76 protein-coding genes, 5 pseudogenes and 2 riboswitches (1 of these 83 cut by a window edge) are annotated in these 101,277 nt (G+C 34.2%); of the genes and pseudogenes, 49 read left to right on the forward strand and 32 right to left on the reverse strand.

The window, feature by feature from the left end; translation table 11 throughout:
* From ACIGHG_RS14380 to ACIGHG_RS14390, 3 genes are all read right to left on the reverse strand, one after another.
* Nucleotides 1–1,473, reverse strand: partial view of an FtsX-like permease family protein gene (locus tag ACIGHG_RS14380; RefSeq protein WP_396549040.1) — the 5' portion only. Its footprint begins 492 nt before the window's first position; the window shows 1,473 of its 1,965 coding nt (coding positions 1–1,473); its start codon is at nucleotides 1,471–1,473; the stop codon falls past the left edge of the window.
* 299 nt (nucleotides 1,474–1,772) lie between these two features.
* Entirely contained in the window at nucleotides 1,773–2,774 is a 1,002-nt protein-coding gene (locus ACIGHG_RS14385) for a sensor histidine kinase (RefSeq protein ID WP_396549042.1), read from the reverse strand.
* A 3-nt stretch (nucleotides 2,775–2,777) separates the two neighbouring features.
* A complete protein-coding gene (locus ACIGHG_RS14390) occupies nucleotides 2,778–3,473 on the reverse strand; it encodes a response regulator transcription factor (protein WP_336473601.1) in 696 nt (231 codons plus the stop codon).
* 235 nt (nucleotides 3,474–3,708) lie between these two features.
* On the opposite strand from ACIGHG_RS14390, the gene ACIGHG_RS14395 reads away from it, so the two are divergent.
* Nucleotides 3,709–4,338 carry a hypothetical protein gene (locus tag ACIGHG_RS14395; RefSeq protein ID WP_396549044.1) on the forward strand — a complete coding sequence of 210 codons (630 nt, stop codon included), beginning with the start codon at nucleotides 3,709–3,711 and terminating at the stop codon, nucleotides 4,336–4,338.
* A 57-nt stretch (nucleotides 4,339–4,395) separates the two neighbouring features.
* On the opposite strand, the gene ACIGHG_RS14400 is transcribed toward ACIGHG_RS14395, so the two are convergent.
* Both ACIGHG_RS14400 and ACIGHG_RS14405 read right to left on the reverse strand, forming a co-directional pair.
* Nucleotides 4,396–4,752: a hypothetical protein gene (locus ACIGHG_RS14400; protein WP_336473603.1), complete on the reverse strand. Its 357-nt coding sequence runs from the start codon at nucleotides 4,750–4,752 to the stop codon at nucleotides 4,396–4,398.
* A 204-nt stretch (nucleotides 4,753–4,956) separates the two neighbouring features.
* Nucleotides 4,957–5,382 (reverse strand): thioredoxin family protein, encoded by a 426-nt coding sequence (locus ACIGHG_RS14405; protein ID WP_336473604.1) that lies wholly within the window; start codon nucleotides 5,380–5,382, stop codon nucleotides 4,957–4,959.
* Nucleotides 5,383–5,893: 511 nt separating this feature from the next.
* Between ACIGHG_RS14405 and ACIGHG_RS14410 the strand changes: the two genes are divergently transcribed.
* The 3 genes from ACIGHG_RS14410 to ACIGHG_RS14420 are packed head-to-tail and all read left to right on the forward strand — an operon-like array spanning nucleotide 5,894 to nucleotide 7,480.
* On the forward strand, nucleotides 5,894–6,157 hold the full coding sequence (locus tag ACIGHG_RS14410) for an autorepressor SdpR family transcription factor (RefSeq protein ID WP_090916650.1): 264 nt from the start codon (nucleotides 5,894–5,896) through the stop codon (nucleotides 6,155–6,157).
* A 13-nt stretch (nucleotides 6,158–6,170) separates the two neighbouring features.
* Nucleotides 6,171–6,821, forward strand: coding sequence for an SdpI family protein (locus ACIGHG_RS14415; RefSeq protein ID WP_396549047.1), 651 nt, complete (start codon nucleotides 6,171–6,173; stop codon nucleotides 6,819–6,821).
* Nucleotides 6,822–6,847: 26 nt separating this feature from the next.
* Nucleotides 6,848–7,480, forward strand: coding sequence for an SdpI family protein (locus ACIGHG_RS14420; RefSeq protein WP_396549048.1), 633 nt, complete (start codon nucleotides 6,848–6,850; stop codon nucleotides 7,478–7,480).
* 67 nt (nucleotides 7,481–7,547) lie between these two features.
* Here the strand turns inward: ACIGHG_RS14420 and ACIGHG_RS14425 are convergent.
* Nucleotides 7,548–7,755: pseudogene (locus tag ACIGHG_RS14425) on the reverse strand (Tn3 family transposase); the annotation flags it as partial.
* A gap of 25 nt (nucleotides 7,756–7,780) precedes the next feature.
* On the opposite strand from ACIGHG_RS14425, the pseudogene ACIGHG_RS14430 reads away from it, so the two are divergent.
* The 4 genes and pseudogenes from ACIGHG_RS14430 (at nucleotide 7,781) to ACIGHG_RS14445 (ending at nucleotide 11,370) form a co-directional block, all read left to right on the forward strand.
* A pseudogene (locus tag ACIGHG_RS14430) lies at nucleotides 7,781–7,967 on the forward strand (hypothetical protein).
* A gap of 104 nt (nucleotides 7,968–8,071) precedes the next feature.
* Nucleotides 8,072–8,250: pseudogene (locus ACIGHG_RS14435) on the forward strand (IS4 family transposase); the annotation flags it as partial.
* A 416-nt stretch (nucleotides 8,251–8,666) separates the two neighbouring features.
* A complete protein-coding gene (locus tag ACIGHG_RS14440; protein WP_336473607.1) occupies nucleotides 8,667–9,437 on the forward strand; it encodes an ABC transporter ATP-binding protein in 771 nt (256 codons plus the stop codon).
* Nucleotides 9,424–11,370, forward strand: a complete 1,947-nt coding sequence (locus ACIGHG_RS14445; protein ID WP_396549050.1) for an ABC transporter permease — start codon at nucleotides 9,424–9,426, stop codon at nucleotides 11,368–11,370. The genes ACIGHG_RS14440 and ACIGHG_RS14445 overlap by 14 nt, the downstream gene beginning before the upstream one ends.
* 69 nt (nucleotides 11,371–11,439) lie before the next feature.
* Here ACIGHG_RS14445 and hpt read toward each other — a convergent pair whose 3' ends face one another.
* Nucleotides 11,440–11,970 carry a hypoxanthine phosphoribosyltransferase gene (hpt, locus tag ACIGHG_RS14450; protein WP_336473609.1) on the reverse strand — a complete coding sequence of 177 codons (531 nt, stop codon included), beginning with the start codon at nucleotides 11,968–11,970 and terminating at the stop codon, nucleotides 11,440–11,442.
* A gap of 140 nt (nucleotides 11,971–12,110) precedes the next feature.
* Between hpt and ACIGHG_RS14455 the strand changes: the two genes are divergently transcribed.
* The 3 genes from ACIGHG_RS14455 to ACIGHG_RS14465 all read left to right on the forward strand — a co-directional run bounded on the left by ACIGHG_RS14455 (nucleotide 12,111) and on the right by ACIGHG_RS14465 (nucleotide 14,629).
* Nucleotides 12,111–13,013 (forward strand): ABC transporter permease subunit, encoded by a 903-nt coding sequence (locus tag ACIGHG_RS14455; protein ID WP_396549052.1) that lies wholly within the window; start codon nucleotides 12,111–12,113, stop codon nucleotides 13,011–13,013.
* Entirely contained in the window at nucleotides 13,006–13,923 is a 918-nt protein-coding gene (locus tag ACIGHG_RS14460; RefSeq protein WP_396549054.1) for a peptide ABC transporter permease, read from the forward strand. The genes ACIGHG_RS14455 and ACIGHG_RS14460 overlap by 8 nt, the downstream gene beginning before the upstream one ends.
* A gap of 382 nt (nucleotides 13,924–14,305) precedes the next feature.
* Complete coding sequence (locus ACIGHG_RS14465) at nucleotides 14,306–14,629, forward strand: hypothetical protein (protein ID WP_336473612.1); 324 nt, start codon at nucleotides 14,306–14,308, stop codon at nucleotides 14,627–14,629.
* Between the two features lie 158 nt (nucleotides 14,630–14,787).
* On the opposite strand, the gene pgtP is transcribed toward ACIGHG_RS14465, so the two are convergent.
* On the reverse strand, nucleotides 14,788–16,152 hold the full coding sequence (gene pgtP / locus ACIGHG_RS14470) for a phosphoglycerate transporter PgtP (RefSeq protein WP_090916630.1): 1,365 nt from the start codon (nucleotides 16,150–16,152) through the stop codon (nucleotides 14,788–14,790).
* 698 nt (nucleotides 16,153–16,850) lie between these two features.
* Between pgtP and ACIGHG_RS14475 the strand changes: the two genes are divergently transcribed.
* From ACIGHG_RS14475 to ACIGHG_RS14485, 3 genes are read left to right on the forward strand one after another with little or no spacing between them, the layout of a single operon-like run.
* Nucleotides 16,851–17,741 carry a substrate-binding domain-containing protein gene (locus tag ACIGHG_RS14475; RefSeq protein WP_396549056.1) on the forward strand — a complete coding sequence of 297 codons (891 nt, stop codon included), beginning with the start codon at nucleotides 16,851–16,853 and terminating at the stop codon, nucleotides 17,739–17,741.
* On the forward strand, nucleotides 17,738–19,201 hold the full coding sequence (locus ACIGHG_RS14480) for a sensor histidine kinase (protein WP_090916626.1): 1,464 nt from the start codon (nucleotides 17,738–17,740) through the stop codon (nucleotides 19,199–19,201). The genes ACIGHG_RS14475 and ACIGHG_RS14480 overlap by 4 nt, the downstream gene beginning before the upstream one ends.
* Nucleotides 19,170–19,820 carry a response regulator gene (locus ACIGHG_RS14485; protein ID WP_396549059.1) on the forward strand — a complete coding sequence of 217 codons (651 nt, stop codon included), beginning with the start codon at nucleotides 19,170–19,172 and terminating at the stop codon, nucleotides 19,818–19,820. The genes ACIGHG_RS14480 and ACIGHG_RS14485 overlap by 32 nt, the downstream gene beginning before the upstream one ends.
* A 72-nt stretch (nucleotides 19,821–19,892) precedes the next feature.
* On the opposite strand, the gene ACIGHG_RS14490 is transcribed toward ACIGHG_RS14485, so the two are convergent.
* The 3 genes from ACIGHG_RS14490 to ACIGHG_RS14500 all read right to left on the reverse strand — a co-directional run bounded on the left by ACIGHG_RS14490 (nucleotide 19,893) and on the right by ACIGHG_RS14500 (nucleotide 22,897).
* Complete coding sequence (locus tag ACIGHG_RS14490) at nucleotides 19,893–20,855, reverse strand: sugar phosphate isomerase/epimerase family protein (RefSeq protein ID WP_396549060.1); 963 nt, start codon at nucleotides 20,853–20,855, stop codon at nucleotides 19,893–19,895.
* Nucleotides 20,856–20,891: 36 nt separating this feature from the next.
* A complete protein-coding gene (locus tag ACIGHG_RS14495; RefSeq protein WP_396549062.1) occupies nucleotides 20,892–22,187 on the reverse strand; it encodes an MFS transporter in 1,296 nt (431 codons plus the stop codon).
* Between the two features lie 335 nt (nucleotides 22,188–22,522).
* Nucleotides 22,523–22,897, reverse strand: a complete 375-nt coding sequence (locus tag ACIGHG_RS14500; protein ID WP_336473617.1) for a RidA family protein — start codon at nucleotides 22,895–22,897, stop codon at nucleotides 22,523–22,525.
* Nucleotides 22,898–23,293: 396 nt separating this feature from the next.
* Between ACIGHG_RS14500 and ACIGHG_RS14505 the strand changes: the two genes are divergently transcribed.
* A complete protein-coding gene (locus ACIGHG_RS14505) occupies nucleotides 23,294–23,965 on the forward strand; it encodes a helix-turn-helix transcriptional regulator (protein WP_336473618.1) in 672 nt (223 codons plus the stop codon).
* Between the two features lie 170 nt (nucleotides 23,966–24,135).
* On the opposite strand, the gene thiT is transcribed toward ACIGHG_RS14505, so the two are convergent.
* Nucleotides 24,136–24,705 carry an energy-coupled thiamine transporter ThiT gene (thiT, locus tag ACIGHG_RS14510; RefSeq protein ID WP_396549065.1) on the reverse strand — a complete coding sequence of 190 codons (570 nt, stop codon included), beginning with the start codon at nucleotides 24,703–24,705 and terminating at the stop codon, nucleotides 24,136–24,138.
* Nucleotides 24,706–24,791: 86 nt separating this feature from the next.
* Nucleotides 24,792–24,893, reverse strand: a riboswitch (TPP riboswitch).
* A 204-nt stretch (nucleotides 24,894–25,097) separates the two neighbouring features.
* On the opposite strand from thiT, the gene ACIGHG_RS14515 reads away from it, so the two are divergent.
* The 3 genes from ACIGHG_RS14515 to ACIGHG_RS14525 are packed head-to-tail and all read left to right on the forward strand — an operon-like array spanning nucleotide 25,098 to nucleotide 27,494.
* Nucleotides 25,098–25,325: a FeoA family protein gene (locus tag ACIGHG_RS14515; RefSeq protein ID WP_336473620.1), complete on the forward strand. Its 228-nt coding sequence runs from the start codon at nucleotides 25,098–25,100 to the stop codon at nucleotides 25,323–25,325.
* On the forward strand, nucleotides 25,322–27,310 hold the full coding sequence (feoB, locus tag ACIGHG_RS14520) for a ferrous iron transport protein B (protein ID WP_396549067.1): 1,989 nt from the start codon (nucleotides 25,322–25,324) through the stop codon (nucleotides 27,308–27,310). Before ACIGHG_RS14515 ends, feoB begins: the two co-directional genes overlap by 4 nt.
* 16 nt (nucleotides 27,311–27,326) lie before the next feature.
* Entirely contained in the window at nucleotides 27,327–27,494 is a 168-nt protein-coding gene (locus tag ACIGHG_RS14525; RefSeq protein WP_139207685.1) for a FeoB-associated Cys-rich membrane protein, read from the forward strand.
* 40 nt (nucleotides 27,495–27,534) lie between these two features.
* On the opposite strand, the pseudogene ACIGHG_RS14530 reads toward ACIGHG_RS14525, so the two are convergent.
* Nucleotides 27,535–27,825, reverse strand: a pseudogene (locus ACIGHG_RS14530) (lipoprotein BA_5634 family protein); the annotation flags it as partial.
* A gap of 356 nt (nucleotides 27,826–28,181) precedes the next feature.
* On the opposite strand from ACIGHG_RS14530, the gene ACIGHG_RS14535 reads away from it, so the two are divergent.
* The 4 genes from ACIGHG_RS14535 to ACIGHG_RS14550 all read left to right on the forward strand — a co-directional run bounded on the left by ACIGHG_RS14535 (nucleotide 28,182) and on the right by ACIGHG_RS14550 (nucleotide 30,886).
* A complete protein-coding gene (locus ACIGHG_RS14535; protein WP_090916613.1) occupies nucleotides 28,182–28,847 on the forward strand; it encodes a PspA/IM30 family protein in 666 nt (221 codons plus the stop codon).
* Nucleotides 28,848–29,128: 281 nt separating this feature from the next.
* On the forward strand, nucleotides 29,129–29,533 hold the full coding sequence (locus ACIGHG_RS14540; RefSeq protein ID WP_336473622.1) for a DUF350 domain-containing protein: 405 nt from the start codon (nucleotides 29,129–29,131) through the stop codon (nucleotides 29,531–29,533).
* Nucleotides 29,534–29,555: 22 nt separating this feature from the next.
* On the forward strand, nucleotides 29,556–30,062 hold the full coding sequence (locus ACIGHG_RS14545) for a DUF4178 domain-containing protein (RefSeq protein ID WP_396549070.1): 507 nt from the start codon (nucleotides 29,556–29,558) through the stop codon (nucleotides 30,060–30,062).
* A gap of 14 nt (nucleotides 30,063–30,076) precedes the next feature.
* Nucleotides 30,077–30,886 (forward strand): DUF4247 domain-containing protein, encoded by an 810-nt coding sequence (locus ACIGHG_RS14550; RefSeq protein WP_090916607.1) that lies wholly within the window; start codon nucleotides 30,077–30,079, stop codon nucleotides 30,884–30,886.
* 50 nt (nucleotides 30,887–30,936) lie between these two features.
* Here ACIGHG_RS14550 and ACIGHG_RS14555 read toward each other — a convergent pair whose 3' ends face one another.
* The 3 genes from ACIGHG_RS14555 to ACIGHG_RS14565 form a co-directional block, all read right to left on the reverse strand.
* Nucleotides 30,937–31,965, reverse strand: coding sequence for a YdcF family protein (locus tag ACIGHG_RS14555; protein WP_396549127.1), 1,029 nt, complete (start codon nucleotides 31,963–31,965; stop codon nucleotides 30,937–30,939).
* 248 nt (nucleotides 31,966–32,213) lie between these two features.
* Nucleotides 32,214–33,242, reverse strand: a complete 1,029-nt coding sequence (gene cydB / locus ACIGHG_RS14560) for a cytochrome d ubiquinol oxidase subunit II (RefSeq protein ID WP_336473624.1) — start codon at nucleotides 33,240–33,242, stop codon at nucleotides 32,214–32,216.
* Nucleotides 33,232–34,578 carry a cytochrome ubiquinol oxidase subunit I gene (locus ACIGHG_RS14565; RefSeq protein WP_336473625.1) on the reverse strand — a complete coding sequence of 449 codons (1,347 nt, stop codon included), beginning with the start codon at nucleotides 34,576–34,578 and terminating at the stop codon, nucleotides 33,232–33,234. Before ACIGHG_RS14565 ends, cydB begins: the two co-directional genes overlap by 11 nt.
* 219 nt (nucleotides 34,579–34,797) lie before the next feature.
* Here ACIGHG_RS14565 and ACIGHG_RS14570 point away from each other — a divergent pair, with 219 nt between their 5' ends.
* Entirely contained in the window at nucleotides 34,798–35,361 is a 564-nt protein-coding gene (locus tag ACIGHG_RS14570) for a beta-class carbonic anhydrase (protein WP_336473626.1), read from the forward strand.
* Here ACIGHG_RS14570 and yidD read toward each other — a convergent pair.
* Complete coding sequence (gene yidD / locus ACIGHG_RS14575; protein WP_020061405.1) at nucleotides 35,358–35,588, reverse strand: membrane protein insertion efficiency factor YidD; 231 nt, start codon at nucleotides 35,586–35,588, stop codon at nucleotides 35,358–35,360. The genes ACIGHG_RS14570 and yidD overlap by 4 nt on opposite strands.
* Nucleotides 35,589–35,717: 129 nt before the next feature.
* Here yidD and luxS point away from each other — a divergent pair, with 129 nt between their 5' ends.
* The gene (gene luxS / locus ACIGHG_RS14580; RefSeq protein WP_090916597.1) at nucleotides 35,718–36,191 is read left to right on the forward strand and encodes an S-ribosylhomocysteine lyase LuxS; all 474 of its coding nucleotides are present in this window, start codon (nucleotides 35,718–35,720) and stop codon (nucleotides 36,189–36,191) included.
* Nucleotides 36,192–36,282: 91 nt separating this feature from the next.
* Here luxS and ACIGHG_RS14585 read toward each other — a convergent pair whose 3' ends face one another.
* Genes ACIGHG_RS14585 through ytzI form a run of 3 tightly spaced genes read right to left on the reverse strand, consistent with a single transcriptional unit; the run spans nucleotide 36,283 to nucleotide 36,950 of the window.
* Nucleotides 36,283–36,513, reverse strand: a complete 231-nt coding sequence (locus ACIGHG_RS14585; RefSeq protein WP_396549073.1) for a YczI family protein — start codon at nucleotides 36,511–36,513, stop codon at nucleotides 36,283–36,285.
* 52 nt (nucleotides 36,514–36,565) lie between these two features.
* Complete coding sequence (locus tag ACIGHG_RS14590) at nucleotides 36,566–36,799, reverse strand: DUF3953 domain-containing protein (RefSeq protein ID WP_336473627.1); 234 nt, start codon at nucleotides 36,797–36,799, stop codon at nucleotides 36,566–36,568.
* A 1-nt stretch (nucleotide 36,800) separates the two neighbouring features.
* Nucleotides 36,801–36,950, reverse strand: coding sequence for a YtzI protein (gene ytzI, locus ACIGHG_RS14595; RefSeq protein ID WP_090916591.1), 150 nt, complete (start codon nucleotides 36,948–36,950; stop codon nucleotides 36,801–36,803).
* A gap of 109 nt (nucleotides 36,951–37,059) precedes the next feature.
* Between ytzI and ACIGHG_RS14600 the strand changes: the two genes are divergently transcribed.
* The 5 genes from ACIGHG_RS14600 (at nucleotide 37,060) to ACIGHG_RS14620 (ending at nucleotide 40,433) form a co-directional block, all read left to right on the forward strand.
* Nucleotides 37,060–37,374 carry a hydrolase gene (locus ACIGHG_RS14600; RefSeq protein ID WP_336473628.1) on the forward strand — a complete coding sequence of 105 codons (315 nt, stop codon included), beginning with the start codon at nucleotides 37,060–37,062 and terminating at the stop codon, nucleotides 37,372–37,374.
* An 81-nt stretch (nucleotides 37,375–37,455) separates the two neighbouring features.
* On the forward strand, nucleotides 37,456–37,935 hold the full coding sequence (gene ytkD / locus ACIGHG_RS14605; RefSeq protein ID WP_090916587.1) for an RNA deprotection pyrophosphohydrolase: 480 nt from the start codon (nucleotides 37,456–37,458) through the stop codon (nucleotides 37,933–37,935).
* Between the two features lie 320 nt (nucleotides 37,936–38,255).
* Nucleotides 38,256–39,341, forward strand: coding sequence for a recombinase family protein (locus ACIGHG_RS14610; RefSeq protein WP_336473629.1), 1,086 nt, complete (start codon nucleotides 38,256–38,258; stop codon nucleotides 39,339–39,341).
* Between the two features lie 53 nt (nucleotides 39,342–39,394).
* Nucleotides 39,395–39,760 (forward strand): hypothetical protein, encoded by a 366-nt coding sequence (locus tag ACIGHG_RS14615; RefSeq protein WP_336473630.1) that lies wholly within the window; start codon nucleotides 39,395–39,397, stop codon nucleotides 39,758–39,760.
* Between the two features lie 274 nt (nucleotides 39,761–40,034).
* On the forward strand, nucleotides 40,035–40,433 hold the full coding sequence (locus ACIGHG_RS14620) for an RDD family protein (protein ID WP_396549077.1): 399 nt from the start codon (nucleotides 40,035–40,037) through the stop codon (nucleotides 40,431–40,433).
* Between the two features lie 22 nt (nucleotides 40,434–40,455).
* Here ACIGHG_RS14620 and ACIGHG_RS14625 read toward each other — a convergent pair whose 3' ends face one another.
* The 3 genes from ACIGHG_RS14625 to ACIGHG_RS14635 are packed head-to-tail and all read right to left on the reverse strand — an operon-like array spanning nucleotide 40,456 to nucleotide 43,032.
* Complete coding sequence (locus ACIGHG_RS14625) at nucleotides 40,456–41,262, reverse strand: ABC transporter permease (protein WP_336473632.1); 807 nt, start codon at nucleotides 41,260–41,262, stop codon at nucleotides 40,456–40,458.
* Complete coding sequence (locus ACIGHG_RS14630; protein ID WP_336473633.1) at nucleotides 41,255–42,019, reverse strand: ABC transporter ATP-binding protein; 765 nt, start codon at nucleotides 42,017–42,019, stop codon at nucleotides 41,255–41,257. Before ACIGHG_RS14630 ends, ACIGHG_RS14625 begins: the two co-directional genes overlap by 8 nt.
* 11 nt (nucleotides 42,020–42,030) lie before the next feature.
* Nucleotides 42,031–43,032 carry an ABC transporter substrate-binding protein gene (locus ACIGHG_RS14635; RefSeq protein ID WP_336473634.1) on the reverse strand — a complete coding sequence of 334 codons (1,002 nt, stop codon included), beginning with the start codon at nucleotides 43,030–43,032 and terminating at the stop codon, nucleotides 42,031–42,033.
* Between the two features lie 140 nt (nucleotides 43,033–43,172).
* On the opposite strand from ACIGHG_RS14635, the gene ACIGHG_RS14640 reads away from it, so the two are divergent.
* The 5 genes from ACIGHG_RS14640 (at nucleotide 43,173) to ACIGHG_RS14660 (ending at nucleotide 47,914) form a co-directional block, all read left to right on the forward strand.
* Nucleotides 43,173–43,400, forward strand: coding sequence for a hypothetical protein (locus ACIGHG_RS14640; RefSeq protein WP_396549079.1), 228 nt, complete (start codon nucleotides 43,173–43,175; stop codon nucleotides 43,398–43,400).
* Between the two features lie 71 nt (nucleotides 43,401–43,471).
* Nucleotides 43,472–44,446 carry a phosphotransferase enzyme family protein gene (locus tag ACIGHG_RS14645; RefSeq protein ID WP_396549081.1) on the forward strand — a complete coding sequence of 325 codons (975 nt, stop codon included), beginning with the start codon at nucleotides 43,472–43,474 and terminating at the stop codon, nucleotides 44,444–44,446.
* A gap of 104 nt (nucleotides 44,447–44,550) precedes the next feature.
* On the forward strand, nucleotides 44,551–45,831 hold the full coding sequence (locus ACIGHG_RS14650) for an ArsB/NhaD family transporter (RefSeq protein ID WP_336473636.1): 1,281 nt from the start codon (nucleotides 44,551–44,553) through the stop codon (nucleotides 45,829–45,831).
* Between the two features lie 52 nt (nucleotides 45,832–45,883).
* Complete coding sequence (locus ACIGHG_RS14655; RefSeq protein WP_396549083.1) at nucleotides 45,884–47,227, forward strand: TrkH family potassium uptake protein; 1,344 nt, start codon at nucleotides 45,884–45,886, stop codon at nucleotides 47,225–47,227.
* Nucleotides 47,228–47,260: 33 nt separating this feature from the next.
* Entirely contained in the window at nucleotides 47,261–47,914 is a 654-nt protein-coding gene (locus ACIGHG_RS14660; RefSeq protein WP_396549085.1) for a potassium channel family protein, read from the forward strand.
* A gap of 340 nt (nucleotides 47,915–48,254) precedes the next feature.
* On the opposite strand, the gene hblB is transcribed toward ACIGHG_RS14660, so the two are convergent.
* The 4 genes from hblB to hblC all read right to left on the reverse strand — a co-directional run bounded on the left by hblB (nucleotide 48,255) and on the right by hblC (nucleotide 54,533).
* A complete protein-coding gene (gene hblB / locus ACIGHG_RS14665; RefSeq protein WP_336473639.1) occupies nucleotides 48,255–49,655 on the reverse strand; it encodes a hemolysin BL regulatory component HblB in 1,401 nt (466 codons plus the stop codon).
* Between the two features lie 1,100 nt (nucleotides 49,656–50,755).
* The gene (gene hblA, locus ACIGHG_RS14670) at nucleotides 50,756–51,883 is read right to left on the reverse strand and encodes a hemolysin BL binding component B (RefSeq protein ID WP_396549087.1); all 1,128 of its coding nucleotides are present in this window, start codon (nucleotides 51,881–51,883) and stop codon (nucleotides 50,756–50,758) included.
* 30 nt (nucleotides 51,884–51,913) lie between these two features.
* Nucleotides 51,914–53,143, reverse strand: a complete 1,230-nt coding sequence (gene hblD / locus ACIGHG_RS14675; protein ID WP_396549089.1) for a hemolysin BL lytic component L1 — start codon at nucleotides 53,141–53,143, stop codon at nucleotides 51,914–51,916.
* Nucleotides 53,144–53,213: 70 nt separating this feature from the next.
* On the reverse strand, nucleotides 53,214–54,533 hold the full coding sequence (hblC, locus tag ACIGHG_RS14680) for a hemolysin BL lytic component L2 (protein ID WP_396549091.1): 1,320 nt from the start codon (nucleotides 54,531–54,533) through the stop codon (nucleotides 53,214–53,216).
* 836 nt (nucleotides 54,534–55,369) lie between these two features.
* Here hblC and ACIGHG_RS14685 point away from each other — a divergent pair.
* The 7 genes from ACIGHG_RS14685 (at nucleotide 55,370) to ACIGHG_RS14715 (ending at nucleotide 64,568) form a co-directional block, all read left to right on the forward strand.
* On the forward strand, nucleotides 55,370–56,260 hold the full coding sequence (locus tag ACIGHG_RS14685; protein ID WP_396549093.1) for a metallophosphoesterase: 891 nt from the start codon (nucleotides 55,370–55,372) through the stop codon (nucleotides 56,258–56,260).
* 135 nt (nucleotides 56,261–56,395) lie between these two features.
* On the forward strand, nucleotides 56,396–58,711 hold the full coding sequence (locus ACIGHG_RS14690) for a binary toxin-like calcium binding domain-containing protein (RefSeq protein ID WP_396549095.1): 2,316 nt from the start codon (nucleotides 56,396–56,398) through the stop codon (nucleotides 58,709–58,711).
* A gap of 651 nt (nucleotides 58,712–59,362) precedes the next feature.
* Complete coding sequence (locus ACIGHG_RS14695; protein ID WP_396549097.1) at nucleotides 59,363–59,743, forward strand: hypothetical protein; 381 nt, start codon at nucleotides 59,363–59,365, stop codon at nucleotides 59,741–59,743.
* Between the two features lie 328 nt (nucleotides 59,744–60,071).
* The gene (locus tag ACIGHG_RS14700) at nucleotides 60,072–60,785 is read left to right on the forward strand and encodes a response regulator transcription factor (RefSeq protein ID WP_336473647.1); all 714 of its coding nucleotides are present in this window, start codon (nucleotides 60,072–60,074) and stop codon (nucleotides 60,783–60,785) included.
* Entirely contained in the window at nucleotides 60,782–61,840 is a 1,059-nt protein-coding gene (locus tag ACIGHG_RS14705) for a sensor histidine kinase (protein ID WP_336473648.1), read from the forward strand. The genes ACIGHG_RS14700 and ACIGHG_RS14705 overlap by 4 nt, the downstream gene beginning before the upstream one ends.
* A gap of 89 nt (nucleotides 61,841–61,929) precedes the next feature.
* Nucleotides 61,930–62,424 carry a DM13 domain-containing protein gene (locus ACIGHG_RS14710; protein ID WP_396549099.1) on the forward strand — a complete coding sequence of 165 codons (495 nt, stop codon included), beginning with the start codon at nucleotides 61,930–61,932 and terminating at the stop codon, nucleotides 62,422–62,424.
* 551 nt (nucleotides 62,425–62,975) lie between these two features.
* On the forward strand, nucleotides 62,976–64,568 hold the full coding sequence (locus tag ACIGHG_RS14715; RefSeq protein WP_396549129.1) for a family 14 glycosylhydrolase: 1,593 nt from the start codon (nucleotides 62,976–62,978) through the stop codon (nucleotides 64,566–64,568).
* A 267-nt stretch (nucleotides 64,569–64,835) separates the two neighbouring features.
* On the opposite strand, the pseudogene ACIGHG_RS14720 reads toward ACIGHG_RS14715, so the two are convergent.
* Nucleotides 64,836–65,075, reverse strand: a pseudogene (locus ACIGHG_RS14720) (Nif3-like dinuclear metal center hexameric protein); the annotation flags it as partial.
* Between the two features lie 112 nt (nucleotides 65,076–65,187).
* Between ACIGHG_RS14720 and ACIGHG_RS14725 the strand changes: the two are divergent.
* A complete protein-coding gene (locus tag ACIGHG_RS14725; RefSeq protein WP_090916540.1) occupies nucleotides 65,188–65,511 on the forward strand; it encodes an iron-sulfur cluster biosynthesis family protein in 324 nt (107 codons plus the stop codon).
* 71 nt (nucleotides 65,512–65,582) lie between these two features.
* Here the strand turns inward: ACIGHG_RS14725 and ACIGHG_RS14730 are convergent, their stop codons facing one another.
* Both ACIGHG_RS14730 and ACIGHG_RS14735 read right to left on the reverse strand, forming a co-directional pair.
* Nucleotides 65,583–67,286, reverse strand: coding sequence for a 6-pyruvoyl-tetrahydropterin synthase-related protein (locus tag ACIGHG_RS14730; protein WP_396549102.1), 1,704 nt, complete (start codon nucleotides 67,284–67,286; stop codon nucleotides 65,583–65,585).
* A gap of 291 nt (nucleotides 67,287–67,577) precedes the next feature.
* Nucleotides 67,578–67,799: a hypothetical protein gene (locus ACIGHG_RS14735; RefSeq protein ID WP_396549104.1), complete on the reverse strand. Its 222-nt coding sequence runs from the start codon at nucleotides 67,797–67,799 to the stop codon at nucleotides 67,578–67,580.
* 379 nt (nucleotides 67,800–68,178) lie between these two features.
* On the opposite strand from ACIGHG_RS14735, the gene ACIGHG_RS14740 reads away from it, so the two are divergent.
* Nucleotides 68,179–68,550, forward strand: coding sequence for an ATP synthase subunit I (locus ACIGHG_RS14740; RefSeq protein ID WP_336473652.1), 372 nt, complete (start codon nucleotides 68,179–68,181; stop codon nucleotides 68,548–68,550).
* Between the two features lie 152 nt (nucleotides 68,551–68,702).
* On the opposite strand, the gene pckA is transcribed toward ACIGHG_RS14740, so the two are convergent.
* Nucleotides 68,703–70,289, reverse strand: coding sequence for a phosphoenolpyruvate carboxykinase (ATP) (gene pckA / locus ACIGHG_RS14745; protein ID WP_090916667.1), 1,587 nt, complete (start codon nucleotides 70,287–70,289; stop codon nucleotides 68,703–68,705).
* Between the two features lie 218 nt (nucleotides 70,290–70,507).
* Nucleotides 70,508–70,630, forward strand: a riboswitch (SAM riboswitch).
* 164 nt (nucleotides 70,631–70,794) lie between these two features.
* Between pckA and metK the strand changes: the two genes are divergently transcribed.
* Both metK and ACIGHG_RS14755 read left to right on the forward strand, forming a co-directional pair.
* A complete protein-coding gene (gene metK, locus ACIGHG_RS14750) occupies nucleotides 70,795–71,994 on the forward strand; it encodes a methionine adenosyltransferase (protein ID WP_090916536.1) in 1,200 nt (399 codons plus the stop codon).
* A 516-nt stretch (nucleotides 71,995–72,510) separates the two neighbouring features.
* A complete protein-coding gene (locus ACIGHG_RS14755; RefSeq protein WP_396549106.1) occupies nucleotides 72,511–73,239 on the forward strand; it encodes a thioesterase II family protein in 729 nt (242 codons plus the stop codon).
* 9 nt (nucleotides 73,240–73,248) lie between these two features.
* Here the strand turns inward: ACIGHG_RS14755 and ACIGHG_RS14760 are convergent, their stop codons facing one another.
* Nucleotides 73,249–73,944 (reverse strand): 4'-phosphopantetheinyl transferase family protein, encoded by a 696-nt coding sequence (locus tag ACIGHG_RS14760; RefSeq protein WP_396549108.1) that lies wholly within the window; start codon nucleotides 73,942–73,944, stop codon nucleotides 73,249–73,251.
* Between the two features lie 1,146 nt (nucleotides 73,945–75,090).
* On the opposite strand from ACIGHG_RS14760, the gene ACIGHG_RS14765 reads away from it, so the two are divergent.
* The 4 genes from ACIGHG_RS14765 to ACIGHG_RS14780 all read left to right on the forward strand — a co-directional run.
* Nucleotides 75,091–76,074: an ACP S-malonyltransferase gene (locus tag ACIGHG_RS14765; RefSeq protein ID WP_396549110.1), complete on the forward strand. Its 984-nt coding sequence runs from the start codon at nucleotides 75,091–75,093 to the stop codon at nucleotides 76,072–76,074.
* Nucleotides 76,075–76,283: 209 nt separating this feature from the next.
* Nucleotides 76,284–91,841, forward strand: coding sequence for an amino acid adenylation domain-containing protein (locus ACIGHG_RS14770; protein ID WP_396549112.1), 15,558 nt, complete (start codon nucleotides 76,284–76,286; stop codon nucleotides 91,839–91,841).
* A 16-nt stretch (nucleotides 91,842–91,857) separates the two neighbouring features.
* On the forward strand, nucleotides 91,858–99,591 hold the full coding sequence (locus ACIGHG_RS14775) for an amino acid adenylation domain-containing protein (RefSeq protein WP_396549114.1): 7,734 nt from the start codon (nucleotides 91,858–91,860) through the stop codon (nucleotides 99,589–99,591).
* An 18-nt stretch (nucleotides 99,592–99,609) separates the two neighbouring features.
* Nucleotides 99,610–101,277, forward strand: a 1,668-nt coding sequence (locus ACIGHG_RS14780) for a condensation domain-containing protein (protein WP_396549116.1), incomplete at its 3' end; no start/stop codon positions are given.

Genomic DNA, 101,277 nt, shown 5'->3' on the forward strand with positions numbered 1-101,277 from the left:
TGTATGTGTATTTTCCCAATTTTGTACTTGGAAATTGTATAACGTCATATGTTTCATAGCATGTGATAGCGATTGTACCGTATTGTCGGATAAGACGAGTACATTTGGAATAATTCCAGAGGGTATCACATTTTTATCACCAATACCTTGCACGTGTAATTTCAAGGAATTTGGAGAAAGAGTAATTGACTGTTTTTGGTAGTCCCACTTACCAGTTATAATTTCATAAGAGTACCCAGGGAGTACATACGTTTCATCATCTTTCAAGAAAATCTTTTTATGATGGAGTGCAGTAGCTAACTGATTATAATCACTTTGTTTTAATACATACACTTCATCTTCATAAGAGGAAGTTGTTCCTTTTTGTAGCGATATACCATATAAGTCTACTTTTATTTTTTTGTATTCAAATTTCTCATCTTTTAATCGCTGTTCTAACCAATCGATATGCTGCGAAGCGATTGGATTAGCATCATAGGAAAGATAAGTAAATGGAAATGGGTTATCTTTCACAATTTGTGTTTTTGTAAATTTACCAAAACCATATATGAAGGTCATCATGGTAAAGGCGAGAGTAGACAACATCGTTACTACAAAGAGCATATTAATATTTGTACGAATACGGCTTGCTAAATCAGAAATCCACAGCAAATTAATTCGTTTCATATAAAATTTCCGTCTTCTTTTCAACATATGAATGAGCAGAAAGCTAAATTGTGAAAAGAAAAAATATGTCCCGACTGCCACCAGTGTTGGAATGGAAAAAATACTAGATAAAATGTATAGTACACCAATCATATCACCTAGTGACATAAAGTACTTTGGACACATTGCTAGTGTGTATCCAGAAAGCAAGCATGAAATGCCAAACAAGGAAATGATAATGGATGGCTTCTTTTCTTTTTGATTTATTTTTCCTTCTTTTAAAAGACGTACAGCTTTTCTCGTTCGAATTAACACAGGGGTAAAAGCTGATACGAAGATAAAGAGTCCAAGAAAGGTTGACGTTGTTAACAGAATTGCACCTTTTGGAAAATATAAGTATAATCCGGGCATGTGTGTAATTTTTGCTGTAACTAATAAGAAAAGTTGTGAAAAGACAATCCCAACTTGAATTCCGATAAAAATAGAAAGAAGCCCAATTAACATATTCTCAATGAAAATGAGTCGTTTTAATTGCTTTTTTGATATACCTAAAACAGTTAAAACGCCAAATTGTTTTTTTCGAACTTTTAAAAACGTACCGATAGAATATAGTAAAAAGAAAAATGAAAAGAATACAATAACAGCCTCAGATACCCCCATTAAGGTGTCGATACCGGAAGTTGTGTCAGCATTTTGCAAACGAGGATGAAATAAGTACACGGCAAATGAAAAGAAAATTGCAATGGAAAAGGAACTGCTTAGAAAGTAGGCAAAATAAGCACGGGAGTTACGTGTTACGTTCTTAAATGCAAATTGCCAAAATGTCATATTTTTATCCTCTCAGTCTTAAAATCATTCTTATATGTTGCAAAAGTGTATGAGGAAAGGATTCCTCATACACTTTGTCATAGAATTTCTATAAGCTATATAAATTCATTTTGATCTTTTAACATATATGTCACTGCTATGCAGGTCAAAAAATGACCGCTACTTGTTGTCTCACTTTGTTTAAACCTTGCATGTGGCAGGGAAAGGCCCTGACCCCGCTTCTATGCATGGCCAGATGTTCTTGCCTGTCTAAAAAGAACAGGTTTTTATGTCGGTTTTTTAACTTATATTTCTATAAGTTAACCTTCATCTGTTTTGTTTATAGCATTATGGAAAATAATTTTGATACTTGTACCTTTGCCAACTTCAGAGTCTAGTTTGACAGAATGACCTAAATAGGAGCAAATTTTACTCACAATATATAAGCCCATACCAGTAGACTCTCCAAACATTCGTCCATTCTTTCCTGTATAAAACGGTTCAAATACACGGCGAATATCTTCCTGCGGAATACCGACACCTTCATCACGCACTTCTAAAATAATATCTTTTCCGCCTTGAACAGCAGATAAGAATACTTTTTTTCCTCTTTCTCCTGAATATCGAACCGCATTTGTCATTAACTGATAAATAATGAATTTCAGCCACTTTGCATCAGAAGCAACCATTAAATCAGAATGCACTTCTAAAACAGGAAAGACACCGTTTCGAATAAACAGCTCTTTTAAGCTATTTATATTTTTGGTGACCGCGTCTTTTAAAGAAATGGTTTCTACATGAAAGTCTTCATGGAAATTATTTAACCGTGCCATATATAATGCCATATCTAATCCTTGATTTAATTTTTCTAGCTCTTGTTTAAATTTTGGAATAAGATGTTCATCTTCCATTTCAAATACCATTAGCTGCATAACAGAAACGGGCGTTTTCATTTGATGTACCCATTGATTAATAAACATTTGATGCTCTTGCTGTTTTACTTCATATGCTTGCAATTCTTTTTGGAATAGACGATATTGTGTACGAACAAGTTCATTTACGCCATGCGGCATAGGAGCAGTTGCTCGCTCAATGAACGCATCTTCTATTTTGTCAGGCAGTTCACTTAGTCGTTTATATAATCTACGATTTCGAACGTATCGATAAGCAAGAAAACAAATGAATAGATACAAACTTAGTACAATAAAATAAAATTTATTGTTTTTAAACCCATCAACGGAATCATACAAAATGAAGATGATCCCAAAGTTTAAAATATAAAGAAGTAAAAAGCCAATGTGATCACGTAAAAATAACTTCATTCTCTATTCACTCCAAGTTGCGTTTAACCGATAGCCTAAGCCACGTACCGTCTCGATCGCATTTTCAATTCCGAGCTCAGTAAACTTTTTACGAAGACGTGTAATATTTACGTTTAGTGTGTTCTCTTCAACAAAGCTTTCATCATCCCAAAGTGCAGATAACAAATCTTCTCGGCCTGCTGTACGAGGATGTTTAGATAGAAGCATTTCTGCTAGAATTGCTTCTTTTTTCGTTAGTAATACTTGCTCATTCTTAAAATGAAGTTCTGGTCGTTCAGGATATAGTTTTAATCCTTCTACTTCAACAATACGTTCTGTCATACTTGGTGCATAGTCACCGTAAATGCGGCGTAATTGACCTTTAATTTTTGCCATCACTACATCATAGTGGAATGGCTTTGTAATATAATCATCAGCACCGCTTTCGATTGCCATAATTTGCTCCATTTCACCAGCGCGAGCAGAAATGAAAACAATTGGGCAAGTGGATTCATGACGAATTTGACGGCACCAGTAGAAACCATCAAACTTTGGTAAATTTACATCTAATAAAACAAGATGTGGTTTTGTATGATGAAATGAAGCCATAATATCATCAAAGTTATCTGCAACAACTGCTTCGTAACCGTATTTTTGAATGTGAGATTGCAGTAAAGATGAAATACTTGGATCATCTTCTATAATTAAAATCTTGTACATACGTAAATGCCTCCTCTAACTTTGTGTATATATAGTGTAACATTTGTTTTCTTCGTTTTCATTATGTTGAGGGTACCCCATGTATAAATTTTCTCAACGTAAAGAGTACCTATATTGCTAATGAATCTATTTAAAATTACAAACCATTAATTTACAATTATTTATGAACTTTAAATGCCTTAACAATATTTTATAGTAGAGGAGTCTATAAATGAAAAAAGCATGTTCCTTCTTGATGATTGTATGGGTGTGTATATTTGTATCTGCTTGTTCCAGTCAAACAAAATCAGAGACAGAAATGAAATCTGATCGTGAGAAAAATTCCACAACGTCTCAACCGAATGTAAAAGTTAAGCCTTATAAAGAACCATTAACTCAAGTAGGGGATAAAGCACAACATCCACTTGGAATGTTTGTCTTGAACCAATTGAGTGAACCAAATACGACTATTGAACTAGGACCGCTCAATATCAAAGTGGAGCGAATTAAAATCGTACGGAGCACAGAAGTAAGTGATATCGGAAAGTATAATTTAGAAGAACGAGGATTGAATACAGAGGAAATGAATGCAATTCAACTAACAACCACTTTAGAAAATACTTCGGATCAACCGCTTGATTTGGAGAAAGGTCCCATAAAAACACTAGTTTTAAGTAACGGAGAACAAGTAGATGTGTATAAAATGAGTGCAGATCCGAAAGAGCGGAGCTTAAAAGCAAGAGAAAAAATTAAATTTACGTTAATCTGTTTTCTATCACAAGTTCCAGGGGATTTAAAGGATGTAAAAGTGACTACAGACGTAGTGCGAGATAAAACGACCAATAATGAGGTAAGCGCTCTGAAAACCGTAGAGATTAAAATGTGAATAAAAAAGGGATGAACCAAGCCTACATGGCTTGGTTCATCCCTTTTTATTTTATAATTAAAATGTACAATAACTAACAACTGGACTAGATGAACCCGTTTTAATAAAATAATCAGGAGCATAACCATAATCTAGATCGCCGCGCCAATAATTATCATGTACCAAATCCCAAACTTTACTTCCATAGTAGGATTCACCATTAACATAGCAGTATAAAAAGAGGCTGTTCCCATCTGGAATATCTGTTTCAGTCCGCGTACCATTTATTGTTGGAGTGTTACGAAGATCCAAGCCTGCACCACCAGTTTTTTGAACTGGATAGAACCCCTGAGCATGGGATATATCCTGATTTGCAAATAAAACAGAACCAGCCACTGCTATTGAAGCTATTGAGAATGCAATCTTTTTAAACATGTCCTACCTCCTAATATATTTTGTTTAGTTTAATAGGGGATTTCCCCCTCATGCCTATCAAACTAAGATAGGTAAATATTTAATTTTTCTTGGTAAGCATGAGGGAGTATCCCCTGAAAATATATTGCTCTACTATAAAATACATATAAAAAATGGTAAAAACAACAATAAAAGTAAGATTTCGTTATTTCTCAACTTTCGTCTTTACTTATTATTCTCAAACCAGTTTTTAAACGTTTCTCGAGATTGTTCTCCTAAAATTCGATTCATTTCTTTTCCATCTTTATAAGAAATAATTGTAGGTGTCCCTTTTATTTGAAACATATTCCAACCATTTGGATAATCTTCTAAATTCATAACTTGCATATCAATATTCATATTTTTAGCCAAAGGAACTACAATTGGGGAAATTCTTGAGCAATGAGGACATGCTGGCTTGTAAAAATAAACAATTTTTGTTTTGTGATTTGAAATATCTTGTTGTAATTGTTCTGGTGTAATTTGATTTTCATAATAATTAATTGTTTCTACACTTGTTGTTTTCTCGCTGTTTGTTTCCTTATTTGTGATAAAAGTAATGATTACAAGTATCGAAAGAATAGTGATAGCAAAAATAAGCATTTTTTTCATATACTTTGTCTCTCCCCTATTTCATTTAATAAGAATACAATTACAAATGATAATGATAAGAAATGCTATTGTTATAAAGCCAAATTAAAAAATTGACATAAAACCCCTTTCTTTTTCGATGGAAAAGAGCATCTGGCCATGCATAGAAGCGGTCAGGGCTTATTTCTGCTACATGCAAGGTTTAAAACAAAAGGAGAAAGTAAGTAGCGTTATGTTGTATTCTGCATAACGGCGACTGATATGTCGGAAAATTAAAATGGATATATAGAGAACTTATAATTAAAATGAAGAGTTCAAAAGTTATTATAAATTATTGATTGATTATTTCGAATATTTTTTATGGAATATTTTTGGGATTGATATTGAGAAAATTTTCCTTACAAATATTAGCTTGCTATGTATTGATGCTCCCGCGGTTAGGTACAGTAGTGATGAAATTGACAAATTTAAGAAATGAATTTAATATTTAGATAAATATCTAAATGTCTAATTAATGAAAGGAAGAAAGACATTGAATCAAGCATTTAAAGCGTTAGCAGATCCAACAAGGCGCAAAATTTTAGACTTATTAAAAGAAGGAAACTTAACAGCAGGAGAAATTGCCGATCACTTCAACATGACAAAGCCGAGTATTTCTCATCACTTAAATGCGCTCAAAAACGCAGAGCTTATTCAAGATGAGAAAAAAGGACAGTTTGTTGTGTATTCATTAAATACGACTGTGTTTCAAGATTTGTTAACATGGGTGTTTACGTTTACGAATAGAGGAGAATAGAGGGGGATGGAAAGTGAGGAAGCATATTGTTCCATGGCTATTAATTTTTACAATCGCAATAGGCTGGTATATAGCCTGGCCGTATTTACCAGAGCAAATTCCAAGGCATTACAATATCGAAGGAGAGGTAGACGGATATTTTTCTAAAGTAAGCATTATATCTTTTTCGATGGGAAGTATGATATTTTTCTATATTGTTTGGATTTTCATAAGAAGAATTGATTTAACAAAAGGAGGGTATAAATACTTTGCTAAGGCCCTTTCAAAGATTAATTATATGATTCTTATCACCATATTTGGTTCTAACATATTGGGTATACTTCATTCCGTAGGTTATGATGTGAAAGGTTCTGTAATAGTCAATTTTGCACTTGGTACGCTATCGATTATATTAGGAAACTATATGCAACAAACGAAACCAAATTACTTAATTGGGATTCGCACATCTTGGACATTAGAGAATAAAGAAGTATGGCGCAAAACCCATCGATTTGCTTCGAAATCAATGGTAATCGCAGGCTTCTTTGTATATGCTGCGGCTCTTTTGAAAGACCCTATTAATTTATTTATTGGGGCAGGTATCGTGCTATTAGGTGCTATTATCCCGACGATAAAATCTTACTCTATTTATAAAAAAGAAATAGGATTAGAAGGCAAATCATAAAAGTATGGTAGAGGAGAAGAAACAAAATGAAGAAACACATTCTTGCCATTATATTTATTAGCATAACAATATTAGCTTGGATTATTTCTTGGCCACATCTTCCAGATACAATCGCTACGCATTGGAGCGGCGATACTCCAGATGGTTATTCCCCTAAATTAATTGGGATGTTGTTGATGGTTGGAATTATGATTGGAACTTATATATTACTAAATGTTGTTCCAAAGATTGATCCAAAGAAAGAGAATTATAAAAAATTCTCGAAAAGTTTTATGATGATCACTTACAGTGTCCTCGTTGTATTGTTCATCGCGAACATGGATATTATTGCAACTGGATTGGGCTATAATTTATCGATAAATCGTTTTTCAGGATTGCTTGTTGGTATTTTGTTTTTAGTGATAGGTAACTATCTGCCGCAATGTAAACCAAACTATTTCATCGGCATTCGTACTCCATGGACATTAAGCAATGAAGAAGTATGGCGCAAAACCCACCGTTTTAGCGGAAAAGTATTTATGATTTTAGGGATTATCATGTGCGGAAGTATTTTTGCTCCTGTTACTTGGGAATCATATATCATACTGACTGTTGCTTTAGGTGGTGCGGTCATCACAATGCTGTATTCTTATTTTGCTTATAAGAAAGAAATATTTTGATAATAACGTAAAACAAGGAAAGAGAGTAGCTTTCCTTGTTTTTATATGTAAATGGCTTTCACCTGAACTGCCGTGGATAGGCTCCAAGTTTTTTAGAATAAGAGACGCTGTTACTGTCCCATTGCGAACAGAACGAATCAATGGCAATAAATCATCTCAATGTTCTTTTATGTTTTTATATGAATTGTCCCGCCAATCATAAATTCCAAGTATGGTTGTTTTGAGGGCTTGTTAAAAATATAAATTTTATTTTTACCAATTGTTTTAATTTTAGGAAGAGAATTTAAAACACATTTTAATATGAAATATTGCATATTAAAATGTATTGATAAAGGTGTGTGCGCTTACTATAATAAAAGCATAAAGACGTAACACATCTTAATATTTAAAAAGAGGAGGAAATAATATGGCAATCGCAATGGCAGTTTTAAAATTTTTAGGTGGATTACTTCCATTCGTACAAGAGCTTTTAAAAGCATTTATGTAAGTTCATTATTTAGCAATTATGTATAGCAATTATTATACAAATGACCTGTATATCAAAGATGAATTGATGTGCAGGTCATTTGTGTGAGCAAAGTCCCTTATTGTAATGTAAAACAGGAGCGATTAGAGTGCCAATTATATGGAAAGCTAATCGCTATTTTTTTATGCTCCTCTACTATATTTAAAATGCGTCAACTTCTTTTGAAAAAGAAGAAAAGAGAATGAAACGAATATAAGCAATTAGAATGATTCAAGATCATTTATATTTGTTGTATCAAGCTATATAACAAAACAACAAGCATAAGGTATGAAAAAAAAGTTCTGTTTTAAAAGAGCATTTTCCCTAATATAAAGATATAATATTATATTGAAATAGTTATATTAAGGTGTAATCATAATATGAATCTTATATCAGTAATCTATTTATTATATTTTATTTAAATAACAACAAGGTTTTCGAAAAAAGACAGAAAGAAAAAAGCCACTTTTCCATTTAGAAGAGTGGCTTTTTTAAACCTTACATAAATGTAAGGTTTATGTAAGAGAAATAGATAGCCGGTTATTATTGAGAATGTTATAGTAGCAAGGTGCTTTGGAAAGAAATTCTAATATAATTTTTTATATAACAATTCAAATTGTGTAAGGAAGTGTGATCGTGGCAACAGTAATGATGAGATAGGATAAAGCGAGGGATATAGTAATGAAGACAGTGTTAGAAGCTAAAGATATTAGAAAAGTATATAATACCGGTGGAAATAAATACGAAGCGTTAAAAGGCATTAACTTGCAAGTGAAAGAAGGCGAGTTCGTTGGAATTATGGGGCCGTCTGGATCAGGGAAAACAACTTTATTAAATGTTCTTTCTACAATTGATAACACGACGAGCGGTGAAATTTTAATTGATGGAAATGATATTGTGAAAATGAATGATGATAAATTAGCGTTGTTCCGTCGTGATCACTTAGGGTTCATTTTCCAAGATTATAATTTATTAGATACGTTAACGGTAAAAGAAAACATTGCGCTCCCACTTGCACTATCAAAAGTAAAGACAAGTGAAATTGACCGCCGTGTTCTTGAAATCGCGAAAAAGTTTGGCATTGATCATATTTTAGATCAATATCCATACCAAGTATCTGGTGGGCAAAAACAGCGCTGTGCAGCTTCTCGTGCCATTGTTACAAATCCAAGTATGATTTTTGGAGACGAGCCAACGGGGGCGCTAGATTCTAATTCTGCAACTGATTTATTGGAGAGTTTGAAAGCATTAAATGAATATGACCAATCGACAATTTTAATGGTTACACATGATGCATTTGCCGCAAGTTATTGTAAGCGCGTTATTTTTATTAAAGATGGTGAGTTATTTAAAGAACTGTACAAAGGAGAATTAACACGCAAGCAGTTTTTCGAGCGAGTATTAGACGTAATGTCTACGATCTCTGGAGGTGCAGTAGATGACGTTATCTAGTATTGCCTTTCGCAATATAAAGCGTAACTTTAAAGATTATGCTTTATATTTTATGTCGATGATTTTTAGCATCGTTATTTATTTTACATTTGCATCGCTTCAATATAATACGCAAATGGAAAAAGCAGCGGAAGGATCAAAGAAAATTAGCGGTGCATTCCAAGTTTCTAGCGTGATGCTCATTATTTTCGTAGCGGTATTTATTATTTATTCCAATGGTTTCTTTACACGTAAACGGAAAAAAGAAGTTGGTTTATATTCTTTACTAGGAATTCGTAAACGCCAAATTGGGAAAATGTTGTTTTATGAGAATATGTTAATGGGGTTAATGTCGCTAGTAATTGGTATTGTAATTGGCAGCGTGCTGTCTAAGTTATTCCTTGAATTATTAGTAGGCTTGATGGGACTTGATTTACAAGTTCATTTTGAGGTGCCGCTAGCGGCGATTATAAATACAGTTATTGTATTCTTTTTTATTATTTTATACACGTCGTTGCAAGGATATCGTTTAATTTATCGCTTTAAACTTATTGAGCTGTTCCGTGCTGAGCGTGAAGGAGAACAAATGCCAAAAGAATCTATTATGATGGCATGTACCGCTGTATTCTTAATTGGATCTGGGTATTTCTTATCACTTATGTTTACGAAAGCTATTAAATACGCAGACTTCATGATGATCACATTTTATATTTTATTTGCGACCGTACTTGGTACGTATTTATTATTTATGTTCTTTACAGTTGTTGTTTTAAGAAGAACAAGAAATCATAAATCATCCTTTTATAATGGAATGAATATGGTAACAACATCTCAGCTTTTATACCGCATTAAAGGAAATGCAAAATCTTTGGCGACAATTGCTATTTTGAGCGCGGTAACATTAACGGCTGTTGGTACATCTGTTACAACGTATTATAATACATTTACTCAGGCGAAAGAGTTTGCGCCGTATAGTTTTTCTTATGAGAAAAAAGATGCCGCTTTCGAACAAAGGGTGAATGCACTCTTCGCAGAAGAGAAAAAGCATAATCCAATTACAGAGCAATTTGAAATTGAAATGGTTCCAGTGAAAGGGAAATTTACAGGCGAAAAAGCAGATATAAGTATGAATGTTCATTATATAATGACAGAGCGATATCAACTTGTATCGCAATCTGCCTTCAATACAATTGCGAAAAAAATGGATGTGGATGCGGTAAGTTTAACTGCTGAGGAAGCATTTGTATTTGATGGCATGTACAGCGAAGGACATGAATTTAGTACAGCATATAAAGGAAACAAAGTAGTGTTTCCTATTTGGAATGAAACGAAGACATTAACAATTAAAGGTGCTGAAGGTCGTAACGTTACGAATTTAGGAGAATTAGTCGTTGTTGTGCCAGATGACGTATACGAGCAGGCGAAAAAGACAGCTGAAACAAGAGTTGTTAAAAATATTAATGTGAAAAATGAGAAAGACAGTAAATCATTAACGGAGAAGTTAGTAAAGATTATGCCAAGAGAGTCTGAAACTGCATCGGTCTTTAGAGATTTCTATACAGGATTTAAAGGCGGAATGGAAGCAACGGGGATGATGATGTTTATCGGTGTTTTCTTAGGGCTTGTATTTTTACTTGCAACAGGGTCTATCATTTACTTTAAACAGTTAACAGAAGCAAATGCAGACCGTGACCGTTACGTCGTTCTTCGTAAAATTGGGGTAACGAAGCAAGAAATGAAGAGAGCAATCGCAAAACAGATCTTCTTTATCTTTGCGATTCCATTGCTAGTTGGAATTTTGCATAGCTTATTTGCGTTAAAAGGATTATCAAATTTATTACCGTTTGAAATTTTAATTCCATTATTAATGAGTATTGGAGTATATAGTGTTATCTATATTGGCTATTACTTTTTAACAGTTCGTTCTTACTTGAAGATTGTAAGTGAAAAGTAGTAGAAAAAGGAGTTGATCAAAAAGTAGACTTTTTGGTCAGCTCCTTTTTTGCTAAGTATGTATGTCGTATTATTTATCTGTTACAACTGATGCAATATACGGTAAGTTACGGTATTTCTCAGCACAGTCGATGCCGTAGCCAACGATGAATTCATCCGGGATCACGAAGCCGACATATTCAGCTGTTAAATCAACTTTACGGCGTTCTGGTTTATCAAGAAGCGTACAGAATTTTAACGTTTTTGGTTTATGCATCAAGAAATGGTCTTTTAAGAAATGAAGCGTTAAACCAGAATCAATAATATCTTCTACTACGATTACGTTTTTATCAGTAATATTTACATCGATGTCTTTTAGTAACTTCACTTTTCCAGTTGTTGTTGTTTGGTTTCCATAGCTAGATGCAGAAATGAAGTCAATTGTTACATCATTTTTAATATGGCGAATTAAATCTGCTGCAAATACGAAAGAACCTTTTAATACAGCAATCACAAAAATTTCTTCTCCTTCAAAATCACGTTCAATTTGCATTGCTAATTCTTTTACTTTTTCTTGCAGTTGTTCTTGTGAGATTAAAGTGTCTTTTATTTGAATATCCATTGAAAGCCTCCTACATTATAAAACTTATGAACAGTTTGACTGTAAAGGATTGATAGGAAAAAGTCAAAAAAGAGAGTACTTACTTTAAATGGAATGTACATAATATTTAGAATATAATAGAGTAAAAAGGCAGGTGAACTATGCGGAAACTTATAGCGAGTCTTGTTCATATTTGTTTGCTGATGGTGACATTTACGATGTTAGTCTGTCTGCCAACATTATTTGTAGATGGAAAAGATGTAGGATTTTATGTGAAACCGTTTCTCTCCCAAATTGCAAATGTTTTCTCTTCGATATTACATCCTTCGCAGCTAAAGATGACCATTGGAACGCAAGTAAGGACCATTCCGGATCATGTAGAAGTATTTGCGGTGCAAAAAAGAGAATACCCGCTCTTTCCTGTTGTGATAAAGCCTTATGTATATTCAATTGGACTTATTTTTGGCGCATTTGTTGTATCCGTTTTGTTAGCGGTTATCAGTAGTATAGGAACTGCTATGCTGCCAAGAAATATTCGCATAATAATAGAGGGATTTGTATCCATTCTTAAAACAGTTCCAGATGTTTTTTTTATTTTCTTTATGCAGCTTCTCGTCATAAGTGTATATCGAAATATAGACTTTTTAGTATTGAATCCAATTTCTACAGAACAAAATCCATCCATCGTACTACCGATCCTCATTCTCTCTCTTTTACCAACTATCTCATTATTTCAACTGCAACTATTACTTATCCGTGAGGAGCAAAAGCAAGATTATGTTACTTTCGCAAGAGCGCGAGGCTTTAGTGAAATGTATATTTTATGTAAGCATATTTTTCGTAATGTTATTGTTTCTGTTATGAATCACGTGCAATATATATTGCTAGTTCTCGTGACAAATTTGCTCATTTTTGAATATCTGTTTCATGCAAAAGGGATATTGTCCATTATAATGAGCGGTCAAGATCCAGCGGTCATTGTGTATTTGCTTTTTCTTTTTATCGTACCTATTTATGGAGTCGTTCTATTTCTACAATGGGGAAAGGAGAAGATGTATGCATAGGTACTTCCATATTATATTTGTTACCGTTGTTTTTCTTTTGCTTCTTATAAGTTTTTTCCTGCCATATGTCCAGCATGAACCTGCGGTGAAACAATATCGTTATGATGAAAGTGACACACTTGTAGAAGCGGCACCATTCTCTCCATCTCGTGAGTATTGGTTTGGAACAGATCGAAGAGGAGAAGATTTATTTTATAAGATAATGGACGGGGCAAAATATACGATTTTCATTGCGTTATTTGTTGCGGTTGTAAGAGTCATTGTATCGCTATGTATAGGTTTTTTAATGAGTAATGTAAAAAGAAAATCAGCTTTCTTCCATCACTTTGTGATGAATTTGCAGTTATTTCCGCAAACAATATTTTGCTTTTTCTTACTCACTCCTTTCGTTATGTATGAAATACGGACAGAACAGGTCGTCACAAATATTCAATTATTATATATACAAATTGCTGTGTTCATTCTCGTTGCCGTTCCGAGTTTAACACGGTTATTTCAGCAAGAAATTCAGCAGCTTTGGCAGAAGGAATATGTGCAAAGCTCATTCTTATTGGGTGGAAGTAAAGGGCATGTATTTCGAACGCATCTTATTAAAGCATTAGGCCCACAAATTGTATTTCAAGTTGGAGAGCAAATGGTACAAGTGCTCCTTCTTATGCTGCATTTGTCTATTTTTAAATTGTTTCTCGGAGGAACGAAGATTGTTTCCGGACAAACGCACGATGAATTTAATTTGTATTTCCCATATTTAAACGAATGGTCCAATTTAATTAGCTATTATTATGTAGAGCTCATGATTGAACCAAGAATTATTATGATTCCAGTTCTGCTTTATATGATTCTATTATTTTGTATGACGAAAATTGTGAATGGGTATAAGGAATTACAGTTTGAGAAAGGAAGATTGTAGGAAATAAAAAGCAAATATCTCTTTATATATGAGTTAAAAAAACAACATCAAAACCCCTTTCTTTTTAAGGGAGGACGAGAGCATCTGGCCATGCATAGAAGCGGTCAGTGCCTTTTTTTGCCACATGCAAGGTTTGAAACAAAAGGGGAAAGTAAGTAGCGGTCATGTTGTACTCTGCATAGCAGTGATTTACATAAGATTGTAAGCGGAATTTTTATATTTATATATCCTTATTGACTATTATAACCTTACAAAAATGTAAGGTTTTTTGTAAGGTAAATCGATAGTTTAGCGGTATTATTTTGAATAAACTTATCTATGTAAGACACACACATTTTAGGGAAAAAAGACGTTAGGCACTACAACTGAAAGGAGAAAGAGAATGGAGAAGCGCTCAGCGGCTCTTGCTTTATTATTAGAGAATGACGCGATTATGTTGGCTAATAATAAGGATTGTACAACTGTAATTGATCGGCAAGAAAGACCAGTAGATTCATGCGATAAAATAGTATGGTACAAATGGAATGAGAATTACAAAGAGAACATAAATGAGCAATATCACATAGGGTATGATGTGCATAGAGTTGTTTTATGGAATGAGATGAAATCTTGGATTCATAGGCAAAACGGTAAGGATAATTTTGAAAGCAGCCGCGCACTCCATTCTCAAACTCCTGAAATGGTAAGAAACAGAGAGTCACATTAGGAAAGTAATTTAGAAAACTGAGACACAAAAAAAGATTGCTGTTTAAGCAATCTTTTTTTGTGTCACCTGACAATTCTTTTAACAATTGTCAGGTTGTTTAGGTTGGCTAGATAAAGATTCCGTTAATGCTAAATTGACTTGGAACCTTGTTTAACGATTTAGGATTGGAGTCCCTGTTTTTTGTTGTATTCTAGCTCTTTTGCTCCGCGATGGGCCAATATACAGCATATGATGCAGCAAACAGTTGCTGCTAGTAATACATAGAAACCACCGTTCCATCCTACCTTGTCAACCATTACACCAAAGAGGGTAGTACCTAAAGATGCACCTAGAATGTAGCTCATAAAACCTCGCAAGCCAACTGCAGAGCCAACGGCGAAAGATGGAACTACCTCCATAGTTTGTACTGAAGCTAGAAACTGTGGAATGTAAATCAAGCATCCAATAATAGCTGCGAAGATAGTCACCCAATGTAAAGATGTGCTTTGCCAGTAACCAATGATACAGATAAGTATCATTGTCATAGCAATGATTGCAGGCGGCATACGGTGCCCTTTGAATAACTTGTCTGATAGATAACCAGCCAGAAGAGTAGAAGGAATAGCTGCCCATTCAAAGAATAAAAAGGCAACACTCATCTCTTCTTTAGTGAAATGTTTTACATGTAACAAATAAATAGGCAACCAGCTTATGATGCCGAAACGAACCATGTAAACGAAGACATCTACGAAGGAAACGAACCATGCATTTTTGTTAAATAAAACATAATTCTTAAAAATCTGCCAGGCACTCATGTCTACTGGCGGTTTTGAATCAGCGCTTTGTTGCACTTTCGAATCGGATTCGTCCTTGATAATTTCGCTTAACGGAGGCAAGCCCTCACTTACCGGTGAGCCTTTAATAAGGGTTAGTATTACCAATGCCATAACAATGGCTATAGCAGCTGGAACTTGGTAGCTTGCCGTTTGCCAGTGATTGGAGCCTAACATAGCAAAACTCATACCAACGATAGGTGCTACGATACCTCCACCTATATTGTGAGAAATATTCCATATAGCACCGATAGTTCCTCTTTCTTTACGAGGAAACCAATTTGCAATAGTAATAAAGCTAGGACCAACTCCCATTCCTTGAAAAAATCCATTGAAAACAACGAGAATTGCAAACATCCAAAATGCCGTGCTGAAGCCCATCATAATATTGACCATAGCGCACAGAAGTAAACCAAGCGCCATATACCTTTTAGGATTAGCTTTGTCGGCTAAACTACTCATCAAACCCTTACTAACTCCATAAGCGATAAGCATGGAACTGCTTAATAAACCTACTTCTGTAGCACTAAGGTTGAGTTGTTCCTTCAGATAAGGAGTAGATAAGGCAAAATTGTTACGTACTATATAGTAAGCTATGTAACCTAAGAACACTCCTAGTAAAGATTGTAGTCGGAAAAGCTTATAGGTTTTTTGAACCTGATCTGGTGCTATTTTTGTAGTAGCAATTTTAGGTTTCAAAAATGAGAACATACTATCTACCTCGATTTCTTTACTTTGATTTACAGAAAAAACTTAGACTAGCATGAAATTTAGTATTTCAATAGAGTGCCAGTTTGGTGAAGACGTTTTCAACAATACTTGTGTTACATCGTTCCCCCTTTGTTACATTATCTTATATGTCAATTCGGTAAACTATCAGTAAATATCTGATTTTATGTAAGATAAAATAGTAGGGTCTGTCAGAAATTATCTTACAAACAATATTCATACCTATATAAATCTGTTTTCATTTTCCAACATATAAGTCGGTGGTATGCAGAACAAAGTATGCCCGCTACTTGCATTCTCCCTTTGTTTTAACCTATGCATGTGGGTAGGGAAAGGACCTTCATTCTATGCATGGACAGATGCTCCGCCTTCCTAAAAAGAAAGTGGTCGTTTTTTATTTGTATGTATATAATTTCTGTCACAACTCTGACATGAAAAGTAGTGTTGTATACAATCTTCCATAGATTTCGCGGATCGTTCTGAAGTAATATATAAATATAAATTTCAAAAACCTTGAATCAAGCAGGATTCGGTAAATCGGATTCAATTAGGGTAGTTTCACATAATACATAAAGTGAAACGTCCATCAGTGGGGGAAACTTCATTTCCCGCTGATGGAAAGCTCTCACCAATCGGGTTTTTACGGGCAGTTATTCCTGCCTGCAAGAATGGAGGAAAGTATGATAAATTGGTTGAGGCTTTTTTTAATATTACTTATTACTATACTTACAATAGGATGTCAGCATGAGCGTTCAAGCCCTCAAATTGTTTTCTCCGAATCTGATACCATGCCTGTTGGTTCACAAGACGACAAGCCCTCACCTGTACGGATCGCAATTTCAAGTGTGTTATCAAAGGCTGATACAATTATGTACTATAGGAAAATAGCTAACTATATTGGAGAGAAGCTCCATAGACCCGTAATTCTAATTCAGCGCAAGAGTTATAATGAGATTAGTATGTTGATGATAAATGGAGGTGCCGATATAGCCATCCTTTCAACAGGAGCATATATTACCTACAGACATGTTGAAGGGCTCGAAGCAATTGCCATGCAAGAGCGAATGGGAGTTCCATATTATTATGGTTATGTCGTCGTACACCGGAAAAATGAAATATCCAGTATAAATGATTTGAGAGGGAGAGACGTTGCTTTTACCGATCCAACCAGTTATTCCGGATATATTTTTGTGAGGAAAAAATTAGCTGAATTAAGTGAAACGCCAGAACATTTCTTTGGTCGTTATGTTTTTACATATAATCATGAAAGCTCACTAAACGCTGTGATAAATGGGGTTGTTGATGCTGCAGCTGTTGATAGTTTAGTCTTTGAGCGCACCAAACTTAAAAATCCAGAACAGATTAAGGATTTGAAAATTATTGCAAAAACAGAACCGATTGGTACTGGTCCTGTTGTCATCAACAGTAATTTACCTGATGAAGAGAAGCGAATTATCAAAGAAAGTTTCATTTCTATGCATGAACAAGAAATAATAAAACCAGCATTTCATGGATTGTTCATTGATCGCTTTGTTCCATTTGAACCAAAGCTATATGAGGGTCACCTATGAAATGGATGAATAAATTACAAATAAACCAGAAGATATTTGGAGCTATACTCGTTTCGTTACTCTTTCTCGCTCTAGTATTGGGATGTATCATTTGGGAATCACTCACAAAAATTATGACAGAGGATTTAAAAAAACGTGGGATGAATATTGCCGAAAATATTGCGGCATTGTCCTCGGATTATGTTTTGACTGACGACTACTATTCGATTCATCTTCTCATTACCCGGGCACAGGAAGCTAACAAAGATGTTCGTTATATACTGGTCATTAACAATAATAATGTTCTTGTCGGAAATACATTCTCAAAACACCTACCGAAAGGAATATTAAACGCACATAAGCCTGATGGTATCAATACCGAAAATTACGCTATTCTAACTTCAGATGAAGGAAATATCCATGACATACTTGTTCCAATCGAAGAGGGAGATGTAGGATTTGTTAGAGTGGGAATGGCAGAGAAACAGGCGAAAAGCTATATTTTTACTAAAATAATAGAATTGGTTTTTGCTACATTTTTGGTCTGTATGGGAGCGGCAGGTATAGCTTATTATGTGACTCGTATTATTACTCGACCAATCAATAGTTTAGTTGATACAGCAGCAGGCATATCGGCCGGTAATTTATCTTTAAGGGCTAAAGCAGTGGGGGACGATGAAGTTGGAAAACTAGCACGGGCTTTTAATGAAATGGCCGACAATCTGATTAGTTCCAGCACTGCAGTAGAAAAATTATTGAAGGAACTTCAAGAAAAGGACGCCCTTCGAGATACGTTGATTTTGAAACTATTATCCGCGCATGAGGAGGAGAGAAAAAGAATTTCTCGTGAACTTCATGATGAAACAAGCCAAGCCCTTACTTTTCTAATGGTTACAATGCGCATTTTGGCTAATGAAGCTAAAGATGCCGAGCAACAAGAATTGCTTAATGCAAGCCGAGAGACAGCAGCCGGTATTTTACGAGAAATTAGAGATTTAGCGGTAGAATTAAGGCCACCCATCCTTGATGATATGGGGTTAATTCCCGCATTAAGAAAATATGTAAGAAAGTTTGAAGAAAAATTTGCCCTTACAGTAATTCTACATGTTCCTGATGATGACGCCTTCGTCATAGATAGTCATACTGCTGTAGCACTATATCGAATCGTTCAAGAAAGTCTTACTAATGTAGTGAAACATACAGTAGCAACTGAGGTTGTGATTAACATGGAGATAAGGGATTGTTCTATCGAGTTAAATATTCATGATAACGGTCACGGTATAAATGAGAATGATTTTGAAAAAGCTCGCCAGCAAAATCGAATCGGAATATATGGAATGAAGGAAAGAGCAGAATTATTAGGTGGTTCATTTTTTATCAGAACTCACAATATCGGTGGAACTGAAGTTATGGTGTCGATCCCATTAAAACAGAGAGAAGGGTGTCAAGATGGAAAAGACAATCAGCATAATGCTAGTTGATGACCACGCTTTAATGAGAGCGGGTTTAAAACTACTATTACAAAAAAGGCCATCTTTAAAAGTTATAGGTGAAGCCTCTGATGGATTTGAAGCACTCCGACTTTACGACAATTTAAGGCCCGATATTCTGATATTAGATATATCTTTGCCACGCGTAGATGGAATTCAGGTTCTAACAGAGGTTAAATTACGTTATGAACAAGCGAAAGTCATAGTGCTTACCATGCATGAAGATGAGGATTATATAACATTAATCATGAACGCGGGAGCTTCAGGTTATGTTCCTAAAGCAGCTGTAGATGAAGAATTATACAATGCTATTGATTCCGTTATGGACGGGTACATATACCTTCGTCCAAAGGAAATTTCAACTATGCTAAAAAAAATACAAAACGAAACAGATTCTCGAAATCCGTATGTAATTTTGAGTCCACGTGAACGAGAGGTATTGCAACTTCTTGTTCAAGGTTTTTCAATGTCTGAAATTGCTCAAGAATTAACGATCAGTATAAAAACGGTTGATACTCATAAGACGAGAATGTTGAACAAACTTAATCTTTCTAAAAAAAGTGAACTTGTTCAATATGCTATAAAGTATAATTTAATAAACATGATATAGCGGGATAATGTTTGTTATAAAGTAAAACTTCCATCAGTGGTTTTTTTCATCCCCACAGATGGAAGTTTCATGTTATCTACAATATTTTTCTCTTAAAGCTAGTATATAGTCTACAGATTGTTGAACACCTTTTTCTTGATCTTCAAGCATTTGTTCTAATAGATGTTCAGGTGGATAATAGTAATCTGCTGTCTTCAGAACATTTAAGTCATATGGAGGATTTTCTACTTTGAATGCTCCCGCGCCGACTTCATATACGCCTCCAGTTCCTTTTGGACGTTTAAATGGAGCTACATATGGAAAACACATTTCTACATTGATTCTTGTTAGTGTTGATTCATTCACTAATATTTTAAAGCATTCTTCTAAGTCGATATTTCCAGTTCCTGCTGGGACCCCACAAACTATATGATCTTCACCGTCATGAATGACAATATGATCTTTAAAATGAGTTGTGTAGGCATACGGAGCTAACTTTCTTACTGCTTCAACTGGATCTTCCCATGCCATCATTCCATTTCCTAAATCACAATGTGCTCCAACCCAAGGGCTATTCACTTCTTCAATAATTTTAATTACTTCAGCTGTTGTTTCTTCTTCGTGGTTTTCAACACCAAGTTTAATTCGATATTTTTTTAATAATGGCACGACTTGTTTAAGTTCTTCAGGAGCTTTAGCCATCTTTTCAGCATCGTATTCGCCTACACAAACGTAAGTACGGATGACATCTGCACCAATTTGATTTGCGATGTCTATTACTTTTGTTAAATGCTCTATATCTGTACCTCTTGTATCAATTTCAGCGTATAAACCATATTTTTGAATTTCATCTCGAACCTTTTTCAAGTGATCAGGCTCGTTCCCGCCAAGCACTCCCCACTCTGGATGTAAATGTTTGTCTGCCTCATTTGTAATAATATTAATTTGTACCCCGTCCAATCCGAGTTCAGCAGTTTTTCTTATAAAGTCAAAAATATCCATACGTTTGTTGTGAAAGAATAAATGATAGCTTTCTGTTTCTAATCCAATTTTCATGATAATCTCACCTTTCCTATCTCCATATTATTAATCTCATGCTTCATTTAAAATTGAACTTTCCTCATTTATTTGTAATTCTTTTTTCTTTTTGACAATTCGAACTAAATAACTACTAATAATTAGACCAAGTACGGAAAAAGCAATCATTGTTAAAAATACATGTTTATAACCAGCCATTCCTGGTGCTCTATCTAACATGTTTCCGTATAGAGAGAATGCAAACATCGAAGGTGAATATCCTATTAAACAAGCAATGGAAACAGATGCACCACTGATTTCTCTTGGGATTCCCACCTCATCAATAGGGGCAAAAAATACTGCTCTTTGAGTAAAAATAATTGTGCCAAAACTAAGTGTAAAGATCATTCCAGTATATACATTCATCGTCTCGTGAGGTAAGAAGATAAAAATAGTCATTCCAATAATTGCGACTATAAAAGCAAGTCTCAAATATTTAGATGGAGACTTAAATTTTTTATCAGCTAAGAACCCTCCTAGCGGACCACCAACCATTTTTATAGCGTATTGATTGATAATTCCATAAGCGCCTACTAGTGCAACAGGCATACCATAGATATCTTTTAAAAACGGAATAAAATATGTTAAACCTATATAGACGGAATAAACAGAGAATATAGTAAATGCTACGGCCCATACTTCAGGCATCTTTAATGCTTGTAGAGCGCCGTCAAGTGCAGCTTTACTTTTATTAATTTTATTACCTTGTTCATCAGTATCTATTATTTCATCATCTTCTACTAAGAAATAAGAAATGATGCCAATAAAAATTGCTGCTGATGCAAGGAAAATAATTGCACCTCTAAAGCCAGCTTCTCCTGATCCTAACCAACTAAAAATTGCAAGGGCACCAAAAGCGATAACCGTATCAACCACGCCTCTTCCTGCTTCAAGGAACCCGAACACTCTACCTTGTTCATCTTTATCTCCTAATAACCTTACAGCTTTAATTAACGCAGGCCAATAAGCAGTCTCTGCAAATAAAGCGAAAACAATCCAAACGGTTAAAACGCCATAATAACCAGGAAATGTTGTTAAATACAACCCTGATATTCCAACACCAATTAAGCTGAACGGTATGATTTTCTTCTTGGAAAACCTGTCTACTATGTACATCGATGCGATATAACCAAATGCTTGGATAATTCCATAAACTGATAAGATTACACCTATTTGAGTATGAGATAAGTGAAAATATTCCATCATGGGAATATAAAAAGCATCTTTTAAAAACGGAAGTTTAAAAATTGTTCCTCCACCTAAAATCAGTACGACAAGTGCAAACCACTTATTTTTTTTTGGAGTATCCATCCTTTTCCCCCCCTCAGAGGTTAATTTTTTAAAAAAGATAACGCTTTCATAAAACTTGAAGTTTGTCACTCCATCACTATAAAGATTAAGTATTTTAATCGTTTAATAATAAGGGAATGTTATCTCATTGTTCCTATTTAATTTTTCTGCATGAAAACTTTATAAAGTTGCAATCATTCTTTTCCTCTTCAGAGATTGATTTTTTATAAAAGATAACGCTTTCATAGAGATTGGAAATTTATCACTCCATTACTATAAAGATTAAGTATTTTAATCGTTTAATAGTAAGGGAATGTTATCTCATTTTTCCTATTCAATTTTTCAGTATGAAAAATTTATAAAGTTGCAATAACTTCGATTTCAACAAGTGCATCTTTTGGTAATCGTGCAATTTGAATGGCACTTCGAGCAGGGAAATTTTCTGTAAAGTAAGTAGTGTAAACTTCATTCATTTGTGCAAAATGATTCATATCTTTTAAAAATACGGTTGTTTTAACAACTTTACTTAAATCGCTGCCTGCTTCTTCTAGGATGGCTTTTACATTCTCTAATGATAGTGTTGTTTGCTCTTTAATTGTTTCAGGCATTTCTCCAGTTTTAGGGTCAATCGGCAGTTGTCCAGAAGTAAAGATAAAATTACCAGCTTTCATTGCTTGTGAATAAGGACCGATTGCACCAGGTGCATGTTGAGTAGAAATAACCGCATTCATCTAAAAAACCCCCTGTGATAATAATTTTTTTTTATTGTAATAATTTTTTAACACAAGTTTATTTTAACGTGGTCTTTTTCTTATTTCAATACATATTTTAAAAAAAGTTAAAAAATAATAAAAAATTATCATTGATATAATAATTTTTTATTGATAAATTTGTATTATAGACAGGAAAAATAAAGAAAAATTGGGAATAATTCATCTTGTTATCTTCAAGGAAGGATTGTGTAGTAATATAGTAATGATTAAAGTTTTTAAGCCAGCTTTCTTTATGTCTTTTTAATAGATATAGGAGGTTATGTTTTTTGTGTTGTATACTATAAAAGGAAGAAAGCAAAGTGTTGATACGAAATTTTATACTTTCTTCTTATCTTAAAAAGAGGTGCGATATCAATGGGAAATAAAGAAAAGTTAAAGCGGTATATTCCTCTTGTTCATTTCATTGCAGAAGTAATTGGAGAAAATTGTGAAGTTGTTTTGCATGATGTTACGAATCCAGACGAATCTATAATAGAAGCTGTGAACGGACACCTTAGTGGAAGAAAAGTTGGTGGCCATTTAACAGATTTAGCTTTAAAGTTTATACAAGAAAAGAAATATATAGATAGACATTTTATTTCCAATTACAAAGGAAACTCAAAAAATAATCAAACGTTTCGTTCGTCAAGTTATTTTATTAAAGATGAAAACGACAGCATAATTGGAATGCTGTGTGTGAACATTGATATTAGTAATATGATAAAAGCAAGAGACTGGTTAGACGGTATAATTATGAGTAATACTAGCATGAATGAAGAGGAAGAGAAAGTTCATCCTAATCTTGAATTAGACCTTTCTGAGAACTTAGAAGAAAATCTGGATAGTCTTCTTTCATCACTTATTACAGGAGTTTTATTAGAATGCAAAGTTCCGCCTGAGAGAATGTCTCCTGATGAAAAAATGGAAGTGATAAAAAAACTTAATGATAAAGGGGTATTTTTACTTAAAGGCGGCGTAAGTGAAGTAGCTAAGCATTTAAAAGCATCAGAAGCAACTATCTATCGGTATTTAAACAAGGTAAAGTAAATGTGCCATTTACTTTACCTTGTTTTGTCCTATTAAGCGATCTAACTTAAAAAGGCTAAAATCAGCAGGGCTTATTATGCAAATTTATACCTCTTATTTAATTAGGGTTTTATAAAATACAATAACATTATAAGGTAAATCGATAGTTTGTATTGCTCTTTTTTCTAGGCTTAAGCGCGTTTCGTAAATAAGCGCGGTGCTGTTGTAAATAAAGCGACAAGTAAAGCCGCACATAATGCGAAAGAACCAATCATTGTAATACCGTTAAAGATAAAGGAATATAAAACAGCCGATTGTCCTTTTGGTGCATATTGTCCAAAGAAAATAAAGCCGGCAATGAAGTGCCAAAAATAACGAGCTAGGCTGCCGATAAACGCAGCGATAATGACATACATGATTGCTTTTGCTTTTTGTTTATTGACAATTGCTTGTTGAATTGGTGCATGAAATAAGCCGGCAAAACCAATAAAAGCAAAGGCGACGAAGTACTCAATAAACGCTTGCACCGGCGTAAAAATAGATGCATCCCCTGCGACAATTTGTAATAATCCCCAAACGAGACCACTTAAGAAACTTGCTTTAAATCCCCAACGGTAAGCAATAATAAAAATTGGAATCATAGCAAATGAGATAGAACCGCCTGTTGGAAGTTTAATAGAGAGCGGCAAAATGTCGATGACTAATGCAAATGCTGCGAGAATCGCTGCCTCTATCATTGCTTGTAAATTTGTGTTACGCATGTGAAAATCCCCCTACATCCAAGTTACAAAAGAAGAATCATGATCATAGGGGGATGAAGATATACAAATTGTAAAACACTACTTATGTATATACGTCTGCACAATTCCTACGTTAGCATTAACTAACAGGTTCAAAGGGTCGGAACAAAATGTTCCCTCTCAGCAACGCGGCTCCCCCTGTGACAACGAGATTCTTAGATTGTTAGTTTCATTGTAATGAAGTTAGAAAAGAATGGCAAACAAATTGTACATAACTTTGTTTTGTAACATAAAAACGTTGGAATTGTACGAAAATAGTAATAAATTCACATAGAATTGTATAGTCTTTACCAAAAAAAACATGATATAATTTTTTTGATAATAATTATCGTTATCTTTTGGAGGAATAATTTATGAACTTAGTTGATATGAGTATAGATGAAAAAGTACGTGTAAAAGATTTACAATCTCTTGATACATTATTAAAACGCCGCTTGGCTTCATTTGGATTTTCTGAAGGGTGTGAGCTTTGTGTAAAACAAAAGGCAATGTTTAATGGTCCGTGTACATTAGAATGTCGTGGGCAATTAATTTCTATTCGTCATTGTGATGCGAAAATGATAAAGGTGGAATTAGCGTGAACAAGGTTGCTTTACTAGGAAATCCGAATACGGGAAAAACATCATTGTTTAATGCGCTTACCGGTTCTTATGAATATGTTGGAAACTGGAGCGGAGTAACGGTAGAAAAAAAGGTTGGTAAGTTAAAAGGTAAGCAAGGAATGTTAATAGACTTACCAGGTATATACGATTTAAATCCTGTATCCCGTGATGAAGGGGTTGTTACGCAATTTTTATTAACAGAAGAATTTCATCATATGTTAAATATTGTAGACTCCTCTCAATTTGAACGTAATATGCATTTAACATTGCAATTATTAGAGTTTGGAAAACCACTTTCTATCGGTTTAAATATGATTGATGTGGCAAAACAACGCGGGATTACGATTGATGTCAAGAAGTTAGCTGAAATATTAGGTGTAACAGTTATTCCTGTTATAGCAAGAAGTGAGAAAGGCTGCGAGGAATTATTAGCTGCTCTTCATGAAAGCGATAAGGCGGAGCAGAAACCGTTTATTCTTTTATACGGTAAAGCGGTAGAGACAGGAATCCAGCGAGTTATAGATAAGTTGCAGCAGGAAAATGATGAGCATGCAAGGTGGCTTGCGCTGCAATTTTTAGGAAATAACGAAGTGGTAGAGAAAGAACTCGCCAAGTCGCATGTATATAATGAACTTGTAGCAATTCGCTCTGCATTAGAAGCAGAATTAGATGTTACGCTAGAGCAGCACATATACGGAGTACGTGCAGCGTATATTGAAAAGCTGAAAACAAGTGTGATTCGTCAAGAAAAAGAAGGAAGCATTCCTTTTTCGGAAAGAATTGATAAATTAATTACGCATAAAATTTTGGGACTTCCGATCTTTTTAGGAATCATGTTTTTAATTTTTCAGGTTACGTTTTCGTGGATTGGAACACCTTTATCTGATCAATTTGATGCATTTGTCGGCGGTCCATTTACGGATTGGGTAACAGCAGGACTTACGAATATTGGTGCGTCTGATTTCATTCGAGCACTCATTACAGATGGAATCATTGCAGGTGTTGGTGCGGTATTAGTATTCGTTCCGCAAATTTTCGCATTGTTCTTCTTCATTTCATTGCTAGAAGATTCCGGATATATGGCGCGTATTGCCGTTGTAATGGATCGTATTATGGAGTTTTTTGGACTAAACGGAAAAGCGTTTATTCCTATGATTATCGGTTTTGGCTGTAATGTACCAGGCGTTATGGCAGCGAGAACGATTGAACAGGAAAAAGAGAGGCTGCTTACGATTTTAGTGACACCGTTTATGTCATGTTCAGCCCGTTTACCTGTATATGCATTATTTGCAGGGGTCTTTTTCCCACATAGTCAAGCGATTGTTGTATTTTCTTTATATCTTATTGGTATTATCCTTGCATTACTTGTTACAAAAATTATGTCTGTTACAGTTTTAAAAGAAGAGAAGTCTATTTTTGTAATTGAACTTCCACCTTACCGTGTGCCGCAAGCAAAAACGTTATGGCGCAGTACGTGGGAAAAAGGAAAAGGATTTGTACGCAAGGCAGGTACATTTATCTTTGGTGGTTCTGTTGTGATTTGGTTATTAAACTATGCTGGGCCATCTGGGTTCGGTGTAGATATGGGTGATAGTTTCTTAGCAATGATTGGCGGATTATTTGCTCCAATTCTTGCACCGCTTGGTTTTGGAACATGGCAAGCAGCTGCATCTCTGTTAACAGGATTTTTAGCAAAAGAAGTTGTTGTTTCTACAATGGCAATTATTTATTCTGTGAAAGAAGATGTATTAGGAAACGTAATCGGTACGCATTTTACAACATTATCAGCATATGCGTTTATGTTCTTCATTTTATTATACGTACCATGTTTAGCAACAGTTGCGGTTATTCGCCGCGAAACAGGATCTGTAAAGTGGACGATTTTCTCTGTTGTGTATCCGCTTGTTGTTGCATACGTATTAACACTAGTTATATACCAAGTTGGATCCATGCTCGGATTCTAAAAGGAGATGTATCATAATGATAGTCAATATCGTAATTGGAGCTGTCATTTTTGGATATGCAGGATATACGTTAATTAACTTTGTAAAGAGAAGTAAAAAAGGGAAATGTGCAGCATGTTCCTTAAATAAATCGTGCCAGTCAAAAACTTGTATTCCTGATATGGAGCAAGTCGTGAATAAGTAGAAAAAAAGCTTTGCGAATTTCGCAAAGCTTTTTTTGGGGATTACTTTTTGATCTTAACAAGTTGTACAGCTTCTGTTTCTTTAGTAGTATCTTGGATTTTATCTTTAGGGTCCTTATCAAATTTCAGTACACCTACAGATTTCTCTTCACCATTTACTTTTCCATATGCAGCATCATCAACGATTGCAAACATATCTGCATAAGAACGAGCGTCACCGATGATTGTGTTGCCTTCATATTTTAATTTCGTTCCATCAATTGTCGCATTTTCTACTGTTTCTTTTGCAAATAATACACCTTGATCCGCTGTTACAGTTGGTAATTTATCAAGTGTTTATGTTTTAACCTCAGCTTTTGATTTCATTTTATAAGAATAATGTTCTTCAAACTATCGACTTAGCTTACATTAAGATTACAATGATGTAATTTAGTGAAAAGAGTTTAAAATGTGATAAAAGGGAGAGGATTTGGAGGAAATCAAAAGTAAGTGTATAGTATGTAGAAATGTTGTAATGGGAATGTCATATTATTGCTTGTATATTTAAAAAACAAGATGTAAGTGCATTTTATTTTTGATATAATGTACACATAGGTTTAAAGTGTGAATATTCTTACTGTAAAGGAAGATTTTTGGGTTTTCCAAGTACTGAATTTGAAATATGAAGCAATTTATTAGGAGGAATTAGAATGTCTGTATTTAAGCGCTTAAGAGATTTAACGATGTCAAATGTGTATGCATTAATTGAAAAAGCAGAAGATCCAGTTAAAATGACAGATCAGTATTTACGTGATATGCAAGAGGATGTACAAGAAGCGGAGAAAAGCGTAGCAGCACAAATTGCGCTTGAGAAAAAGTTTAAATTATTGTTTGAAGAGCAAGAAGCACTTGTAAAGAAACGTGAAGAACAAGCGCATATGGCTGTTCAAGCAAATAACATTGATCTTGCACGTCGTGCTTTAGAAGAAAAACAAAATGCAGAACAAAAAATGAATGAATATAAAGCAAGCTATGAGCAAAATAAAGCGGCTGCTGATAATCTTCGTGCGAAATTAGAGGAAATGCGTAAGCAATTAACAGAGTTAAGAAATAAACGTGAAACGCTTGTAGCGCGTGTGAACGCAGCAAAAGCACAAAAGAATATTAATCAGGCAATGTCTGGTTTTGATGCGAATACAGCAAAAGCAGGTTTAAGCCGTATGGAAGAAAAAGCTCTTCAATTAGAAGCTGAAGCAGAAGCGAGCGGAGAAATTTATAAAAAAGAAAAGTCATTAGATGAAGAATTTGCGAGTTTAAACAAAAACTCAGCTGTAGATGATGAATTAGCTCGTATTATGAAGCAGTATGAAAAATAATCTATATAAATACAAGTTGAAAAACTGACATAAAAAAAGCTTTCCTTTTAAGGCGGACGAGAGCAACTGCCCGTGCGTAGAAGCGGTCAGGGCCTTTTCCTGCCACGTGTAAAGTTTAAAACAAAAGGAAAAGGCAAGAGCAGGTCATGCTGTATGCTGCATAGCAGCGATGTATGTGTGAGGAATTTACAATGGATTTATAGAAAATAGGCAAGAGAACCGACATGTCGTAGAAGGAAATCATGTCGGTTTTCTATTATTTTTTCAGAGGTGGTTTTTTAATGACAGGGATGAATATTTTAGCCATGCTTGTATGGACAGGCGCAAGCGCTATTCTTTTATTTCTATTGATGTGGATTGATTCATTTTTTACTAAATATAAAGATTTAGAAGAAATTAAAAAAGGGAATATGGCGGTTACGACACGCTTTGCTATGAAGTTGTTTGCACAAGGGTATATTTTATCGCAATCGATTACGAAATCAAACGATTTATGGCAAGCTTTACTTGCATCAGCAGTATCTTTTGTAATTTTATTATTTGTAGAAATGTTTGTTGAACTTATTTTGCGAAAAACAGTTCATTTAGATTTAGATGAGGGGACGAAGCAAGGATATGTGGCGCATGCTCTCTTAGCTGGTTCGTTACATATTGTCGGTGCCCTTATTTTAGCAGCATGTCTATAACGAGAAAAGGATGGGTAGGTCAATGAGCTTATTTAAACGTATTAAAAATATAATAAAAAGTCCGGAACCTGCTAAACCTGAGAAAACGGTACTCACGTTAGCACCTGGTGACATGATTGAAGTTTCATTAGTAATGTATGAAGTGATTGGAAAAACAAGCATGCACTCTCGAAATGAAATTGTTTTAACATTGCGAGATGGGAGAACCATTCGGTATTTAAAAATTGAAAATCGCGAAAACACTTATTATAAGCTGTATGCACCTATTGATGGACGGTTAGATTCTATCAATGAGGTTCCAACGACAATTGAAATGGACGATATAGAATATCATATGGAAGAGCAATATAATGGGCGTGTTGTTGTCATGGGGAAAACACCATTTGCAGCATCTTATGAACAATACGTATGGGAGTTCCAATCTGATAATCGAAAGCTGCTTCGTATTGAGTGGCAAGATGGACGTACAATGATGTATGAGGGAGAATCGATTCTTTCAGCTGATGTACAAATTATAAGAGCAACGTAAGGGGGGACGTAATCATGTCAAACCGATTGTTTTCCATGATTAAATCGTTTGCAATCCCTATACTTGCCATTGTTATGTTACTTGTAATTGCAGGTTTTGCCTTATCGGGATGCCAAAATGGAAAGTCGATTCAAGACCGTTACCCGTTAGAATCAGTTGCGAAAGACGGTAAGCAAGAATCTTATGTGTATCGAGCTGCTAATCAGACAGTTCCTCAAGTTGCAAAAGAATTAATGAATGAACAGGAACCAAAACAAGCGTCTAAAGAAGACGAAAATCAAATGTTCCTTGTGTATTCTGACAAAATTTATAATCTTCAAAAGGATAAAGAGAAACCGTCGGATACATTAATTGAAATCAGTAATAAAGAATTTGTTCGTCAAAATTATCAACCATCTTTCTTACAAGGGTATCTGTTAGCGAGTATACTAGACGATATATTTGATTCGCGGAAATCGTATCACGGAGATTACCGCGGGTATACAGATAGACAAAATCATAAACCGGTTATTACGCAACGACCACCGACAAAAGAAGAGAAGAAAACACCGCCGCCAATTACAAAGCAAGGTAAAGGCTCTATTATTAAAAGAAGTGATAAAGTAGAACAAAAACCATCTGTAGGTGATACGGGAAGTATTACGGAAAAAGGCACTCAGACTGTTCCGCCTTCTACGGAGAATAAAGGGAAAATTATAAAATCACCAGGTGGTTCTAGTGAATCCGATGTGCAGCCGAAATCATCGATAAAAAGCCCACCGAAAAATACATCACCTCCGAAAACAAAAGTTGGCGGTTCGGGGAAAGTTACGAAAAGAAGGTAAAGAAAAAAGCGCAAGAAGCATACCATTGCTTCTTGCGCTTTTCTTATGTGTTAGGAGAATAGAAAACTAATCGCTGAAAGGAGTACAGAGAATCCTAAGATAACTCCTACAACCTTAATATGACGTTTACGACCCATGACAACAATCGCAATATATTCTCGAATCATCGCGTTTGGCCAGTAATAAAAAGCTGTTTTTGAACCAATTCCTTGGCTGTTAAGTCCGGCTTCTTTTGCATATAATCCAGCGCGGAAAAGATGAAAATTATTCGTTGTAAAGATACTTTTGTATTTTCCTTCTTTTCGTGAATCCATAATTTGTTTTGAAAATAACATATTTTGATACGTGTTAACAGAACGATCTTCTTTTATCGTATGCCGGATAGGAATCCCTTTTTCAACGGCGTATATTTGCATAGCCTCAGCTTCAGGAATGTTTTCATCAGGGCCTTGTCCACCAGAGAAAATGATTGTAGGTGGAAAAGAAACAGCCGCTTGTTTCCAATAAAAATCAATGGCCTTATTAATTCGGCTTGCTAAAAGTGGTGGCACTTTATCATGAATTAATCCACTGCCAAGAACGATAACGAAATCTTGATTGCGTCTTGGTCTGTTGAATTGATACAGAAAATAAGCTGTTAAGAAGTTGGATAAGTGGAAAAAGAAATATACCATAATGAAGAATACTCCGGTAAAAATCGGTCCGAAATGAGGGGAGAAAAATCGAGTTGGCTCAAATAATAAGAATACTATACTGAATAGAATACCTAGTCCAGCTAGTAAAGTTAAACAATTCGAAAATCGTCGTCCTTCTTTTCGGATTAAAATTCTTGCATTAAGAAATAGTCCAATCATTAAAGCGAATATACCAAAGGTTAACATAAAGCCAATGATGAAAAGAGGGATAGCGGCAATTATTTGAAATATCGCATTATCGGAGCTAAAACCTAAATAAACAAAAAGGATAAGGAATGAGCAAAAAAACAGATTGAATAAAAATCCGATTATTAAACTTCTTGGATCCCTTAAATAAAAGAATAGAAAAATAATAAGTAAAATAAACGTATAACTTTTGTAAATACCTCAACTTTCTAATAAAGTGAAACTTCCGTCAGTGGGGGTTTTCTTCATCCCCCACTGACGGTTAGTTGAACCAATCGGGATTTTACGGGCAGTTATCCCCCACCTATCTTCTTTGCTTCTCTCTGAATCTTGAGGTGGGGGTCTTACTGCCCATTAATGCGGGATAAATTCCTTTTTAATTATATATCAAGGAGTAAAGAAAATAACAGAAAAACCATCCCCGGATAGAGGATGGTTCATAATTTTTAGTGATACCCTTTTGCAGAGTCTTTATGAATTTTCTCTTTAAAGATTGTGTAGCTCCATAATTGATAGCCAATAACGATTGGTACCATTACCATTGCGACAAAGAACATAATTTTTAAGTTTAATTCACTACCAGCTGCTTGGAATAATGTTGTGCTGTATGCATCATTAATACGAGATGGCAGCATTCTTGGGTACATACCAGCAAAACCAGTTGCCATAAACGTAGCGATTGTTAAGCAAACAAATGTGAAGGCTAAGCCAATTTTACGTTTGAACACCATTGTCATTGCGATAACACTTAGTAACATCGCAAGTGCTGGGATTAAGAATAGTACAGGATATTCCGTAAAGTTTTGGAATAAGTTTGTACGATTTGCTGTTGCAACATAGAAGATAGCTAGAATGATTGCTGCTGCCATTGAAAATGGTTTCGCAATTTTATAAGCACGATCTGATACTTCACCAGTCGTTTTAATCATAATCCAAAGAGCACCGGATACGACGAAGATTGCCGTGAAGAACAGGCCGCCTAAAATGCCGTAAGGGTGTAATAAGCTAAGTAAATTTCCTTCATAGCCATGTTTACCGATTTGTAGTCCGTAGTAAAGGTTAGCGAATGTAACGCCGAATAAGAAAGCAATTAAGAAACTGCCAACGGTATATGTCCATTTACAAACAGTTTGCCAAACTGGTGAATCATCTTTATGCATGAATTCTAGTCCTGCTGCACGGGCAAACAGAGCGAGTAATACTAAGAATAACGGTGTGTATAAGTAACTGAACATGTTTGCATATGTGATTGGGAAAGCAGCGAATGTTGCTCCCCCAGCTGTAATTAACCATACTTCGTTTCCACCCCAGAACGGTCCAATTGCTTCTTGCAGCTGATTGCGTTCTTGGCGATCTTTCGTAACGAATGGGAAAATCATTCCGTTACCAAGTGCATAGCCATCCAGAATAAAGTAAACTGTCCAAATCACACCCCATAAGCCGAACCAAATAATTGCAAGTGTATCATGAGACATGAGCGACACCTCCCTCTGTAGTCTCTTCTAATGCTTCAGGTCCTTTTTTCGCAAATTTTAACATAAGGTATACATCAGCAATTAATAGTAAAGTGTAGAATAATACTAAGCTAATTAAAGAGAACCAAATTTGCGGTACAGAAATTGGTGAAACTGATTCTGCTGTTCGCATTAGTTTGTATACTGTCCAAGGTTGACGTCCCGCTTCTGCAACAATCCAACCAGCGTTAATTGCTACATATGGAAGTAATACAGACCACATTGTAAGTTTTAAGAAACGTTTTGAGTTTTCTAGTTTTCCTTTGCGGCTTAAATAGAAGCCAAACCATGTAAGTGCCATAAAGAATGTGCCAAGTGCAACCATTAAACGGAAGCTATAATAAACAAGATTTACGTTTGGACGCTCGTCCTTCGGAATATCTTTTAAACCGACAATTTTTCCATCAAATGAGTTTGTATAGAAGAAGCTGCCGAGTTTTGGAATTGTTAATGCTTCGAAGTTTTTCTCATTTTTCACATCAGGAATTTGAATAATTGAGAAACCTTTTCCTTCCCCAGTGTCCCAAACAGCTTCCATTGCTGCACCTTTTGCAGGTTGCATTTTCGCTGCGAAAGCACCGGATTCGTGACCGATGAATGGTGTTGCAGTTGCTGCAAATAAACCAAATATTAAACCGAACTTAAATGATTTTTTAAAGAATTCAACGTCATTTTTACGTAGTAAGTGATATGCACTAATTGCCATAACGAAGAATGCACCAACGATATAACAACCAACAACAGTATGGAAGAATATATGCCATGCATATGGATTTGTAACCAGTGCCCAAAAGTCATTTAATTCAGCCCGGCCATTGCGGACTACGTAGCCAACTGGGTTTTGCATGAATCCGTTCGCTGTGATGATCCAAAGTGCGGAAATATTTGTTCCAATTGCGACCATCCACATAGAGAAAGCACGGAACTTTGGTGAAATTTTATCTTTACCGAACAACCAAATTCCCATGAAAGTAGATTCTAAGAAGAAGGCAACAAGTGCTTCTATCGCTAACGGAGATCCGAAAATATCTCCCATATATTTCGAGTACTCGGACCAGTTTGTCCCAAACTGGAATTCCATCGTAATCCCGGTAATGATCCCCATTACGAAGTTAATAGTAAATAACTTACCCCAGAAATTTGCCATTTTTCGATATGTTGGATTTAATGTGCGTGCATATTGCGTTTCCATAAACGCTACTAAAATAACAAGTCCGAGTGTTAACGGTACAAATAAGAAATGATAAAAGATTGTAATTGCAAATTGAAAACGACTCAGTAACAGAACGTCGGACATAATAAAGCTCACTCCCTCTTTTCATTATCTACATTTAGTTTATAGTGAAAAGGTGAGCAAAGTACGATGTAGTTGTTACAGAACTGTGTGGAAATTATGGAAGAATTATGACTGTTGTCTGAAAAATTGTATTCTTAAGATAAAGCAATACATTTCTTGTTTTTTTTGTTCTTTGGTAAACTTGCATTGTAGGTACATAAAGAAAAAGGGGGATTGACTATGAAAGCTCTAGAAGAGATTTTGCAATATAATAAGGAATTTGTTGAAAGTAAAAAATATGAAGAATACGAAACGGGTAAATTTCCAAATAAAAAAATGGTAATTATTTCATGTATGGATACGCGTCTCGTCGAACTATTGCCAAAAGCGATGAACATGCGTAATGGTGATGTGAAAATTATTAAAGTAGCTGGCGCTGTTATTTCACATCCATTTGGAAGTATTATGCGCAGTATTTTAGTTGCGATTTATGAACTTGGTGCAGATGAAGTGTGTGTAATTGGTCACCACGATTGCGGTATGGCAAAAATTCAAGCGAGCAGCACAATTGAAAAGATGAAAGAGCGCGGTGTTTCAGAAGAGAAACTAGACACACTTCGTTATTCTGGAATCGATTTAGAGAAGTTTTTACGTGGATTCTCAAGTGTAGAAGAAAGCGTAGAGCATAGTGTTTCTATACTTCATAATCATCCGCTTATGCCAACAGAAGTTCCTGTACATGGACTTGTTATTCATCCGGACACAGGAAAGTTAGATATTGTTGTGAATGGTTACGAAGGTTAATTCTTCTTTTGTTTCTTCTCTGGGACAGGATCGAATCCCCCTGGATGAAATGGGTGGCATTTCAAAATGCGTTTCACTGTCAGCCAACTTCCCTTTAATGCACCATGAGTTTGAATAGCTTCAAGCCCATAGTGAGAACATGTTGGATGGAAGCGGCACGTCGGCGGTGTCATTGGAGAAATAAACTTTTGGTAAAAGCGGATGATACCGATGAAAATGCGTTTCATAATAAGCTCCTTTCCGGCATATGCTGTAAGTATTATAGCACGGTCTGTACATAATACTTTACTAATTTGCAATTCCGTTATATCATATTGGATATATAGGGATTAAAAATGAAAGCGGGAGAGATGAATATGCCATCAGTAGAAAGCTTTGAATTAGATCATACAATTGTAAAAGCGCCTTATGTAAGACATTGCGGCGTTCATCAAGTAGGCAGCGACGGTATCGTAAATAAATTTGATATTCGTTTTTGCCAACCAAATAAACAAGCGATGAAGCCAGATGTCATTCATACGCTAGAGCACTTATTAGCATTTAACTTACGTAAATATATCGATCGTTATCCACACTTTGATATTATTGACATTTCGCCAATGGGCTGCCAAACAGGATATTACCTTGTTGTAAGCGGTACGCCAACAGTACGCGAAGTCATCGATTTATTAGAGTTAACACTGCAAGACGCAGTGAAAATTACCGAAATTCCTGCGGCAAACGAAACGCAGTGCGGTCAAGCGAAACTTCATGACTTAGAAGGTGCAAAACGCTTAATGAATTTCTGGTTAAGCCAAGATAAAGACGAACTTGAGAAAGTATTTGGATAATATGTGGGAAAGCTGCCTGGGAAAGGCAGCTTTTTTATTAGTAAACGTATGTTTAATTTTGTCGAATCGCCGGTATAAAGTAGTGAGAATATTACCGGAACATTTTTATGAGGGCGACAAAGGATATAAAGATAGCACCACAAATGAGCAAAATCCCCATTAATTTGCGCTGCTCTTTTATCTCAGAAATCCCCCATGTTAAGAAGGTAAGACTTAGGAATATTTGTATATAAAAAAGCAACTGATCTCCTTCATGAGAAAAGGAATAAATAACTAAAATTAAAACAATTGTACTGAATAGAATGCGAAGTACCCTTAGCATCGTAGTCCCCCTTATCACTTTTTGTGGTCGTTGCACTCATATAGTGTTTTGTTTAGCGAAAGAACTGTGAGAGCGGTACATATAACGTAAATGCGCCAGTAAGAAACAGGAAAATCCCAGCAGCTGTTTGTTGTTTTTGAAATTCCGCAATACTAGAAATGAAACACATGAGTCCTAAAGAGATGAGCATATAAGGTAAAATGAATGGAATGTTATCTGTAAAAAATCCGAATGCTCCTAAAAGTAGCGTGATGATGGGAAAAGTAATCCGTAATATTTTGAGCATGTTATTTCTCCTTTACATTTTCTTCTTGATACGGATTATCCTCGACAGAATCTACTGAATGTTTATAGGAATATCCTTTATTAATTGTTAGTACTGAGAGCAATAGCACAACAATGACTACAATGATTGATATAATTAATATCTTCACCATAGAAAGACCTCCTTTTTCTTTATTTTATCATCGCAGATACCTCTCTTTACATATTTTTGTAAAAAATGAAAACAATAGAAAGTAAAGTAGGTGAAAGAAGGGGCGTTCTATGGATAAAAAGACATACTATATTTCAGTTGCAAATGGCGAAATTTCACAAGTGAAAACGGCCAATACATATAGTTTTACGATTGAAGCGACGGATGAGGAAATTTTGAGGCTGCGAGAGTACTTTGATAATGCGTATCGTGAAGATCTTGGGACGTTTGTACGTTCGCATGTGCCGTTTGTAGAATATCATCATGATTCCAATAATGATCGGTATGATGCACAGCTGCAAAAAGCGTATCGAATGATTTACGAGCTTGGGGACAATGAGGCGAAAGAGTTAATTGCACAGATGGGTATTATCGATGGGTTATGATAGGATAAGATTAGTCATACTAGTCAGAATGTGCTACAATTTATGGTAAGAAATTTGTAACCATCAATAGGGGAGTAGGGCATGTACACATTTAAAGATTACTATCATAACACTGTACAATTATCGTTTGAACGTTACCCATTTTCTCCTGAGCCAAAGCATGTGTGGGTTGTGTGCCGGTACGGGGATCAATGGTTATTAACCCATCATTTGCGCCGTGGTCTTGAATTTCCAGGTGGAAAGGTAGAAGAGGGAGAAACACCGGAAGAAGCAGCAGCTCGTGAAGTTCACGAAGAAACGGGCGGTATTGTGTCGAGTTTAACGTATATCGGACAATATAAAGTATCCGGAAAAGACAAAATAATCATTAAAAACATTTATTTCGCAACAATTAGTGCCGTAGAACAACATACGCACTATGAAGAAACGAAGGGATCTGTATTATTAACACATATTCCAGAGGACATTAAAGAAAATAGACGCTTCAGTTTCATTATGCGTGATGACGTACTAGCGCGCACAATGCAGCATATAGAAGAAATCGGCTGTTTTACAAAGTAGAGCAACCGATTTCTTTTTTATTTTACAGAAGTAGGTCTGTTAGTACGGGATAAACAGTTGCAGCGAACGACGTCGTCTATAAATCCATTTCATTTTTTCGACATATAAGCCGCTGCTATGTAGCATTTCTCCTTTTGTTTTAAACCTCACATGTGGCAGAAAAAAATCTGACCACTTCTATGTATGGCCAGATCCTCTCGCCCACCCTAAAAAGAAAAGGTTTTTATCAACTTGTATGTATATAGTTGATTCGTATTATTGTATCTTTTGCCAAAATTGATTATGATTTCAATGACATAATAGAGTGCAAGGAGGACGTTATGAGGAAACACTATATTCATTTTTTATTTTTGCTCCTATTTATTTGCATAATTAGTAGCTGTAGTAAAGCAAATAATGTTGTAAAAGAAGTATGTAAAACAAAGGAAGAGTGTTTAAAAACCGGGGATGCATTCCTTAGTAAGATTAATAAAAACATGCAGGGAATCTCTGAACTAGAAACATATACAGAAGTAGAAAATAAAGACGAAATAACAGCGTACGAAGAACAAAGAAAAGATGACGAACGTTACTTCTTTTTAGCATCTTATTATATTGATAACAATGAATTAGTAGATCCGTATTTTGAAAAGCTAGATAAAAAAAGATTACAGAAAGTTTTTGCTGATGATAAAGAGGCGAGGGAAGAAATTAGCGCATTTCATGAAGACACGGATTATCACCAAATATTATGGGATATGTACAGTGTTTTAATTCCAGCAAAATATAGAGAGAATATAAAGGAATTTGATATTGTATCGGATGGATATGATAATGTCGTTGCTCATGTGATGCAAAATGAAGATAATCCTGAGGACTGGATATTAAGCTTAGATGCACTAGATTCCAGCATTAATATAAACGAAGTGGTGAAAACGTTAATTCATGAAACTGCTCACGTTGTAACGTTAAACAAAACGCAAATCCCTGTAGATAAAAAGTATGTAAAAGCCGTTACAGAAGAAAAAGATATCTCCGCATATGAATCGAAATGTACGACGCTGTTTTTAACAGAAGGCTGCACAAAGAAAGAGTCGTATGTGAATCAATTTTATGAGCAGTTTTGGAAACCGCTTGAAAGTGAATGGAAAGAGAAGAAAGTAGAAACAGATATAGAAGCGCAAATGCAGTTTTTTGAAGAGCATGAAGACAAATTTGTTTCTGAATATGCAACAACGAACGTCGCAGAAGATATTGCCGATACATTTACAGCATTCATTTTACAAGATTCTCACAAGGTGAAAGAATCAAAAGAAGTAAAGTATCAAAAAATTGCTTTCTTTTATCAATTCCCAGAGCTTGTGAAGATGAGAGCGGAAGTGTTAGCAGGGTTACAGGAAATTTCTGAGGAAGTGGAAGAAGCGTAGAATGAAAAAATGAGATAAAGTCATGATATAAAGAGGGTGAGAATGCATCAGTTATGAATAATAGTGTAACGAATCTATTAAAAAATAAATTTATTTTAATAGTATTTATATTAATCATATCTTTTCATTGGACTAATTTGGGAATATTTTTGTTAACTATATTTGGTGTTTCTATGTTTTTAGACGCTCCAAACGCTGAGTTTCCACCTATAGTAATGTTACAGCTATATCCTCCTTTGATTGGTTTCTTATGTTTATTTATATCTATTCTTTTCTGTTATTTTTATCAAAAGTTTGCCCCAGAATCGCAATGGAAAAAGCAAATAGTTCAAGGGATTTTTCTTGTTTTTGCACTTATCATTCCTGCATGCTTAGGTGCATTTAAAATACCACTTGTGGGAATGTTAATGAAATGGTAATGAGTGAGTATCTCTGTTGATTTGATGTGGAAAAAGCAAATTATCCTAATTAATTAATAATAAGGAAAAAAACGTAAAATTATCCCTAAATCTGTTATACTGTAATATAGTAAAGGTTTGTAGTTTTAAGACTTTGCGAAAAAATGTTTTGTATAAGTGTTGTTGTTTATTAAGTGATTTTTAAGAACACATTTTTAAGTCGATCTTATTGGGTTTAAGACAATTTATAATATATTGCTAAACTAGAATGTACAAGAGAAAAGGAGAGTATAATATGGATCAACAATCAGCGGGGTTTTGGAGAAGGCTTGGGGCTAACATTTTGGATGCACTTATATTTCTTCCGTTTTATTTGATTTTCAGGCTTCTAAACATGTCCGAAGATATAGTAGAGGGGACATTGAATATTTTAGAAGTGTTATATACCCTAATTGTTCCTGTCGTATGGATAGGGTATACGGTGGGTAAGAAAGCTGTAGGAGTTCGAATTGTACGTATTGATGGACAGGAAATTACGATTTGGACTACGTTAAAACGTTACCTATTAGCTGGAATGGTATATGGAATTACGCTTGGAATTGCTATTATCGTAAGTGCATTTATGGTGGCACTGCGAGAAGATAAACGTTCTATTCACGATTTCATTGCAGGAACACAAGTTATTCATGACTAATAAGAAAAGCAACCTAGTTAACTTAGGTTGCTTTTTTCGTGTGCGTAATGAACTTTTCAAATGCTGCGACAAGCACATACATAAGCGTGGCAAGAATACATGTAAGAAGGACACTCAGCAAGACGAGTGTAAAGTTAAAGACTTGAAAACCGTAGCTAATTAAATAGCCGAGCCCTTCTTTTGAAATGAGCAGTTCACCGAAAATAACCCCGACCCAAGAGAGACCGACATTTACTTTTAATGTGGAAATAATTGCTGGGAACGATGCTGGTAAAATCACTTGTTTATAGCATTGCCATTTGTTTGCGCCAAAGGTTTGCATGACTTTCAAATAATTGGCGTCTACTTCTTGAAAAGCGCTATAAATGACAAGGATTGTAACGATGATGGAAATGATAACACCCATCGCTACGGCAGATGAAATATTTGGCCCGAAGATGACGATAATAATGGGTCCGAGCGCTACTTTTGGCATTGCGTTTAAGACGACAAGGTACGGATCGAGTACACGAGCAATGAATGGGCTCCACCATAAAAAGGTTGCGATGCACGTACCGAGAAGTGTTCCAAGGATAAAACCGAGACACGTTTCAAGGAGCGTTGTATATATGTGCGGCCAAAGGGAATGATCTTGCCATTTTGTGATGAGTAAATGAAAGATGCTAGAAGGTGAGCTAAATAGTAATGGATCAATCCACTCGTTTCGGCTAGCGATTTCCCATAATGCGAAAAAGAGAATGAGCATGAGCAGCTGCAATGTTCGAACGGCAAATGTCCGCTTCGTTTCACGTTTTTGAAAGTCTTGATGAAATTCTTTTATCTTATCCAAGTCGTTCCAACTCCTTCCATATTATCTGGAAGAATGAAGGGAAATCACGGTGCTGACGTGCTTCAAACGGCGAGAGGGAGCGAATGGTTTCTGGAACCGAAAACACTTTGGCAATGCGACCTGGCTTTGCTTGTAACAAGTAAATGCGATCGCTCATCGCAATTGCCTCTTCAATGTCATGTGTAACGAGGAGCGATGTTTTCTTATATTCTTTTAAAATAGAAAAAACGAGTTCTTCTAATTTTAATTTTGTTTGATAATCAAGTGCAGAGAACGGTTCGTCTAGTAATAATATTTTCGGGTTTGTTACAAGCGTCCGGACGAGAGCAGCGCGCTGGCGCATTCCGCCTGATAACTCACGTGGATATTGCTTCTCAACACCTTGCAGGCCAACTTGTTCTAATAGTTGCAAGGCATGTTGCTTCGTCTTTGAAGATAATGTTTTCGTAATCTGTAAGCCGACGAAGACATTATCTTCAATTGTTTTCCACGGAAACAAGTAATCTTGCTGGAGCATATAACCGATGGAGGACGTTGGTTTTGTGATGCATTCACCATCTAGAAAGACACTCCCTTTCATTGGCTTCAGTAAGCCTGAAATGATAGAAAGTAATGTAGTTTTGCCGCAGCCGCTTGGACCGAGGAAGGAGATAAATTCTCCTTCCTCGATTGTTAAGGAAATATTCGATAAAACGAGGCTGGCATTTTCTTTTGAGAAGAAGCAATGAGATACGTTAGAAAGCTGGAGAAGGTTCATTGTCTGCTCCACTATTTCTTAATAACGCTTTCTGCAATGGATGTGTTTACTAACTCTTTATGTTGCACTTCTTTCGGTAATTCGCCAGCTTCTTTCATAATGCTTTGTAGTTGTTTCCATTCTGCCTCGTCTAACAATGGATTCGTTGCGTATGAATGTTGTTGTTTATAACGATCAATGACTTTTACCATAATATCTTTTGACGTATCTTTAAAGCGTGGTTCAACAGCTTTTGTAATTTCTTCTGGGCTATGTGTATCGACCCATTGCTGTGCTTTATAAATAGCACGTGTAAATTTTTCGGCAACCCTTTTATCTTTCTTTAAGAAGCTTTCTTTTGCCATAAAGGTTGTATACGGAACAGTTCCAGATTCAACGCCAAAGGAAGCAACGATATAACCTTTCCCTTCTTTCTCGAAAATGCTAGCAGTCGGTTCAAAGAGCTGTACGAAATCACCAGTGCCAGACGCAAAGGCATTCGCGATATTCGCAAATTCGATATTTTGAATTAAATTTGTATCTTTGTGCGGGTCAATTCCATGCTTTTTCAGTACGTATTCCCCAACCATTTGTGGCATCCCGCCTTTACGCTGACCGAGGAAAGTTGCGCCTTTCACATCATTCCAGTTAAAAGAATCCAACTTTTTGCGAGAAACGAGAAATGTTCCATCTGTTTGTGTTAATTGTGCAAAGTTAATTGCCGGATCTTTTGCCCCTTGCGCATGAACATAAATAGACGTTTCTGAACCGACAAGCGCGATATCAATGCCATTTGATAATAAAGCTGTCATCGTTTTATCGCCGCCAGCAGTTGTTTGCAGATCAACTTCGAGTCCTTCATCTTTAAAAAATCCTTTTTCCATCGCGACATATAACGGAGCATAAAATAATGAATGTGTCACCTCACCAACGCGCACTTTCTCTACCTTTGCACTTTCTTCTTTTTTATTACATGCAATAAATGTAAAGGCAGTAAGAAAAACAATTAAAAAACACGCTAGAATTTTTCGCAATGTATGACACCTCCCAAAATACATTTACTTTAATGTATGTGGGTAAATGCCTATATGTGAGTGGACAGAGGAGGAATTTTTTGAAATAGGAAAGAAGTGAAAGGTAAGAGGGAGCTAACAAAGAAATAAGGAGGATTTCTATGATTGATTTTCTTTTTTTCTTTTTAATATTGGCTACCGGTTTCACAGTACTACAATTTCTGATTCATAGGTATGCAATGAAAAGCATTCAAAAGTATAAGGAAGGAAATTTTATTCATACGTTGTTAGAGGTGCATGTGAAGAAGGGACCAAGATTAGATTTCAGCGATTATTCACTCATTTTTATCGTGTGTGTACTGTGGGAATTTTGGATTTTTTTGTCATAAAAATGAAAGTGTCACTTTGTTAAAAGAGATAAAGGAAATGTACATGGAAAAGAAGAGAAGAGGTATATAACATGAACGCAAAAGTCAAAGAAGCAATGCAGTATTTTAGAGGAAAAGAAGAAAGCTGTGTAAAGCTCTCTAGCGGATTTCAAAATGAAGTATATGAATATACATATGAAGAAGAAAGGCGTATTTTACGAATTACACCGAGTTCTAGTAGAAGTTTGAAACAAATCCAAAGTGAACTAGATTTTATGCGCAGTCTACAAGCAAGCGGCGTGAATGTTTCGATGCCAGTTACTTCTTATTGTGAGAACGAGATAGAACAAATAGATATAGAGGAAGAGTTATTTTTTATTACTTCATTTATAAAGGCCCCTGGTCAGTTTGTGAACGTTGCGGATGAACAGAAATGGAATGCGAAACTATTTCAAAATTGGGGACAAACAATTGGTAGGATGCACGCAATTGCGAAACAAAATGCCAGCGATTATGAAACATACGAGAGGCCAATTTGGAAATGCGATATAAAATCTATGAACTTTTTAACATCAATCAGTACAACATTAGCCGCAAACTATGAAAAAACGGTTAGAGAAGTTCAAGAACTTTCTAAGGAACGAAATACATACGGGCTCATTCATAATGACCTTCATCAAGGAAACTTTTTTGTTCAAGGCGACACATTAACAATCTTTGATTTTGATGATTGTTCGTTTTGCTGGTTTGCCCAAGATATTGCCGCAACATTTTACCATGCGGTGTGGCAAGGGTTATCGGTAAGGCCGGAACATGTATCTTTTCCGCAAGAGTTCATGAAGCATTTCATAGAGGGCTACAACAAAGAACATACAATGGATAAAGAGATAGTAAGACAAATTCCTCTTTTTCTGAAACTACGTGAAGTCTTTTTATTTACGTTGTTTCATGAAGTGTGGGATACTAACAATTTAGAAGAGTGGCAAGCATATACATTGCAAGATTTACAGTACCGGATTGAACGTGAAATTCCATATACAAATGTAGACTTTTTGACGTTTGTTTAAGAAGTGTTTTTTTAAACCCTGTTTAGTAGCAGGGTTCTTTTTGTGCATAAAAAAATACAGCAATCGTTACAATAAAGAACATACAAAGATTATGGAGGATAAACGTGGAAACGAAAGCGATTATAGCACTAGGGATTTTCTTGATTACATACGCTGGGATTATTTCGGAAAAAATTCACCGTACGCTTATTGCTATGTTAGGTGGAATCATGATGGTGGTCTTTGGGGTTATCGATCAAAAAACAGCTATTCATCATATTGATTTTAATACAATTGGTTTGTTAGTTGGGATGATGATTATTGTATCGATTACTGCTCAGACAGGTGTATTTGGATACATTGCTATATGGGCTGCGAAAAAGGTGAAAGGAAATCCAATTCGACTTCTCTTTGTGCTCGGACTGATTACTGCCCTCGCATCCGCTTTTTTAGATAATGTCACGACAGTTTTACTCATCGTTCCAGTTACATTAAGCATCACATCGCAACTAAAGGTAAATCCTACTCCTTATTTAATTACCCAAATTTTTGCTTCGAATATCGGCGGTACTGCCACCATGATTGGAGATCCGCCCAATATTATGATTGGTAGTGCTGTAAAAGAACTAACATTTCTTGCGTTCATGAATAATTTAACATTTATTAGCTTTGTTATTTTATTAGTGTCTCTTGTTATATTTACTCTCATTTATAGAAAAAAGCTAAAAACAACTCCTGATTTAATAAACGAATTACTGAACAAGGATGAAAGAAACGAGATTAAAGATGCAAAGCTGTTAAAAAAGTGTTTCTTTGTGATTGCAGTGACAATTGGCGGTTTTTTTCTTCATCAATTTATTCATATTGAAACGGCTACAATCGCCTTATTTGGAGCTTTTCTCCTGTTGCTGATGACCGGTGACAAGTATTTAGATAGGACATTAGAAAAAGTTGAATGGACAATTCTTTTCTTTTTTATCGGTTTATTCGTTATAGTTGGTGGATTGGTGGAAACAGGACTTATAGCAATGGTAGCAAAAAAAGCTATGGCTCTAACCGGCGGAGAAGTGAAAATGACAACGCTCTTAATTTTATGGATGAGTGCGATTGTTTCTGCTTTTGTGGATAATATTCCATTTGTAGCAACAATGATTCCTATGATAAAAGAAATGGGTTCAATTGGAATAACGAATTTAGAGCCCTTATGGTGGAGTTTGTCGCTAGGGGCGTGTTTAGGTGGTAATGGAACTCTGATTGGAGCAAGTGCCAATTTAGTAGTAGCTGGGTTAGCGGCAAAACAAGGTCATCATATCTCTTTTATGAAATATTTAATAGTTGGCTTTCCTGTGATGATTATCTCCATTATCTTATCAACTATTTACATATATGTTAGGTATTTAATGTGAAGAAAGAATAAAAGAGCAGTTTTCCTTAAAAAAATGTATAGGAGAAACAACTATGAAGAACAAACAAAAAATAATTTATATGGATCCTCCGAAAACGTTAGTAGCAGGATTTGCTTTCATTATTTTCATCGGTTCGCTCCTGTTAACTCTTCCGGTTGCAACAACAGATGGTCAAGGTCTTCCTTGGTTAAATGCATTGTTTACAGCTACGTCTGCTACATGTGTAACTGGGCTTGTCGTAGTGGATACCGGAACAACCTTCACTTTGTTTGGCCAACTCGTTATATTGTTTCTTATTCAAATAGGCGGTTTAGGATTTATGACGTTTGCTATCTTTTTTGCAGTTTTGTTAGGAAAAAGGATTTCTCTTAAAGAACGGCTGTTATTACAAGAGGCGTTGAACCATTTATCCATTTCCGGTATTGTCCGTTTGGCAAAGAGAATTCTTATTTTTACAGTCGTGATTGAATTGATCGGCGCGATTTTATTAGCGATTCGTTTTGCGTTTGATATGCCACTCTCCAAGGCTATGTATTACGGGATATTCCATTCCGTTTCAAATTTTAATAACGCAGGATTCGATATAATGGGAGAGTTTAAAAGCTTAACTGAGTATGTAGAAGATCCAATTGTTACATTGGTAGTTTGTGCGTTGATTACATTAGGCGGTATTGGTTTTATCGTTATGAATGAGGTATATGAATACAGACGGATTAGGCGCCTTTCCTTGCATACGAAGGTAGTTCTTTTTACAAGTTCTTTGCTAGTGGTAGCAGGAACGCTCCTGATTTTTTTGTTGGAATTTCATAATCCAAAAACGTTACAACCGTTATCCATGTTTGGTAAATGGTTAGCTTCTTTGTTTCAAGCTATCACACCAAGAACAGCTGGGGCAAATACGCTAAGTATTTCAGATTTACACCATTCAACCCTTTTTATTATGATTATTCTCATGTATATCGGGGCTTCTCCCGGATCTACGGGTGGAGGAATCAAAACAACTACATTTGCAATCCTTTTAGGAGCAGTACGTTCGCAAATAAAAGGAAAAGAAGACGTAATCTTTTTTCGAAAAAGAATTGCATACGATACAATTTATAAATCACTTACCGTTATGTTAGCTGGGCTATCTATCGTTATAATCGCTGCCATGCTGCTAACAATAACAGAGCCAGGAAAAGATTTTTTAATGATTCTCTTTGAAGCAACTTCTGCTTTTGGAACGGTAGGTCTCTCTATGGGACTGACCCCTGAATTATCTCCGCTTGGAAAAATTATTATTACTTTAACGATGTTTGCAGGAAGGGTAGGACCATTGACCATCGCTTTTGCCGTTACACTGCGAAGAAATTCAGATCCGTTCAGTTATCCGAAAGGAAAAATTATGATTGGTTAGGTGTTCATTCATCCTTAGAGGAGCGATAGGAATATGAAAAAGCAATATGCAGTCATTGGACTCGGAAGGTTTGGTTCAAGTATTGTAAATACATTAGTAGAAGCAGGACATGAAGTGTTAGCAATAGATAGCAATGAAAAACGTGTAAATGAGCTTGAGGATGCTGCTACCCATGCTGTGATCGCTGATGCGACAGATGAAGAGGCATTAAAAGCAATCGGCATTCGGAACATTGATACAGTCATTGTCGCAATTGGAAATGACATTCAAGCAAGTATTTTAACGGTTTTAGTACTAAAAGAATTAGGAGTAAACAAAGTTGTAGTCAAGGCGCTTAATAAACGACACGGCCAAGTGTTAGAGAAGGTAGGCGCGGACTGGGTCGTATTTCCTGAGTGGGACATGGGAGAACGTGTAGCACATCAGCTTATGCTACCGAATGTTCTTAATTTTATTGAACTCGCCAAGGATTATAATATTGAAGAAATTAAAGTCCCTCCTAACATGTCGGGGAAAAGTCTGAAAGAGCTGGATATTCGAGCAAAATTAAATTTAAATGTCATTGCCATTAAAAGTAAGGGCAGAATCAATATTTCTCCTTCCCCAGATGAAGTTGTGCAAGAGGGAGATGGTTTAGTTATGATTGGAGAAAAGATAAATTTGCATCGTTTTGCAGACTTTGAATAAGCAGTAAGCTTGAAAAAGATGTAACCGACAAAAAAAAAAACTTTCTTTTTAAGAGGGACGAGAGCATCTGGCCGTGCATAGAAACGGTCAGGGCCCTTTCCTGCCACATGCAATGTTTAAAACAAAAGGAGAAAGCAAGTAGCGGTGTGTAGGATTTTTAAATCATGTTCTGTTAGGTTGATAGGCATGGGGTATCTCATGCTCCTTAGCTTGATGGCGATGTTTCCGTACCCCTTCATGCTCTATATAAACGAAAACGAAGTTTGCAACAACCAAACTTCGTTTTTTCGACGTAAAGTATAATAAATTACAACAATTTTTTCTGTCTAAATTTTCGGGTTCAGTTCATTATATTTTCTACTTTGTCTTTATATACAATGTATTCTTTCCCATCCACTACTGCTACCACCGCAAATTCATCTTTTGGATTGAATGAAAGCCAGTCAGCCCACATGCTTGTATTTGGTCCTCCACTCCACATGTTATGAACAGTGTTTTTAGTTAAATTCATAACTTTATAAGACGCATTTGGTGCATTTGTTCCAGTCTTTATTTCAAATGTATATGCGTTATGAATTTTTTTATAAAAGTAGAAAACGTTTGATGGACGAAGCTGATTCATGAGATCCTGTTCTTTTTTCTCTGCAATTTTCATCCCTTCTTGTAATGTGACAACATCTGTTCTTAATGTTTTCCAACTGTCTTTAGCTGAATTCAAGTTAGGGGTTAAGAATTTATATCTATTTTGATCAGCTTTTTGAGCTGCTTTATCAATATGTCCCAGTACGCCCGAATATTGAGAGTCTAAATCATCCCATTGCGTGGACATATAAGTAAGAGCAGTAATAGCATTATCAATCGTACTATGCATATCACTAATATTATGAAACGCAACTCCAACTACACGATTTAATGTTATTTTATAATCTACAGTCTTACGTAATTCTGTTAATGTAGGCTCTAATCGGCCTAAATTATCTCTTGCTGTACCTATCATTATACCACCAGAAATCAACGTGGGAATAAAAGGGATTTTCACCATTGTTAATCCATCAGATTCTAATTTTTTATAATAGTTTACTTGTCCTAAAACTTCATCTAAACGCTTTTGGTCAGTTTCCACATCAGCACCTTGGTTTTTTAAAATCGATTGCAAGGTCTCTTTATGGCTTCCAAATGCTCTGACATCTTCTCCAATATCGTTTTTTAATTTAGTTAATTCTTCTATTAATGCTTTTGCAGACTTTTGATTTTGTTGAATTTCCCCCCGTAAATCTGTAATCCCTGTTTTTAAAGCATCTCCATTCCCTGTATTAATCGCCTCTACTAATGTTCCGTAGTAATTTTCAAATTTTGTATCGTATTCAATAATGTCTGTCCATGTATCTAAAAGTTGTTTTTTTACTTTCGTATTCCATGTAACAGCATGTGCTCTTGCGTTCTTTTGATCTTGTACAATTTTAATAGGTAAATCTGCATACCCATTAATAGTAATTCCTTCAAAACTCACATCTGGATTATGAATTAACAAATACGAATACTCATTCATAGATTTTGCAAATACCCCAGCATCTTGCAAAGCTTTTTTCATCTGTTCTTCATTTGCTGAAAGAGACATATCTCCATTGTTAGTTTGTTCAATTTCACTTGCAAAAGTTGCTACTGGTGTGACTGCATAAGTTGTTGTTATAGTTAAAAACGTCGATACAGCGAGTAGTTTGTAAGGGAGTTTTTTCATCATTTCATATTCCTCCTATATAGGTTTTGATTGTAAGTTCTATTCTTCTTTCAAAGCGCTGTCTTTCGAAATGAATTCTGCATCTTTATGAATATCATTTCAACTTTGTTTAGTAGTGTTTAAATCATCAAATATTACAGAGAATTTATGTTCTTGCATAGAGGCGATATGATTAAGTAAATCTTTATAATTGGCTCCCATTGTTGTTGAATATTTGTTAGAATGTTAAGCTTAAGAAACTCTCGTTATTATGTACTTTACATAGAATGTAAGGACCTTATGCCCTCATTTAAACATTATGTTTTTAAGAAGTAAATAATAAAATTCCACTATATATATTACTAAATTTATATATTTTATATTACAGTAAAGAAAAACATTATAGCTAAAAAATGAAATACTATAAATCATTTCACTAGGTGAAGTAATTATAATCTGATAATTAAATCTAAAATATAATGATTTTCATTAATCTCTATGAATCGCTTGATAAAAAATGTTTTTAATATAATTTAATGGTACGTTGTATGTTGATTTACTTTATTTAGGAAATGCAAAATTGCATATAAATAGGGCCATATCAACGATACATAATCCAAAATATTATTATCATATGAATAGTAATTATATTTCCTGTAAACATTACAGGGAAAAGTTTCTTCTATAAGGAATGAGATGAGATATGCTAAAAATATTTATAAACGTATAGGTACAAACTAGATACATCCGGAGAATACAAAGCAGAAAACAAGGATAACGATATAGGAGATAAAACGTTTGAAGGGGATAAAATGAAAAGTAATACAGAGTGGAATTTGATCTCTCATTAACGGGCAGTAAGACCCCATCTTAAGATTGAGAGAGAAGTAAAGAAGATAGGTGGGGGATAAAACATTATGAAATGAACAGGTTCTGTTGCAAAGTTTTTAAAAATAAGCAAAACTGTATGGTTATCTTGGCATTTGGATGAAACTTATATAAAAGCGAAAGGCGAAGTCTGTAATCAGACTCCGCCTTTTCGCTTTTATATAAGGAATTATTAATTGCCGTATGACTATTTAACAATGTATTCCTAGATTCTTTGTAACAGAACCGATATCTCCTTATTTTTGCGGAGTAACAGGTTCTACTTTTAATTCTTTGATACCTTCTTTTAATGTGACCGCATCTGTTCTTAATGTTTTCCAACTGTCTCTAGCTGCATTCAAGTTAGGTTTTAAGAATTTAAATTTATTTTGATCAGCTTTTTTAGATGCCGTATCAATATGTCCTAGTACTCCCGAATATTGAGAATCTAAATCATGCCATTGCGCGGACATATAAGTAAGAGCATTAATAGCATTATCAATCGCCTTATGCATCTGATCAGTATTATTATATGCAACTCCAATTACACGATTTAATGTTATTTTATTATCTACAGTCTGACGTATTTCTGCTAAATATGGCTCTAACTTACCTAAATTATCTCTTGCTGTACCTACTATGATACCGCCAATCCACCATAGGCCAAAAACGCCAACCTTCATTGTTGTAAATCCATCAGATTCTAATTTTTTATAATAGTTTACTTGCCCTAAAACTTCATCTAGACGCTTTTGATCGTCCTCAAGCCCAGCTGTTTGGTTTTTTAAAATCGTATATAATTGATCTTTATTGCTTCCAAATGCTCTAACATCTTCTCCAATAGCGTTTCTTAACTCAGTTAATTTTTGTATTAATTCTTGTGTCTGCTTTTGGTTTAGTTGAATTTCAGCTTGTAAATCTGTAATTCCTTCTTTTAAAGTATCTCCATCATTGTCATTAATGGCCTGTACTAATGTGTCATAATAACTGTCAAATTTTGTATCGTATTCGACGATGCCTGTCAATGTATCTAAAAGCTGCCTTTTTACTTGCGTATCCCATGTAACAGCATGTGCTCTTGCATTCTTTTGATCTTGTACAATTTTACTAGGTAAATCCGGATACCCATTAATAGTAATTCCTTCAAAATTTACATCTGGATTTTTAATTAACAAATAAGAATATTCATTCATAGATTTTGCAAATAATCCAGCCTTTTGCAAGGCTTCTTTCATATTCCCCTCATTTGCTGAAAGAGACATATCTCCAGTGCTAGGTTGTTCAATTTCACTTGCAAAAGCTGCTACTGGTGAGACTACAGAAGTTGTTGTCATCGTTAAAAGCACTGATGCAGCAAGTATTTTGTAAGGGATTTTATTTAGCATTTCATATTCCTCCTATATAGGTTTTGATTTTTAGTTCTTTGCTTCTTGTGTAAAAGCGATGTCTTTCGAAATGAATTCTGCATCTTTATGAATATCACTCCAGCTTTGTTTCGCAGCTTTTAAATCATCAAGTATTAAAGAGAATTTATGTTCTTGCATAGAGTCGATATTATCATGTAAATCTGTATAATTGGCCCCCATTTTATTCCATTGTTGTTGGATACCTGTTAGAGATATTATTGCTTGATCCACTGTTTGATACAGATCTGTCAAAGTTGCTTTTGCGTTAGTAAGCGAAACAACTGCTTGGGTAGCAAGATCGGCTTTCGTACCTAATTCTCCAATTTTTTTAGAAATTTCGTTATAGGAGTCCATATGTTTAGACGCCACGATACCAGATGCTGTTCCTAAACCGATGCCAGCTGCACCTAGAGCCGTAAGGCCACCAACAACAGCAGGTGTTGCTGTACCGCCAGTCACAACAATTACTACCGTTCCTGCAATGGCTGCAGCAACTAAAATGAATGCTCCTAATCCACCACCAATTGACCATGCTAATACATTGTTAAAATGTTCTGTCTGAGTAGAACGCAGCTTCTCCATTTCAGCTTTAATTTGTGGAATCAGGGCATTATTTCCGGCTAATAGTGCCGTTAATCCACCTTGCCCATCTGGACCACCAACATTATTTTTAAACCCTGTAGAATTGTCATACAGTTTTGCTTTGAACTCTTGTAACATCTTAATTACTTCTGTAACTTCTTTTGAATTTGTATTAATTGTAGTGATTAAATCATTTAGACCCTCTTTTAACTCTGCTTTATCTTTCTTTTGTACAGCAGCTTCCAATATATCGTAATAATTTTTAAATTGTTCATCGTAATTTACAATATTACGTGCTGTTTTTTGAATCTTTGGCTTTGCTGTATCTAACCAATAATTCGCATTGATTCGTGATAGTTCCTGATTAAGGTGAATATTTTTAATTAATTCTGCTCCTTCTGAACCTAAATCAATATTGGATAAATTTACATTCGGTTGTTTAATCATTGTTTTTGCGTACAAATCCATTACAAGAATATTAGATCCTGTTTGAGCTAATGCTTTTTTCAGCCCTTCAGGCCCTAATTCATAATTACCTACTTTTTGTTCTTGAGCGGTCTGTTCTTGGGCAAGTACATGAATAGTGTTACCGTTCGTAGCAGTTATAAATGTTGCTAGAGTGGCTACAGCTAACACTTTAAATGGAAGTTTTTTCATAACTATTCTCCTTCTCGGTTTTTTAATAGTTTGTAATAATTTTTATATTATGCTAATTGGATTTTAGGTATTAAAACTTATTGGCTTGTTCTTCAAGATAACTAGTTACATTTTTTAATTGTCTTAATGTATCTTTTTGAGACTGCTGGTCAGTTGTCTCAACATTAGTAGATAATTTTGTAATATTATTTTTGATTAGATTCAAATCTTCTTTATAGCGTTTTAGTAAGTTAAGTTCTACATCTACTTGATTAGCAAATGTATGTAAATCATTTTGCATAATAAGAAGCATTGATTTTTGTAAATCTGCTACTTTTAGGTTCTTTGTTAAATCATAAAATTTTTGGTTTTGTGTCTCTAAATCAGCTAAATGTGCTCGTTGCTCTGCTGTTAGTTTATTTACTTCAGCGAAGGCACTATATGTTTTTTTAATTTGTTTAGGGTCAATAACTTTCGTAAGGTCATACTCTTTCGTTTTTGTAATTGCAGCTGCAGCTATTTCAGCTTGTTTGCTTTTCTCAATTGCTTCACGAGCTGCTTTTTTAGCCGATTCAATCTCTAGAGCAGATTTACCTTTTTCTGTCGCTTCTTGCTCTGCTTTTTTCTCTGCTTCTAAAATAGAGTTGTTAATTTCTTTTCCTTTGTTATACGCTGCCACCGCTGTTTGAGCAGCAGGTTCAATGATACTTTTTGAAAGATCATAGACTTCTTTGAAGATAACAAACCCTTGTTCATTTAAAGCTCCTGGTAACAACGCTATTTGTTGTAAATCATCTTGAATTGATTTTTGGGTATTTAGTATTTCATTTTTTAGCTGGTCTATTTTTCCTGTTCCATCTGAACTTAGTACACCCTGCGCTTTTGTAACATCAGCATCGAGATCTTTAAGTTTTGTATCAAGCTGTAATTTAAGATCTGTTAATTCATTAATTTGACGTTGTACGTTGTCTTGGTTCGTCATAGCCATGTCTTGAAGAACTTCAAGTCTATCCAAAAACCCCTCTTTATCTTCTTTACTGTCTACAAACGCTTTTAATGCTGGATAATAGCTATTAAATTTAGTTGCAAATCCTTTACTTTTTGAATTTAATAGAATTAATTTTGGATAAAGTTCCGTTGACCATTCGTTCATATCTTTTTTGATTAGATCTTGGTTCGTATTTAAAGATGGGACTTCCATAAGCTGTACATTAGGACTCGTTAAAGCTTGATCTATATATGTTTGAATTAATTTAGATTGTGCACCTAATTTTCGTAATGATGAGGAAATATCCGTGTTCTCTTGTTGCGTTTCTGCCTGCGCGATTGGCGTTGCAAGAGTATTGATAGGAATAGCTGCCCCAGTAACAATGGATGTTATTAAAAATCCTGTAATTATTTTATTTTTCATTCCGTACACCTCTTCACTATTGTCTTTTTACAATCTTATTTATACATTTTGAACGACTTAGCGCTTGATTCTTTCCTTGCGCACTTCAGAAAGGAGAATTCTTTCGGATAGAGTGTTAAAAGTAAGAAATTCTCGTTATTATTTACTTCCGTAGAATGTAAGGACCTTACGCCCTCATTTAAACATTATGTTTTTGATAAGTAAACAATAAAATTTTAATATTTACATTCAAAAATATAAATATTAAATATTGTTATTAGAAAAAACATTATATCTAAAAAATTAAATATTAAAAATCACTTTACTAAGTGAAATAATTATACTCTGATAATTAAATATAAAATGTAATGGTTTTCATTGATCTATATGAATTATTTGATAAAAAAATGTTTTTAATATAATTTAATAGCGCTTTGTATGCTATTTACCTTTATTTAGAAAATGCAAAATTGCATATAAATATGGTCATATCAACCATAAATAATCGATAATAATATTATTTTATGAATAGTAATTATATTTCCCGTAAACATTACAGGAAAAGATTTCTTATACAGGGGATGAGATGAGATATGCTAAAAATATTTTTCAATGTATATCTTTACAAACGTATAAGTATGCACTAGATACATCATAAGAATACAAAGCGAAAAACAAGGATAACGATATAGGAGATACAACGCTTGCAAAGTATAAAATGACAAGTAACAAAAAGGATTCGCGTTCAAGCGAATCCTTTTTGTTTGAATCCTCGAAAAGACAAATATCTGTAACATAAACATGCTACAACAGTTGTTAAATAGTAGTTCTTTTATGATAAATACAGAGGTGAACGTATGAAAGTGAATATAGAACAACAAAAAGGAAATATTTTTCGCTGGAAACTTAAGAGGATGTGCGCCATTTTCCTTATAATCTTCATTTTTCCGCTCGTTACTTATTTATATGCATTTCAATTTGAACCTAAATCATTGTCTATCACGTGGACTGATATTAAGAATTCAAATATTCCAGAAGGATTTCAAGGTGTAAAAATTGTACAGTTTTCTGATACACATTTTGGGCCTCATTTTTCTCATAAACAACAGCAAATGCTAGTTGATCAAATCAATGAGTTGAAACCGGACATTGTAGTGTTTACAGGTGATTTAATTGATAAGTTTGGAGAGTATGCTTCTGAAAGAAAAGACTCACAAACGATTTTGTCACAAATTTATGCTCCTCTTGGAAAATATGCGGTGTTTGGTAATCATGACCGCGGAGGAGGCGGAGGGTACTTGTACAAACAGTATATGGAAGAAGCTGGTTTCACTATGTTAGTCAATGAAACGAAAAAAATTAAGACAAACAATGGTGATTATATTACCATTTCCGGATTGGATGACTTTTTACTTGGTAAGCCTAAAGTGCAGAAAACTCTTCAGAATCTCAGGGGGAAGGATTTTAACATATTACTCGTACATGAGCCTGATGTAATAGAGAAAGTTCTTGCATATCCAGTCGATTTTCAACTATCTGGTCATAGTCACGGGGGACAAGTACAACTTCCGTTTATTGGGCCAATCATCACGACCTCACTAGCAAATCAATATGTAGAAGGGCTGTATTCAATACAAGGGAAGATGAAACCACTACAACTGTACGTAAATCGTGGCATTGGTACGACTAGAATGCCCTTCCGTTTTTTTAGTAAGCCGGAACTCTCTGTTTTTTCTCTAAAGAATTAATAACGTTATAGAAAGACATTTGCAAGACTTTTGTAATAGTTACGAGAGAGAAATGAAAGGTTTGTTAGATAAGATGAAATCAATCTTACTAGTGAATGTACGAATACCCTAAATAAAACACGGAGGAAAATGACGATGAAGAAAAAGAAATTGAAGCCAGCATTTGCTGTATTAAGCAGTGTAGCGATGGCACTAACTTTAGCATCCCCTGCTTTAGCTGAAACAAATCCTGAACAAGACGGAAAAGTGGAAACCTTTAAAGAAGATAAAAATCTAAAAGAGGGACAGAATATTATTTATGGTGATTCTGGAAAAAAGGGAATCATGATCATGGAAGAGCCTCAGGCGAATAATGATTGGGACGAGGATGGTATTCCTAATGATGTGGAAGAAAAAGGATTTAAAATTGTATTTAATGAAAAGACAGGGAAAAATGAAGCCCAGTTATATGACCTGGTGGAAGACTTTGGGAAAAAGAGATTTATAACAAATCCGAAGAGTGCAAACTCAGATGGGGACCCTTTTACAGATAACTATGAAGTGGAGCATTATGATAGTGATTCTGATATAGATTTTAATCCCATGATCGCGAATGTACCAAATCTACAAATTGCTGTAAAACGTATCGATATTACTCCCGTTGCTAGTATTACAGATTCAAATGGTGAATCGCGTACTAAAAGTTGGGAAAAAAGTTTATCTGTTCAACATTCTTTTAATGTTGGATTAGGTGTTGAAGGCGGCGCCGAGGGATCGGCAGCGGGTCCTGTCCCTTCAGGAAAAGGATCGTTAAATGTAGGATATGGTTACTCTAATACAAAAACGGAAACAGAAAGCATCTCTAATAGTTTTGATTGGTCAACAGCAACAACTGTTGATTCAGCTAAAGCAGCAAATGTGCGTTTCCATCTAGAATATAAAAACACGGGTACTGCATCTGCTGGGGATGTTTCACCTCACTTTAACATTCGATTAGGTAATAAAATTATTAATACTGTAAAGGCAACACAAGATCGTTATAAAGCCAACTTGTTAACTACAGCAAAAGGTGGAAACAATAAAACTGAAATTCTAATGGATAGTGTAGAAGGTCAAGCGGATGTGAAAATTTCCCTAACACTGGATGAATTAAAAGCAGTAGAACAAGGGGCACCCCTTTCTATTGAAGTCTTGCCTACTAGTACGATGAATGTGTATACAATGAAAGATGGACAATTTGTAAATTTAGGAGATTGGTCGCATTTTGCATCAAATGTAAATGCTTCTACTACATTAGTAGAAACAAACTACGGTGCTATACCAAAATATAGAGTTTATACACCAAGAACGGGCAAGGAAAAGTCTGCTAACATTAATCATAATCTTTCACTAGACGAATTCTTTGCACATACTGAGATAGCTGATAAAGGTTGGGTAGCGAATTATATAGTAAATGGTCGACTAAACCCAGAGCGAGTTCGTTATGGTCCAAATAGGACTCTTTTAGAACGAGGTAAGAACCTTGGTTTCTTTGATAACCGTGCACTACGACCAACTCTATCATATAGCAGTTATGATTATAGCAAGAAAAAGATTTACGCATCAGTTATACCAGGGATATTTAATTTGAATGAAGAAATCTTTGTTACGGTTCGTAATAAAAAAGGTGAGAATCAAAAGGTAACACTAGTTCGAAATCAAAATTCAAATGTGTATGAATCTAAAGAAAATGAACCTGTAGACTTAGCGATAAACCGTAGATCTCTTGGAGAAAATTCCGCTAAGTTTGAACTCATTGATGAAAAAGATAATAAAACTGAAGTCTTCACGCCTCTTGTTTCAAATAAGAGCTATCTAGAAGCTATTGATAAATTAGTAGTAGATAATTCTGGAGAACCTATAGTAGAAGGTAAAAAGTACTATTTGAAGTCATCTGTTAACTTTCATGATGGTGTAAAGGAATCCTGGTCCGCCGGTACTTTAAGTCAATCAATTAATGGGAGATATGTACACTTTTCACTTAAGAGTAATAATTGGGATGGATTGAGACTCGGTCCTATCCAACAAGCAATACATGGACCAGACATTCAAGCAACACCAGTATTAATTGAAAGAAAAGGAAAATCTAAACCTGAAGAACCATTCAAAAAAGATGAAGAAGTGTTTCTTAAGTTTACGAATAGTAATCATAGTGGTTATCAGTATCTCAACATTGGAAATGGATATGATTATAGCTGGTTAGATCAAGAACATAATAGATCTGCTATTAAATTAGACAAGCTTCCTAATCAGAAGAACTTCTATCTAAAATCGGATTCTACTTATATAACATCTAGAGAAAATCAGTGGACTAGTTCTGTTGCAGATAATGGTATTGCCCCGCTTGTGGGGGCTGGTGAGCGTGTTTTAAGATCTGAGCATACAACTTCACCAGGTAATTATCACCAATGGGAATTAGAAAGCGTTAAATAAAGCAAGAAATCATAAGACTGCAAAGCGTTTCTGTTAGAATGCTTGCAGTCTGTTTCTATTTTGGGGTGAGGTAATATATAAATCCAAATTAAAAAACTGACATAACCCCCTTTTCTTTTTAGATGGTCGAGAGCGTCTGGCCATGTATAGAAGCGGTCAGGGCCTTTTTCTGCCACATGCAATGTTCAAACAAAGGGAGAAAGAAAGTAGTAGGTTATTTTTTGTTCAGTATGGCGGTGACTTGTGTGTTGGAAAGTCAAGTGGGTTTTATATATGTCGGAAAACTAAAACATATTTATATAAATAGCTTGTTCATTTTTTTCATTCTTACAGAACTGTCATCTTTATGTAAGGTTATTAGATAGTTCGCTTAACGTTTAAATGTAATAATAAAATCATAAGAAATGATAATAAATTTTTTAGAGATTATAGGAAAGGGTTGTTTTTTAGGGGAAACGAGAGCATCCGCCGCGCATAGAAACGGTCAGGTTTTTTTCTACCACATGTAAGCTGAAAACAAAAGGAGAAAGAAAGTAGCGGTCATGCTGTATTCTGCATAGCAGCGACTTATATATTGAAAAATGATATTGACATAAAAGTGGATGATTAATAAAATAGTGTAAAATTACACTTTATTGGAGGTTTAACACCATGAATCCAAAAAGCTTAAATATAAAATTATCTATCATGCAATTATTTGTTCTCGTACTTAACTTATTTATCTTCTCTTCAACGATGCGTTTTTTACCTTGGTTTGTTGAGGATGCTTTTGGTTGGTTTGGGATTTTGATTACTGCTCCATTATTATTAGGTATTGGCGTCATTAGGATTTATCTCCAGAAGAATAAAGGATATGCAGTAACAGCAACGAGAAAAATTATTCCTTTTCTTGCTTCAATCTTTTCAATTTGTATTGTGTTATCATATATCACTGATTTATCTGTTATAATAGCTCTTGCAGTCAATTTTGGGATGGCTATCATAACATTTGTATTTTTGCTACAAGATGTTTCTAAGCTTAGTAGAAATTGATTATAGTATTGATCATTTGTAACAAGGTCTTCATTGATAGCAATGGAGACTTATATTATGTAATAAAGCCTTTCCACTTCTATGTCTAAAGTTTAAAACTTCGATATTTAATCCTTCAAGGATTGTAAATATACAGTATTCTCCTTTTAATTATGTCACCTAAATTACATAATTATTTTTCGTAATTTTTAGTGAATGTATGACTATGGCACTTCACTTGGAATGAATAGATTACTAATTATTATATCTATATGAAAGATTACTATAAGTATTTTAAATAAGAAAAATGTTTTTACATTATTAGAAAAGAGCAACGGGGGATCTACATATGAAGCAAAGAATTGTAATTGTAGAAGATGAAGAGAATATTAGAGAAATATGTAAACGGTATTTAGAGAGAGAAGGATATGAAGTATATACAGCTGAAAATGGAGCAGAAGGCTGGGAGGTATTTCAACAATATCAGCCAGATTTAATTATTTTAGATTTGATGATGCCAAAGAAAGATGGTTGGGAACTATGTGAGGAAATTCGTGAACAATCTAACGTTCCTATTATTATGTTGACCGCTAGGGGAGAGGAAAGAGATCGAATTTTAGGTTTAACAATGGGAGCGGATGATTATGTGACAAAGCCGTTTTCACCTCGTGAGTTAGTATTAAGGGTTCAAATTATATTAAGAAGAGGAAATCAGCCAGTAGTGCAAACGAAAGAACCTGAATTAGAAATGATGGAGTTTCCGGATTTGAAGATTTATCCAACGAAGAGAAGCGTGTTTGTTTGTGGACATGCAGTTGACTTAACAGTTAAAGAATTTGAAGTACTTTATACGATGGCAAAACATCCAAAACAGGTGTTTTCTCGTTCACAACTTCTTGAACAAATTTGGGAATTTGAATATGAAGGGTGTACCAATACAGTAACGGTATTAATGAGTCGTTTACGTGAAAAATTAGATAAACATACGACAAAGAATCGTTGGATTCATACAGTTTGGGGCATAGGGTATCGCTTTGATCCAAATGGAGGAAATGAAACATGAAACTACGTTATCAATTGTTACTAATGAATGTATTAAGCACAAGTATCATGGTCATTGCGATATGGTATGGTGATAGAAAAATGCTGTTGGAGCCGGAACAAACACGGTTATTAACAGGAATTGCGATTGTAGCAATGATTCTTTCAACTTTTATCTATTGGCTATTAACACGTCCGATTATGAGATCCATTCAAAATTTAATTGCATTAACGCAACAATTTAGTGATAGACATTTTGGAACGATGTATATAATTGGAAAGGAACCACAAGAGTTTAAAGAATTAGCAACAGCTTTTCAGAAGATGGCTAAAAAGTTAGAAGAAGGATTTACGAAGTTAGAAGAAGGAGAAAAAGCGCGTACAGAGCTGATTGCAAATATTTCACACGACTTACGAACACCTATAGCCAGCATACAATTGATGATAGAAGCACTACAAGATGATGTAATTGAAGACCCGGACATGAAAAAGCAGTACTTAGCGACAATATTAAAGGAAATGCAAAGATTAAATGGCTTGATTAATAACTTATTTGATCTTTCCAAGTTAGAACTTGGACAAGAAGAGTTTCATCCAAGTTTAACATATGTGGACAGAGTGTTAATAGAAGTACTAGATGCACATTCTATCTTACTTGAGGAAAAACAGATGCAGTTAGAAGTACAGGTGTCTGATACATTGCCTCGGCTTTGGATTATGCCGTGTAAAATAGTGCGGGTTATTAGTAACTTGTTACATAATGCAATCCGGTATTCTCCTGCATCTTCCACAATTGATTTGATTGTGAAGGAAAATAAGCGGCAGCAACATGTTCAATTTATTGTGCGTGATGAAGGAGAGGGCATTGCATACAATGATCAATTACGCATATTTGAACGTTTCTATAGGACGGATCAGTCCAGAAGTTCGCAATCTGGAGGATCAGGGCTTGGATTAGCTATCGCAAAATCATTAGTTGAAATGCACAAAGGAGAAATTGGTGTGCGAGATCGTTCAGATGGGAAACAAGGAAGTGAATTTTGGTTTACCCTTCCTATTACATCAGAAAAGAAATAAGATTGCTGAAAGACTTTTGTAATAGTTATGTTATGAAAATGAGAGGTTTTCTTGCTAACATATAAGTGTTAGAGGAGGGGATTTACTTTATGAAAAGAAAATATGTATTTCTTATAGGAGCATTTTTAATTGTTGGGGGGATATTGTGGTCTTTGTTCCGCCCAGAGAAATTATTTATTGATAAGAAAGTAAACGAAACATTACCGCAAACAGAAATGAAGTCAAAAGAAATAAAGCAAGAACAAGTAATAAGCGAAGGACAGTTTCAAAGCGGTGTTCATGAAACAACTGGAACAGCAACAATCTATCAATTAGCAGATGGAAAACGTATTTTACGCCTTACTCATTTTTCAACTTCTAACGGTCCAGACGTTCGAGTTGTGTTGGTTCCTACGAAGCAATTGAAAAATAATGAAGATGTTAAAAATTATAAGTATATTGAATTAGGAAAGTTAAAGGGAAACAAAGGCGACCAAAACTATGAGATTCCTGAGGGGATTGATGTAAGTTCATACGGCGCAGTTTCTGTATGGTGTAAGAGATTTAATGAGAACTTTGGTGCAGCTTATATAAATACAAATTGAAAAAACTAACCTAAAAGCCCTTTTCTTTTAGGTGGGAAAGAGCATCTGGCCATGCATAGAAGCGGTCAGGGCCTATTTCTGCCACGTGCAAGCTTTAAAACAAAGGGAGCAAGCAAGTACAGGTCATGTTGGATTCTGCATAGCAGCGACTTATATGTCGAAAAATGAAAATGGATGTATCCCGCTATTTGTGGGCAGTAAGCCCCCCACCTCAAAATTGAGAGAATCGAAGAAGATAGGTGAGGGATAACTGCCCGGAAAATTCCGATTGGTTCAACTAACCATCAGTGGGAGATGAAAAACCCCCTACTGATGGAAGTTTCACTTTATATACATATAAAAAGCTAATAAAATATGAAAAAAATAATGCAAACGATTGCAATAAATGATAATATGTAAGCGTATACATGTAGGTTTGTAATTACAAGCATAGAATGAAATCCTTTGCCTTCATTTAAGTTTTTATTATTAGTAGTCTTAATTTTCAGAAAAGGGGAGAGCGTATGAAAAAATATTTAAAAGGCTGTAGTATTGCCATGTTATCTGTTCTTATGCTGCTTGTTTCTTCAATATTTTCGGGCCAGAGTTATGCAGCTGTAAACGGGCAATCAATGAACGGAAATTACAAAGCATATATTATGGCACCGCTAAAGAAAGTGCCGGATATTATGACATGGGAGACGTTTGAAAATGATTTACGCTGGGCAAAACAAAACGGTTTCTCTGCTATTACTGTTGATTTTTGGTGGGGAGATATGGAGAAGAATGGAGATCAACAATTTGATTTTTCTTATGCGCAGCGCTTTGCACAATCTGTAAGAAATGCTGGTATGAAAATGATTCCGATTATTTCAACGCATCAATGCGGCGGTAATGTTGGAGATGATTGTAATGTACCGCTTCCTTCTTGGATATGGAATCAAAAATCAGATGATAGTTTGTATTTTAAATCGGAAACAGGAACAATTAATAAAGAAACATTAAATCCGCTAGCTTCAGACGTAATTCGAAAGCAGTACGGAGAATTATATAATGCTTTTGCACAGGCGATGGCTCCGTATAAAGATGTCATTGCGAAGGTTTATTTATCAGGCGGGCCGGCTGGAGAAACACGTTATCCATCTTATACGTCAGCTGATGGATCAGGTTATCCGTCTAGAGGAAAGTTTCAAGCTTATACAGAATTTGCGAAAGCACAATTTCGTTCTTGGACATTACAAAAATATGGATCTTTAGCAGAAATAAACAAAGCTTGGGGGACAAACCTGACTTCTATGTCACAAGTACTTCCGCCATCTGATGGATATCAATTTTTGGCAAGCGGTTATCAAACAAAGTATGGTGAAGATTTCTTAAAGTGGTATGAAGGTGTGTTAGAGGAGCATACAAAATTGATAGGAGAATTAGCTCATTCTGCATTTGATAATACGTTCCATGTACCAATTGGAGCGAAAGTTGCCGGCGTTCACTGGCAATATAACAATCTAAATCTTCCGCACAGCGCTGAAAAACCAGCGGGATATAATGATTATAGTAGTTTGTTAGACGCTTTTAAGAGTGCAAAATTGGATTTAACATTTACTTGCTTAGAGATGTCAGATAAGGGAACATATCCAGAATATTCAATGCCAAAAACACTTGTACAACAAGTAGCTAAGCTTGCGAATGAAAAAGGGATTGTACTAAATGGCGAAAATGCGTTAAGCATAGGAAGCGACAATGAATATAAGAAAACAGCTGAAATGGCTTTTAACTATAATTTTGCGGGATTTACACTGCTTCGTTATCAAGATGTTATGTACAATAATACATTGATGGGGCAGTTTAAAGATATTTTAGGAGTCACTCCTACTCAACAAACAATTGTTGTAAAAAATGCGCCAACAGCTACTGGAGATACAGTGTATATTGTTGGAGATCGTGCCGAGTTAGGACAATGGGATACAACGTCATACCCTATTAAATTATCGTACAACTCTACTTACGGAGATTGGAGAGGTACAGTTTATTTACCGGCTGAACGCAATGTTCAATTCAAAGCATTTATTAAGCGCCAAGATGGAACGATTAAAGCATGGCAGCCAAATCAGCAATATTGGACGCCAATTCCGGCGACTTCTACTGTGTATACGGATTTGTGGTAGTTTCATTGCTTAAAAGAAATTTTTAGCATGAAAGTATAGTGGCTTTGTTGAAGTAAACAATAAGAGCAAAAAAAGCAACCAAATATATGATAAATTTGGTTGCTTTTTTTCATACAGAAAGAATACCGCTTTCTATATATACAAGTTAAAAAACCGACATAAAAACCTTTTCTTTTTAGGGGAATGAGAGCATCTGGCCGCGCATAGAAACGGTCAGGGCCTTTTCCTACCACATGCAATGTTTAAAACAAAAGGAGAAAACGAGTACGGATGATGCATGAATAGTAAGTCTCTAGCGGTTCCTTCAGCAAGAAATCTATTTAGTACCTCGTCGGTTGGAAATACAGCTAAAAAGATGTTGTGAACCGTATCTGCTCCTCTTAACATGATTCCGTTAAAGTATGTTACGAAATCATCTTCAAAGAAATTTTGCCACGGAAACGAAATAGGATTATAAACAGCGGGAATAAAGCGGCTAAATGTAGGGCCTATTCCGTATTTGTTTATGGAAAATAAAGTATCTCATTGATAACGAATTTTCTGTATATAAAAATCGAATCGATTTATAAAAAAAGAATGCTACAATAGGATAATCTCGATATATGTAGGAGGAAAACCAATGAATGTTACAGTGACGGACGCAGCATATGCGAAAATAAAAGAGATGATTCCAAGTGAGGCAAAATATATAAAATTATTTTACGATACAGAAGGATGCGGCTGTGTAATGAGTGGGATTATTGACTTAGTCGCTGTATCTGAAAAAGATGAGCGCGACGTAGAAATTTCATCAAACCAGTTCCAGTTTATTGCCGATCGAACGAAGCTTGTTTTTATGGATGATAACTTGACTGTTGATTTTTCTGAATCCGGAGGAACTTTTCAATTAAAAAGCCCGAGTCAATATTATAATCCGAATATGAAATTGCATGTTCGGGTGTAATTGCTGGAAAAGAAGAAAGCAGATAAAATTTGCTTTCTTCTTTAATTTATTACTCAATATAAAGTTTCACTTTATGCATATTTCATTATAGAATCCCCACTATGCTGCTGTTCTTTATTTCTTATAATACTTCTTAAAAGAATGAAAATCATCAACAAAATGAAAGTAGTAATAGACGTGTAAAAGGAGAATTTTTGAATACCTGTTCCTGGGTATGATATTTCCATTTTCCCTTTTCCTTGGATTGGTACTTCTATCAATCCGTTGTTAGACATTTTTATCGGAACGATTTTGTTGTTAATTTTCACTTCATAGCCTTTGTAATAAATCATTGGAAGTTCTAAGATATCTTTATTCTTTGCATCAAAATGTATATAAAGTTCATTGCCATCCTTTACTATATGACTTAATTTCGTTGTACGATTTTTTGTTTTAACTTCGTCTTTCTTTCGTGATTTTAAAACATCGATCTTTGTAACAGAAGGTAGGTATTCAGAACCTGCGCCTATATTGTATGAATCTTTAAAAGTTTGCTCTCCTCTAAATTGATTCTTGTCATGTATGCGAAAATCTTTATAATATTGAGCTATTGTCGATGCATTACTGATTGATAGGGAAAGAACAATAAATAGCAAACCGATTGAATGATATTTTTTCTTAACAGAATAGCCTACATAAATTGAACAGCTAAATGCCATTAATAACGTTACAAGTGCAAAAAGCCTAAATGTGAATTGTATAACGTCTAATGTATGGAAGTGTTGCCATGGGAAATAGTTTGTTGTCATTAGTAAAAATATCATTGCGATTAATAAGCATTTGTCAGCAAAATTTATTATTGTATTCTTCTTTTTAATTTTAAATCTGTATATTAATGGTAAAAATAGAACGTATCCTAATCCTATAATTGAAGAATCTTTATAATATAATGTAATACTTCTCCATAATGCCCCGAGTGAATATGTCGTATTGCTAGGTGTTGTTAAAGTATATGTATTGAGATAGAAGGTATTCGATGCCATTTGCTCTATCATTGGAAAAATAAAAAAAGCTGATAATAAAATTGTTACTCCGCCAGCAACAACAAAATAAATTATTTTTGTTTTATCCTCCCGGAGTCTATGAATTGAAAGGAGTAGGAAGAGCAGTAGCATGCAAAAAGCTAATACACTTGATAAAACATGAGTATAAATGATTCCAGTGAATCCAATCGTTAAAATGTACCACTTTTTTTTCTGTCCATATAAAATTTCATAAATTCCATACAATATAACAGGGAGAAAGATAAACGCCAATGATTCCCCAAGCGCGGCTCTTTGATAAACATCAAATGCTCTATAGAGCGAAAAAACATACAATATAGTCATAAAGCTTGATGAAGTTACTTTTTTGCTCATTTTATAGGTGCAATAATAAGTTACGCACGCTGTTGCTATTGTATAAATGATTATATAAGTTTTATAGGAAACTACTAAACTGTATCCTAAATTCAATAAAATAGCCATTGGAAATAGAAAGAGGTTAGGATAAAACCAATTTGCTGCGTAACCATATCCATTTAAAAAGGTACTATCAATATAAAATGGGTAGTGAGATGTTTTGATTGCTTCAGCTAATCCAAATACACGATTTAAATGGAATCCTATATCATCTCCTGTCAATACTAAATCTTTGTCCCAAAATAAATTCATTTGAATAATAGAACATATTAATATACAGAATATGATAGCGAAGAATGCTAAAGCATCTTTTTTATTAACCTTTATTAACTTCACGATTTTTTATCCCCCGTATATTTTGATTTTTCATATATTATATAGGAATATAAGGTTGTCTTACCTAACTTATATTAGCAAATAAACGGTGAATACTTTGTCGTATTTTGTCGAATTCACAAATGAAAAGAAGAGAAAGGTATCACTTATAAATATAGTACTCAAGATGCAGAGAGAAGCGAGGAAGATAGGTGGGAGTAGTTCAATGGTCCTATGGTTTGTAAAGTCAGAGAAACAGTAACTTATAAAATAAATTATATCAAAATAAGAAAGCAGATCTACTCTGCTTTCTTATTTTTTGATTTTCGGTAATAAAATTAGATACAAAATAGCTATAACAAATGGAATCCAGTTAAGAAAAGGGAAGTGGAAATAAGTGACGAGAATCATACCGGTGAGAAGAACGCTGAGGACGGCATAGAAAACACTATGCTTAGGTGTGTACCAATATAATGTTAAGCCGACGAGAGCCGGGATAACGAAATGAATAAGAGCAATGAGAAAGAAGAGCAATGGAAGTCCCTCCTTTATTGTGTACTTACTATATCATATCCATATTTTGTTAGATTGATATCGTATTTTGCAAGAATCATAAAAAAATGTTTAAAAAAACGACACAATTCGTCATGCTGCTCGCAAAAGAAATCTTATATAATGTTATTTCACGCAAATATTTTAATAACGTAAACACTATGTGAATAGTAAAAACCGTTTTGATTATCCAATATATAAATCACTGCTATGGAGAAGTAATTTGCTTTTGTATTGCACGTGGCAGGAAAAGGACCTGACCGCTTCTATGCATGGCCAATCACTCTCGCCTACCTAAAAAAGTGTTTTTTCAATTTGGATGAAGTTTGATATAGAGATTTTGCAGTAGAGGAGTCACAACATGATTAGCATGTCGTTACAAACATTTAAAGTACAAACTTATTATATTTTAGCACTTATGCTGTTAGGATGGGCATTTACTCCTTTTTCTCCGCATTTTTTAGGAATTGGTCTTGGTTTTCTGGTGAGCACATATTGTGTTTGGATTTTAGGACGCCGCATTGAAAAAATTGGAGAGAGTATAGTGAAAAAAAGTAAATCACCAACTCTTGGTATGATAAACAGATTTGCAGCAGCGATACTTGGTGCTATTATTATGTACGAAATTGAGCATCATATGGTAATGTGGGCATTTGCTGTCGGGATTATGGGCGGGTATATATTAATCGTTATTAATTTAGCATATTATAGTATGAAAGATACGAAGAAATAGGGAAGAGGCTTGCGAGATTACTCGTAAGCCTCTTTTTATATGTAAGTATGTGCAATGACAAGAAAACGTGGGCTTTGTCGGTGAGTACTTGTTTTCTTGCAATAACAACATACTTATTCACATGATTTAGGATATTTCACAGTAAAGTCAGGTTAAGCGATTGGACCGCCAAGGTTTACAATTGTTTCAGAAACAGTATTAAATTTCTTGAAGTTTTCTTTGAACTTATTTGCAAGTTCAGTTGCTTTTACTTTGTAAGCTTCTTTATCAGCCCATGTTTGTTCTGGCATTAATACTTCATCAGGTACACCAGGAACATGAAGTGGTACTTCAAGGCCAAAGATATCATGTTTTACTGTTTCAGTGTTATCAAGCTCGCCGTTTAATGCAGCTTGCACCATTGCGCGTGTATGACCTAAGTTCATACGTTTTCCAACGCCGTATTCGCCGCCAGTCCAGCCAGTGTTCACTAAGAATACTTTTGCATCATGCTTCTCGATTTTTTCACCAAGCATTTCTGCATAGCGAGATGCATCAAGCGGTAAGAACGGAGAACCGAAGCATGTTGAGAATGTTGCTTGTGGTGAAGTAATACCGCGCTCAGTTCCTGCTAGTTTACTAGTGTAACCGCTTAAGAAATGATACATAGCTTGCTCTTTCGTTAATTTACTGATTGGAGGCAATACGCCAAATGCATCAGCAGTTAAGAAAATAATTGTATTTGGATGACCTGCAACGCTAGGTAATACGATGTTATCAATTGCATCAATTGGATAAGCTGCACGTGTATTTTCTGTTAATGCAGTGTCATCGTAATTTGCAATGCGTGTCTGATCATTAATCATAACGTTTTCTAAAACAGAGCCGAATTTAATCGCGTCAAAGATTTGTGGCTCTTTCTCGCGAGATAAGTTCACACATTTCGCATAGCAACCGCCTTCGATATTAAATACACCGTTATCAGACCAGCCGTGCTCGTCATCACCAATTAATTTGCGGTGCGGATCAGCAGATAATGTTGTTTTCCCTGTTCCAGATAAACCGAAGAATAAAGCAACATCGCCTTCTTCACCTACGTTTGCAGAGCAGTGCATAGATAAAATATCTTGCTCTGGAAGTAAGTAGTTCATAATAGAGAAGATTGATTTTTTCATTTCACCAGCGTATTCGGTACCCCCGATTAACACGATACGCTTTTCAAAAGAAACAATAATAAACGTTTCTGAATTCGTGCCGTCGACTTCTGGATCTGCTTTGAAGTTTGGTGCAGATACAATTGTGAACTGTGCATCATGACTTTTTAATTCTTCTTCAGTTGGACGAATGAATAATTGATGCGCAAATAAGTTATGCCAAGCGTATTCATTAATAACTTGAAGAGGAAGACGGGAGTTGCGGTCTGCTCCTGCAAATCCTTTGAATACGAATAGTTCTTCTTTATCTTTTAAGTATTCTAGCACTTTTGCATATAATTTATTAAAATGCTCTTCAGAAATTGGTTGGTTTACAGATCCCCAAGCAATTTTATCCGTAACAGATGCTTCGTCTACAATAAATTTATCTTTCGGAGAACGTCCTGTATATTTTCCTGTTGAAACAGAAACAGCGCCAGTAGAAGTTAATCGACCTTCTTTTCTCATTAATACCTTTTCCGTTAATTGCGGAACGCTCAATTGAACCTGTGCATTGCTTCCGTTCAATAGTTCATGTAATCCAATTTGGACATTCGCAGTACTCATATTTATATACCATCCTTTATTTGATTTATGAATATTCATCGTAATCCCCACTAAAAGTATAACACAATCATATAAATAATGTATACTATTTATTTATTTTTGTTTGTGTTATTATCTTATTTTTTCCATAAATTTCTGTGGTTAAAAACTTATAGGAATATGTGTATATGGATTGACAAATGAAAGTCATTTCTTTAGTATAGTTGAGGACGGATACTCTCTTATCCCGAGCTGGCGGAGGGACAGGCCCGATGAAGCCCGGCAACCTCACTTGCATGCAAGGCAAGCAAGTGAATAGGTGCTTAAACCTGTGCGAGGCTAATGGTCTCGAACGATAAGAGCGAAGGGCAAAAAGCAGTATGCAAGTAGCAAATACAACCTTTCCTCTATAAGGAAGGGTTTTTCTTTTGCACTTGTATGGGAAAATACATGAATGTCGCAGTTTGTGGCAAATTAAGGATGAGTTCCGTACAATATATACAATTACTGTAGGGAGGTTTACCACATGACAAAAAAACGTCATCTGTTCACATCTGAATCTGTAACTGAAGGACATCCAGATAAAATTTGTGACCAAATTTCTGATTCTATTTTAGATGCAATCTTAGCAAAAGATGCAAACGCACGTGTAGCTTGTGAAACAACAGTAACAACTGGTTTAGTATTGGTAGCGGGAGAGATTACAACTTCTACTTATGTAGATATTCCAAAAATCGTTCGTGAAACAATTCAAGGAATCGGTTATACTCGTGCAAAATACGGATTCGATGCAGAAACTTGTGCAGTTTTAACATCTATCGATGAACAATCTGCTGACATCGCAATGGGTGTTGACCAAGCGTTAGAAGCACGCGAAGGTCAAATGACTGACGAAGAGATTGAAGCAATCGGTGCTGGCGACCAAGGTTTAATGTTTGGTTTCGCATGTAATGAAACAAAAGAATTAATGCCACTTCCAATCTCACTTGCTCATAAATTAGCTCGTCGTTTAACGGAAGTTCGTAAGGATGATACATTACCATACTTACGTCCAGACGGTAAAACACAAGTAACAGTTGAGTATGATGAAAATGGTAAACCAGTTCGCGTCGATACAATCGTAATTTCTACGCAACATCATCCAGAAATTGCTTGGGAACAAATCGATCGCAACTTAAAAGAGTTCGTAATTAAACCAGTTGTACCAGCTGAATTAATCGATGAAGAAACAAAATTCTTCATTAACCCAACTGGCCGCTTCGTTATCGGTGGCCCACAAGGGGATGCTGGTTTAACAGGTCGTAAAATTATCGTAGATACTTACGGCGGATATGCTCGTCACGGCGGCGGTGCATTCTCTGGTAAGGATGCGACAAAAGTTGACCGCTCTGCAGCATACGCAGCTCGTTATGTTGCGAAAAACATCGTAGCAGCAGGACTTGCCGACAAAGCAGAAGTACAACTTGCATACGCAATCGGCGTAGCACAACCAGTATCTATCTCTGTTGATACATTCGGCACAGGTAAAGTATCTGAAGAAGTACTAGTAGAACTAGTTCGCAACAACTTCGATCTTCGCCCAGCTGGTATCATCAAAATGTTAGACTTACGTCGCCCAATTTACAAACAAACAGCAGCTTACGGCCACTTCGGACGTACTGATGTAGATCTTTCATGGGAACGTACAGACAAAGCTGAAACTTTAAAAGAACAAGCTGGTCTATAATATAGGAAGAAAAAAGCTTTGCGCGTGTGCGCAAAGCTTTTTTTATTTTTGGAAATACATTAAGTTCTCTTTATAAGCTGTGTTCAAACAATGATGTATATTCTTATAGAGAATAATTGCTTATTTTAAAAATATGCAAGGCTGTTTGACTATGTTAGATGGTTGTTTCACAAAAAAATGCAAGAAATGACTTAATTTAGCGGTCGAATCTTGAAACAATACTCGATTTTTAATGTTAATTTTTTAGTAACTTATGAAATAAATGTTTCTGTAGTTACCCGATTTTAAGTTAATTAGTAAGCTTAAAGCTTGTATAGTTACATGGACACAATTTAGCTAAAGCTTTATAATCTTCTTTAAGAAAGAGCATGTATTTATATATGGACTGAAGGTGATAAATATAATTACGTTTTTAAAGTAGTGAGTGGCGAATGAAAGAAGGAACTTTTATTGTTTAAATAATGTATAAGCTAAATAATTATCTTTATAAATGACAAACTGAAGGAGGCCAAATTGATGAAAATTTTAAAACGATTAGATAGTGATATGAATGATTTACACCTAATTTGTTTTCCATTTGCTGGAGGATATTCTGCCTCATTTCGTCCGCTGCATAAATACTTGCGAGATACTTGTACAATGCACGTAGTAGAGCCGCCTGGACATGGTACAAACACGATGCCTTTAGAATCTAATTTTGAAAATCTAGTAAATTTATATAGACAAATGTTGTTAGAGTTCAAAAATGATCGTTTTATTTTGTTTGGACATAGTATGGGGGGACTAATGGTCTACCGTCTTTTGCAAGAACTAGAGATGGAAGGTGTGTACCCAGAAGTAGCTATTATTTCTGCTATTCAAGCTCCAAATATAAAAAGGAAGAAAATGTCACAACTCGGTCGTGAGGAGTTTGTGAATTATGTTGCTAAATTAGGGGGAATACCTGAAGAATTATTAGAAAATAAAGATATTTTGGATTATTTTTTACCTTCTTTAAGGTCAGACTATCGTGCTTTAGAAGAATTTAAACATAAAAATCATACAATAGTTCAAACACCAGTACATATATTTAATGGTAGGCAGGATTATAAATGTTTTAATAACCAAACAGAATGGAGTCAGTGGATACAGACGGTAAATTATCATGATTTTGACGGTGGGCATATGTTCCCTTTGTCAAATCCTGAAAAAGTAGCATTAAAAATCCAACAAATCCTTCAAAATATAGGGATATATCATTATTAAAGAAGTAGGTTAAGTTCCTACTTCTTTCATTTTAAACAAATCTGTATAGTTTTTGATTATAATCTCTTTTGGAAAGTATGGATTCGTAGCACACACAGCCATATGATAGTTAGTATCAATTGGATAAGTTTTCAGAAAGACATCGGGTTGCATTTTGGGTACATTAATAGAGGCACCCTTTTTGGGATCGAATTGGACTGAAAATGAATTAAGTGGAATTGTTAATCCTTTTCCTACTTGTTTTACATAGCTTTCCTTCATAGACCACAGTTGGTAAAAGTAAGAAGTTCTTTTAGAAATATCCGTATTCATAAGATCTAAATATTCTTTTGTACTAAAAAAATGTTTTGCAATATCTAAGTCAATAGATTTTACTTTCTCAATATCGATTCCTATAGGATCATGATCTACAGCAAGAACAACCCAACATCCAGAATGAGATATATTATAGTTAAAGGACTCTAAATTGACAGCGTATGGCTTGCCATAACTATTATTAGAAAAATGAATTTCATGGTTAGAGATTCCGAACTTTTCTTTTATAATGTGACGAACGAGTATTTCCCCAATTAAAGTCCTTTCCATATCTTCTCTAAATTTATATCTTTCTATTTTTCTCCGCGTACTTAATGAAATAATTTGCATCATACGCTGAAATTCATCATCCGAAGGTGATTTATCAATATGAACGGCATATATTTTCATTTAACCCACTCCTTTGTTGGAATTATTAAAAAAATAATAATACACTCAGCCAAGAAGAAATTAACATAGCTCCTTTTTAATAATTTATATATATTTATTTTAATTTTCTGACATAGGATTACTGCTATGCAGAATACAACATGACCGCTTCTATGCATGGCCATATGCTCCCGCCCACCTAAAAAAAGGAGGGTTTTATGCCGATTTTTTAATTTTATATATACTAACTAAATTAGTATAGAGATTTTTAGCTTTATTATATAATCCGTGTGTTAAATATTCCATAATATTCTAAATCTATAACGAGATGAGAGTAGTTGTATGAACGCAACTTAGCGAAGTCCTTGCAATAATGGACTTCAGGCAAGTGATGTTTGTATGTTAAACAAGAAATTTGATACATCATTCAAAGAAATAAATTATATCATTTAGGATCATCATGAAAAGAATCGACCAATAATTATCATATGTAAAGGGATATATGATAATCACACATATAAGTGGTTGAAGATGGGAATCTCAATTGAATAAGTCAATAAAAATTATAGACAAGGCATAAAAAAAGAGTAGTGGTCATGTTGTGTTCTGCATAACAGTGACTTCTATGCCGAAAAATTAAAATGGATTTATATATATTTTGAAAACTAGAAAAATATTTCTATAAGAATATAAATATTTTCTACGTGAATCATTTTTATAATAATTTTGTAGGAAAGTTTATTTTTAATTGAGTACAGGTGTTATTGCTTTATACAATAAGTTGTTTTTGTATGGGGATTAAGTTTATATGTTTTTTTGAATATTGATGTGGATTATATAGCAGTAAAGCTATATAAAAAATGTTTTTTTATATTAGGATAGTGAGGATTTTAATAATAAAATTTTAAGGCAAATTACTACAAAAAAAGACATTGACTGGATAAAAAAACAAATATAATCTGTAAATAATTCTAAAAATTTACAATGATTTTACAAAAAAATACAAAATAGTGTGTTATTTTTATAACAGCCCTGTGGTTTTGGAAGTATTAATTGAATATTTAGATTCCAGTTATTGTAAACGTTGGATTATTAAATGTCATTAAAAGAAGCCAAATTCTCAGCTTTTATTTGTATTTCAAATGTAACCAGAGAGGTGATTTATTTATGGAAATTGCTATGTTATTTCCAGGGCAGGGCTCACAGTACATAGGTATGGGGAAAGATTTGTTTGAAAACTATCAGGAAGCCCGTTTAGTCTTTGAAGAAGCCAGTGATCTTTTAGGAATGAATATTAAATCGCTATGTTTTAATGAACATGATTTGTTAACGAAAACATCCTATGCACAACCTGCTATAGTCACTGTTAGTTTAGCTGCTTATCAAGCCTTTATGAGTGAATTTGGGATTAAACCCGTTATTTTTGCAGGGCATAGTCTAGGTGAATACTCCGCCTTAATTACAAGTGGTACTTTAAAACTTGAAGATGGATTAAAGCTTGTTAAGTTAAGAGGGGAGCTAATGCAGCGAGCTTCTGAGGACAGTGATGGTAGAATGATATCAATTTCTCATTCAAAGCTAGATGATTTAAGAGGGATTTGTGACAGTTTAAAAAATGAAGGGTATTTTGCTGTGATTTCCTGTTATAACTCTATAAATCAATACACTATTTCTGGAGAGAAAAAAGCAATAGATAAAGTTATACAATCTTTACAGCATTTTAATATTAAGTATACAACTTTGAAAGTTTCAGGAGCATTTCATAGTTTATTAATGCAAGAAGCAGCAAATAAACTAACTAAAACTATCAAAGCGATTGATTTTGGATCGGGATGTAATGTCATTTCAAATTTAGAAGGATTACCATATTTTTGCCCTGAAGATGTTAAAAGGGGATTAATATTACAAATTACGCATCCAGTACAATGGTGGAATACAATGAAATATATTAGAGAAAAACATATTATTAAAGCGATAGAAATGGGGCCAAGGGCGGTTTTGAAAAATTTATGGAATCAGTTAAATGGCCCAAACCATGCTATTTCAATTACAAACTCAAACGATATGAGTCGAGCAAAAAAATGGCTTGATGATATAGAAAGAAATAAGGATGAATCATTTAAAGCAGTGTTATCATCGACTGTTTTATAAGAGGTTGAAATAGGAAATTACATATCTAGAATTATAAATTAAATTTTATTTTTAACATAAAAAAATATATCAGAGAAGGATTTAGGGAATATATTTTATGAGGCCTTGTCATGATTAAAATCGGTATGATTATAACAAGAAGGCACTTAAAGAATATTTCCTTAATACAATGGCTATATTTGAAATATTAATTAAGGAGTGTATTTCTATTGCTAGCTAATCAAACTTTAGTAGATGTTATAGTGGGATTGAAAAATGAAAATAAAACTGGAATTACTTTTGTAGAAAATGGAAAAGAAGAAACTTTCTTATCTTATCGTGAATTGTATATGGAGTCAATGAATGTCCTAGCAAATTTACAATTAAGAGGATTAAAGCCAGGAGATGAACTTGTATTTCAAATTAATGAAAATGACCAAAGAGCTTTTTCGACAGTATATTGGGCATGTATTCTTGGGGGAATTATTGCGGTTCCTGTTACGGTAGGGAGTAATAGCATTCATAGAAAAAAATTGTTCAATATATGGAAAATAATGAACAACCCTCATATTATTACAACTCAACAAATTATAGATAAACTCTTTTTTTATACAAAAGAGTTAGATGATATTGAGATTATAAATGAAATTAATCAAAAAGCAATTCTAATTGAAGAATTTCACGATTCTACCATAGAAGCTAGTATTAATCAGGCAAATCAGGAAGATATTGCTATGATTCAATTTTCTTCAGGTTCAACAGGTTTACCTAAAGGGGTAACATTAACGCACAAAAATCTTATTTATAATACAAAGGCAATTAATGCTCGCTTGGAGGTAGGTATAGAAGATAGTTTCTTAACGTGGATGCCGTTGACTCATGATATGGGGTTAATCGCTTTTCATATTGCTCCTATTGTTGCTGGTGTAAATCAGACTTTGATGCCAACTGCACTATTTATAAGAAGGCCTTTGCTTTGGATTACAAAAGCACATGATCATAAGGCGACTATTCTTTCATCTCCTAACTTTGGCTATAAATATTTTTTAGAAAGAGTAAACAAAGAAAAACTAGAGAATTTAGATTTATCTAGTGTGAAAGTGATTTTAAATGGTGCCGAACCAATCAATGCTGATCTTGTTGATGAATTTTTAAAATATCTTGAACCATACGGATTAAGGCAAGATTCAATGCATATGGGTTATGGAATGGCTGAAGCTTCGGTTGGAGTTTCAATTGGTCGTTATCACTTTGATAAGATTTATCTAAATAGGCACATTTTGCAAGTAGGTAGACAAGTTGAGGAAGTTAAGCCACAGAGTGAAGAGGGACTAGTATTTGTGAAAGAAGGATTCCCTATCAATGATTGTAAAGTACGTGTATGTGATGAAAACGAAGAAGTATTACCTGAAAATGTTTTAGGTAATTTGCAAATAAAAGGGAAAAATGTAATGAGAGGCTACTACAATAATCCAGAAGCTACAGCAGAAGTGATAACAAGTGATGGTTGGATTAGAACTGGTGATTTAGGATATATAAGTTCAGGGGAGATTGTAGTAACAGGTAGGGCGAAAGATGTCATATTTGTTAATGGACAAAATGTTTATCCGCATGATATTGAGAGAATTGCAGAAGATATTGAAGGAATTGAACTGGGAAGGGTAGTTGCTTGTGGTGTAAGGAATTCTGAAACACAAGTAGACGATATTGTGATTTTTGTTTTATATAAAAATAGTTTAGATAACTTTATACATTTAGCAAAAGAGATTCGTAGCTATATTAATGAACGTACAGGATGGAAAATTTCTGATGTAATACCAATTAGGCAAATCCCAAAGACTACTAGTGGGAAAGTACAACGCTATCAATTAGCTAAGGAGTATTTAGAGAAAAAATATGAAGATATTTCTAATGATTTAAAAAAATTAATATCAAGTAATGATGAGCAAATTAAGGAAGAGACGGAGATTAATAAGAAGATTGATATAGAAAGAATAAAACAAGTTTTTTTAAGTGTTTTGAAAATTAATGAAGTTGATGTGAACGGAAGATATTTTGAAATGGGGATATCATCTATTCAACTTGTCCAAATTGCAGAAGCAATTGAAAATGAACTTAATATTAGTTTGGAAGTATCTGATTTTTTTGAAAATCCGACAATTAGCTTGTTAACTAAATCAATAGAGAAATTGGAAGGCGATAGACAGAAAGAAAAGAAGGGACAAAAAGAGAAGCGTATTAAAGATGATATCGCTGTAATTGGGATGTCTGGATTATTTCCAAAATCGAACAATATTGAGACTTTTTGGAGAAATATTGTAGGTGGAAAAGATTGCATTGATTCCCTTTCGTCACAAAGACTTAAAGATACTCAGCATTTTATTCGTAGTTTAGGTTGGAGAACAGAAGATATTACCTTATTAGAAGGGGGATACTTAGAGGACATCGATAAGTTTGATTATTCGTTTTTTAATATGACCCCTAAAGAAGCTAGTTTGATGGATCCAAATCAAAGACTATTCTTACAAATAGCTTGGAATACGTTAGAAGATGCAGGATATGGTGGAGGAAAGCTTTCAAAAAAATCTGTAGGTACTTTTGTAGGTTTTTCTAAAAATGGATATGACTATGAACGTCTTTTATCAGAAACTAATCCGGAATCTTTAGCACAATATGCAGTTGGTAACTTAGCTTCTATTATTTCTGGCCGAATTGCTTATTTATTAGATTTTAAAGGTCCTGCGATGACAATTGACACTGCTTGTTCATCTTCTTTAGTGGCAGTTCACTCAGCTTGTCAAAGTTTGTTAAGTGGAGATTGCGAAGTTGCTTTAGCTGGAGGAGTAAAAACAACAATTTTACCTATGGAAGTAGGAATTGGAATTGAGTCTTCAGATCAGCGAGCTCGACCTTTTGATAATGAAGCGGATGGAACAGGGCTTGGTGAAGGTGTAGGGGCTATATTATTAAAACCACTGAAAAAGGCAATTGAAGATGGTGACCATGTGCATGCTGTAATTAAAGGAAGTGCTATTAATCAAGATGGAACGACCGTTGGAATTACAGCACCAAACTCTCAAGCTCAAGGTGATCTTATTGTCCAAGCTTGGAAAAACTCTGGAATTGATCCGAAGACTATTGGATATTTAGAAGCTCATGGAACTGGTACTTCTTTAGGTGATCCGATAGAAATTAAAGGGATTAAAAGAGCTTTTGAACAGTTTACTGATCAAAAGCAATTCTGTGCAGTTGGTTCAGTTAAAGCAAATATTGGCCATCTTTATGAGTGTGCAGGTATAGCCGGCTTAATAAAAGCTATATTGTGTATGAAAAACAAGATGATACCGCCATTAACTCATTTTAATAAACCAAACAAAAAAATTCATTTTGAAGATTCGCCATTATACGTTCCAACACAGCCGACAATGTGGAAAACAAGTGACCATCCACGTAGATGTGGAGTTAGTTCATTTGGATTTAGTGGAACGAATTGTCACGTAGTTTTAGAGGAGTTTATAAAAGATAAAAATGTGGACAAAAAAAATGCGGATTTAGAAAATATGTACACTTTATCTGCACACTCAGTAGCTACTTTGAAAGAAATGGCTCAAAAGCATGTTGAATATCTTCTTTTGAATACTGAGGTGTCTCTTGAGGATGTATGTTATACGTTGAATACAGGTAGAAGGCATGAGCGGTATAGATTAGCAATTATGGTGAAAAATATTGATGAACTAATAAATAAGTTGACTTCCTTTATTCAAGGAAGTGAAGATACTTATCTGTATACTAATGTATTAACTGTAGATAATGAGTCGTATGATTTACTACAGCAAACAAATGAGCTTATAGAGAAGAGCAAAATAAATTCTAATAATAGAAAAGAGTTTATAACATATTTATGTAAGTTATATATTTTGGGGAAAGAAGTAGATTGGGAACATATATATAGTGATGGTCAGAAGAGGAGAAGAATTTCTCTTCCAGTTTATCACTTTGATCAACAGAGATGTTGGGTTGAACAAGAAGAGCAAGTAATAGTAAAAACAGAAGAGGTGCCAGATATGATATCAACTGATCGTGTTATATCCGTATTAAAAGAAATCATACAAAAAACAACTGGTTTTTCGCTGGATGAGATTAATAAAGCGAGTAATTTTTTAGAAATGGGACTCGATTCAATTATGCTTACTCAAGTGAGAAAAGAGATTATAAAAGAATTTAACATTGAAATTCCAGTTGAAAATTTCTTTGAGTCACTTACGACGTTGGATAAATTATCTATGTTCATTGCTAATTCGGGTGCAACAATAGTGAATCAATCTGAGCCACATGTGAAAATAATAGAATCAAAAACTAATAGTAAAGATATGGGGAAATTTAATAAATTAGAAGAGCCAGTTGAGCAGATGGCTAAACCACAGTTCGTTCAAAATTCAGTAATGGGAGAGATTATAAGTCAACAGATTGCAACACTTAATCAGCAACAACAAAGCATGACAAATCTTTTTAATCAGCAATTACAATATCTAGGGCTTGAGCGTACAACGGCAGAGTCTGCAGCATATGAGCAAGTTGCGACAAGTTTAGAAGTTCCAACTTCTGAAAGAAGGAATGAGATAACTAGAAAAAAAAAAATTCTAACTAATGTAATTGAGAAGGAAAAGTCTAAGCCATTTATTCCGTATCAGCCACTTATTCTTGAAGAAGAGGGAAACTTTACACTAGAGCAAAAGGAATTTCTTAATAAATTTATCGAAAATTATACAAAACGTACAGAAAAATCAAAACAATATACTCAAAAGACTCGTTATGTACATGCTAATAATCGAAATGTTGCTGGATTTCGTTCTTATTGGAAAGAATTAAATTATCCAATTATCGCAGAGAAATCATCTGGGTCTAAAATGTGGGATTTAGATGGAAATGAATACGTTGACTTAACTATGGGGTTTGGAGTTAACTTATTTGGTCATAATCCAAAATTTATAAACCGTGAATTAATGCGAAAAATTGATACTGATTTCCCTCCATTAGGCCCTATGTCTAATACTGCAGGGAAAGCGGCGCAATTAATTAGTGAATTAACTGGTGTTGAACGCGTAGCTTTCTACAATTCAGGAACTGAGGCAGTTATGGTAGCTTTGAGATTGGCAAGGGCAAAAACGGGTCGTTCTAAGATCGTTCTGTTTGCAGGCTCGTATCATGGTACGTTTGATGGTGTACTAGCAGTTTCCGATCCGAATAGTGATGAAGGGAACGCATTGCCGATGGCTCCAGGCGTAACTGCAGGAATGATGGAAGATATAATTATTTTAAATTATAACAATCCAAAATCTCTAGATATTATTAGAGAACAAGCCCATGATATTGCAGCGGTCTTAGTTGAACCGGTCCAAAGTAGAAGACCAGACCTTCAACCAAAAGAATTTTTACAAGAGCTAAGAGATATCACACGAAATTCGGGCACAGCACTGATTTTTGACGAAATCATTACTGGTTTTAGAATTCATTTAGGCGGAGCTCAAAAGTGGTTTGATATCGAAGCGGATTTAGTAACTTACGGAAAGATAGTTGGGGGTGGCTTACCTCTTGGAATTGTTGCTGGAAAAGCTAATTTTATGGATGGAATAGACGGAGGTTTTTGGAATTTTGGTGATAAATCTTATCCGGTAAATGCTGATAAAAAGACATTTGTGGGAGGAACATTCTGTACACATCCACTCGCTATGGATGCCGCTATTCAAGTATTAGAGTATATGAAGCAACATGGAAACGAATTACAGGAGAAACTAAATCAAAGATGTGAACAGTTAATAGAAAAGCTCAACCAAGTATTTAAACAAAACGAGATTCCTATTTATATGGTCAACTTTGGATCATTATTTAGATTTGTATCTTTTGGTGATATAGAACTTTTCTTTTACTTACTTCTTGATAAAGGTATATATATATGGGAAGGCAGAAACTGCTTTTTATCAATTGCCCATACTGATGATGATATAAATCGTATAATACAAGCAGTTGAAGCTACAATTAAGGAATTACAAGATATCGGTTTTTTTCCTAAGAAGAATATGAAGGAAAGCAAAAATGAACACGTTTTTGATAAAAATGCTCACAAAAAAAATAAAATTATTCCATTAACAAAAGAACAGCAGCAAATATGGTTTGCAGTTAATGCTAGAGAATCTGATTCATCTGCTTTTATAGAAACTGTTGCCTTGGAAATTAAAGGTGAAGTAAGAATAGATATTTTAAATCAAGCCTTTGAAACGATCGTCGAACGTCATGAAGCACTGCGTTCAGTTATTGATTTGAACGGTGAATATCAAGAGGTTTTATCAAGCATCGACATTCCTGTTGAATTTACAGATCTATCAAATAATAAATCGCAGTCTCAAGGTAGGGGATTAAAGAAGTGGTTTGAGGAAGAGGGGCTTGCTCCATTTGATTTTGATTGTAAAAAACCATTGTTCAGAGTGCACGTTGTAAAGCTGGACTATAATCATTATGCACTATTTGCTTCTTTTCACCACATTATCATTGATGGCTGGTCAATTGCATTAATTGTAAAAGAGTTAGAGCAGCTGTATACATCGTATTGTCGAGGAGAAAGAAATGTTTTACTATCAAGCCCGGTTCAATTTCAAGAATATAGTTCTTGGCAAAAAGAACAATTATCATCTTTATTAAGTGAAGAAGCATTATCTTATTGGGAAAATAAGTTACCTGCATCACCGATAGGATTGAACTTACCCTCTACACACGGTGGAATCATAAAGAAGAATTTTAAAGGAAAAAGGGAAAGTTTAAAAATTGGTCCAAGCTTAACAAGGAAATTGAAGGAGTTTAGCCTTCAACAAGGCAATAGTTTATTTGTAACTTTACTAGCGGTATATAAAGTGTTACTTCACCGTTTAACAGGGGAAAAAAGGTTGATTGTCGGAGTCCCGACATCAGGACAAGCACAAATGGACGAGTATCTATTAGTTGGGAACTGTGTAAATGTATTACCTATTTATACTGAAATCAGTGAGAAAGAGATCTTTACTAACTATTTATCTAAAGTGAAACAAGTTATGAAAGAAATGAATAAGTTTCAAAATTTCTCGTTTGCTAGCTTAGCAGAACAATTTGAGAATGCTGTAGCACCGGAAATTAACGCCGTTTTTAATATGGATAGACCATTAAAACAGTTATATTTTAATGAGGCAATAGTAAATGTAATTCCTTCTGTAATCCAATGTTCAAAATACGATATTTTCTTAAATGTTATGGAACAAAGTGGTGAACTGAGTTTTGACTTTGATGTAAATACGGATATTGTGACACCAGGAGTACTTTTATGTTGGAAAAACTATTTTACTAAATTAATTGAGAGTTTAATAGATGAAAGCAATGAAGAGATATCTAATATATCCCTTTTGACAAATGAAGAATTGAGAAATCGGGATAAATTGGAAAGCGGCACTCATTTATTAGATCAATATGGAAACCCATCTTTAGTTGGTGCAGTGGGTGAACTTTATGAAGCGGATAAACATCAATCTAATAAAATGAAATCTACTGATTTACTAGGTTTATATAATGAGGATGGTAAATTCGTTCATATGGGATCTGTAAAAGAGCGTAAGTTGATTAAAGGCCATAACGTCTATTTAAGTAAGCTACGATCCTATTTAGAATCTAAAGAAGAAATAGAACAAGCGTATGTCATGGAATATATAGAAGACAATGAAAAAGAGAAAGCAATAATAGCCTTTGTTAAAAGTCATAATAATAATAGTGATGCTGCTCATTTGAAAAAACAATTGTCAGATGAAATTACTGAATATTATGTACCTAAGGAGATAATAATTGTTGATACATTTCCTAAAAAGGCAAACGGAGATATTGATGAACAGGTGCTTGTATCATTAAGAAATAAAACAAGATCTATTGAATTTGAAATATTAACAAAGACTGAACAAGCTGTACTAGAAATCTGGAGAAATGTGTTAAAGACTCATGATATTAGTAAGGATGATAATTTCTTTAATTTAGGTGGAGGCTCTTTAGAAGCAACAACTATACTTGCGCGACTACAAGGTAAGTTTGAGAAAGAGTTGCCAATTAGTACAATTTTTAAGGCTCAAACTATAAAAGAGCTTGCTGAGTTTATAGATGATGCCAAAGAGGATATATATCAACCGATCATTCATTTAGAGGACAGGGAATATTTTGATATATCAACAGCTCAAAGACGGATGTTCATTATGAATGATATGGGTGGTGGTACAGCATATAACATCACTGGTAGAGTAGATATTGATGGAGAGCTAGATGTAACGCATTTTCTAGCAGTATTAAATGAATTGTTAGAAAGACATCAATCATTTAGAACATCGTTTGAAGTTAGAGGAGATCGTATTGTTCAAACTATAGATAAGAGCGTAGAATTCGATATTAAAGTGACTAATATTAATGAATCTGAATTAAATCAGGTGGTTACTGATTTTGCAAGACCATTTAATTTGAAGAAAGCCCCTTTAATTCGAGTAGAGCTATTTTGTATAAATCCAGGACAATATGTTCTAATGCTAGATATGCATCATATCATTGCTGATGGGGTTTCAATGTCAATTTTTATAGAAGAATTAATAGACTTATATACAGGTAAAGTACTACCTGTATATAAAATAGAATATACAGATTTTGCTCATTGGCAAAACTCTAAGTTTTTTCAGGATAAAAAAGCGAAGCAAGGCGAATATTGGATAAATAAATTAAAGGATAAATGGCAACCCAATAAATTATTGCCAACTGATTTTATAAGACCAAAATTTCAAAGTTTTGAAGGAGCAGTATTAAAATATGATTTAGATTCAGAAGTTATTAATTATTTACAAGAGATAGCTAATAAAAATGGTGCAACACTATACATGGTATTTATGGCAGCGTACCATATATTATTATCTAAAATAAAAGGAGAACAAGATATTTCTTCTGGAACGGTAGCAGCTGGAAGAACACACTTGGATTTTGAACGTATTATTGGCATGTTTGTCAATACATTAGTTATTCAGAGTAATCCGAATATTGAAAAGAAATTTATGTCATACTTAAATGAAATGAAAGAAAGTTGTATTCAAGCATTTGAAAATCAAGAGTATCCATATGAAGAGTTAGTTGAGAGCTTAAGAAGAGAAATTGATTTAAGTGAGGGGCAACTTATAGATACACTTTTTGTTATGCAGAACTTTGATATGGGAGAGAAAGAAGCTAAAGGTATTACTTTTTCCCCTAGTGAAATTATTCCAAGTGTGACGCAATTTGATTTGATCTTTAGTATTGACGAGTGGAGAGGGAATTACGCTGTAAGAGTGAATTATTCTTCAAAGTTATTTAAGGCTGAAACAATAAATAACTTAATGGAGCAGTACAAGTACTTACTTAAATCAATTGCTGTTAATAGTGAATCTACTATTGAGGAATTGCATAATAAACTGGAAATAGGAGAACAAAATTGCATGACGATTCAATCACTTTTCCAATTACAAGTAGAGAAAAGCCCGAATCAAATTGCAGTATCATTTAATGGTCAAAATATCACGTATCAAGAATTAAATGCAAAAGCAAATCAAATTGCAAACGCTCTAACAAGTCGTGGAGTGAGTAATGAAAACGTAGTAGGTATTATACAAGAGCGTTCGATTAATAATTTAATTAGTACGTTAGGTGTGTTAAAAGCAGGCGCCGCATATTTACCTATTGATCCTAATACTCCTAAAGAGCGAATGAAACATATGCTTTCAGAAAGTAAAGCAGATTTTATCATTGTACAGGATCAATTTAAAGATATAGAAGGTTTATCTTGTAAGGTATTAAATATAGCGGATTCATCTTGGTTCAGGGAAGAAAAAACAGCTAATTTACAAGTGACTTATGAACCTAGTCACTTGGCATACGTTATCTATACTTCTGGAACTACTGGTCTACCTAAGGGGGTTTGTATAGAGCAATCAGCAATTACCAACACATTACTATGGAGAAAAGAAGAGTATGCATTTAAGAAAACGGATAAAGTAATGCCGCTTGTGTCCAGTTCTTTTGATGCATTTGTCTCAGCGTTATTTACTCCTTTATTGTCAGGTATAACAGTAATTCTACCTACTCATGATGAAATTAGAGAGCCCGTTTTAATAAAAAGACTAATTTTAAATAAAGAAGTGACGCATATAGTATGCACACCTTCGATTTATGTAACAATTTTAGAGGCTCTAACAGTTGAAGAAGCTAAATCAATACGTGCTATTACTTTAGGTGGAGAAAAAATAAGTAAACAATTATTAGAACGTAGTGAAACAAAGTTACCTCATATTGAATTAATTAATGAATATGGCCCTACAGAGTATAGTGTTATTACTACTTTTAATAGAAATATGAGTAGCAAACAGCTTAATAACATTGGGAAAGCAATTAACAATACTGATATTTTTATTTTAGATGAACACTTACAAGTTCAACCAGAAAATGTACCAGGTGAATTATGTGTAGGAGGAAAAGGACTTGCTAGAGGGTACTTAAACAATACACAACTTACTAACGAAAAGTTCATTGCTCACCCAAGCTATAAAAAATCAAAACTTTATCGTACAGGCGATTTAGTATGTAAACAATCCGATGGGACATTTGAATATTTAGGTAGGATTGATGAACAAGTTAAGATTAGAGGACATCGCATTGAGCCTTCTGAGATTGAAAGTGTAATAATGACACATGAGGCTGTTAAGGAAGCGGTAGTTCTAGCAAAGGAAAGTAGCAGTGATACAGAATTATGGGCTTATGTAGTACTTGTTCATCCTCTATCAGAGGCCGAGTTGAAGAAATATTTAATGACGAAACTACCTACGTATATGATACCAACTAATATTATTTTCCTTAGTAATATACCATTAACGCCAAATGGGAAAATAGATAAAAGATCACTTAGTCAGTTAGACATAAAATCATTAGAACAAAAAGATAAGAACTCATCATCCCATAATATTGAGGCTAAATTAGTTGAGGTGTGGAAAGAAGTATTGGATATAGACCATTTAGAAAAAGACACCCATTTTCTTGAATTAGGTGGGCATTCTTTAAAGGCTACGTTACTTACGGCTAAGGTAAATCAAGAATTTGAAATAGAATTGCTTTCGAGGGAGTTATTTCAAGCGCCAACATTTAATCAATATTTAGATGTTGTATCAAAAGCACAAAAGACTAAATACCAGCCAATGGAAGTTATGGAGGAGCAGGAGTATTATCCTGTCTCTTCTTCCCAAGAAAGATTGCTTGCAGTTCAGAATATGGATGAAACTGGTTTAGCTTATAATATGTCGGCGGCATTGATTCTTGAAGGAGAAGTAGATAAAGAGCGTGTAGAGAAAGTATTTAACACTTTAGTGGAGAGACATGATGCTTTTCGCACAGAATTTGATTATATAAATGGAGAAGCAGTTCAGAGAATATCTAAGAATATTACTTTTAAAATAGATTATTTAGAAATTGATGATGTGAACGAATTAGAACCTTTAATTCGTAAATTTATTCGTCCTTTTAATGTTAATCAGGCACCATTACTACGTGTAGAACTTATTAAATTAAAAGGCCAGTACTTGCTCAATATAGATATGCATCATCTTATTGCAGATGGTATATCGGTGGATTTAATTATTTCTGAATGGAGCCGACTATACAATGGAGAAGAATTGCCACCGTTAAGAGTACAATATAAAGATTATGTATCTTGGGCTAACGCTAAAGAACAAAATGATATGCAAGAAAAAGAAAGATATTGGTTAGATCAGTTTAAAGGCGAAATTCCAATATTGGATATGCCGACTGATTATTTGAGACCTCAAATGCAAAGTTTTGAAGGTGACACGTACAAATTTATGTTACCAGATGATATAAAAGAAGGTTTAAAAACCTTAAGTGAGACAACTGATACAACGTTATTTATGATTATGCTAGCTGCTTATCACACCTTGCTTTCTAAGTATACCGGCCAAGAGGATATTATTGTCGGAATTCCTGCTGCTGGAAGGATGCATGAAGATACAAAAGGTATTGTTGGCTTATTTGTAAATACATTAGCTATTCGAAATTATCCAATGGCAAATAAATCTTTTCATAATTTCCTAGCGGAAGTAAAGGAAACAATCTTAGGCGCTTTAGATCATCAAGACTATGCTTTTTCAAATTTAGTCAACAAATTAGGATTAACGAGAGATCTAAGTCGTAATTTCCTATTTGATACGATGTTCTCGTTTTTCAATACTGATTCTCAGCAATGGGATACAAAAGATTTGAGTATTAAACCGTATGAATTTAAAACAAATATCTCTAAATTTGATTTTGTTTTAAATGCAGAGCAAAAAGCTGATGACATTTATTTAGAATTTGAATACTGCACAAAATTATTTAAGTCAGAGACTATTGAACAGCTTGGACGTCACTATATTCATGTATTAAGGGAAGTAATCTTAAAAGGAGATACAGAGCTTTCACAAATAGAAATTTTGGATAATAAAGAGAAAGCGAGTATGGATTTCAAATTTAATAATACTTTTAAAGATCGTCAGGGAAGTCAACCACTACACTACTATGTTGAAGAGCAAGTACGAAATAACCCTAAGGAGATTGCAGTAGTATTTGAAGATAAAAAATTAACTTATAAAGAACTCAATGATTATGCCAATGAACTAGCAAACTTGCTCCTAAGTAAAGGGATTAATGCATCGCATAGAGTGCCAATTATTATGAACAGGGACCTTGAAGTAGTTGTATCAATGTTAGCGGTTATGAAGATAGGTGCTGCATTTGCACCTATAGATATAAACTGGCCGGTTAATCGCAAAATAGATGTTTTAAAAGAACTAGAGAGTCCAGTGGTTATCACAAATGAAAAGTTAACTAATGTTAATGGGGAACTACCATATGAATTTTATTATATCCAATTGGAAAACTTTTCAGGAGTAGATAAAAATCCTGATGTAGAAGTAGATAAAGAGGATCCTCTCTATGTCATCTTTACTTCTGGTTCAACAGGAAAGCCTAAAGGAGTAATTGTTCCGCATAGAGGTGTGATAAATCGTTTACTTTGGATGAATGATTATTATGGTATTGAATCGGCAAAAAGCGTACTTCAAACAACTGATCATATTTATGATAGTGTAGTTTGGCAAATTTTTTGGCCGTTGATGAATGGTGGTAAGACAACTCTTACAAATAAGGAAGATACTTTAAATGCTGATTACATTTGTTCAATTGTACATGAACAGAAAATTACAATGACTGATTTTGTACCATCTGTGTTCAATACGATAGTAAGTCAACTTGAAAAAAATCAGGTTATTCATGAGAAGTTAAAATCTCTTATGCAAGTCATTATTGGGGGAGAAGAAATTACACCTAAGACTGTTCAATATTTTATTAAGGTATTTCCACATGTAAAAGTTACAAATTTATATGGTCCTACGGAAGCGAGTATTGGTTGTATATTCTATGAAGTTAATGGTCATGAGGATAAAATTCCAATTGGTAAACCAATAGATAATACAAAGATTTATATTCTAGATCAATATTTAAAACGCGTACCAGTGGGTGTTCCAGGGCATTTATATATATCAGGTGAACCACTTGCAATTGGGTATTTAAATAATGAGAAAGCTACACGGGAAGCCTATATTGAAAATCCTTATGGAACAGAAGGCTATAAAAAAATGTATAAAACGGGTGATGTAGCAAAGTACTTGCCGGATGGAAATATTGCATATCTCGGAAGGTCAGATCTTCAAATTAAAATTAGAGGATATAGAATTGAATTAAATGAAATTGAATTTTATTTAGAACAATTTGAAGAAATTAACGAAGCGATTGTAACAACTCAAGAAATAAATGGTACTACGTTCTTATTTGGATATGTTGTCGGAGAGAAAAACATCGATTTAGAACAAATTCTCGAAGCGCTGGCAAAGCAATTGCCTGAATATATGATTCCGACTAAATTAATGCAAATAGACAAAATCCCAATTGCTTCTAGTGGTAAAGCGAATAGAAAAGCATTGCCGAAGTTTGATTGGACGGATAGTGTAGTCTCTTATGAATCTCCTAAAAATGAGATGGAGGAATTATTGACGCAAATTTGGATAGAAGTTTTAAATATATCAGAAGTAGGGACTCATGATAACTTCTTTCATATAGGTGGAGATTCAATAAAAGGTTTGCAAATTATTTCAAAACTAAAGGCTAAGGGTTATGAATTAACGTTAAAAGACTTATTCCAAAACCCAAAGATTCAAAATCTAGCACTATACGTGAAAAAGAATGCAAGAATACCAAATCAAGGTCCTATTGAAGGAGACGTGATTCTGTCTCCGATACAAAGCAGGTTCTTTAAAGAACAGGGGAAAAGTTTGAATCACTTTAATCAATCTGTAATGTTATTTAATTCCGAAGGTTTTAATGAAGATTACATTAAACTTGTATTTGAAAAACTATTAACACATCATGATGCATTGCGAATGAAGTATGAAAATGAAAGTGGTTTATTTAAACAAACGAATACAGGTATAGATAATATTACTGTAGATTTAATTGTCAAGAATTTTGAAGATTATGATAATGTCGATGGATTAATAGAATTAGAGGCAAATCAAATACAAAGTAGTTTAAACATTTTTGAAGGTCCATTGATGAAAGTGGGTTTATTTAAAACAAGTGATGGAGATCATTTATTAATTGTTATTCATCATCTTGTAATAGATGGTGTATCGTGGAGAATTATATTACAAGATTTGGAATCCCTGTATACAGGATTAATTACAGGAAATAAAATTCAATTACCACCAAAAACGGATTCATATCAAAAATGGGCAAATCACCTTTATCAATATGCTACAAGTGAAGAACTTTTAGTAGAAAAAGAATATTGGTTAAATGTTCAACAAGATCCAGCTCACTTAATTCGAAAGGATAAACATGCAGAAGATGATACTTTTGGTGTAAGTTCAAATATCGAATTTACTTTAGACAATGAATACACTAAAAAATTATTAAACGAAGCTCATCAAGTATATAACACAGAAATCAGTGATATTTTATTAACTGCATTAGGATTAAGTATGGCCGAGTGGAAAAAATCTGGACAAACATTAATTTACTTAGAAGGTCATGGGAGAGAATCCTTTATAGAAGATATTGATATTTCTAGAACAGTTGGATGGTTTACGTCTTTATATCCGGTATTACTGGATATAGATGTGGAAAAGGAACTTTCCTACCAAATAAAGCATGTGAAGGATAGTATTAAGCGTATTCCTAATAAAGGATTCGGTTACGCTGTACTGAAATATTTGAATGAGGCAGCTAAAGTAGAGCTAAACCAAAAACCAGAAGTTAGTTTTAATTACCTTGGTCAATTTGATACGGATGTAAACACAAGTTTATTTAACTATTCGAATATCTCAAGTGGTCAAGAAATTGGTAAGGATATTGTTAGATCAGTTGTTTTAGATATTAATTGTATGATTAAAGATGGGCAGTTAACGGTTGTTTTTAATTACAATACAAAAGAATTTAAAGAGAGTAATGTTCAACAACTTGTAGAGTTGTATCAGCAAAAATTAATTGAAATTATTAATCATTGTTGTAATAAGACAGCTGTAGAAAAAACACCAACAGATTTTACCTATAATCAATTATCTATTGAGGAATTAGGGAACCTTGCTAATAAATTGTCTCTAAAACTAAAATCTTAAAAAGGTGGTTAGCACATTGAACGAGGTAGCTATAAAGAATATCTATCCATTAACTCCTATGCAGGAAGGGCTACTATTTCATGACATGTTGAATAATGAATCTGAAGCCTATTTTGATCAGACTGTTATTACAATCAAAGAAAAGCTAGATTTAGATTTATTTAGAAAAAGTTTTCAATTGCTAGTTAATCGACATGATGCTTTACGAACTTTATTTGTATATAAAGAAACAAAACAACCCCTCCAAATTATCTTGGAGGGGCGGGATGTAGACGTTAAATATGAGGATATTTCATATTTATCGCAGATAGATCAAGATAAATATATAACGGATTTTACTTCTCAAGATCGACAAGATCGTTTCGATCTTGAGAAGGACACTCTAATTAGAATGACAGTATTAGATTTAAATAAAAGCAGTTGCAAGCTAATCCTTAGCTTTCACCATATTATAATGGATGGTTGGTGTATTGGAACAATTATCAAAGATTTATTTCAAATATATAGAGCGATGAAACAGAATACGGAATTAAATTTGGATCCTGTTTATCCATATAGCGAGTATATCCATTGGCTTGAAAAGCAAAATAAAATGGAGGCTAAAGCATACTGGGAACAGAATCTTGAGGGGATAACAGGTAAGAGTACAATTTCAGGTGATAATCAACTAAATAAAATTACCGAATATAAATTAGAAAATAATATTTTTACATTTGATAAGGAATTAAGTTCCAAATTAACTCAAATTGCTCAATATAATGAAGTTACTATGAGTACTGTTTTTCATGCCTTATGGGCTATATTACTTCAAAAATATAATTATACAGACGATGTTGTTTTTGGATCAGTAGTTTCTGGACGACCACCTGAGGTTGAAGGTATTGAAAATATGATAGGGCTATTTATCAATACAGTACCTATACGTGTACAAGCTAGAAATCTTAATACTTTCTCTGAACTAGTACTTCATGTTCAAGAAACAATGATGAATGCAAATAAGAATCATTATATTTCTCTTGCAGATATTCAAGCGCTTAGTCCTATAAAAAGCGATCTAATCCATCACATTATTGCATTTGAGAATTATCCAGTATCTGAAGAGATATCAGGTGAAGGTACAGAGACAATTGTTCAAGTTGGTGAAGTGGATGGTTTTGAACAAACTAATTATGATTTTAATATAGGGGTTATACCTGGAGAGGAATATAAGATTAAGTTTGCATACAATGCTTATATTTATAGTCAAGATCATATTGAAACATTGAAATCTCATCTTAAAGAAATTGCACTTCAAGTTGCAGAGCATCCAATGATAAAGCTAGAAGATATTCATATGATAAACCTTGAAGAGAGACAGCTTATTGTATGCGATTTTAATAACACTAGTACAAGTTTTCCTGAAGACAAAATGATTCATCAGCTCTTTGAAGAACAAGTAAAGAAAATGCCTGATCGACTTGCTATAGTATCAGGAGAAGAGAAGCTTAGTTATAAGGAATTAAATGAAAAATCAAATGATCTTGCTCATATTCTAAGACAAAAAGGAGTAGAGGCGGATCAAGTTATTGGAATAGCAACAACACGCTCATGTGAAATGATGATTGGGTTAATGGCTATTTTAAAGGCCGGAGCTGCCTATTTACCAATTAATCCAAATGATCCAGTAGATAGGATTCGATATATTTTACAAGATAGTGGTGCGAAAGTGGTATTAGCTCAACAGCAGTTTGTAAGCCAAGTAAGAGGTTATGATAATCAATTAGATATTATTAATATCAATAAGGATAAGAGTTATAATACTCTTGATTTAGAGCCAGTAGCTTCTCCAAATCATTTGGCGTATATTATATACACTTCGGGTTCAACCGGTAGGCCTAAAGGTGTAATGATTGAACATAAATCGTTAATCAATCGTCTAAATTGGATGCAAAAAAAATATCCACTTAATGAAACAGATGTGATTTTACAGAAGACTTCTTATACGTTTGATGTTTCAGTTTGGGAGCTTTTTTTATGGGCATTAAGTGGTTCAACTTTATGTATGTTAGCACCAGAAGAAGAGAAGGATCCAGAAAGTATTGTACAAGCAATAAATAAGTATTCAGTAACTAACTTACATTTTATTCCGTCCATGCTATCTGTATTTTTAGATTATGTTCAGGCTAAGCGAGTATTTAAAGAACTTCGCAGTATTAGGAGAGTTTTTACAAGTGGTGAGGCGTTACTACCAGTTCATGTTGAACAATTTAACAAATTATTATATGAAGAAAATGGGACAAGTTTGCATAATTTATATGGTCCTACAGAAGCGACAATTGATGTTACTTATTATGACTGTCCTATAACTGGTGATGTTAATATAGTACCGATTGGAAAACCAATTGATAATACTCGTTTATACATTGTAGACCAAGCTGGGAAATTATTGCCTATTGGTATCCCCGGGGAACTTTGTATTGCTGGAGTAGGTTTGGCAAGAGGATATATAAATAATCGGAAATTAACAGAAGAAAAGTTTTTATTAGGACCTGTCGAAAATGAACGAGTATATAGAACTGGGGATTTAGCTCGCTGGCTACCTGATGGAAATATTGAGTATTTAGGTAGAATGGATCACCAAGTTAAAATTAGAGGATTTAGAATTGAATTGGGAGAGATTGAAACTAAATTACTGAATAATCGGAATGTAAAAGAGGCTATTGTGGTTGCATATGATGATTACAAATTAGGAAAGTATTTATGTGCATACTTGGTAACTGAATTTGATTTAGAACCTGAAGCGGTTAAAGAGTACTTAAGGCTTTCTTTGCCAGAGTACATGGTGCCAACACATATGGTTATATTAAATGAATTACCGCGTTTATCAAATGGAAAATTAAATCGTAAGGCGTTACCAAAACCAGAGCAATTAGTAAGTAGTACTACTTATGTTCCGCCAAGTAATGAAATAGATCGTAGATTAGTAAAGATATGGGAAAATGTTTTAAACATGAATCATATTGGAATAAAAGATCATTTCTTTGAATTAGGTGGTCACTCTTTAAAGGCAACTTTATTGTTAGTAGCAATTAATAGCGAGTTTAATATCAACATTAAATTAAAAGATATATTTGACTATCCAACTCTTGAAGAGCTGAGTTCTTTAATAGCAAAACAAGATCAAAGTTTAGCATATAGTGAAATTAATCCAATTGATGATGGTAGAAGTTATTATCCAGTATCATTTTCACAAAAACGACAATTGGTATTAACGCAATTAGAAGATACTGAATTATCTTATAACATGCCTGCCGCTCTAATGATTCATGGTGAAATTAATAAAGACCGAGTTGAAGAAGTTTTGCAAAAAATTGTAGATAGACATGAAGCATTTCGAACTTCTTTTCATTGGAATGAAGGGCAACCAGTACAAAAAATTCATGAGAATATTGAATTTGAATTAGATTACAAAACGATATCTGAAAAAAATAAACTAGAAAAAGTAATGATAGAGGATGAGATAAGAAGCTGTATACATTCATTTGATTTAGAAGTTCCGCCCTTACTAAGAGCAACGTTAATAAAATTTGAAGAAACTAAGCATTTATTAGTAATTGATATGCATCATATTGTTTCTGATGGTGTATCTATATCAATTTTAGTTAATGAATTCAACAAATTATACAGTGGTGATTCTCTCGAACCTTTATCAATTCAATACAAAGATTATGCAGTATGGCAAATAGAAGAGGTAGAGAAGGGGAAAATGAAAGAGCAAGAGAGTTATTGGATGAACATTTTTAAAGATGAAATTCCTATTCTAAATTTGCCGACGGATATGTCCAGACCGACACTACAGACATTTAAAGGATCAACAATTACTAGAATATTAGATAAAAAGATAACAGAAAAAATTAGTAAAGTAATGAAGGAACAAAATGTGACACTGTATATGGTCCTTTTAACAGCATATAACGTTTTGTTATCTAAATATTCAGGACAAGAAGATATTATTATAGGCTCACCTGTTTCAGGGAGAAGGCATCCAAAAGTTAATAATACGATAGGAGTATTTATTAATACAGTAGCTCTAAGAAATTTTCCTTCTGCACAAAAGACTTTTGCTGAGTTTTTATTAGAAGTAAAAGAAAATACTTTATCAGCATTTGAACATCAAGAGTATCCATTTGAAATGTTAGTAGAGAAATTAGATTTGCGAAGAGATATTAACAGAAATCCAATTTTTGATACGATGTTTGTTATGCAAGAAGGAAATCAGCAAATTAAAGTAGACGGCACACGAATTACGCCAGTTTCTTACAATCCTGAAGTATCTAAATTTGATTTAACATTAAGTGCAGCTGAGGATCATGAAACAATACAATTAAATTTTGAATATAGTTCCGCGTTATTTTATCCACAGAGTGTGGAAAGAATAGCTAATCATTTCATGCAGATTTTAGATAGGTTATTAGAGAACCAAAATGCTAAGATTAACCAAATTAATATGGTGTCATTATTAGAAGAAAATACTCTTATTAGGGAGTTTAACCGGACAAATAAATACTATCCAAAGAATGAAACGATTCATCAAATGTTTGAAAAGCAGGTAGAGAGAACACCGGATCGTATTGCGGTTCGATTTGAAGGAAGCACGTTGACTTATCGTCAATTAAATGAAAAGGCTAATCACCTTGCCCGAGTACTACGTGGAAAAGGTGTGGCTAAGGATCAGATTGTAGGAATTTCCGTACATCGTTCTCTTGAGATGATGATTGGTTTGCTTGCCATCTTAAAAGCGGGTGGGGCATATTTACCAATCCAGCCGGAAGATCCAACTGAACGTTTTAACTATTTAATAGAAGATAGCCAAACGAATCTTGTTTTAACACAAAGACATTTGAAAGATGAACTTGAATCTCGTCTAAGAGATGTTGAAATAGTTTCAATTGAAGATGAGTTGTTAGTTTCAACTGTTGAATCCAGCCAAAATTTAAACTTGGATTATCATGAAAATGATATGATGTATGTCATTTATACATCAGGATCTACCGGAAAGCCAAAAGGTGTTATGGTTGAACACGCTTCCCTTATTAATCGTTTGAATTGGATGATTGATGCGTATCAATTCGACCAAAATGATATTATTTTACAAAAAACACCGTATACCTTTGATGTTTCTCTTTGGGAACTATTTGCTTGGGCACTTCAAGGTGCATCAGTTAGCTTCTTACCTCCAGGTGGTGAGAAAGATCCGTCTATTATTACAAAAACTATTGAAGATAGTAAAGTAACCATTCTTCATTTTGTACCGTCTATGTTAAATGCATTTTTAGAGTACGTGAAAGAAAGCGGTACGGCAAAACGGTTACAAGGTGTACGATATGTTTTTGCCAGTGGAGAAGCATTGATGTCAGAACATGTAAAACGGTTCAATAATCTGTGGCATCATGAATGTGGAACAACATTGCATAACTTGTATGGACCAACTGAGGCGACAGTAGATGTATCGTATTATGACTGTCCTACTGAAAATGAGGCTGTACCAGATTTAATTCCAATTGGCCGACCAATTGACAATACTCGTTTATATATTCTTGATCAGCATAAACAAGTTGTACCAATTGGGGTTTCCGGTGAATTACACATTGCAGGCGATTGTCTCGCAAGAGGGTATTTGAACCGGGAAGAATTAACAGCGAAGACTTTTGTGAATGATCCATTTGTTGAAGGGGAAAAAATGTACAAAACAGGTGACCTTGTACGCTGGAAAGAAAATGGAGAAATTGAATATCTGGGGCGTATTGATCACCAAGTGAAAATTAGAGGCCATCGTATCGAGTTAGGAGAAATTGAACAAACGTTATTACAACATGAGGTGGTTCAAGAAACTGTAGTTTTAGCTAAACAAAATAAAAATGAAAGTCCAATATTATGTGCATATATTGTAAGTCATACACCAATTTCAGAAATAGCATTTAGGAACTATTTAAATAAGCGATTACCTGAGTATATGGTTCCAAAATTGTATATTCAATTAGAACAAATGCCACTTCTATCAAATGGTAAAGTAAACCGTAAAGCTTTACCAGATCCAGCAGGACAATTAAAGGTTACTGTCAATTATGTACCACCTGCAAATGAGATTGAGAAATTATTAGTGAACATTTGGAGTGAAGTACTAAATTATGATGGAGAAATTGGAACTCATCATAATTTCTTTGAACTAGGAGGAGACTCGATTAAGGCAATTCAAGTTGCAACGAGATTAAATAAATTTAATTTAAAAATGAATATTAAAGATCTTCTTCAACTTCAAACTATAGCAGCGCTTTCACCTTATATAAAAGAAGAGCGTCGTAAAATCGAACAAGGAATAGTTACAGGAAAGGTTAAACTATCACCAATTCAAAAATGGTTCTTTGAAGAGTCATGTGAAGATATGGAACATTGGAACCAATCTGTTATGCTCTACAGTGAAATGAATTTAGAAAAAGATGTTTTAAAAATAGTATTCGAAAAATTGGTAGAACATCATGATGCTCTTAGAACAACTTATAAGATAGAGGAAAAAGATTATATAGGTGTAATAAATGATGTTACACATACTGCGTATTCATATGAAGTAGTAGATTTAAGAAAAGATAGTAACTATTTAGAGGAAATTGAGCGTATAGCAAATCAAACTCAAAAACAAATAAATTTATATGAAGGGCCTTTGGTGCATACGAAGGTGTTCCAAACAGAAAAAGGGGACTATCTATTAATAGTTATTCATCATTTAGTTATAGATGGTATATCTTGGAGAGTTATTCTAGAAGATTTAGAGAGCGGTTATATGCAAGGGGTAAATGGAAAAGATATTGTTTTTCAAGATAAGACAAATTCTTGGAAAGACTGGATTAATGAAATTTATGAATATGTTCAAACAAACGAGTTTAAAAAACATAAAGGGTATTGGAGTAGTATTGAAAATAAGACATATCATAATCTATTTAAAACTGTATCAGATAAAGAACGAACTTTTGAAAATATGGACCAATTTACAGTGGCTTTATCCAAAAAAGAAACGGATCTTTTATTGAGTGAGGCACATTATGCATACGGGACAGAAATAAACGATTTATTATTAACTGCACTCGGTATGGCTCTTAAGAGTAGTTTTAATCGATCTGATTTTACCATTACTCTTGAGGGGCATGGTAGAGAAGAGTTATTTAAGGATATGAATGTCACAAGAACTGTTGGTTGGTTTACAACAATGTATCCTATTCATTTGGATATGCAGTTTAGCGAAAGTTTATCGTATCAAATTAAACATATAAAAGAAAGTTTACGTCGTATTCCTAATAAAGGAATTGACTATGGTATTTACAGATATATAAATCCAAGTACATTAAATCAAGCTATAGGACAAGAAATTAGATTTAATTACCATGGTCAGATAGAGCAAGAAACTAAATCGCATATATTTGCAAATTCAAATTTATCTACAGGGAAATCTGTAAGTCCAAATGCTATGGCACCGTTTGCTTTAGATATTAATGGAAGTGTTGAAGAAGATTCATTACTTATAAAAATTGAATTTAATAAGTATCAATTTTCAATAGAAGATATTATGAAACTGGCAAATGAATTTATTCACCGTTTGTTGGAAGTGATTAATCATTGTACGAATAAGACTGAAAAGGAACTAACACCTAATGATGTTGGCAATGCAGATCTATCAATAGAAGACCTAAATAGTATTTTAAATTTTTATAATGATTAAAAATGTGGGGTGGATTGTTTGATTCCTAAATTACAAGTACAAAGTGTATTTAATTTGACACCTATGCAAAACGGAATATTATTTCATGAGCTAATGGATAAAGAATCATTTGCTTATTTTGAACAAGTTAGTTGTACGATAGATAGAACACTAGATATGACAGTATTAAGAAAAAGCTTAAAAATCCTGTTTGATCGCCACGAAAATCTAAGGGGAAATATATTTTACAAGAATATTGAGGAGCCGAAGTTTGTTGTATTTAAAGAAAAAATTCCTCATATTCAATTTGAAGACTTTTCAAAACTGGATGACGTAGAATGTAAATTATCTGTTGAACAGTTCTTGAAAAAAGATAAAGAAAAAGGATTCAATTTACTTACAGATGATTTATTAAGAATTTCTGTTCTTATAATGAATGATAAAAGTTGTAAATTTGTTTTAAGCTTTCATCACATTATAATGGATGGTTGGTGCGTAGACATTGTTTTAAAAGATTTATTTGAAGTTTACGAATTACTTCTTAAGGAGAAACCGGTTCTTCTAGAACCTGTTTCTCCTTATAAAGGATATATAAATTGGTTAGAGCAACAGGATAAAGAAGAGGCATTGTTTTATTGGAGAAATCATCTTAGTGATATTGAGGAAAAAAGCTTACTTCCTTCAAGTTTACGTAATAGTAGTAATAATAGGTACATGTTAGAAAATTATACGATGTCTTTCAGTGAAGAAATGACAGAAGGATTAACAGAACTTGCTCGGAAATTTAGGGTAACTTTAAGTACAGTTGTACATACATTGTGGGGAGTCCTATTACAAAGATACAACAATACAGATTGTATAGCCTTTGGTTCAGTGATTTCTGGAAGACCTTCAGAAATTCAAGGAATTGAAAATATGGTCGGTTTATTTATTAATACGATTCCTTTAGTAGTACAAAGTGGAATTTCAGAAACTTTTTCAAGTTTATTAAATAAAGTACATCAAAATATGATAAATGCTAATGAGTATGGTTACATTTCTTTAGCGGATATACAAGATGTTAGCCCTCTAAAAAATAATTTAATTCATCATATTATGGCATTTGAAAACTTTCCAGGAAATGATGAATTAGATGGGAGTTATGAGGAAAATTTTGAAGTTTTAGATATGGATGGTTTCGAACAAACGAATTATGATTGTACTATTTCTGTTATTCCTCGTAAAGAGTTATGCGTTAAATTTAGTTACAATGCATTAGCTTACAAGGAAAGCAAAATTAAAATGATAGCAAAGCATTTTAGGAGAATTGCACAACAGATAATAGAAAATCCCGATATTGCTATTTCAGATATGAAAATTGTGTCTAAAGAAGAACAAGAGATTCTTCTGAAAGACTTTAATCATACAGCTTATGAATATCCTAAGCATGGAACGGTTCATCAATTGTTTGAAAAACAAGTGGAGAAAACACCAGATCATATTGCGGTTCGATTTGAAGGAAGCACGTTGACATATCGTCAATTAAATGAGAAAGCTAACCTTCTTGCCCGAGTACTGCGAGAAAAAGGTGTCGAAAAGAATCAGATTGTAGGAATTGCCGTACATCGTTCTCCTGAGATGATGATTGGGTTGCTTGCCATCTTAAAGGCGGGCGGGGCGTATTTACCAATCCAGCCGGATGATCCAACTGAACGTTTTAACTATTTA

Origin of the sequence: Bacillus sp. NPDC077411 (assembly GCF_044543425.1) — a bacterium.
In the GTDB taxonomy this organism is placed as follows: Bacteria; Bacillota; Bacilli; order Bacillales; family Bacillaceae_G; genus Bacillus_A; species Bacillus_A bruguierae.

What these genes read in the sequence shown, in the direction of transcription:
- hblB (WP_336473639.1), bottom strand. Translation starts at nt 49,655, where the DNA reads ATGATGAAAAAACTCCCTTACAAACTACTCGCTGTATCGACGTTTTTA.
- ACIGHG_RS14600 (WP_336473628.1), top strand. Translation starts at nt 37,060, where the DNA reads ATGGATAAAAAGACATACTATATTTCAGTTGCAAATGGCGAAATTTCA.
- ACIGHG_RS14445 (WP_396549050.1), top strand. Translation starts at nt 9,424, where the DNA reads ATGACGTTATCTAGTATTGCCTTTCGCAATATAAAGCGTAACTTTAAA.
- ACIGHG_RS14725 (WP_090916540.1), top strand. Translation starts at nt 65,188, where the DNA reads ATGAATGTTACAGTGACGGACGCAGCATATGCGAAAATAAAAGAGATG.
- ACIGHG_RS14760 (WP_396549108.1), bottom strand. Translation starts at nt 73,944, where the DNA reads ATGAAAATATATGCCGTTCATATTGATAAATCACCTTCGGATGATGAA.
- ACIGHG_RS14490 (WP_396549060.1), bottom strand. Translation starts at nt 20,855, where the DNA reads ATGAAAATTGGATTAGAAACAGAAAGCTATCATTTATTCTTTCACAAC.
- ACIGHG_RS14500 (WP_336473617.1), bottom strand. Translation starts at nt 22,897, where the DNA reads ATGAATGCGGTTATTTCTACTCAACATGCACCTGGTGCAATCGGTCCT.
- ACIGHG_RS14550 (WP_090916607.1), top strand. Translation starts at nt 30,077, where the DNA reads ATGTCAAACCGATTGTTTTCCATGATTAAATCGTTTGCAATCCCTATA.
- ACIGHG_RS14705 (WP_336473648.1), top strand. Translation starts at nt 60,782, where the DNA reads ATGAAACTACGTTATCAATTGTTACTAATGAATGTATTAAGCACAAGT.
- ACIGHG_RS14465 (WP_336473612.1), top strand. Translation starts at nt 14,306, where the DNA reads ATGGAGAAGCGCTCAGCGGCTCTTGCTTTATTATTAGAGAATGACGCG.
- ACIGHG_RS14515 (WP_336473620.1), top strand. Translation starts at nt 25,098, where the DNA reads ATGAACTTAGTTGATATGAGTATAGATGAAAAAGTACGTGTAAAAGAT.
- ACIGHG_RS14570 (WP_336473626.1), top strand. Translation starts at nt 34,798, where the DNA reads ATGAAAGCTCTAGAAGAGATTTTGCAATATAATAAGGAATTTGTTGAA.
- ACIGHG_RS14495 (WP_396549062.1), bottom strand. Translation starts at nt 22,187, where the DNA reads ATGGATACTCCAAAAAAAAATAAGTGGTTTGCACTTGTCGTACTGATT.
- ACIGHG_RS14420 (WP_396549048.1), top strand. Translation starts at nt 6,848, where the DNA reads ATGAAGAAACACATTCTTGCCATTATATTTATTAGCATAACAATATTA.
- ACIGHG_RS14765 (WP_396549110.1), top strand. Translation starts at nt 75,091, where the DNA reads ATGGAAATTGCTATGTTATTTCCAGGGCAGGGCTCACAGTACATAGGT.
- ACIGHG_RS14585 (WP_396549073.1), bottom strand. Translation starts at nt 36,513, where the DNA reads ATGCTAAGGGTACTTCGCATTCTATTCAGTACAATTGTTTTAATTTTA.
- ytzI (WP_090916591.1), bottom strand. Translation starts at nt 36,950, where the DNA reads ATGGTGAAGATATTAATTATATCAATCATTGTAGTCATTGTTGTGCTA.
- ACIGHG_RS14385 (WP_396549042.1), bottom strand. Translation starts at nt 2,774, where the DNA reads ATGAAGTTATTTTTACGTGATCACATTGGCTTTTTACTTCTTTATATT.
- ACIGHG_RS14740 (WP_336473652.1), top strand. Translation starts at nt 68,179, where the DNA reads ATGATTAGCATGTCGTTACAAACATTTAAAGTACAAACTTATTATATT.
- ACIGHG_RS14710 (WP_396549099.1), top strand. Translation starts at nt 61,930, where the DNA reads ATGAAAAGAAAATATGTATTTCTTATAGGAGCATTTTTAATTGTTGGG.
- metK (WP_090916536.1), top strand. Translation starts at nt 70,795, where the DNA reads ATGACAAAAAAACGTCATCTGTTCACATCTGAATCTGTAACTGAAGGA.
- ACIGHG_RS14610 (WP_336473629.1), top strand. Translation starts at nt 38,256, where the DNA reads ATGAGGAAACACTATATTCATTTTTTATTTTTGCTCCTATTTATTTGC.
- ACIGHG_RS14460 (WP_396549054.1), top strand. Translation starts at nt 13,006, where the DNA reads ATGCATAGGTACTTCCATATTATATTTGTTACCGTTGTTTTTCTTTTG.
- ACIGHG_RS14455 (WP_396549052.1), top strand. Translation starts at nt 12,111, where the DNA reads ATGCGGAAACTTATAGCGAGTCTTGTTCATATTTGTTTGCTGATGGTG.
- ACIGHG_RS14755 (WP_396549106.1), top strand. Translation starts at nt 72,511, where the DNA reads ATGAAAATTTTAAAACGATTAGATAGTGATATGAATGATTTACACCTA.
- yidD (WP_020061405.1), bottom strand. Translation starts at nt 35,588, where the DNA reads ATGAAACGCATTTTCATCGGTATCATCCGCTTTTACCAAAAGTTTATT.
- ACIGHG_RS14700 (WP_336473647.1), top strand. Translation starts at nt 60,072, where the DNA reads ATGAAGCAAAGAATTGTAATTGTAGAAGATGAAGAGAATATTAGAGAA.
- ACIGHG_RS14395 (WP_396549044.1), top strand. Translation starts at nt 3,709, where the DNA reads ATGATTGTATGGGTGTGTATATTTGTATCTGCTTGTTCCAGTCAAACA.
- ACIGHG_RS14540 (WP_336473622.1), top strand. Translation starts at nt 29,129, where the DNA reads ATGACAGGGATGAATATTTTAGCCATGCTTGTATGGACAGGCGCAAGC.
- ACIGHG_RS14630 (WP_336473633.1), bottom strand. Translation starts at nt 42,019, where the DNA reads ATGAACCTTCTCCAGCTTTCTAACGTATCTCATTGCTTCTTCTCAAAA.
- ACIGHG_RS14400 (WP_336473603.1), bottom strand. Translation starts at nt 4,752, where the DNA reads ATGTTTAAAAAGATTGCATTCTCAATAGCTTCAATAGCAGTGGCTGGT.
- ACIGHG_RS14390 (WP_336473601.1), bottom strand. Translation starts at nt 3,473, where the DNA reads ATGTACAAGATTTTAATTATAGAAGATGATCCAAGTATTTCATCTTTA.
- ACIGHG_RS14715 (WP_396549129.1), top strand. Translation starts at nt 62,976, where the DNA reads ATGCTGCTTGTTTCTTCAATATTTTCGGGCCAGAGTTATGCAGCTGTA.
- ACIGHG_RS14645 (WP_396549081.1), top strand. Translation starts at nt 43,472, where the DNA reads ATGAACGCAAAAGTCAAAGAAGCAATGCAGTATTTTAGAGGAAAAGAA.
- ACIGHG_RS14545 (WP_396549070.1), top strand. Translation starts at nt 29,556, where the DNA reads ATGAGCTTATTTAAACGTATTAAAAATATAATAAAAAGTCCGGAACCT.
- ACIGHG_RS14615 (WP_336473630.1), top strand. Translation starts at nt 39,395, where the DNA reads ATGAATAATAGTGTAACGAATCTATTAAAAAATAAATTTATTTTAATA.
- ACIGHG_RS14480 (WP_090916626.1), top strand. Translation starts at nt 17,738, where the DNA reads ATGAAATGGATGAATAAATTACAAATAAACCAGAAGATATTTGGAGCT.
- ACIGHG_RS14590 (WP_336473627.1), bottom strand. Translation starts at nt 36,799, where the DNA reads ATGCTCAAAATATTACGGATTACTTTTCCCATCATCACGCTACTTTTA.
- ACIGHG_RS14525 (WP_139207685.1), top strand. Translation starts at nt 27,327, where the DNA reads ATGATAGTCAATATCGTAATTGGAGCTGTCATTTTTGGATATGCAGGA.
- ACIGHG_RS14505 (WP_336473618.1), top strand. Translation starts at nt 23,294, where the DNA reads ATGGGAAATAAAGAAAAGTTAAAGCGGTATATTCCTCTTGTTCATTTC.
- ACIGHG_RS14655 (WP_396549083.1), top strand. Translation starts at nt 45,884, where the DNA reads ATGAAGAACAAACAAAAAATAATTTATATGGATCCTCCGAAAACGTTA.
- ACIGHG_RS14695 (WP_396549097.1), top strand. Translation starts at nt 59,363, where the DNA reads ATGAATCCAAAAAGCTTAAATATAAAATTATCTATCATGCAATTATTT.
- pgtP (WP_090916630.1), bottom strand. Translation starts at nt 16,152, where the DNA reads ATGTTCTCATTTTTGAAACCTAAAATTGCTACTACAAAAATAGCACCA.
- hpt (WP_336473609.1), bottom strand. Translation starts at nt 11,970, where the DNA reads ATGGATATTCAAATAAAAGACACTTTAATCTCACAAGAACAACTGCAA.
- luxS (WP_090916597.1), top strand. Translation starts at nt 35,718, where the DNA reads ATGCCATCAGTAGAAAGCTTTGAATTAGATCATACAATTGTAAAAGCG.
- hblD (WP_396549089.1), bottom strand. Translation starts at nt 53,143, where the DNA reads ATGAAAAAACTTCCATTTAAAGTGTTAGCTGTAGCCACTCTAGCAACA.
- ACIGHG_RS14535 (WP_090916613.1), top strand. Translation starts at nt 28,182, where the DNA reads ATGTCTGTATTTAAGCGCTTAAGAGATTTAACGATGTCAAATGTGTAT.
- hblA (WP_396549087.1), bottom strand. Translation starts at nt 51,883, where the DNA reads ATGCTAAATAAAATCCCTTACAAAATACTTGCTGCATCAGTGCTTTTA.
- hblC (WP_396549091.1), bottom strand. Translation starts at nt 54,533, where the DNA reads ATGAAAAATAAAATAATTACAGGATTTTTAATAACATCCATTGTTACT.
- ACIGHG_RS14660 (WP_396549085.1), top strand. Translation starts at nt 47,261, where the DNA reads ATGAAAAAGCAATATGCAGTCATTGGACTCGGAAGGTTTGGTTCAAGT.
- thiT (WP_396549065.1), bottom strand. Translation starts at nt 24,705, where the DNA reads ATGCGTAACACAAATTTACAAGCAATGATAGAGGCAGCGATTCTCGCA.
- ACIGHG_RS14475 (WP_396549056.1), top strand. Translation starts at nt 16,851, where the DNA reads ATGATAAATTGGTTGAGGCTTTTTTTAATATTACTTATTACTATACTT.
- ACIGHG_RS14565 (WP_336473625.1), bottom strand. Translation starts at nt 34,578, where the DNA reads ATGTCCGACGTTCTGTTACTGAGTCGTTTTCAATTTGCAATTACAATC.
- pckA (WP_090916667.1), bottom strand. Translation starts at nt 70,289, where the DNA reads ATGAGTACTGCGAATGTCCAAATTGGATTACATGAACTATTGAACGGA.
- ACIGHG_RS14405 (WP_336473604.1), bottom strand. Translation starts at nt 5,382, where the DNA reads ATGAAAAAAATGCTTATTTTTGCTATCACTATTCTTTCGATACTTGTA.
- ACIGHG_RS14620 (WP_396549077.1), top strand. Translation starts at nt 40,035, where the DNA reads ATGGATCAACAATCAGCGGGGTTTTGGAGAAGGCTTGGGGCTAACATT.
- ACIGHG_RS14685 (WP_396549093.1), top strand. Translation starts at nt 55,370, where the DNA reads ATGAAAGTGAATATAGAACAACAAAAAGGAAATATTTTTCGCTGGAAA.
- ACIGHG_RS14485 (WP_396549059.1), top strand. Translation starts at nt 19,170, where the DNA reads ATGGAAAAGACAATCAGCATAATGCTAGTTGATGACCACGCTTTAATG.
- ACIGHG_RS14440 (WP_336473607.1), top strand. Translation starts at nt 8,667, where the DNA reads ATGAAGACAGTGTTAGAAGCTAAAGATATTAGAAAAGTATATAATACC.
- cydB (WP_336473624.1), bottom strand. Translation starts at nt 33,242, where the DNA reads ATGTCTCATGATACACTTGCAATTATTTGGTTCGGCTTATGGGGTGTG.
- ytkD (WP_090916587.1), top strand. Translation starts at nt 37,456, where the DNA reads ATGTACACATTTAAAGATTACTATCATAACACTGTACAATTATCGTTT.
- ACIGHG_RS14640 (WP_396549079.1), top strand. Translation starts at nt 43,173, where the DNA reads ATGATTGATTTTCTTTTTTTCTTTTTAATATTGGCTACCGGTTTCACA.
- ACIGHG_RS14690 (WP_396549095.1), top strand. Translation starts at nt 56,396, where the DNA reads ATGAAGAAAAAGAAATTGAAGCCAGCATTTGCTGTATTAAGCAGTGTA.